Source organism: Caldimonas manganoxidans ATCC BAA-369 (assembly GCF_000381125.1).
Taxonomy (GTDB): domain Bacteria; phylum Pseudomonadota; class Gammaproteobacteria; order Burkholderiales; family Burkholderiaceae_C; genus Caldimonas; species Caldimonas manganoxidans.
Genome location: NZ_KB905935.1, coordinates 1 through 115,343, shown reverse-complemented (window position 1 = coordinate 115,343; position 115,343 = coordinate 1). Strand labels below are relative to the sequence as shown.

Below are 115,343 nucleotides of genomic sequence, written 5' to 3'. Positions count from 1 at the left end.
AGGCTAGTGCGCCATGATCGCGCGATTCACTGCGCCGGACGCTCCCCCGGCGGTGGCGCATTGCGCGGCGTATGGCGGCAGACGGCGTGTGTGACCCTCGGGTGACCGTTTTGTGACGGTATCTCGCCGGAAAACGGCACAATGGTTGTCATCAAGATGTCACAGAACCGGCCTACAGTGCGCCCGGTGCTGTGGACTGGCTTGTTCCAACCTTCATCGACACGTGCTCTCATGAAGTCTTCCTTGTTCCGACTGACCTTGGCTGCCGTCGCGCTTGCGGGCGGGGTGGCTTCGGTGCATGCCCAAGATGTGACCGGTGCTGGCGCTACATTTCCCGCGCCGATCTATGCCAAATGGTCTGATGCCTATCACAAAGCCACCGGGGTGCGCATCAACTATCAATCGGTGGGCTCTGGGGCCGGGATCCGTCAGATCACGGCCAAGACGGTGGACTTCGGGGCTTCGGACATGCCTCTGAAGGACGAGGAGCTGAACAAAATCGGCTTGATTCAGTTCCCGTCGGTGATTGGTGGCGTGGTGCCCGTGGTGAACATTCGCGGCATCCAGCCCGGCCAGATTCGCATGACCGGACAGGTGTTGGGCGATATTTACCTGGGCAAGATCACCAAGTGGAACGACCCGGCCCTGACCGCGCTGAACCCGGGCGTGCCGCTGCCCGATGCCCAGATCGCCGTGGTTCGACGTGCCGACGGTTCCGGGACGACCTTCATCTTCACGAACTACCTGTCCAAGGTGAACGCTCAGTGGAAAGCCCAAGTGGGCGAGGGCACTGCCGTGAATTGGCCCACGGGTGCCGGGGGCAAGGGCAACGAAGGGGTGTCGGCGTTCGTCCAACGTCTGCCCAACTCCATCGGTTATGTGGAATACGCCTATGCCAAGCAGAACCGCATGGCGCATGTCCTGATGCGCAACCGCGATGGCCAGTTCGTCGCGCCGGATGAATCCAATTTCAAAGCGGCGGCAGCCGGTGCGCAGTGGGACAAAACGTTTTATCAGATCCTGACCGATCAGCCGGGCAAGGACGCTTGGCCGATCACCGGCGCCAGTTTCATCCTGATGTACAAGGTGCAGGACAAACCACAGCAAGGCGCCCATGCGCTGAAGTTTTTCGACTGGGCGTTCAAGAGCGGCGATGCCATGGCTTCCAGCTTGGCCTATGTGCCGCTGCCGGAGTCGGTCAAGCAGTTGATTCGTGCTCACTGGGCGCGTGACATCAAAGACGCCTCGGGCAAGCCGGTTTTTGCCAACTGACTCCGGGGCTTGGGGGCATCGACTCCCTCTGCACCATGGGGGTCGGTGCGCCGGCGGTGTCGTCATCGATGGGGGCCTTGCGCCCCCTTTGCATGTGGATCCCTGCGTGATTCGGAGGACTTGTGGCCGCTACACTTCCAGCTGCTTCCTTGGACCAGACCCCAAAGATGGAACATTCTCATCCCGTGGGAGGACCGCCCGTCGTGCGGCGCTCCTCTCCTTGGGCCGACAAGCTTTTTTCCATGCTCACCCATGGAGCGGCTCTGGCGACGCTGGGGATGCTCGTGGGCATCATCGTGTCGCTGTTCATCGGTGCGGCTCCTGCCATCGAGAAGTACGGGCTGAGCTTTCTGTGGCGCAGCCAGTGGGATCCGGTGGAGGAGAACTTCGGCGGCCTGGTGATGATTTACGGAACGCTGATGACGTCGTTCATCGCGCTGGTGATCGCGGTGCCGGTGAGCTTCGGGATTGCGCTGTTTCTCACCGAGTTGTCCCCGCGCTGGCTCAAGCGGCCTTTGGGCACGGCCATCGAATTGCTGGCGGCGGTGCCTTCCATCGTGTATGGCATGTGGGGGTTGCTGGTGTTCGGCCCGCTGTTGGCCAACTATGTGCAGCAACCCTTGCAGCGGGCCTTCGGGGACGTGCCCTATCTGGGAACGTTGGTGTCCGGGCCGCCCGTGGGCATCGGTATTTTGTCGGCCGGCATCATCCTGGCCATCATGATCATCCCTTTCATCACGGCGGTGATGCGTGACGTGTTCGAGGTCACGCCGGCCATGCTCAAGGAGTCGGCCTATGGTTTGGGGTCGACCACATGGGAGGTGGTTTGGAAAGTGGTGCTGCCTTACACCAAAACCGGCGTGATCGGGGGCATCATGCTCGGGCTTGGGCGCGCGCTGGGCGAGACCATGGCCGTGACCTTCGTGATCGGCAACTTCAATCAACTCAGTTCGCTGTCGCTGTTCGAAGCGGCCAATAGCATCACCTCGGCGCTGGCCAACGAGTTCGCCGAAGCCTCTGCTGGCTTGCATCAGGCGTCGCTCATCTATTTGGGCCTGGTGCTCTTTTTGATCACCTTCGTGGTGTTGGCATTGTCCAAGATCTTGCTGATGCAACTGAAGAAGAACGAGGGAGCGCGCTCATGAGCCTGGCAAGTTTCGATCCCGGTCGTCTGGCCATGCACCGCCGTCGCAAGCGGGTCAATGCCGTGGCACTGACGCTGTCGCTTTGCGCCATGGCCTTCGGTTTGGTGTGGCTCGTGTGGATCTTGGTGGAAACCATTCGCCTGGGGATCGGCGGCCTGGCGCTGTCGGTGTTCACCGAAATGACCCCGCCGCCGCAAGCAGAAACCGGGGGCTTGGCCAATGCCATCTTTGGTTCGATCGTCATGGTGACGCTGGCCACTGCCATGGGCACGCCCATCGGGGTGCTGGCTGGCATTTATTTGGCCGAGTATGGTCAGCGCAGCTGGTTGGGGTCGATCACGCGCTTCATCAACGACATTTTGCTGTCTGCGCCTTCCATCGTGATCGGCTTGTTCATCTACGCCGTGGTGGTGGCGCGGGTGAAGTCGTTTTCCGCATGGGCCGGGATTTTGGCGCTGGCGCTGATCGTGATCCCGGTGGTGATCCGCACGACCGAAAACATGTTGGTGCTGGTTCCCAATTCATTGCGAGAGGCGGCCTATGCTTTGGGAGCGCCGAAGTGGAAAGTGATCTTGAGCGTGACGCTCAAGGCATCGGGCGCTGGTGTCATCACCGGCGTGTTGCTGGCGTTGGCTCGTATCGCGGGTGAGACGGCGCCCCTGTTGTTTACCGCTTTGTCCAACCAGTTCTGGACCTCCGATCTGTCACAGCCGATGGCAAGCCTGCCGGTGACCATTTTCAAGTTCGCCATGAGCCCCTACGAGAACTGGCAGAAGCTGGCTTGGACCGGTGTGTTCCTCATCACGCTGGGCGTGCTGGTGCTGAACATCACCGCGCGCGTGTTGTTCCGCAACAAACACTGATTTCCCCAAGAGGCATCCCTGATGGACGCGAAAGTCGATGTGCCCGTGGCCGAGAAGATCAAGCTCTCGGTGCGCAACCTCAACTTTTATTACGGCAACTTCCACGCTCTGAAGGACATCAATCTCGAGATTCCGGAAAAGCGGGTCACGGCCTTCATCGGCCCGTCGGGCTGCGGCAAATCCACGCTGTTGCGGACCTTCAATCGCATGTTCGAGCTCTATCCCGAACAGCGCGCGGAAGGCCAGATTCTGCTGGACGGTGAGGACATTTTGCGTTCCAAGCTGGATGTCTCGCTCATTCGGGCGAAGATCGGCATGGTGTTCCAAAAGCCCACCCCGTTTCCGATGTCGATCTACGACAACATCGCCTTCGGTGTGCGGCTGTTCGAGAACCTGCCGCGTGTGGAAATGGACGAACGCGTGGAGTGGGCGCTGCGCAAGGCAGCCCTGTGGAATGAAGTCAAGGACAAGCTCGACCAGAGTGGGGCCGGGTTGTCCGGGGGGCAGCAGCAGCGCCTGTGCATCGCCCGCGGTATTGCCATCAAACCGGAGGTGTTGCTGCTTGACGAGCCTTGTTCGGCACTGGACCCTATCTCCACCGGCAAGATCGAGGAGCTGATTCATGAGCTCAAGAACGATTACACGGTGATCATCGTGACGCACAACATGCAGCAGGCGGCAAGGGTGTCCGATTACACCGCCTACATGTACCTGGGCACGCTGGTCGAGTTCGGTGCAACGACCGAACTCTTCATGAAGCCCAAGCAGAAGGACACCGAGGACTACATCACTGGTCGTTTCGGGTGATGCGGTGGGCGCGGCAGCGCGCGCCCGCGCCAGTCCAGACTTCCCCCGACACGCGTTTGCCCCTGGGCCATAGGAGATCCGCATGACTGACAAACATCTGTCCACCCAATTCGATGCCGAGCTGTCCGGTATTTCCACCCGCGTGCTGGAGATGGGCGGGCTGGTCGAGTCGCAGGTGGCGCAAGCCATTTATGCGCTGTCCAACTTCAGTGGTGATGCGGCCACCGAGGTGATCGCACAGGAGGAGCGCGTCAACCAGATGGAGGTCGAGATCGACCGCGACTTGTCGACCATCATTGCCCGTCGGCAACCGACCGCGCGCGATCTGCGCTTGCTGATTGCGATTTCCAAGACCATCGGCAATCTCGAGCGTGTGGGTGACGAGGCAGCACGCATTGCTCGCACCGTCCAACGACTCATCAACACGGGGGTGTTCAGCCGCCTGCGCTTACCCGTCAATGACGTGTCTTTCGAAGCCTCGCTGGCGACCACCCAGTTGCGCAAAACGCTCGATGCGTTTGCGCGGCTGGACGTGAACCAGGCGCTGGAAGTCATCAAGCAGGACAATCAGATCGATCAGGAATTCGATGGCCTGATGCGCAAGCTCATCACCTACATGATGGAAGACCCGCGCACGATTTCGGCCAGCATCGACTTGGTGTTCGTGGCCAAGGCGATCGAGCGTGTGGGCGATCATGCCAAGAACCTGGCTGAGCAGATCATCTACATCGTCAAGGGCACCGACGTGCGGCACGCCTCGATGGAGAGCGTCGAGTCGGCGGTACGCTGAAGGAGGGGTGGCCGCATGAGCCGAGTGCTCGTCGTCGAAGATGAGAATGCGATCGCCGAGTTGGTCTCGCTGAACCTGCGTCACGCAGGTTATGAGGTCACGGTCGTGGCGGATGCCACTCAGGCTCAGGCCGAAGTGGATCGCATCCTGCCCGACCTGATCCTGCTGGACTGGATGCTTCCGGGGCAATCCGGCTTGGACTTGGCCAAGCGCTGGCGTGCCGAGCCTCGGACGAAGGACGTTCCCATCATCATGTTGACGGCGCGCGGCGACGAACCCGATCGGGTGGCCGGCCTCGATGCCGGCGCGGACGACTATTTGACCAAGCCGTTTTCCACCAACGAGTTGATGGCGCGCATTCGCGCGGTCTTGCGGCGCAAGGCGCCCGAGGCGCTGGATGCGGCGGTGGAAGTCGGCGGCCTGCGGCTGGACCCCAGCACGCGCCGCGTCACACACGGGGGACGGGAAGTGAAGTTGGGTCCGACGGAGTTTCGCCTGCTGCACTTTTTCATGACGCACCCGCAGCGCGTGCACAGCCGTGCGCAGTTGCTCGATCGTGTCTGGGGTGATCATGTGTTCATCGAAGAGCGCACCGTGGATGTCCATGTCAAGCGCTTGCGTGAGGCCTTGGCGCCGGTGCAGTGTTCACAGTTGATCGAGACGGTGCGCGGCGCGGGCTATCGCCTCGCGCAGCATCTGCCGCCCCCCACGACCTGAGTGCTGCCGAGCATGAACTGGTTGTTTCCTCGGGCTTTCGCTGGCATTGCCGTGGTTTTGGCGGGGGCCGTTGCGGGCTATGGGGTCGGGCGGATGCTGGAGTCCGCGCTGCTGATGGGGCTGTTGGGCGCCTGCGGGGCCGCGGCGATGTTGATCCTCCTCGATACGCTGAGAGGCCATCGGCTGCTGCGCTGGCTGCGTGAAGACCAGCAGGGTGCTGCCCCGCGAGATGCCGGGCTTTGGGGCGAGCTCGGCTATCGAATCGAGCGTGCTTTGCGCAAGCGCGAGCAGCAGGTGCAGCACGAGCAGACGCGTTTGACGCAGTTCCTCTCGGCCATCGAAGCTTCGCCCAATGGCGTGATGATGCTCGACGCGGAGGATCATATCCAGTGGTGCAACCGTGTGGCGGCCGAGCATTTCGGGCTCGACCCTCAGCGTGACTTGCAGCAGCGCGTGACCAACCTCGTGCGTGCACCGGCTTTCGTGGCTTATCTCCAGGAGGGGGAGTTCAAAGGCTCCATTCAGTTTCCTGGCGCGCGCGCGGGGGTGAGCTTGTCGGTGACGGTACGCCCGTACGGAGAGGGCATGAAGCTGGTGCTGTCGCAAGACATTACCGAGCGTGAGCGGGCCGAGAGAATGCGGCGTGATTTCGTGGCCAATGTCTCCCATGAGATCCGCACACCTCTGACGGTGTTGGCGGGCTTCATCGAGACCTTGACCAACCTGCCGTTGACGGACGCCGAGCGCACGCGCGTACTCGGGCTGATGGCGCAGCAGACCGAACGCATGCAGACGCTGGTCAGCGATTTGCTGACCCTGGCCCGCCTCGAAGGCGGGCCCCGGCCCCCGACCGATGTCTGGTGTGATGTGGGACGGCTGATGCTCCAGGCCGAGCAGGATGCGCACAACCTGTCGCGTGGGCGTCACCACCTCAGTTTCCGTGTGGAGCAGCCTGCTCGGGTGGCCGGTGTCGAAAGTGAATACTTCAGTGCGTTGAGCAATCTGGTGAGCAATGCCATCCGCTACACCCCCGAGGGCGGCAGCATCGATGTGGTCTGGCGTGTGCGTGCGGACGGCAGCGGTGAGTTCCTCGTGCAAGACACCGGTATCGGCATCGACAAAGAACATCTGCCGCGTTTGGCCGAACGGTTCTACCGCGTCGATGGCAGCCGTTCGCGGGAAACGGGGGGCACCGGTTTGGGGTTGTCCATCGTGAAGCACGTCATGCAGCGCCACGGCGGAGAGCTCGACATGCGCAGCGAACCGGGCAAGGGCTCTCAGTTCAGACTCATCGTGCCGCCATTGCGTGTGGCGCCTGTCGCGCCGGCGCAGGACGATGTCATGGCCTCGCCAGTGGCTGCGCCGTCTGCATGAAGCCGCGGCCAAGCCGTCGGTACATCAGCAGCAGGAGGGTGGCCACCAGGGCGAGGGCGGCGAGATTGGCGGCCCAAAAACCGCTGGCACCGTGCAAGGCGCGGGGGATGTGGCCCCCGAAGTTGAAGCCGAGCACCCATCCTCCGGCCAAGCCGATGCCCCACAGTGACACCACGTAAGCCACCGCAGGCGCCGCGGCAATACGAAAGGAACGCAGGGCAAACGCTGTCGTGACCTGCGCCGCATCGAAAATCTGGTAGATGGCGATGAAGACGAACAGCTGCAGTGCGATGGTTCGCACGGCGGGGTCCAGGCTGTAGGCCGAGACGATGGGGCCACGCAGGACGAACAGGCCCAAGCCCAGGCCCACCGACAGGCCCACGGCCATGCCGATGCCTTGAGAGCCGGCGTGCCAGGCGCCTTGGGCATTGCCGGCACCACGTAACTGGGCCACTTGGGCCCCCGTGGCCACCGCGATGGACAAAGGCAGCATATAGGCCACCGAGGCCAGGTTGGCCACGATCTGATGCCCGGCCAAGGCGGTCGTGCCGAAATGTGAGATGAAGACGGCCATCAAGGTGAAAGCCGTGACTTCGACGAAGTAGCTCGCTCCGGCGGGCAGACCCAGGCGCAGCAGCTCTTTCTGGTCTGACCAACGGGGCCCTTCCCAGTCGTGCCAAAGCCTGAAGGGGGCGTAGATCGGCAGTCGCCACAGCATCACCCAGGCCACGAGGAGTTGCAGCGCCAGGACCAACAACGTGGCTAGCGCGCAGCCCTTCACGCCCAGTGCCGGGACGGCGCCGCCGCCGAACACCAGCCAGGCGTTGAGCGGCAACTTGAGCGCCAGGCCGCCCAGTTGCAGCATGGTCACCAGCAGGGGGCGGGACATGCCCTGGTTCAGCGCGCTGTAGCAGCGCAGCAGCAGTGCCAGCGGCAGGCCCCAACCGAGCCAAAACAGGTACTCGCGCGTGCGCTGAGCCACTTCTGGCGTGATGTCGGTCAGCGCCAGCAGCGCATCGGGAAAGAACATCAGCAGCATGGCGGGCACGGCCAGCCCCAAGGCCAGCCACACGCCTTGTTGAAAAGCGCGTCCCACCAGGCGAGGATGGCCGCTGCCGTGATGCTGGCCCACCACGGGGATCAAGGCCTGCACGACGCCGGTCAGCCCGATGAAGATGCTGATGTAAAAAGCCGCGCCGACGGACAGCGCGGCCAGGTCCTCGCTCGACGCGCGCCCGGCCATCAGGGTATCGGCCACACCGAAGCCGATGGTGGCGAGTTGACCGATCAAAATGGAGCTCGCATCGCGGGCGATGGATCGCCAGGCGGCCATTTGCGATCAGTCCCTGCGGTAGAGATAGGTCTGCTCGTGGCGATCCGTCGGACGCCGTTCGGCGGCCACCAAGGTCCACCCCGCAGGTGCCACGGGCGGGCTGCGCCGTGAGCCGATCAACAAGAGGTAGCGGCAATCTCGAGGGCCTGCCTCCAGGCTGGCTTGCACGCGCAAGCCTCCCAGGGCTTGCAGGGCTGCGAGCTGATGGCGCGGCAAGCCGCTGGTCAGCACGCAGGCGCCAGCCGGTAGATGGCGTGTCAGGCGCTCGACCAGCGGGCGGTCGCTGCGGGCATAGTTCAGCAAGGGCAACCACAGGGTGAGCATCAGCAACCAGATCAAGGCCACGCCGCTGGCGGGCAGCACGAGACTGCGCCACAGCACTTCCCGATGCCGGCCCGTGCGCCAGCGCACCAACCAGCCCCAGGCCAGGGTCGCGGCGATGCCCAGGCACAGTGCTGGCAAGGAAAAACTGGCTTCGAAACCCGGGGCGAGCTTGGCGATGTTGGCGGCCGGCTTGGCGGGGATACCGGTGTGCATGGCGGCATACATCACCCACACGAACAGGGCGCCGGCGCTGAAGAAGCACACGGAGAACCAGTCGATGGCCGAAGCCATGGTCCGCCGCAGCGTCGGCAACGCGAAGGCCGATAGCACGGCCAGGGCGGGCAGGCCCAGCAGCAATGCCCGGTCGGAGCCGTTCATCGCGGCACAGGCGATCACCGCGATCGCAACGATCGATGCAGGCCAGGCGATGTGTCGATGCTGCAGGTGCTGGCGCCAGCGCCACAATGTCCACCCGGCCAGCAGCCACGCCGGCCAGGTGAACCAAACGAGCAGCCGCAGGATCTGGGTCACGGACGGCCATTGGTTGATCCGCCAGCCCCAAGTGCCGAAAGCGGTTGCCAGCAGGGCGGCGAACAAGGCCGAAACCAGCACCCAGGGAACAAAGGCGCGGGTGGCGTCGTAATGAGAGCGCCAACACACGATCGTGGCGGCCGCCGCCAGGGTCAATGCCAAGCTGGGGGCGCCGCTGCCGGCCATCAGCGGCAGGGCAAGCACGATGGCCAGACGGGGCTGCCAGCCTCGGTAGGTGCTGGCCGAGACGGCATAGAGGCATAAGCTCACGCCGGCAAGCTGGACCAGCTCGGGCGTGATCTCATGCCCAAGCTGCAACAAACCCAGGCTGGCCAAAAGGGCCAACACGGCACCGTCGGCCACGGCCCGTGCGTAGTCTATGGGATGGGCCTCGCCGCCAAAGGCAAAGGCCACCGGCTGGGCCGCTTCCGTACGGGCCAGGTGGTAGCAGCTGTACCAGGTGAGGGCCAGGGTGGTGGCCAGCAATAGCGCAAAGGGCACGCGAGCCGCCAGCTCCGGCCCGATCCAACTGCCGAAAGCCTGGATGAATAGCGCCCCCAGCCAATAAGGCAACAAGCCGCCGTCAGAGGGCAGTCCGGCGATCGTCGGGTGCCACCAGTCGCCCCCGTGGGCCAGCGCGTGCATGTAGCCATACGCGGTGACGTCTGCATTGCGCCAGGGGTCTCGCCCGAAATGGCCCGGCAGGACATAGGCCGCGCACAGCAGCAACAAGGCCCAACGGGGCAAGCGCCGCGCAGCGCGTTGGGTGACGATGGCTGGGGTGGGGCGGTTCAAGGCAGGAGGGCAGGCGTGCAGCACGGCCGCCATGATGCAGGATTTCGGCGCTGCTGGGGCAGTGTCTTACAGAGCGGGCCCGAAAACGAACAAGGCAGCCCGATGTCTGGGCTGCCTTGTGATCGGGGCTGGGGTGTGTGGCGAACAGACCCTGCCGCCGCAGGGATTACTTCTTGAGGCCGACGCGGGCGAACTTGTTGCGGAATTTCTCGACGCGGCCGCCCAAGTTGTCCACGCTTTTTTGCGTCCCCGTATAGAAGGGGTGCGACTCACTGGAGGTTTCCAGTTTGAACAGCGGCAGTTCACGGCCGTCGTCCATCTTGATGGTTTCTTTGGTGGGCGCGCACGAACGCGTCACGAATTGAAAACCGTTGGACAGATCCACGAAGCAGACTTCGCGGTAGTTGGGGTGGATGCCTTCTTTCATGCCGAGTCCTTTGATCGCAATCGCGCCGGGAGCCACGCCGAACCCCTCGGCGCACTTTCCGGAATACAGGAAACCTTTAATTATATAGCAGTGCTCGAAGGTTGCTGAGGATCACAGCCGCCGCAGTTCACAAAAACCGAGTCCACGGTCTCGCAGAGCTCGACCGGTTCGTCGGGCGCGGAACAGTCCGCCAAGGACTGTTCCTGGTCCCGACTCACCCACCTCGACGCATGAGGTCGAAGAAGTCGTGGTTGTTCTTGGTGGACTTCATTTTGTCGAGGATGAATTCCATCGCTTCGATTTCGTCCATCGGGTACAGCAGCTTGCGCAGGATCCAGGTCTTTTGCAGGATCTCGGGCTTGAGCAGCAGTTCCTCGCGGCGGGTGCCTGACTTGTTGAGCAGGATCGAGGGATACACCCGCTTTTCGGCCATGCGGCGGTCCAGGTGGATCTCGCAGTTGCCGGTGCCTTTGAATTCCTCGTAGATCACTTCGTCCATGCGGCTGCCAGTGTCGATCAGGGCCGTCCCGATGATGGTGAGCGAGCCGCCTTCTTCGATGTTGCGGGCCGCGCCAAAGAAGCGCTTGGGCCGCTGCAGGGCGTTGGCATCCACACCGCCGGTGAGCACCTTGCCCGAGGAGGGCAGCACGTTGTTGTAGGCACGCGCCAGGCGGGTGATGGAGTCCAGCAGGATGACCACGTCCTTCTTCAGCTCGACCAGGCGTTTGGCCCGCTCGATGACCATTTCAGCCACTTGCACGTGACGAGCGGCAGGCTCGTCGAAGGTGGAGCTGATCACTTCACCGCGCACGGTGCGCTGCATCTCGGTCACTTCCTCGGGGCGCTCGTCGACGAGCAGCACGATGAGGTAGACGTCGGGGTAGTTGGCCGTGATCGCGTGGGCCAGGTGCTGCATCATCACGGTCTTGCCGCTCTTGGGCGGGGCCACCAGCAGGGCGCGTTGGCCTTTACCGATGGGGGCGATGAGGTCGATGATGCGACTGGTGATGTTTTCGTCCGAACGGATGTCGCGTTCGAGCTTGAACTGCTCTTTGGGGAAGAGCGGGGTCAAGTTCTCGAACATGATTTTGTGCTTGTTCTCCTCGGGGGTGAGGCCGTTGACACGGTCGACCTTGACCAAGGCGAAATAGCGTTCACCGTCCTTGGGAGTGCGAACTTCGCCCTCGATCATGTCGCCGGTGTGCAGGTTGAAGCGGCGGATCTGGCTGGGCGAAAGGTAGATGTCGTCGGTGCTGGCCAGGAAGCTGGTCTCGGGCGAGCGCAGGAAGCCGAAACCGTCGGGCAGCACTTCCAGCACGCCATCGCCGAACACCTGCTCGCCTTGTTTGGCGCGCTTTTTCATGATCGCAAACATCAGCTCTTGCTTGCGCATACGGCTGGTGTTTTCGATCTCCAGCGACTCGGCCATTTTGATGAGCTCCGAGACGTGCAGGACTTTGAGTTCTGAAAGGTGCATGGGTGCGAACCCTGGTCGGTGTGAAGACGAAACTGGAGAAACCTGAGGCATCAGCGAGGCGGCTGCGCTGCCCATGAGGCAGGCAGCGCCGTCAACCTGCGCCGGTTTGCGTCCGCGATGTCCGCGGATGCTGCGTTTAGGAAGGGTGGTGAGCCGAAACTGAGCGCCGGCAATGAATGGGGCGCAGCGGCGAGTTCAGCGACCTATTGCCCGTCGAGCTGCGCCGGGCTTGTGGCTCCGGCGTCAGCCAACTTTCGCGCTGATTATAGATGCCCGTCGACGAAGGCCGTCAACTGGGCCTTGGTCAGTGCGCCAACTTTGGTGCCGGCGAGCTGGCCTCCCTTGAACAGCATCAAGGTGGGGATGCCGCGAATGCCGAATTTGGCGGGCACTTCCCGGTTTTCGTCGACGTTCATCTTGGCGACTTGCAGACGGCCGTTGTAGTCTCTGGCCACTTCGTCCAGGATGGGAGCGATCATCTTGCAAGGACCGCACCACTCCGCCCAGTAGTCCACCAACACAGGCTTGTCGGCCTGCAGCACGTCGGCGTCGAAAGACGCATCCGAGACGTGTTTGATCAGCTCGCTGCTCATTGTTCAATCCTCGTGTGCGTCAGGCCTCCAGCCCGACAAGGCACAATGATTTTGACACAAAGCCTGCTGGCCCTTGAGCCGTCAGGGAGTCCGCGCGGCAGTGGGCCGCGTGGATCGAATCCTCGTGATGCATGTCTTCTTCGATGCCGACTTCGCTCGAACGATGCCAGCTGCCCAGCGCACCGGAGTCCTGGGCGGACGTCATCTTGGCGCTGCGTCGCTTCCTCGAACGGCACGGCATGGCGGCGCGTGACCTGTGGGTGATCGTGCCTTTTGCGCAACATCTGCCCTTGGCCCGCGAAGCTTGGGCCAGTCAGGTCGGTGCCGGATGGATGCCCCGGTTCGAAACCACGCAGACGCTGGCGGCCGCGTTGGGGCCGCCGCAGGACATCCCAGAGGCGTTGCCAACCGGCAATGCGCTGGTCGACCGCTTGGCCGCGGCGCCTTTGCTGGCCAGCCAGTCCTGGGCCCGATGGACCGCGCAGAACGATGTAGTGATGTTCCGGCACTGGGTGCGTCTGCTCGTGGAGACGACCCATCAGCTGATGGAGGGGGCGGCTTGTCAGCCTCCCGATCTGCGGGAGGCTTGGTGGGCTCGTGTGCAGGAGCGGCTCGAAAGCCGGCTGGCGGCTCAGGTGGCCGCCGGTGAGGTGGAGGGGGCCTTGGCTCGGGTGGCCTGGGCCTGGGCACGCCAGCGCGACACGCTGCCCACCGATGCGTTGTTCCGGGTGCGGCCGGCGGCTTGGGCGGTCGTGCAGGCCGGCGAGGTCGATGCGCTCATGGCATCGGTCGTGGCGCAATTTCCTGGTCCGGCGCTGTGGCTGGAGGTGAATCCACCCGAAGGGACCGCGATCACCGACATGCGGCAGGTGCCGTCCTTGGTGGCGTGTCGGGACGCCGAGGAGGAGGCCCAGGTGGCGGCAGCCCGGGTTTTGCGTCATGTGGCCGACGGCGAGGTGCCAGTGGCCTTGGTGGCCCAGGACCGCGGGCTGGTGCGCCGCATTCGGGCCTTGTTGGAGCGGGAGAAGGTCCGCGTTCATGATGAGACGGGCTGGAAGCTGTCCACGACCCGGGCGGGCGCATGCGTGATGGGGCTGCTGCGGCTGTGCGAGGCCGGGGCGTCCACGGATGAACTGCTGGACTGGCTCAAGAGCGGGTTCGTGGACCTTCAAGGGCACGAGGCGGGGCTCGTGGCGTTGGAGGAGGCGCTGCGCCGACAGCAAGCGGCTTCGGTGGCGCAGGTGCGGCTGCAGGCTCTGCCGGAAGCGGCGCGGTCGCTATGGCAGTTTTGGAGCGAGGTGCGCGAACCGCTGGCGCGTCTGACGCAGACGCTTCTCGCTCGATGGCAGCAGGCTCTCGTGCAAGGGTTGCAGCGTTGCGGAGCCTGGCAGCGCCTGCAGCGCGATCCTGCAGGAGCCCAGTTGTTGCAGGCCTTGCATTTGCACGAGGGGGAGGCTGGGGCCGGTGCCTACGGCAGGCAGGCCGCGCAATTGGTGTGCGACCGCGTGGAGTATCGGGCCTGGGTGGACGAAGTGCTGGAGGCGGTGTCGTTTCGACCGGCGCCTCAGGAGCCCGCCGAGGTGGTGATTGCGCCGCTGTCGCGATGCATGCTGCGGCCCTTTGCGGCGGTGGTCTTGCCCGGCTGCGATCACACGCACCTGGGGGCTGCAGCCAGTGTCGGTGGCTGCTTGAGTGAGGCCGAGCGCCGTGATTTGGGGCTGCCCACGGGGCAAGCGCTCTGGCAGCGCGAGCGGCTGGCGCTGCGCCATGTGCTCACCCACCCGCGCTTGAGCCTGTCATGGCGGCGCACGCATCAGGGCGAGCCGCTGCAGGTGTCGCCGCTGCTGGAGCCCCTGCGCCTGGCGCTGCGCCGCGCCGGGCGCGACTGGGCGGCGGCCACCGATGGGTTGGTGCGCCAGGTCTTGCCCGTGCGTGTCGTGCGGCCGACGCGGCCTTCGGCGCCGGCTTTGTTGCCATCGAAGGTCAGCGCGTCGGCCTATGAGGCCTTGCGAGCCTGTCCCTATCGTTTTTTTGCGCTGCACATGCTGGGCCTGCAGGAGGTCGAGGTGCTCGATGATGCGCCGGACCGGCGCGACCTGGGCCAGTGGCTGCACGGGGTGCTGCATGCATTCCATGTGTCGCGCGCATCACCGAGCAACGATTGGCAGGCCGATGTCGATCGACTGCTGGCGATGGGGCGACAGCAACAGCAGGCACTGGGCCTGGACGATGCGGCCTTTTTGGCCGAGTGGTTGTATTTCGAGCGTTTGGCCCCGGCTTATGTGGACTGGCTGCATGCTCAAGAGGCTCAGGGGTGGCGCTTCGAGCGCGGCGAGTGGGCTGTTTCGATGTCTGGTGCAGGGCCGGCCGATTTGAAAGGTCGGCTGGATCGGGTGGACCGGCTGATGCAGCAGCACGGTGGGGCCCGGGCCCGGTTGATCGACTACAAGACGTCTTCGGCCGATAGCTTGCGAGCCCGTGTGCGTCGGCCGCTGGAGGATACGCAGCTGGCCTTCTATGCGGCCTTGTGGGAAGGCCTCGTCGGGGCGGTGGAGGAATTGGAGGGGTTGGAGGCTGGCTATTTGGCACTGGAGACGCCAGTGAAGTGGATCGAGCATCCACGAGTGACCGACAGTGCGGCGGCGCTGCGGGCAGGACTGGCCGAGGACTTCACCCGTTTGGCAGCGGGGGCGCCGCTGCCGCCCTTGGGGCAGGGGCCGGCATGCGAGCATTGCGCCGCGGCCGGCTTGTGCCGCAAGGCGCATTGGGATGGCTCGATGGGCGAGGAGGCGTTGGCATGAGGGGGGACGTGGGGCATGCCGATGCACCGTCTTATTACATCGACGGGCAACGGGTTAGCCGCGAGGCGTTCTATGCGCAGGCCTGCGACCCCAGGCGCAGCGTGGTCGTGGAGGCTTGCGCCGGCGCGGGCAAAACTTGGATGTTGGTGTCGCGCATTCTGCGGGCCTTGCTCGACGGGGTGCCCGCGCGCGAGATTTTGGCCATCACCTTCACGAAGAAGGCGGCTGCGGAAATGCGTGCCCGGCTGATGGAGTGGCTGGCTGAGCTTGCGCTGGCGGGCCAGGACGCTCGGGTCGAGGCGCTGGTGGAGCGAGGCCTGAGCGAGCCTGAGGCACACCGGCAAGCGGCGACCCTGGGAGGGTTGTACGAGCGCTTGTTGGAGTCCGGCGAGCAGGTGGAGGTCCGCACCTTCCATGCCTGGTTTGCCCAGCTGCTGCGGGCGGCGCCCCTGCACGTGATCGACGAGCTCGGCTTGGTGCCGCAGGCCCGCTTGCTCGAGGACACTGCCGAATTGCAGGGGCCGACCTGGCTGGAATGGTTGCGCCGAGTGCACGCGGATCCGGGCTTGCGTGACGACTTGGCGGCCTTGATGCGAGACCATTCTCAGACGCGGGTGCGCCAGTGGTTGCTGGGTTTGATCGACAGGCGTGTGGAGTTCGAGCTGGCCGACGGCGCCGGCACGTTGGCCGCCAGCGTGCCGGCGGCCGCGCAGTGGCGGGCCGAATTTGCAGGGCTGGAGCACCCGGCTCAACGCATGCGGCATGCGGCCGTGCGGGATGTGCTACAGGCCGTGGCCCGTGCTTTGGGCGCGCAGAAAAACGCCACGCCGCGCAAGGCCGCCCTGGCGCTGGAGCAGGCGCTGTCCTTGTCCGATGACCAGGCGGCATTTCATGCGGTGCGCGCGGCTTTGTTCACCCAGTCGGGCTCGCTGCGCAAGCACCTCCAGGCTCCAGGGCTGGACGATGCCGTGGCTTGGCTGAACGAGATCCAACAGGGGATGGCTCAGGAGATCGCCCACCGGGAGCACCAACGTCTGGTGCGCTTGGGCAGGGTGCTGCTGCAGGCTTACGGGGCGGTGAAGCGGCAACGGGGCCTGGCCGATATGGCCGACCTGGAGCGATGTGCCCTGAGGCTGCTGGGCGATGGCGCGATGGCGGCCTGGATGCAAGAGCGCTTGGATGCCCGAGTGAGTCAGGTTCTGATCGATGAGTTCCAGGACACCAACCCGCTGCAGTGGCAAGCATTGTCTCAGTGGCTGTCGTCTTATGCCGGTGCGGGCGGCGGCCAAAGCGGGCGGCGGCCGCCGGCGGTGTTCATCGTGGGTGATCCCAAGCAAAGCATCTACCGCTTCCGTCGGGCTGAACCCCGGGTCTTCGAGGCGGCCAAAACCCTGGTGGTGCAGGGTCTGGGCGGCTCGGTCTTGGCGTGCGACCACACCCGACGCAATGCGCAAGCGGTGATCGATGCCCTGAAAGTGGTGTTCGAAGAGGCGCAAGCCGAAGGGGCTTTCGAGGGTTTTCGGCCCCATACGACCGAGCACCGAGACAAGGGTTGGGCCGGGCGGGTGTGTGCGCTGCCGCGCATCGAGCGACCCGAACGGCAAGCGCGGATCGAGCCGAACGAGTCGGCATGGCGTGACAGCTTGACGCAGTCGCGCCACGAGGAGCAGGAACCCTGGCGGGCACAGGAAGCCCGCGCCGTGGCGCAAGCCATCGAGCACCTGGTGCGGGCCGAGGGGGTGCCCCCAGGAGAGATCCATGTGCTGGCGCGCCGGCGCGCACCGCTGGGCTGGGTCGCCCGAGCCTTGCGCGAGCGGCATATCGCCTGCGCCAGCCCCGAGGAACACGCCTTGATGGATGCGCTGGAGGTGCGCGATCTCGTGGCTTTGCTGGATGCCTTGGTCTCCCCCGGTCATGCGTTGTCGCTGGCCCAGGCGTTGCGGTCTCCGCTTTTTGACGCCGATGACGAGGAACTCGTCTGGCTGGCCGGCCGCGCGCGCCAGATGGGGGGCTGGTGGGAGGCGCTGATGGCCTCCAGCACGCTGGACGACCTGCCAGGGCCGGCGCTGCGACGAGCTCGCGCGCTTTTGCCGGGCTGGGCCGAGGCTGCCCGCCATTTGCCGCCGCACGATTTGCTGGACCGCATTTACGCCGAGGGTGACGTGTTGGCCCGGTATGCGCAACGGGTGCCACCGGAGTTGCGCCCATCGGTGATCGCACACTTGGAGGCGTTGTTGTCCTGTGCGCTGGAGCTCGACGGTGGTCGCTACGCCACGCCCCATCAGTTCGTGCAAGCCCTGCGCAAACATTCGCCCAAATTCTCCTTGGACGGCGCCCCCGAGGCGGTCCAGCTGCTCACCATTCACGGGGCCAAGGGCTTGGAGGCCCGTGTGGTCTTCCTGATCGATACCGACCCGGAGCGTCGTAGCAGTGCCGATCGCCACGACAGCGGCACCGTCTTGGTGGACTGGCCGGCCGAGGCGCCGCAGCCGCGTTGCTTTGCGTTCGTGGCCGACGAGCGGCAGCCTGCGCCCAGCCTGGTGGAGGCGATGGCCTTGGAGCGCACCGCGCGCGCGCGCGAGGAGATGAACAGCTTGTACGTGGCGATGACACGTGCACGCCAGCAGCTCGTGATCAGCGCCAGTGCCCCTCATCTGGGGCAAGACGGAAAGAGCTGGTGGTCGCGGTTGGCCGCCGTGTGTGTGCCGTGGGAGCCGGCTGCGGGGCGCGGCGAGTCGTCGCAGGAAAGCGTGGCCGCCGAGGTGGGCGTCTGGCGTTTGCCGAGTCTGCATCGCCAAGCCCAGCTGGCCATCGAGTCCACTTCTGCACTGCGATCGACCGAGGGCGCGCGACTGGGGGAAGTGGTGCACCGTTGTCTGGAGTGGTTGGCCGTACCGTCTGGCTTGGTGCCGAGCCGCGTGGACGCGCTGGTGCAGCGTGCGGCCGAAGAGCTCGGCGCTGACGAGGGGACCGCGAGGGCCGCAGCAGAGGTGGTGCGGCGCATGCTGGCCGATGCACGCATTGTTGCGTTGTTGGGGGGCGAGACGCTGCTGTGGGCCGGCAATGAGGTGCCGGTGGTGGTCGATGGCCGTCCGGGTCGTATCGATCGGCTGGTGTTGCGCCGGGAGCCCGATGGGCAGCGATGGTGGGTGCTGGACTACAAGACCGAGTTCCGCCCCGAGGACGACCCGGCCTTGCGGATGCAGCTGGAACGGTATCGGCGTGCCGTGCAGGCGGGCGACCCCTCTCGGCCGGTGCGTGCGGCATTCATCACCGGAGACGGACGGTTGGTGGAAGTCGAGCCTGCGGGGAAATAAGCCCGCTTTGCTCAGGTTAGTTTCCCGTTTGCGGCAGGCCAAGGCGGTGTCCAATGGGGTGTGATCCTCCACCTCGCGTGCCAGCATGCCAACCCCGACCACCGCCCATCCACCCGTTCGTCGCTTGGGGAGGTATGAACTGCGCCAACTGCTCGGGCAGGGGGGGCAGAGTGCGGTCTGGAAAGCGTTCGACCCGCGGTTGGATCGGGAAGTCGCCCTCAAGTTGCACCGCGCGCAGGCCAGCGACGGTCAGACCTTGACTCAGTGGCTGCATGAAGCGCGGGCGGTGGCTCGCCTGACGCATCCTCACATCGTGCCGCTGTTCGAGGCCGATGTGCACGATCGCCACCCCTATCTGGTGTTCGAGCTGGTCGAAGGCCCGACCTTGTCGCAGCGCCTGCGAGAGCATGGCGCCATGCCGGCAGCCGAGGCGGTGCGCCTGATGCTCGGGGTGTTGGAGGGACTGGAGCATGCCCATCGGGCCGGCGTGATCCATCGCGACCTGAAGCCTTCCAACATCTTGGTAGACCGTGATGGCCGGGCCCGTGTGATGGATTTCGGCATTGCGGTGAATCAAGGCCAGGGCACCGTGCAGGACGCCTTGGTCGGCACGCCGGGCTACATGGCCCCGGAGTTGGCGCAGGGCTTGCCGGCCACGGTGCAGACCGACGTGTTCGCCGCCGGCTTGGTGCTCTATGAGATGCTGGTGGGCGTGCCGGCCGTGCGTGAGTCCGATCCGTATCGGGCCTTGCACCGTCTCACGCACGAGGACGTGGCCCTGCCGGCGCAGCTGCCCCATCCGGTGGACGACGCTTTGCGGGCCATCGTCCACAGGGCCACGGCGCGTGAGACGAGCGTGCGTTACGCCAGTGCTGGCGAGCTGGCGGCTGCTTTGCAGGCTTGGCTCACGCCGAAAGACACCGGTGGCCAAGTCGCTGGGCATGCCACACTGGAATTCTTGATGCGTCGCATGCGCCACAAGAGCGACTTTCCGGCGCTGACCGACGCGGTGGCGCGCATCCAGCGCCTGGCGGCCTCGGAGCACGAAAGCTTGCATGGCTTGTCCAACGAGATCCTCAAGGATGTCGCTTTGACGAACAAGCTGTTGCGCCTGGTCAACTCGGCGCACTACCGCAGCGCCGGTGGCGGCAGCATCAGCACGGTCACACGGGCGGTGGCACTCGTGGGATTTGCAGGCATCCGCAACTTGGCGCTGTCGCTCGTGATGCTGGAGCACATGCAGGACAAGGCCCACGCAGCCTCACTGAAGGAGGAGTATCTGCGGTCGCTCATGGCCGGCAACGTGGCCCGTGAGCTGGCCCTCAGCGGCCGGGAGGCCGAAGAGGCCTTCATTGCGGCCATGTTCCACAACCTCGGGCGTACCTTGGTTCAGTTCTACTTTCCGGAAGAAGTCGAGCAGATCCACCGCCTGATGCACGCCGGCCGGGGCTCGGGACTCGACGAGTCGGCAGCGGCCGTGCAAGTGCTGGGGCTGAGCTTCGAAGAGCTGGGGCTCGGCGTGGCCCGTCACTGGGGCTTGCCGCAGGCGCTGCAAGCCAGCATGCGCAAATTGGCCGCCGATGCGCCGGTGAAAAAGCCCAGTGTGCCCACCGAAAGGCTGCGCTTGCTGGCCTGTGCGGCCAATGAGCTGGCCGATGCCGTGCTGTACTTGGAACGTGCGCACCACGTCGAAGCGCTCAAGGCTGTGGCCGCTCGGTACGGGGCGGCCTTGGAATTGGCCGAGCGCGATGTGCTGGAGGCCGTGCAACGCTCGCGCGAGCGCATGGCGGAGATGGTGCCGGCGCTGGATATCCAGGTCGCTGCGGGCAGCCGCAGCCAGCGCTTGCTCGACACTCGGGGGCCTGCGCAGGGCTTGCAGCGAAGCGACGGACTCGGCGAGCACGACCTCGACACCGTGGTGCAAACGCAAGCTGGAGAACTCCAGGATGTGGCCGAGCCGACACACGATCTTGCGGCGCAGGGCTTGGCCGCTGGCATCCAGGACGTCAGCAACGCCCTCGTCGAGAACTGCAAGCTCAACGAGGTGCTGCACATGATCCTGGAGACGATGTACCGCTCGCTGGGCTTTGGCCATGTGCTTCTGTGCCTGCGTGATGCCCGCAGCGGCATGATGATCGGCCGCTACGGCCTGGGGCGTGATGCCGAGCAGCTGGCCGCACGGTTTCGCATCGACCTCTCGCCCACGGCCACCGATTTGTTTGCGCTGGTGTGCAAAAAGGGGGTCGATACTCTGATTTCCGATGCTCGCGTGCCCAATCTGGCCGAGCGCCTGCCCGAGTGGTATCGCCGCCAGGTCGATGCGCCAACGTTCTTGCTCTTGCCACTGATGCTGCGCCAGGCGCCGCTGGGGCTGATATACGCAGACAAGGCCCGCAGCGGCTCGATCTCGATCGATGAGCGCGAGCTGTCTTTGCTGCGGACCTTGCGCAACCAGGCCGTGATGGCTTTCAAGCAAGTCGCTCACTGAGCACCTTGCTGCCGGAGATACCGGTCAAACCCCCGCCAGTTTTGCGGTCCGATGGGGGGACGATCATGGTCAAATCGGGGCATGTCGCGCGCCTTCATTGCCCAGACTTGATGTGAGCACCGTCGATACCGAGACCCCCAACGCATCGCTCGGGCGCTATCAGTTGGTTCGCCTGATGACCAGCGACGTCGATAGCGCCTGGTGGCAAGCGCGCGACGTGACGACCGAGCGGGACTGGTTGCTTCAGGTTTGGCAGCAGCTACCGCTGCCTGGCCTGACCCCGGCGACGTGGCGCGAGGTCACGCGGGCGCAATGCGCGCTGAGCCATCCCAACATCGTGCAGGCCGTCGAAGCTCGCATCGAAGCCGATCGGGCGGTGTTGGTGTGCGCGCCGTTTGCCGGCATGGTGCTGTCGCAATGGCTGGCCGATCACGAGACCATGCCGGTGCGTCAGGCCGTGCTGGTGGCCATCGGCGTACTCGATGCCCTGGTGCATGTGCACGAGGCCGGGATGGTGCATGGCCGCGTGCGGCCCGATGCCGTATGGCTGGACATCACGGGCCGCGCCTTGCTCGGCGCGTTCGAGCCGGCGGGGCGAAGCATTGATCCTTTGCGGCTGAACACCGCGCGCGGGTTGTATCTGGCACCGGAGGTGGCCGCAGGGATGCGCGCTGATGCGCGCAGCGACGTGCACGGGGTGGGCTTGCTGTTGTATGCGCTGCTGGTGGGGCGGCCGGCCGTGGCCGATGCACAGCCGCGTCGTGCGGTAGAGCGGCTGCAATCGGAAGATCTGAGCGTGCCGGCGGGTGTGTTGGACCAGCCTGGCGAAGCGGGTTTGCGCTCCATCGTGCACGCCGCGCTGGCACGCGATCCACGGCAACGACCGCAGAGTGCGCAAGCGCTGCGTCAAGCCTTGCAGGACTGGCTCACCCCCGCCTTGCTCGACGGCAGCGGCGATACGCTGGCCCAGCGCACTTTGCAGCGCCTGCTGGCCAGCCTGGCCCAGCGCGGTGATCTGCCGGTGCAGGCCGAGTCGGTGCGCCGTGTGCGGCGGCTGGCGGGTGCCGAAGCCGTCAATCTCGACGAAATCGCGCGTGCCGTGCTCGATGACGTGGCCCTGGTGCACAAGTTGTTGCGCATGACCAATGCTGCCTATTTCAGCTCGGTGGGCGGTGGCAGCATCACGACGGTGTCGCGTTGCATTGCGCTGCTGGGGGTGCAGGCCTTGCGTGACATGGCAGGCACCTTGCCGCAGCTGGAGGATCTGCGCGACAGCGCCCAGCGCGAGGCGCTGGCCGACGAATATGCGCGCTGCCGCGTGGCCGGGCGGGTCGCCGCGCGCTTGTGCCCCACGCAGACCGCGGAAGAAGAGAGCTACATCGCCGCGCTGATGCAAAACCTGGGTCGGGTGCTCGTGCAGCACCATCTGCCCGACGAGGCCGCGCAAGTGCGTCAGCTGGCGCGCAGCCAAGGGCAAAGCGAAGAACAGGCCGCTCAGGCCGTGCTGGGCTTGAGTTACGAGGACCTCGGCGTGGCCGTCGGGCGCACCTGGGGGTTGCCGGAGGAATTGCTCCGAGTGATGCGTGTGCCGCAGCCCGGCAGCCCCGTGCGCATGCCGCAACGACGCAGCGATTGGTTTCGCCTGCTCGGTGGCGTAGGCAATGTCGTGGCAGGCACGCGCAAGCGCGATGCCGCTCGCGAGGTGTCGGATCAGACGTTGCGCTGGCTCGACCAGTACGCCGCGGCACTGGGCGTTCAGGCCCAGGACATTTGGGATGCGGCGGGCACGGCGGCTCCTCCTGCTGCGGCGATGCGACGCGACCCCGCCAGTGGAACTGCCACGCTGCGCTCGGGTCTGGAGCCCCCCGTCAAAGCAAGTCTGACGACAGCGGACGTTTCACCGGTTCATCCCTTGTCGGCCGCCCTCGCCCAGCTGCGATCTGCGCTGCGGCGCGGGGAAGGGCGGGAGGCCTGTTTGGACATCGTGGGGCAGGCCGTGTGGCGACACTTTGGCTGCCGCTGCGTGGCACTGATCGAACTCGAGCCCACCAGCGGTTGGTTCCAAGCGCGCAAGGTGTGGGGGCAGTTCGATACCGCCTGGGGGGCTCAGTTCCGATTCCCGCGGGACGATGCGGCCGATGCCTTCAGTGCCCTGTGTGCCAAGGGGGCCGATTCGCTCATTCGCGATGCCACCGTGCCGGGTTTGGCCGCCAAGCTGCCGGCCTGGTTTCGCGCCCATGTGGCGGCTCCGGCCTTCATGCTGCTGCCCATCAGCGATGGCCAACAGACGGCCGCTGCCTTGTATGCCGACCATGCGCAGCCCAATGGCTTCCGGTTGTCGGACCGCGATTTGTCTTTGATGCGCAGCCTGCGCGACGAACTGCGCAAGCTCTATGTGGCTGTGCAGCGCACGAAGGCTTGAGCAAGGCTCAACGGCGGCTCCTCCCGTACACTTCACCCCCCAAGGCCCCGGTGGCGAAAGTGGTAGACGCAGCGGACTTAAAATCCGCCGCCGTCCGAGAGGAGGCGTGCCGGTTCGAGTCCGGCCCGGGGCACCACGGGAGCGGCCCACGCCGTGCATGCCCCAGGCATGCAAAGTCGACTCTGGCATCATGCCCGCCAGCGTGCACAAGGAGATCTCATGGCGGCCGTGTTTCCTCAGCAAGCCCTCAACGAAGGCGTGCGTAAGCGCGAGGTGTTCGGGTGGGCGATGTACGACTTCGCCAACTCGGGCTATACCACCGTCGTCTTGACGGCCGTGTTCAACGCGTACTTCGTTGGCGTGGTCGCTGAAGGTGCCCAATGGGCCACCTTGGCCTGGACGGCCTCGCTGTCGGCCTCGTGCCTGTTGGTGATGTTCACCGCGCCGACCCTTGGTGCCTATGCCGATTGGCGGGCGGCCAAAAAACGCTTGCTGGCCTTCACCACGGCCGGCTGCGTGCTGACGACCTTGGCGCTGGCCCTGGTGGGGCGTGGTGACGTGGCCCTGGCCGTGGTAGCCATCATTTTGTCCAACAGCTTTTATGCCTATGGTGAATCGCTGATCGCGTCCTTTCTGCCCGAGCTGGCCCGCCCACCTGCGCTGGGCCGCGTGTCGGGCTGGGGCTGGAGCTTTGGCTACTTTGGCGGCATGCTGTCTTTGGGCTTGAGCTTGGCCTATGTGTTGTGGGCCCAGGCCCAGGGACTGCCCGCCACCCATTTCGTGCCGGTCACGATGGTCATTACGGCGACGGTCTACGGCGTGGCTTCGCTGGTCACCTTTGCCTTGTTGAAGGAGCGGGCCGTGCCACAGCCGCAAGCCATGCGGGACAGGGGGCTGCGCGCCTCGATCGATCGACTGTGGCAGACCTGGCAGCGCGCACGGGGTCATCGTGACTTCCTCTGGCTGCTGGGCTGCACCGCCAGCTACCAAGCCGGTATTGCCGTGGTGATCGCATTGGCGGCCGTCTACGCCGAGCAGGTGCTGGGCTTCCAGCAACAACAAACCATGGCTCTGGTCTTTCTCGTCAACATCGCGTCGGCCCTGGGCGCCTTCGGTTTTGGGTACCTGCAGGATCGCTTGGGTCACAAGCGCTCGTTGGCCTTGACGCTGGTGGGCTGGGTCGCGATGGTGGTCTTGGCCTACCTGGCCACTTCGGCGCCCTTGTTCTGGGCCGCTGCCATCATCGCCGGGCTGTGTATGGGGTCGAGCCAATCGGCCGGACGCGCCCTGGCCGGTCTCTTTGCGCCGCAGAAGCACCTGGCCGAGTTCTTTGGGCTGTGGACATTCGCCGTGCGGCTGGCGGCCATCGTCGGGCCCATCACCTACGGCCTGGTGACCTGGTGGACTGCTGGCAACCATCGGCTGGCCATCGTCTCTACGGGGCTGTTCTTCTTGGCAGGGCTGCTGTTGCTCAAGCCGGTGGACATCGAGCGCGGTCGCGCAGCGGCCATTCAAGGGTGAGGCGGCGACCTGCCCCGTAGAATCCACTCCATGAGTTACCTCGTCCTGGCCCGGAAGTACCGCCCGCGCACCTTCGAGCAGATGGTGGGCCAGGGCCATGTGGTGCAGGCCCTGTCCAATGCGCTGACGCAGCAGCGCCTGCACCATGCCTATCTTTTTACCGGCACGCGGGGGGTGGGCAAGACCACGGTGTCGCGGATCTTGGCCAAGTCGCTCAATTGCGTCGGCCCCGACGGGCAAGGCGGTGTCACGGCCACGCCCTGCGGGGTGTGCCCGCCGTGCCGGGACATCGACGCCGGTCGCTTCGTCGACTATGTCGAGCTCGATGCGGCCTCCAACCGGGGCGTGGACGAGATTGCCCAACTGCTCGATCAAGCCGTCTACAAACCGGTGGTGGGGCGCTTCAAGGTCTACATGATCGACGAAGTGCACATGCTCAGCAACCATGCCTTCAACGCGATGTTGAAGACCTTGGAAGAGCCGCCGGAGTACCTGAAGTTCGTGCTGGCCACCACGGACCCTCAGAAAGTGCCGCCCACGGTGCTGTCGCGCTGCTTGCAGTTCAATCTGCGTCCGATGGCCCCGCAAACGGTGTTGGAGCACTTGCAACAGGTGCTCGCTGCCGAAGGCATCCAAGCCGAGCCGGGCGCGCTGCGGCTTTTGGCGCGCGCCGCGCGCGGCTCGATGCGCGACGCCTTGTCGCTGACCGACCAGGCCATTGCCTACGGTTCCGGGGCTTTGGCCGAAGCCAGTGTGCGACAGATGCTCGGCGCAGTCGGCCGCGGCCATGTGTTCCGCCTCATCGAGGCCTTGGCCGCTGGTGATGGGCCTTCGCTGCTGAGCCTCGTCGATGAGATGCGCATGCAGGGGTTGTCGCCGGCCGGGGCCTTGGAGGAGATGGCCGCCGTGTTGCAAGAGCTGGCCGTGCGCCAAGTGGTGCCCCAGGCGGGCGCCACCGACGATCCCGACCATGCCACCTTGCAGACCCTGGCGGCAGCCTTGCCGCCGGAGGACACGCAACTGTTCTACAGCATCGCGCTGCACGGGCGCCATGAGCTGGGCTTGGCCGCCGACGAATACGGCGCCCTGACGATGGCCTTGTTGCGCATGTTGGCATTCCGGCCGGCCATGCCGGGCTCTACCCGCCCGGCGGCGATGCCTTTGCAGCGCCAAGGGGCCGCTCGCGCCAGCGTGCCGCCGCGCACCAGCGCCGCTTCTGCCGTGCCCCAGCCGGCTGATGCGGCGCTGCCGCGCCCCGCAGCGGCGCGCGGGCCGCGCGGGGCGTCCCAGGGGCCCCAACAGGCATCTGCCGCCGCCATGGCGCCCGTCACGGCGGCACCCCAGGCCGACACCTTGCCATCGTGGGGGGCGGGTGCGCCGCGGGCGGCCGAAGTGGCGAGTCCAGGGCTGCCACCGCCGAGCGTCAGCCACGAAGTGCGGGCGACGGCGGCCACGCCGGCGCCGAGCCCCGTCGCTGATACCGCTGTGGCGGACCGTTGGTACGCCCTGGTGGCCCAGATGATCGAGCGGGGGCTGGTGACGGCACTGGTGCGTGAGCTGGCCTTGCAGGCCCAATGCGTGGCGGTGGATGATGCGGCCCAACCGGCGCGCTGGCAACTTCGGGTCGAGCGCGAGACGCTGGCCTCGTCGGCATCGCAAGCCCGGCTTCAAGCGGCACTGTCGGAGGTGCTGGGTCAGCCGGTGGTGCTGGAGCTGTCGGTCGGCCCCACCGACGACACCCCCGCACGTCGGGAGGCCCAGGCCAAAGCCCTGCGCCAACAGGCGGCCGAGGCCGAAATCCTCAATGACCCGTACGTGATGTCGTTGCTGCAGGAGTTTGCCACGGCTCGCGTCGTACCCGGTTCGATCAGACCGCTGTGACCCTGAGGCGGTGCCGGCCCCAGGCCGCCGCTGCCTCGTTTTTCTCCAGGAAAGGACCCTCCTCATGCTCAAAGGACAACTCGCAGGCCTGATGAAGCAGGCCCAGGCGATGCAAGAGAACCTGCGCAAGGCGCAAGAGGAACTCGCGCACACCGAGGTGGAAGGACAGTCGGGCGCGGGCTTGGTGAAGGTGCTGATGACCTGCCGGCACGACGTGCGCCGGGTCAGCATCGACCCCAGTTTGCTCAGCGACGACAAAGACATGCTGGAAGACCTGGTGGCGGCGGCTTTCAACGATGCGGTGCGCCGGGCCGAGGAACTGAGCCAGGAAAAGATGAGCAAACTCACCGCCGGCATGCCGCTGCCGCCGGGAATGAAGTTCCCCTTCTGATCGGTCGTTCCGCCGGCCATGGCCACACGCGCACTGGATGCATTGATCGAGGCCTTGCGCCGCCTGCCGGGCGTGGGGCCGAAGTCGGCTGCACGCATGGCCTACCACCTGCTGCAGCATGACCGCGATGGCGCTTACCAGCTGTCGCAAGCGCTGCAAGCGGCCATGACGGCGGTGCGCCACTGCCAGCGGTGCAACACCTTCACGGAAGACGAGCTCTGCGACATCTGCCGCGATCCGCTACGAGACGCCAGCCAGCTGTGTGTGGTGGAGACACCTGCGGATCAGGCGGCGATCGAGCGCACGGGCAGCTACCGCGGGCTGTATTTCGTGTTGCAGGGAAAGCTCAGCCCGCTCGATGGTGTGGGCCCGCGCGACATCGGTCTGTCCAAGTTGTATCAGCGCGTGGCCGACGGCCAGGTGCGTGAGGTCATTCTGGCCACCAACTTCACGGCCGAGGGTGAAGCCACGGCCCATGTGTTGTCCGAAGGGCTGAAGGCCCGGCGACTCAAGGTCACCCGTCTGGCTCGCGGCGTGCCCGCAGGCAGTGAGCTGGAATATGTCGATGTGGGCACCATTGCCCATGCGCTGGTCGATCGACGCTGATCTACGTCTCCCAAGGCGGCATTCCACGGGCTTACCCTGACAGGAGCCGCCCTGATGGGAGACGCCCCGCGCCTTGCCTAAGGTGCAGGCATGGCGCGTGTGCATGCTTGGTCTTCTCGGCCTGCGTGGCCCAGCCGCCGGCGCTGGCTCGTGCGGGCAAGCGCGGGGGCGGCTGGATTGGCCTGCCCGGCCCTGTGGGCCGAGCCGCCGGGGCCGCGGGCGCGTGTGCTCCTCGGGCTGACGCGGGAGGACTCGTTGTTTCATTTGCCGCTTGTGGTGGCCAGGCAGCTGGGGTACTTCACCGACGAGGGCCTGGACGTGCGCCTGGTCGGTTGGGGCTCGACGGCCGCCGTGGCCCGCGCATTGCGGCAAGGTCGGATCGACGTGGCTGCGGCTTCTTACCTGCAACTCATCGTCCAGCGCCTGCAAGACCAACCGTGGCAGTCTTTCGTGCTGATGGGACGCTCTCCCATGGTGGCCATGGGCGTGTCCACGGCCCAGTTGCCGCAGTTCGACCATGTCGTGCAACTGCGTGGCCAGTGCATTGGCGTTGCGGCCGAGAGTCTGGCGGCCCGCTTGTTGGCCCAGGCCTTGTTGGCCAAGGCCGGCCTCAGCCCGGCCGAGGTCCATTGGCTGGAGCTGCCTGCCGGCGCGGCCGATCTGGTGGCATGGGACCAAGGCCGCATCCAGGCGCTCAGCCATGCCGATCCCTTGATGACGCAGCTCGAACGGCGCGGTGAGTTGCGTCTGCTGGCCGATGCCCGCACCTTGCGCGGGACGGAGGATGTCTTCGACGGCCCGCTGCCCTCGACCTGCCTGTTTGCGCATCGCGGCTATGTCAAGGCCCGCGCGCACATCGTGCAGGGACTCACGCAGGCCGTGCTGCGATCGCTGCGTTGGCTGCAGACGGCCGCCCCGGCGGATCTGCTGGCAGCGGTGCCAGCCACGCACACTTGGGCAGACCGCGCGCTCTACCTGGCCGCCTATTTCCGTGTGCGCGAGGGCTATTCGCCCAACGGGATCTTGGACGACGAGGCCGCACACAACGCTTGGCGCGTGGTGCAAGGCCTCGAGGGCGTCGGTGTGCGGCCGGATGTGGCCCCACGGATGGCCTCGGCCCACACCAATGCCTTCGTGCTGCAGGCGCGGCGCGTCATTGGCGCGCCAACTTGACCGTTTGCTTGGCGCGCGGGGCCGCCTTGGCCTGCGTGCGCGTCGACGGTTTTTTCGATGCCGTGGTTTGAACGGCTCGGGTATAGACCACCACGCGCTGACCGCGGGTGAAGCGGCTGGTGGGACTCACGTTGTTCCAGGAGGCCAGTTCGGCAGCCGAGACCCGGTAGCGCCGCGCCAGGCTGGCCACGGTGTCTTTGCTGCCAGCGCGCACGACGATGCGCTTGCCAGGCGGGCGCTGCGGGGCCAAGGACAGTGTGGCATGGTCGGCGATGTGTTCGTCCACGTCACGGAGGTGTTTGCGGTCATTGCGCGGCACCAGCAAGGTCGAGCCGGCTTTGACCACCATGCGCGGGGGAATCTTGTTCACCGCGCGCAATTGCGCTTCACTCATGCCCAGCTTGCGCGCGATCTCGGCGGGCGATTGCGTTTGCGGCACGACCCAGGCGGTCCAACTGGCCAGCGGGCCCTTGTGTTGGGCCAGGTTGCGGACGAACTGCTTGGCATTGTCGTAGGGCAGCAGGATCTGCGGCATGCCGGCAGCCAGGATCACCGGCTTGTTCAGTTGAGGATTCAAGGCCATGAACTCGGCGCGGTCCAGGCGAGCCAGCGAGATGGCCAGGTCCACGTCGATGTCACGCTGGATCTCGACCGTGAGGAAGTAGGGGTGGTTTTCGATCGGGGTGAGCCTCAGGCCGAAAGCCTCGGGGCGCGCCACGATGTTCTTGATGGCTTGCAGCTTCGGGACGTAGTACCGCGTCTCCGTGGGCATGCGCAGACTTTCGTAGTCGATGGGGCGCCCCTGTTCCCGGTTGCGTGCGATGGCGCGTTGCACATTGCCCTCACCCCAGTTGTAGGCAGCCAGGGCGAGGTGCCAGTCGCCAAACATGTCATACAGCCGCGTCAGGTAGTCCAGCGCGGCCCGGGTGGAGGCCAACACGTCGCGCCGCTCGTCGCGGAAGATGTTTTGCTTGAGGTCGTAGTGGCGGCCGGTGGACGGGATGAACTGCCACATGCCCGAGGCGCGGGCACTGGACAGCGCTTGCGGGTTGAAGGCGCTTTCGATGAATGGCAGCAGCGCCAGCTCGGTGGGCAGGCCGCGGCGTTGCACTTCCTCGACGATGTGGAACAGGTAGCGGCTGGCCCGCTCGGTCATGCGCTGCATGTACTGCGGGCGGGCGGCATAGTAGCGCTCGCGGTCGCGTACCAGTTCGTTGTCCAGGTCGGGCATCGCGAAACCTTCGCGGATGCGCTGCCACAGGTCACGCGAAGCCACTTCGTCCGGCACATCGCCCACATCGGCCGCACTGCTGGGGCCGCCAGCATCGGGCACGATCACTGCTGCTGCAGCGTTGGGGCTGGGGGCCGGCTGCGACGGCACGGACGGCGCTGGGGATTCGAGCGGCGCGATCGGTGCCGGGGTGGCCACCGTTGCCGGCGCCGCCGCAGGCAGCGCTGGCGCGGCTGCAGGCGAGGGTTCGTTCAGGCTCGCGCATCCGGCCAGACCCAAGCAGGCCAATGCGAGCAGCGTGGCACATCGATGAGACAAACGTACAAGCATCATCGGTAGTCGTTCTTCCATTCGCGCAAGGCAGCCAGCACGGACACGGCATCGTCGGCCGTGGGTTGGCGGCGTCGAGCGGCGGCCACCACTTCGGGCTCGCGGCAGCGCAAAAAAGGATTGATCGCGCGTTCGCGCGCGATCGTGCTGGGCAGGGTAGGCTGGCCACGCGCACGCAAAGCCTCACAATGCCGCACATACTCTGCCAGTGCCGCATTGCCGGGCTCGACCGCCTGTGCAAAGCGCAGATTGCTCAAGGTGTATTCATGGGCGCAGCACACTTTCGTCGAACCGGGCAGCGCGGCCAGCCGCGCCAACGAGGCGCTCATCTGAGCCGGTGTGCCTTCGAACAAGCGACCACAGCCGGCCGAGAACAAAGTGTCACCACAAAAGAGCAGGGGGCCTTCGCCCGCACCTGGGCTCCAGAAAGCGATGTGCCCGGCCGTGTGTCCGGGCACGTCGATCACCTCAAAGTCCAGGCCCCTCCACTGTACGCGCTGTCCATCGCACAGCGGGGTGTAAGGGGGCGGGATGGCCTCACGCGCCGGACCGTAGACTGGGCCGTGCAGCACACTGCGCAGGGCATCGATGCCACCGACATGGTCGCCGTGGTGATGGGTCACTAGAATGCCGCTGAGCCTCAGGCCATGGGTCTGTAAGGCCTCGATCACCGGCGCTGCTTCGCCTGGATCGACCACCAAGGCTTCGCGGCCATCGTGGAGCATCCAGATGTAGTTGTCGGTGAAGGCGGGTAAGGCAAGCAGTTTCATGAGGCAAGACCGAAGGATTATAGGTTTGGAGGAGTGGCTGCTCACCCCAGCGGGTCAGTACCTGTTGGCGTGGGAACGCGAGCAAATCGATCGGACCGTCAACGATCTGTTCGGGTTCCATGCCGTGCAGTTGGGCTGGCCCTGTCTGGACGCATTGAGGCACAACCGCATGCCGCATCGCTGGGTGCTGCTCGATCGACCGCCGGCTGGTGACCCGCCACAACCGCCCCTGAGGCCGGCACCTTCGCCCAGCGGCCATACCTCCGAGGCTGCGCAGCCGACCCCGCATGCGGTGGTGGCCGACTTCCACGCCCTGCCGTTCGAGACGCAGAGCCTGGATCTGGTGGTGTTGCCGCACAGTCTGGAGTTGGCCGGCGATCCGCATCAGACCTTGCGCGAGGTCGAGCGGGTGCTGGTGCCCGAGGGCAGAGTGATCATCCTCGGCTTCAACCCGGCCAGCCTGTGGGGCTTGCAACAGCGCTGCGCCCGCATAGGCATGCGCTTGGGCCTGGGGGCCTTGCCGCTGCCCGAAACGGGGGAATTCATCGGCTACTGGCGCTTGCGCGACTGGTTGCGCCTGCTCAGTTTCGACATCGAGGGCGGGCGTTTCGGCTGTTACCGCCCCCTGCTGCGCACCCAATCGTGGTTGGATCGCTACCGTTGGATGGAGCCGGCCGGTGACCGCTGGTGGCCCGTGCTCGGGGCGGTGTACTTTTTGGTGGCGGTCAAGCGGGTGCGAGGCATGCGCCTGATCGGACCGGCCTGGAAACAGCGTCAGCGCACCCAGGCCGCACCGGCTGTCGTGGCCCGTCGCAAGGCGCATCGGCCTGCGAATGGTTCTGGTTCGGGGGCGCCCTGACGCTTGGGATCAACACAAGATCGATGTCCATGAATACCACGACTCCAAGACCCCAGGTGGTCATCTACACCGACGGGGCTTGCAAAGGCAATCCAGGCCCCGGGGGCTGGGGCGCTTGGCTGGTCTGCGGCGTCCATGAAAAGGAGTTGTTCGGCGGCGAACGCTCCACCACCAACAACCGCATGGAGCTCACCGCCGTGATCGAGGCCTTGGCCAGCCTCAAGCGCAGCTGCGATGTGACGATCTACACCGACAGCCAGTACGTGCGCAAAGGCATCACCGAGTGGTTGCCCGCCTGGAAGGCCCGTGGCTGGAAGACGGCCGATCGCAAACCCGTGAAGAACGTCGAGTTGTGGCAGCGGCTGGAGGCGTTGGCCGCCTTGCACCGCGTACATTGGCGTTGGGTCAAGGGCCATGCTGGCGACCCCGGCAATGAGCGCGCCGATGCGCTGGCCAACCGCGGAGCAGCCAGCGTGGGCTGAGAGCCGTCGTGTGCGATCTGCGATCACTGGGCCGCCAGGACTTGTGAAGAAGTGTGAACCGGCTTGGTGGCTTGCGCGTACATTGTCGGCATGCCCGCAGGATCGCGCCGTATGAAGAAGTTGCACACCCTCGTTGCGGTGGTCGGCATCGCGCTGGCCAGCGTTGTGGCCTACTGGTACCAACACATCGGGCCAGGATCCAAGTCCGGCCCCTCGGCGGTGGGGGCCCCAGACAAGGCCGCGACCGCCGCGCGCGCAGCGGGGCCCGCCGGTCCTGTGGCCGTGGAGGTGGGGCGAGCGCTGTCACTGCCGGTGGCCGAGCTGGCCCAGGCCGTGGGCACGTTGAAGTCCCGTCAAGGCGTGATGCTGCGGCCGGAGGTTTCAGGGCGGGTGGCCGCACTGGGCTTTCGTGACGGTCAGGTGGTGCGTCGTGGCCAGCTGCTGGTGCAGCTCGACGACAGCGTGCTTCGTGCCCAACTTCAACAAGCGCAAGCCCAGCTGGACATTGCCCGAGCCAACGATGCTCGCAACCGCGAGCTGCTGGCGCAAAACTTCATCAGCCAGGCGGCGGTCGATCAGGGGGCTGCCAATCTGCAGGTGGCTCGCGCGCAAGTGGCGCTGGTGCAGGCTCAGATCGAGCGTTTACGCATCGTGGCGCCCTTCGACGGGACGGTCGGTATCCGGCTCGTCAACGTGGGCGACTATGTGAGAGAGGGAACCGATTTGGTGAGCTTGGAAGACCTGCGCACGGTCTACGTGGATTTCCGCTTGCCCGAGCGCTATCTGCCGCAGCTGCGCGTCGGTCAGCCGGTCCAGGTCCGCGTCGATGCCTTGCCCGGGCAGCGCTTCGAAGCCCGTGTCCAGGCGCTCGAACCCCAAGTCGATGTCAATGGACGTTCGGTGCTCGTGCGGGCAAGCATCGATAACCCTCGGGGGCTACTGCGGTCGGGCATGTTCGCCCGTGTCGAGGCGGTGCTTGCAACTCGTGTCGATGCAGTGATGGTGCCGGAGGAGGCCATCGTGCCGCAGGGCGGACGGCAGTATGTGATCCTCGTGGTCGACGGTGGCGAAGGCATGCCTGCCGGTACTCGGGTGTCGCGTCGCGTCGAGGTGGTGCTGGGACAGCGCCGTGAGGGCCTGGTGGAAATCGTGCGGGGCGTGCCGGCGGGCGCGACGGTCGTCACTGCCGGGCATCAGCGTATTGGTGCCGACGGCACCCCCTTGCGGGTGGTCGCAATCGGTGGTGCTGCGCGTCCTGCGGAGGCGGCGTCGGCACCGGCGGCAGCCAGCGCGGCTGGCCAGGCGCGTCGCCAGGGGCAGCGTACCGTGGCGGCCAGCCCGTTGTCGCAGCCATAGCAGGGGATGATCATGAAAATCTCCGAAGTGTGTGTGCGCCGGCCGGTGTTCGCCACCGTGCTGTCCTTGCTGATTCTGTTGCTGGGCTTGGTGTCTTTTCAGCGGCTGCAGGTGCGCGAGTACCCGCGCATCGATGAGCCGGTGGTGACGGTCGCCACCCGCCTGGCTGGCGCATCCTCCGAGGTGATCGAATCGCAAGTGACCAAGCCGCTGGAAGATTCGATCGCCGGGATCGAGGGCGTGGACATCATCACCTCGATCTCGCGTCAAGAGCAAAGCCAGATCTCGGTGCGCTTCAAGCTCGACAAAAACCCCGATGACGCGGCCGCCGAAGTGCGCGACCGTGTGGCCCGGGTGCGCGGGCGGCTGCCCGACTCGGTCGACGAGCCGGTCATCTCCAAGGTCGAGGCCGATGCCTCGCCGACGATCTGGCTGGCTTTCACCACGACCACCCTGTCGCCCTTGGAGGTGACCGATCTCATCACCCGGGTGATCAAGCCGCGCCTGCAGACGGTCAACGGCGTGGCCGACGTGCTGGTGCGCGGCGAGCGCGAGTATGCGATGCGTGTGTGGCTCGACCCCGACCGGCTGGCCGCCTATGGCGTGACCGTGCAGGACGTCGAAGACGCGCTGCGGCGCCAGAACCTGGAAGTGCCCGCCGGACGCATCGAGGGGCAGCAGCGCGAGTTCAGCGTCACCGCGCAGACCGACCTCAGCACGCCCGAGCAGTTCGGGCAGGTGGCGCTGCGCCAAGTGGCCGGCTATACCGTGCGGCTGCGTGATGTGGCTCGCGTGGAGCTGGCCGCAGCCAGTGAACGTTCGAGCGTGCGCTTGAATGGACAGCGCTCGGTGTCGCTTGGAGTGATCCGACAGGCGACCGCCAATCCGCTGGAGGTGGCCGAAGGCGTGCGCGCGATCTTGCCGCGCCTGCAGCAGGAACTGCCCGAGGGGGTGACGGTGCAGGTGGCCAACGACAACTCGGTCTTCATCGACCGCTCGGTCAAGGCGGTCTACAAGACGATCGCCGAGGCCGTGGTGCTGGTGGCCCTGGTGGTGTTCGTCTTCTTGCGCACCTTGCGGGCCTCGATCATCCCCTTGGTCACGATCCCGGTGTGTCTGATCGGGGCCTTCGCGTTGATGGCCGCCGTGGGCTTCACGATCAACACGCTGACGCTGTTGGCGTTGGTGTTGGCCATCGGCTTGGTGGTGGATGACGCCATCGTCGTGCTGGAGAACATCTATCGCCACATCGAGGAAGGCCTGGAACCTTTCGCTGCGGCGATCAAGGGGGCTCAGGAGGTCGGGTTTGCCGTGGTGGCGATGACCCTCACCCTGGCGGCCGTGTACGCACCGCTGGCCTTCACGCCGGGGCGTACCGGACGGCTGTTCGTGGAATTCGCACTGACCCTGGCCGGCGCGGTGATCATCTCGGGCTTCGTGGCGCTGACGCTGTCGCCGATGATGTGTTCCAAGCTGCTGCGTCACAATCCGCGACCGACCCGCTTCGATCGGGGCATGGAGCGTGTGCTGGTGGCCCTCACCCAGGCCTATGAGCGGGCTTTGTCATGGACGCTCGCGCGCCGATGGATCGTGGTGCTGACCATGCTGGCCAGTGCCGCAGCCAGCTGGTGGTTGTTCATCGGCATGCGCAGTGAGCTGGCCCCGATGGAGGACCGGGGCGTGGTGCTCGTCACGGTCAATGCGCCGGACGGCTCGACCCTGGCCTACACCGAGAAGTACATGCTCGAGATCGAACGCATCGGTGCCAGCCTGCCCGAGTTCGACCGTGTGTTCGTGGTCGCGGGCAACCCAACCGTTTCCCAGGGCATCTCGTTCATGCGCACGATCGACTGGGACGCGCGCCAGCGCAGCACGCAGCAGCTCGCACGTGAGCTTCAACCCAAGCTGGCGGCCCTGCCTGGCGTCAGTGCCTTTCCGATCACACCGCCCTCACTGGGGCAGGGTTTTCGTGAGCGCTCGCTCAACTATGTCATCCTCACCTCTGACAGCTATGAGAAGCTGCATGCAGTGGCTCAGCAATTCGTCGAGGCGATGAACCGCCATGGCGGTTTCGTGCAACCCGACATCGATTTACGACTGAACAAGCCGGAGATCTACCTCGAGGTCGACCGTGAGCGCGCCGCCGATGCCGGCGTCTCGGTCGACCAAGTCGCGCGTACGGTCGAAACCATGCTCGGCGGTCGCAACGTCACCCGCTTCAAGCGTGATGCCGAGCAATACGATGTGATCGTCCAGACCGAAGCCGGTGGGCGGGCGCGGCCCCACGACATCGAGCGGATGTTCGTGCGCGGGCGTGACAACCGCATGATCCCGCTGTCGTCGCTGGTGACGGTGCGCGAGGCCGTCTCTGCGCGTGAGCTCAACCACTTCAATCAGCGCCGCTCGGTCAGCATCACGGCCAACCTGGCGCCAGGCTTTGCCCTGGGCGATGCGCTGAAGTTCATGGACGAAACCGCCGAACGGTTGCTGCCGGCAGGCTATGCCACCGAACTCAACGGGGTCTCGCGCGAGTTCCGCGCCTCCAGTGGCGCGCTCGGGCTGGTGTTCGTACTGGCGTTGTTCTTCATCTTCCTGGTGCTGGCCGCCCAGTTCGAGAGCTTCGTTGATCCCTTCGTGATCTTGCTGTCGGTACCGCTGTCGATGGTGGGCGCGCTGGCGGCCCTCAAGCTCAGCGGCGGCACGCTCAACGTGTATTCACAGATCGGTCTGATCACCTTGGTGGGCTTGATCACCAAGCATGGGATTCTGATCGTCGAATTTGCCAACCAGTTGCGCCAGCAGGGCCTGGGGCTGATGGAAGCGACACGCCGCGCGGCGGCTTTGCGTTTGCGGCCCATTCTGATGACCACTGGCGCCATGGTGTTGGGTGCGGTGCCCTTGGCCATCGCTGCGGGGGCGGGCGCCGAAAGCCGGCAACAAATCGGCTGGGTCATCGTGGGCGGCATGACGGTGGGCACCGTGCTGACCCTGTTCGTGGTGCCCACGATGTACACCTTGTTTGCGCGGCGCAGCACGCCTGGGCCGATCACGCGGCCGGTGGAAGAGGCGGTGCGAGCCTGAGGCGAGCGCCGCCGCCCCAGCGGATCAGATCAGGCCCTCGAAAGGCAGCACGTCCACCAGGTCCCCCTCGGCCACAGGGCCCTGGTCGTGGTGCAGAACCACCAGCCCATTGGCTTCGGACATCGAGCGCAAAATGCCCGATCCTTGTGAGCCGGTGATGCGAACCTGCCAGCGTCCATCCACCAGACGCACGATCCCACGCTGGTATTCGGTGCGCCCGGGTTTCTTGCGCAGGGCTTGTTCGGTGTGCGCGCGCAGCAGGGGCAGCGCTGGCGGCATGGCCCCGCCCATGACCAGCAGGGCCTCGCGCACGAAGGCATAAAAGGTGATCATGACCGCCACGGGGTTGCCGGGCAGTCCGAACAGGATGGCCTGACGGCCGCGGCTTTCGATGCGGCCAAAGGCCATGGGCCGGCCGGGTCGCATCGCGATGCGCCAGAAGGCCACCTCGCCCAACCGCGCCATCATTTGTTTGGTGAAGTCGGCCTCGCCCACGCTCACCCCGCCCGAGGTGATGATGGCATCGGCGCTTTCGGCCGCCTGCCGAAAGGCCGCTTCCAGGGCTTGCGGGTCATCGCGCACCACCCCGAGGTCCAGCAGCTCCACACCCAGGCGCTGCAACATGCCATGGATCGTGTAGCGATTGCTGTCGTAGACGCAGCCAGGCTCCAAGGGCTCGCCAATGGAGCGCAGCTCATCGCCGGTGGAAAAGAAAGCCACCCGCAACCGCCGGAAGACCGGCACCTCGGCCTGCCCCAGCGAAGCCAGCAAGCCCAGATCGGCCGGACGCAGGATCTTGCCCGCCGGCAGGGCGGGACGGCCACAGGCCAGATCCTCGCCTCGCAGCCGGCGGTTGTCGCCAGGGCGCACGGCGCCGGCGGGAATGCTGACGACGTCTGCGTCGAGGTGGCAGAACTCCTGCGGCACGACCGTATCCAGCCCTTCGGGCATGACCGCGCCGGTCATGATGCGCACACACTCCCCCGGTGCCAGCCGCCCCTCGAAGGCCTGTCCGGCCAAGGCCGTGCCTGCGATGCGCAGCCGTGTGGGGCCATCGGTGGCGAGGTCGGTACCGCGCAGCGCGTAGCCGTCCATGGCCGAGTTGTCGTGGGCGGGCACGTCGATGGGCGAGACCACATCGGTGGCCAGCACGCGCCCCAGCGCCGAGCGCAGGGGCAGCTTCTCGACAGTGTCCACCCGCGGAACGAAGCGGCGGATGAACTCCTGCGCCTTGTCCACCGGCAGGGCGTTGGGGTCATAGCCGCTCACGCAGGACGCGATGTGCTCGAGGGATGTCATGGGGGCGGCGGGCTTCAAAGCATCAATACCATGTGGGCCTTGTCGAAGTACTGCACTTTGCGGCCAGTCTCGACACGGATGGCTCGCGGCAGCAGGCCGTACATTTTGAAGCCTGCCCGCTCGTACAAACGCACCGCCCGCTCGTTGGAGGCCGTCACCGTCAGGGTCAACATTTCCAGGCCCTGGGCTTGTCGCGCCAGGTCGATGCAGGCAGCCAACAAACGACGGCCCACGCCCAGCCGGGTGTGGGACTCCCGCACGTACATGCCGACGATGTTGGCGCGATGACGCAGCTTGCGCTTGAGTTCGCGTTCACAGGCCACCGAGCCAGCCAGCTCGCCATCGACCCAGGCGCCCAACAGGAAGGTGCCGCCCAGCGGTTCCCCCAGGCCCAGACGTCCCAGATAACTCTCGGGGCTGCGCAGCCGCTCCGTCTCGGCATCCGAGGTGAACGATTCCGGATGACGCTGCAGGGCCTCGTCGCGCAGCAGCTTGTACGCCGGCAGATCCTCCGGCCCCAAACGGCGCACCTCGATCCGCGCGGTGGGTTCAAGCTCCATCGCGCTCGAGCGCCACCAGCTCGTCTTGGGTGTTGACGTTGGCAAAGGCCGACTCGTCATCGAATGGCACCTCCACGGTATGGTGCTGGGCCGTCCAGCGGTCGATTTTGCGTCCGCCCGCATGCAAGTAGCGCACGAGGCTTTCCTGCAGTGACGTGCGCATCAGCGTGAACACGGGCTGGCGCTGCGTCCCAGTGCGCGCCATCGCGATCTCGGCACCGTGGGCCTGCAGGGCCGACGCCAGCCGATCGACCAGGTCAGTGGGCAAGCGTGGCGAATCGCAGGGCACCGTGACGAGATAAGGCGTTTCACAATGTTCCAACCCTGCCAGAAAACCGGCCAGCGGCCCGGCATAGTCCGGCAGGGCATCGGGCCAGACCGGCACTCCGAAGGATTCGTAGGCGCCCAGGTTGCGGTTGGCGTTGATCATCACCCGCCCGACCTGAGGAGACAGTCGCAGCAGCACGTGCAAAGCCAGCGGCAGGCCGCGATAGCTCTGCAGTCCCTTGTCGACCCCGCCCATGCGACTGCCACGGCCGCCGGCCAGGATCAGGCCCGTGATGAGTTCAGGATCCATCGCTGCGCTCGTTCGGGAAGGGATCGCCCAGGTAGTGCGGGCCTCGCATCACGGACACCACGACGCAGCCCACGGCCACGGTGAGGATCATCGCGCACAGAAAGATCGTACTGCCGGCCACGATGTAGTCGACGAGCTGCGCTGCACGGTGCGCCTCATCATGCAGCCCTGGCTGCATGCCAGATTTGATCCAAGCCCCGATCAGCCAGGGCGTCGCCAGGCTGGCCAGCGTGGCGATCGTGAGGCGCCGTTTGACGGCCGGGGGCAGCAGCGCAGGGCGTGCCATCGGCTCAGCCTCCGATGTAGTGCATCTCGACCTTGCGCAGCGGCGGGCTGGCAGTCGCTTGCAAGGAGGCGCGCAGCTCCGAATAGCGGTCTTGGCGATCCTGCCAAATCAGCCCGATGGCCCCCGCGATCTGCTCATCGGTGTAGCCCGCGCGCAGCAAAGCCCGAAGATCATGCCCTTGCTGAGCAAACAGGCACAAAAAGAGCTTGCCCTCCGTGGACAAGCGAGCTCGGTTGCAGTCTCGGCAGAACGCCTGCGTGACGCTGGAGATGACGCCGATTTCTCCGCCACCGTCGCGGTAACGCCAGCGCTCGGCGGTCTCGCCAGGGTAGTTCGGATCGATGGGCTCCAGCGGGAAATGGGCATTCAAGCGCTCGATCACCTGGGCCGAGGGCAGCACCTCCTCCATCCGCCAGCCATTGGTGGCGCCGACATCCATGTATTCGATGAAGCGCAGCACGATGGACGTGCCGCGGAAAAAGCGCGCCATCGGGATGATCTCATGGTCATTGGTGCCGCGCTTGACCACCATGTTGACCTTCAGCGGTCCCAGTCCGACCCTTTGCGCGGCCTCCAGCCCTGCCAACACATCGGCCACCGGAAAATCGACATCGTTCATGCGCCGGAACAGCGCATCGTCCAAGGCGTCCAAACTGACCGTCACGCGCTGCAGGCCGGCGTCTTTCAACGACTGTGCCTTGCGCGCCAGTATCGAGCCGTTGGTCGTGAGCGTCAGGTCCAAGGGCTGGCCGTCGGGCGTGCGCAACGCGGCGAGCATCTCGACGAGCCGCTCCAGATCCTTGCGCAGCAGCGGTTCGCCACCGGTGAGTCGGATCTTGCGCACCCCGTGGGCGACGAACAGCCGGGCCAGCCGGGTGATTTCTTCGAAGCTCAGCAGCGCGCCGTGGGGCAGGAACTGATAATGCTTGTCGAAGACTTCCTTGGGCATGCAATAGCTGCACCGGAAGTTGCAGCGGTCCGTCACCGAAATCCGCAAGTCGCGCAAGGGCCGGCCCAAGCGATCGGCCAGCGGCCCGGCCGGCGGGCGCCACTGATCCGGCACCCGCGGCACGCCGGCCCGGACACGGTGATCGGCCAGCGGGATCACTTTCTCTGCCATGGCCCCGATTGTGCATCGGCGCAGGCCGGGTGGTCTATCGTCCCAGTTCGTGTCCCGGGTGTTGACGGGCCGCACCTGCAAGCCGGTGCCGCCATGCGGCACGGACCTGCGCCGCCCGAAGGTTCAGTGCGACAGCGTCCACGCTGTATCGGCAGCCGGCGTCGTCGGCAGGGTCGGGTTGCCGGCGTCCACGGGCGAGGCGGCCGCCAGCGCCACGGGTCGCCGCGCCCCGTTGTAACGCTGGCTCCAATAGGGCGTGCGCATGTCTTCGATGCGCACCTGCGCGCCGCTGCGGGGAGAATGGATGAACTTGCCGGCGCCGACATAGATGCCCACATGCGAATAAGCCCGCCGCAGGGTGTTGAAAAAGACCAGGTCCCCCGGTTGGAGGTCGTGGCGAGGCACAGGCACCAAACCGGGGGCCCGGGCCTGTTCCTCGGCGCGGCGCGGCAGCTCGATCCCCAGGGCCGTGTCGAACACATGGCGGGCAAAGCCGCTGCAGTCGAAGCCTTCCTCGCTGGACGTGCCGCCGCGGCGGTAATTCACCCCCAGAAAGCTCATTGCCGTGACCACGGCCTGCGCTGCGGCTTGCGGCGCTGCAGGGGGGGCGGCGCTTGGGGGCGGAGGACCAAGCTCCCCCCCGTCGCCCTTGGCCATCGGCCCGACCGGATCGGTCGCGGCCTGCGCTGCGGACGGCGACCATCCCCGCTCGGCCAGGAAAGCGGACATCCGGTCCACGGAAGGGGGGCTGCTCGGAGCCGGCGCCACCGAGGCGCAGCCCACCAGGGCGGCCATCGAGCCGACCACACCGACCAGAGGCAAGCAGGACTTTCGCATGGCCGCAACCATAGGCCAAGGCCGCCGGCTTCGTCAAGAAATATTCATTCCGACAAGCACTTAGCGCGATTTGCTCGAATCGTTCTCGGCGTGCCGGATCCTCCGGTCGGCTCTCGGGGGGGCGGGTCGAACCTCTGGTCGCGCGCCGCGCACGAGGGCACGATGTGCACGGGATGCAAGGGGGGGCGGTCATGGACCGTCAGGGCATCGTCAGCCTGACTGCCTCCAATCGGTGCCTCGAGAGGAGGGCTGCCCCCCCCACAGAGGCCCCCCAGAAGAGGAGACAAACCATGCATTACGAAGCCTTTTACCGGCGCTCGATCGAGGACCCGGACGGGTTTTGGGCCGAGCAGGCTCGCCTGATCGACTGGCAGCAGCCGCCGCAGACCATCTGCGACGACAGCCGCCCGCCCTTCGTGCGTTGGTTCGTGGGGGGCACGACCAATCTTTGCCACAACGCCGTGGACCGGCATCTGACGCAGCGGGCCGAGCAGGCCGCGCTCATCCACGTGTCCACCGAAACGGGTGCCGAACGTGTCTACAGCTTCCGTGAGCTGCATGCCGAGGTCCAGCGCATGGCGTCGATGCTGCAGTCTCTGGGCGTGGTGGCGGGCGACCGTGTGCTGATCTACATGCCGATGATTCCGGAGGCCGTGTTTGCGATGTTGGCCTGCGTGCGGCTGGGGGCCATACATTCGGTGGTTTTTGGCGGGTTTGCCAGTGTCAGTCTGGCCAGCCGCATCGATGATGCGCAGCCGCGCGTGATCGTCAGTGCCGATGCGGGTTCGCGTGGCGGCAAGGTGGTGCCCTACAAGCCCTTGCTGGACGAAGCCATTCGACTTGCCAAGCACGCGCCTGAGCGCGTGCTCCTGGTCGATCGCGGCTTGGCGCCGATGGAGCGCATGCCCGGGCGGGATGTCGATTACGCGGCCTTGCGCGAGCAACACCTGCAGGCCCAGGTGCCTTGCGTGTGGGTGGCGGCCGATCATCCGAGCTACACGCTCTACACCAGTGGGACGACGGGCAAGCCCAAGGGCGTGCAGCGCGACACGGGCGGGTATGCCGTGGCCCTGGCGGCGAGCATGAAATATATTTTTTGCGGTCAGGCCGGTGAGACCTACTTTTCCACCAGCGACATCGGCTGGGTGGTGGGCCACAGCTACATCGTGTACGGTCCGCTGATTGCGGGGATGGCCACGATTCTTTACGAAGGCCTGCCGATCCGGCCCGATGCCGGGATTTGGTGGCGGCTGGTCGAGAAGTACAAAGTCACCGTGATGTTCAGCGCGCCCACGGCGGTGCGGGTGCTCAAGAAGCACGACACGGCGTTCCTGAAGCAGCACGATTTGTCCAGCTTGCGCGCACTTTTCCTGGCCGGTGAGCCGCTGGACGAACCCACGGCCAGTTGGATCGCCCAAGCCCTGGGCAAGCCCATCATCGACAACTATTGGCAGACCGAGACAGGCTGGCCCATCCTGACCATTGCCAACGGCATCGAACCCAAGCCCAGCAAATTCGGATCGCCAGGCGTCCCGATGTACGGCTATCGGGTCAAGTTGCTGCACGAGGCCACCGGAGAGGAGCTGACGGGGGCGCACCAGAAGGGCGTGTTGGCCATCGAGGGCCCGCTGCCGCCAGGCTGCATGCAAACGGTCTGGCGTGACGACGAACGCTTCGTCAAGACCTACTGGAGCGCCGTGCCCAACCGGCAGATCTACAGCACCTTCGACTGGGCCATTCGCGACGAGGACGGCTACTACTTCATCCTTGGCCGCACCGACGACGTCATCAATGTGGCCGGCCACCGCCTGGGCACGCGCGAGATCGAAGAGTGCATCGCCAGCCATCCCGCCGTGGCCGAGGTGGCCGTGGTGGGCGTGGCCGACAGCCTCAAGGGCCAAGTGGCCATGGCGTTTGCCGTGCTCAAAGATGCCGCACTGGCAGCGACAGAGGCGCAGGCGCTGGCGCTCGAAGGCGAAATCATGAAGGTGGTGGACCAACAGCTCGGTGCCGTGGCACGACCGGCCCGTGTGCATTTCGTCACGGTCTTGCCCAAGACACGCTCGGGCAAACTGCTGCGTCGGGCTATCCAGGCGGTGTGTGAGCACCGCGATCCGGGGGATCTGACCACCATCGAAGATCCGTCGGCCCTGCAACAGATCCGTGCGCTGCTCGGCGCAACAGGCTGAGCCGCGCCCAGGCGGCCGATGCGTCGGGCGGTCTGGGCGCCGGCGGCCTGGCGTCCCCCCTGTGGGGGATGTGCGACAGTCGTGCTCAAGTAGGAGCTGAATCGGTCGAAATCTCGAAAGCCTGGATACATTTGCGCTCCAGTGCTTTCCAGATGAAAGATTCTCCGGTCCCGCTCTTCGTCGACGTTCACCAACTCAAGGTCGGCATGTATGTGCATCTCGACTTGGGTTGGATGGATCATCCCTTCGCCATGAGCAGCTTCCGCATCTCGTCGGCGGAGCAGATCGCCACCATCCGCGGCCTGGGGCTGCAGCGGGTGCGGTGGGACCCTTCGCGCAGCGACCCGGGGCTGCTGGCGCTGGTCGGCGCCCCCGAGCCTCCCACCCGCTCCGAGCCCGATGCCTCGGCCGAGCCGGCGCAGGGCGGGCAGCGGGACCGGCGGCGTGCCTTGCTCGCGGCGCAGCGGGCGCATTTGGCTGCCTGCGAGCGCGAGTTCACCCAGGCGGCACGGGAATTCCGTCAAATCACCGACATCGTGCCAAGCCAGCCGGAGTCCGCACGCGAACGTTCCGAGCGCTTGGTCGATGGCTTCCTCGACAAAATCGACGGGGCGCACGATACCTGCATTCGCTTGCTTCACGAGGCCGCCGGTGATCGCGCCTCCACCCATAGTCTGAACGTGACCGTTTTGTCCATGCTCTTGGGCCGCGCCATGGGGATGGGGCCGCAGGAGCTGCGCGATTTGGGCCTGGGAGCGTTGCTGCATGATGTGGGCAAGCTCGAATTGCCCGACCGCGTGCGTTGGAAGGACGAGCTGTCCAGCTCGGCTGAATTGCAGTTTTATCAAGAACATGTGGCCCATGGCGTGAGCCTGGTGCGCAAAATGAAGCTCAGCCCCCAGGCCACGCTGGTCGTGGCTCAGCACCACGAGCAGGCCGACGGCCGGGGCTTTCCGCAGCGCTTGCCCGCCGAACGCATCAGTGCGCTGGCGCGCATCGTGGCGCTGGTCAACCGGTACGACAACCTGTGCAATCCACTGCATCCGGCCAAGAGCTTGACTCCGCATGAGGCCTTGTCGCTGATCTTCGCGCAAATGAAGCAGCGCTTCGATGCACCCACCCTCAGTGCCTTCATCAAGATGATGGGGGTGTATCCGCCGGGCTCGGTGGTCGAGCTCACCGATGGCCGCTATGCTCTGGTCGTCTCGGTCAATTCGGCCCGTCCACTCAAGCCGCGCGTGATCGTGCACGATCCCAAGACGCCCGCCGAAGAAGCCTTGATCGTCAACCTCGAGGCCCATCCGGAGCTAGGTGTGCGCCGCAGCCTCAAGCCTTTGCAACTGCCGCGTGAGGCGCTGGACTATCTGTCTCCCCGCCAGCGCATTTGCTACTTCTTTGAACGGGCCGTGGAATCGTCGGAGCCCGAGGACGAGGGGCCCGCATGAGTGCATCCCATCTGATGCCGGTTTTGCAGCATCTGATCGACGGCATGCTCGAAGCGGTTTGGATGGTCGATCCGGTGGATCTGCGCGTGGTCGCGGCCAACCAAGCCGCCCATGAGCTACTGGGCGTCAGTCAGGGCAGCCTGGTCGGCAAGGCCGCCATCGAGCTGGCGGCCACGCCGGAAGACATGTTGTTCTGGGAGGATGTGGCCGCCGGCTTGAGCGACCGCATCCTGTCCGACAGCCTCGTGTGCCGGGCCGACGGCACGACCGTCCCGGTCGAGCGCCGGGTGAGTCTGCTGCGCTTGGCGCCAGGCCAATCGCTGTACCTCGTCGGCGTGCGGGACCGCAGCGAGCAGCGGCGTGTGGAAGACGAGCTCGAGCGCCTGGTGTCCGAGTTGCGCGCCACGCTCGAATCCACGGCCGATGGCATCCTCGCCGTGGACCTGCACGGCAACATCCGCGGTTACAACCAACGCTTGGCCGACCTGTGGGGCTTTCCTCGGGCGTTGACCTTGCGTCGTGACGACCAAGCCATCTTTGCGTGGCTGCGCGAGGCCGTGGCCGACGTGCAAACCTACGACGACAGGCTCGCGCTCATTGCACGCTCGCCCTTGCTGGAGACGACGGATTTGATCGTCTTGAAATCGGGCCGCGTGATCGAGCGCGTCACCCGCCCTCAATACAGCCGGGGGCGGCCCATTGGTCGGGTTTTTTCATACCGCGACATCACGCAGCAGCTGGCGCAGGAGTCCCAGCTCCAGCTGGCGGCCAAAGTGTTCGATGCCAGCCCCGATGCCATCTTCATCACCGATGGCCAGCTTTCGGTGCTGGCGGCCAACCCTGCCTGCACCCGGTTGTGCGGTGCTCCACGCCAAACGCTGCTGGGTCGGCGGTGGAGCGAGTTGGTTCACGACCCGGCCGATCCAGGGGCCATCGATCGGCTGCGCGCCACGGTCGATGAGTGTGGCAGCGTCGAAGCGGAGCTGCACTACCTGCGCGCCGATGGCAGCAGCGGCCCCTGCCATGTCTCAATGGTCCGTTTGCAGGGGGACGCAGGCGACACCTTGCACTACATCGCCTTCGTCAAAGACCTCACTGACAAGCTTGCAGCCAAGCGACGCATCGAAGAGTTGGCCTACACCGATGCGCTGACGGCCTTGCCCAACCGCTTGGTCTTCGCCGAAAGAGTGGACTTCGCCATTGCGATGGCCAGGCGCGAGCAGGGCCGCTTCGCGGTGATGTTCATCGACCTGGACCGCTTCAAGCAAATCAATGACTCGCTGGGCCACCTCTACGGAGACCGCGTGCTGGTGGACGTGGCCGAGCGGATCAAGCGCTGCGTGCGTGAGGTCGATACCGTGGCCCGCTATGGCGGCGATGAGTTCGTCGTGTTGCTGCACCAAGCCGATGCTCGCGGGGCGGAGGCCACTGCCCGGCGCATTCTCGAGGCCTTGAGCTTGCCAGTGCAGCTCGACGAGCTCAGCTTCACGGTCACCGGAAGCGTTGGCATCGCGATGTATCCGGATGACGGGGCCACGGCCAACGACCTCATCAAAAATGCCGATGCGGCCATGTACCGGGTCAAGGAGCGGGGGCGGGCCAGTTTCCGGTTCTACCAGCCGCAGATGAACGTGGACCTGCTGGCGCGCATGAAGATCGACCATGCCATGCGCCAGGCCTTGCCCGCAGGTCATTTCCGCCTGGTGTACCAGCCGCAGGTGGACATCAAAACTCGCCAGGTGCTGTCGGCCGAGGCCCTGCTGCGCTGGCGCGATCCGGACCTCGGCGATGTCTCGCCGGCGCAGTTCATCCCGGTGGCCGAGGAAAGCGGCTTCATCGTCGCCTTGGGCGACTGGGTGCTGACCCAGGCGGTGCAACAGGCTGCGCGCTGGCAGGCCCAGGGGCGTGCGCTGCAGGTTTCGGTCAACGTGTCGGCCTTGCAATTTCAGCAAGCCAACTTCGTCGACCGCGTCGCCGGCGCGCTGTCGGCCGCCGGATTGGCGCCCGATCGGCTCGAACTGGAGCTGACCGAATCCATCCTGATCCAGGATGCCGAGGAGGCGCTCAGCCGCCTGCAACAGCTGGCGCAAATCGGTGTGCGCCTGGCGATCGACGATTTCGGCACTGGATACTCCAGCCTGGGCTACCTCAAGCGGTTCCCGATCGACAAGCTCAAGATCGACCGCTCCTTCATCGCTGGGCTGCCGGCCGATGAGAGCGATGCGGGCATCGTGCGCGCCATCGTCAGCATGGCACGGGCTTTGCATATCACGGTCATCGCCGAGGGCGTCGAGACCGATCTGCAGCGCCAGTTCCTGTGCGCGGCTGGCTGCGACCAGTTCCAAGGCTATCTGTATGCTCCGCCATCCGATCCCGACGAGTTCGAGCGTCTGCTCGAGACGGTGGCCCCGGCGGCGGGATGCCCGGCCAGCCGCTGAGGGGGCGCACGCGTCGGAGGATGTGGAGATTGCGGATTGGTCCTTGACCGCCAGGAGTGTTAGAGTCTTGGCTTCAGACTTTCGGTCCTTCCCGTCCCCTTTGCTGGTTTCTGAGTGAATTCGCAGTGAAGGCGGGTCGCAATCCGCCAACCGGTCAAGCCGTGTCGCGGAAGGTTGATCAACCAGCCAACAGCCCTGGAAACCGGGGCATGAGGTGAGCGAGATGATGCAGCAATACAGGTCCAATTCGTACCTGTTCGGGGGCAATGCCCCCTATGTCGAGGAGTTGTACGAGACCTACCTCGACAACCCAGGGGCAGTGCCCGAGAACTGGCGCGCCTACTTCGACGCCCTTCAAAACGTGCCGGCCGTCGATGGCAGCGATTCGCGTGACGTGGCACACGCCCCGATCATCGAGTCCTTCGCTCAGCGCGCCAAGTCCAATGCCTTCGCGGTCAAGGCCAGCAGTGCCGATCTGGCCGTGGCGCGCAAGCAGGTGCACGTCCAATCCCTGATCGCTGCATATCGCTTCCTTGGCTCCCGCTGGGCCGACCTCGATCCGCTCAAGCGGCACGAGCGTCCGCGCATTCCCGAGCTCGAGCCGGCCTTCTATGACCTCACTGAAAGTGACATGGACATCACTTTCAGTGCGACCAACACCTACTTCACCAAGGCCGACCAAATGACCCTGCGGGAGATCCTGCAGGCGTTGCGCGAGACCTACTGCGGCACCATCGGTGCTGAGTTCATGCACATCACCGAGCCGGCCGAAAAGCGCTGGTGGCAAGAGCGTCTGGAAAGCACCCGCTCCAAGCCGGTGTTCACCGCCGAGAAGAAGAAAACCATCCTCGAGCGCCTGACCGCCGCCGAGGGCTTGGAGCGCTTCCTGCACACCAAATACGTCGGCCAGAAGCGATTTTCGCTCGAAGGCGGCGAGAGTTTCATTGCCGCGATGGACGAGCTGATCAAACGCGCTGGCGAAAAGGGCGTGCAGGAAATCGTGATCGGCATGGCCCATCGCGGGCGCCTCAATGTGCTGGTCAACACCCTGGGCAAAATGCCCAAGGACTTGTTCGCCGAGTTCGAACACACCGCCAAGGAAGACCTGCCCGCTGGCGATGTGAAGTATCACCAGGGCTTCTCCAGCGACGTGTCCACGCCCGGCGGTCCAGTGCACCTCAGTTTGGCGTTCAACCCCTCGCACCTGGAGATCGTCAACCCGGTGGTCGAAGGCTCGGTCAAAGCGCGCATGGATCGGCGCGGCGACAAAGAGGGCAACCAGGTGCTGCCGGTCCTGGTGCATGGTGATGCGGCCTTCGCCGGCCAGGGGGTGGTGATGGAGACCTTGGCGCTGGCGCAAACCCGCGGCTATTACACCGGCGGCACGGTGCACATCGTCATCAACAACCAGATCGGCTTTACCACCAGCGACCCGCGCGACGCCCGCTCGTCGCTGTATTGCACCGATGTCGTCAAGATGATCGAAGCGCCGGTGCTGCACGTCAACGGCGACGATCCCGAGGCCGTGGTGTTTTGCACCCAGCTGGCGCTGGATTACCGGCAGGAGTTCAACAAAGACGTCGTCGTCGACATCGTGTGCTTCCGCAAGCTGGGTCACAACGAGCAGGACACGCCCTCGCTGACCCAGCCGCTGATGTACAAGAAGATCGCCAAGCATCCCGGCACTCGCAAGCTCTATGCCGACAAGCTCGAAGCCCAAGGCGTGCTGGCTTCCGGTGAGGCCGAAGAGATGGTCAAGGCCTATCGCGCGGCGATGGATGCGGGTCGCCATACCGTTGATCCGGTATTGACCAACTTCAAAAGCAAGTACGCCGTCGATTGGACGCCGTTCCTCGGCAAGAAATGGACCGATGCGGCCGACACCGCGCTGCCGTTGGCCGAGATCAAACGCCTGGCTGAACGGATCACCACCGTTCCGAGCAACTTCAAGCTGCACCCTCTGGTGGAAAAGGTCATTGCCGACCGCGCAGCCATGGGCCGTGGCGAGATCAACGTGGACTGGGGCATGGGTGAGCACCTGGCGTTTGCTTCCTTGGTGGCCAGTGGCTATCCCGTGCGGCTGTCGGGTGAGGACTGCGGTCGTGGCACCTTCTCCCATCGCCATGCCGTGCTGCACGATCAAAACCGCGAGAAGTGGGACGAAGGCACCTACATCCCGCTGCAGAACGTGGCCGACAACCAGGCTCCGTTCGTCGTGATCGACTCGATCTTGTCCGAAGAAGCCGTGCTGGGTTTCGAGTACGGCTATGCCTCGGCCGACCCCAATACGCTGGTCATTTGGGAAGCTCAGTTCGGCGACTTCGCCAACGGAGCCCAAGTGGTCATCGACCAATTCATCGCCTCTGGTGAAGTCAAGTGGGGGCGTGCCAACGGCTTGGTATTGATGCTGCCCCATGGCTACGAGGGTCAGGGCCCTGAGCACAGCTCGGCACGCTTGGAGCGCTTCATGCAGCTGGCTGCCGACAACAACATGCAGATCTGCCAACCCACCACGGCCAGCCAGATCTTCCACGTGCTGCGTCGCCAGATGGTGCGCATGTTCCGCAAGCCGCTGGTGCTGATGACGCCCAAGTCGCTGCTGCGCAACAAGGAAGCCACCTCGCCGCTGTCGGAGTTCACCAAGGGCGAATTCCGCACCGTGATCGGCGAAGTCGGCAGTGAAATCGACGCCGCCAAGGTCAAGCGCGTGATCGTCTGCTCCGGCAAGGTCTACTACGACCTGGTCAGGAAGCGTGAAGAGAAGAAGGCCTTCGACGTGGCCATCATCCGCGTCGAGCAGCTCTATCCCTTCCCGCACAAGGCCTTTGCCGCCGAGCTCAAGAAATATCCGAACGCCACCGATGTCGTGTGGTGCCAGGACGAGCCACAAAACCAAGGGGCGTGGTTCTTCGTGCAGCACTACATCCACGAGAACATGCTCGAAGGCCAGAAGCTCGGCTATGCCGGCCGTCCGGCCTCGGCCTCGCCGGCGGTGGGCTACGTTCACCTTCACCACGAGCAGCAGAAGGCCTTGCTCGAGCAAGCCTTCGCCAAGCTCAAAGGGTTCGTGCTCACCAAGTAAGTCCTGTCCCCGGGTCGGCGACGGCGCCGCGCCTCGTCACCCGGACGCGTTGACACGGGCTGCCCGCGGTGGCCCCTGTGCGCGGCGACACGCATAGCGAAAGAACGATCATGGCAATCATCGAAGTCAAGGTTCCCCAACTGTCCGAATCGGTGGCCGAAGCCACCTTGCTGTCCTGGAAGAAGCGTCCGGGCGAAGCCGTCAGCGCCGACGAGATCCTCATCGAAATCGAAACCGACAAGGTCGTGCTCGAAGTGCCCGCGCCGGCCGCCGGTGTGCTCGTCCAACTCGTCAAGAACGATGGCGAGACGGTCGTCAGTGACGAAGTCATCGCCAAGATCGACACCGAGGGTCATGCCCAGGTCAGCCCGCTGGAAGTCAAGGCCGCACCGGTGGCCGCCCCGGCCGCAGCGCCGGCGCCCACAACCGCCGGTGGTGCCAAGTCCGGTGTGGCCATGCCTGCGGCAGCCAAGCTGATGGCCGACCATCACCTCAGCGCCGCCCAGGTCAGCGGCACCGGCAAGGATGGCCGCATCACCAAGGGCGATGTGCTGGGCGCCATCGAGGCTGGGGTGAAGCCGGCGGCTGCCCCAGCGCCGGCGGCCCCGGCCGTGGCCAAGCCGCTGCCGCAGGTCAACGTTCCCGGCCTGAACCTGGGCGATCGCCCCGAGCAGCGCGTGCCCATGAGCCGACTGCGCGCCCGCATCGCCGAGCGTCTGCTGCAATCGCAGGCCACCAATGCCATCCTGACCACCTTCAACGAGGTCAACATGGCGCCGGTGATGGAGTTGCGCAAGAAGTTCCAGGAGAGGTTCGAGAAGGAGCACGGCGTCAAGCTTGGCTTCATGAGCTTCTTCGTGAAAGCGGCCGTGCATGCGCTGAAGAAGTTCCCGATTTTGAATGCCTCGGTCGATGGCAACGACATCGTCTACCACGGCTACTTCGACATCGGCATCGCAGTGGGTTCGCCGCGCGGCCTGGTGGTGCCCATCTTGCGCAATGCCGATCAGATGACCTTTGCCGAGATCGAGAAGAAGATCGCCGAGTTCGGCCAGAAGGCCAAGGACGGCAAGCTGGGGCTGGAAGAGCTCACCGGCGGAACCTTCTCCATCTCCAATGGCGGCGTGTTCGGCTCGATGCTGTCCACGCCGATCATCAACCCGCCGCAGTCGGCCATCTTGGGGGTGCATGCCACCAAGGACCGTCCGGTGGTCGAAAACGGCCAGATCGTGATTCGTCCGATCAACTACCTGGCCATGAGCTACGACCACCGCATCATCGATGGTCGCGAGGCCGTGCTGGGCCTGGTGGCGATGAAGGAAGCGCTGGAAGACCCGGCCCGCCTGCTGTTCGACATCTGAGGGGGCGCAGGAATGAGCCAACAATTCGACGTCATCGTCATCGGCGGGGGGCCTGGGGGTTACATTGCCGCCATTCGCGCAGCCCAACTCGGCTTCAAGGTGGCCTGCATCGACGAGTGGAAAAACGACAAGGGTGGCCCGGCACCGGGGGGCACCTGCACCAACGTCGGCTGCATCCCCTCGAAGGCCTTGCTGCAGTCGTCCGAGCACTACGAACATGCGGCGCACCACTTCGCCGACCACGGCATCGGGCTGAGCAAGCTCAGCATCGACGTGGCGAAGATGCTGGCCCGCAAGGACAGCATCGTCAAGCAGAACAACGACGGCATCCTCTACCTGTTCAAGAAGAACAAGGTCAGCTTTTTTCACGGCCGCGGGTCTTTCTCCAAGGCCGTTGAAGGGGGATACGAGATCCAGGTCCGTGGTGAAAAGGTCGAGGAAACCCTGACCGGCAGGCACGTCATCGTGGCCACCGGCTCCAGCCCGCGAGCCTTGCCCGGTGTGGCTTTCGACGAAGAAGCCATCCTCTCCAACGACGGGGCCCTGCGCATGGCGGCGGTGCCCAAGACGCTGGGTGTCATCGGCGCTGGTGTGATCGGCCTGGAGATGGGCTCGGTGTGGCGTCGCTTGGGCGCCCAGGTGACCATCCTCGAAGCCTTGCCCACCTTCCTGGGGGCTGCCGATGAGCAGATCGCCAAAGAGGCCAAGAAAGCCTTCGACAAGCAAGGGCTGAAAATCGAGCTGGGCGTGAAGATCGGCGAGGTTCAAGCCGACAAGCATGGCGTGAGCGTGGCCTACACCGATGCCAAAGGCCAAGCCCAGGTGCTGAAGGTGGACAAGCTCATCGTCTCCATCGGTCGGGTGCCCAACACCACGGGCCTCAACCCCGAGGCGGTGGGCCTGAAGCTCGACGAACGCGGGGCCATCGTGGTGGATGACGACTGCCGCACCAACTTGCCCAACGTCTGGGCCGTGGGCGACGTGGTGCGCGGCCCCATGCTGGCCCACAAGGCCGAGGAAGAGGGCGTGGCCGTGGCCGAGCGTATCGCCGGTCAGCATGGGCATGTCAACTTCAACACCATTCCCTGGGTCATCTACACCAGTCCGGAGATTGCCTGGGTGGGCCAGACCGAGCAGCAGCTCAAGGCCGCGGGGCGTGCCTACAAAGCCGGCACCTTCCCGTTCATGGCCAATGGGCGAGCCCGGGCGCTGGGCGATACCACCGGGATGGTCAAGTTCCTGGCCGATGCCAAGACCGACGAAATCCTGGGCGTGCACATCGTCGGGCCGTTGGCTTCCGAGCTGATTGCCGAAGCCGTGGTGGCCATGGAGTTCAAGGCCAGCGCCGAGGACATCGCCCGCATTTGCCACGCGCATCCCTCGCTGTCGGAGGCCACGAAGGAGGCCGCCTTGGCGGTGGACAAGCGCAGCCTCAACTTCTGACGTCCAGGCACGCGGGCGTGAAGCAGGGCGACGGCCACGTCGCCCTTTTTCTTGAACACGCAGGATCGCCATGACCAGCGTCACCCAGCTGTACGAAGACACACTGAAGACACGCGGCTACCGCAGCGACCCGGCGCAACTTCGTGCCGTGGCTGCCTTGCAGCGCTGTCAGGATGAATGGGCGGCCTACAAGGCTCGGCGCTCGAACGCGCTGACCAAGCTGCTGCGTCATCCTCCCATTCCGCGGGGTGTGTACATGTACGGCGGGGTAGGGCGGGGCAAGAGCTTCCTGATGGACTGCTTCTTCCAGGCCGTCCCGCTCACGCGCAAGACCCGCTTGCATTTCCACGAGTTCATGCGGGAGGTGCACCGCGAACTGCAAGACCTCAAAGGGACGGTCAATCCGCTGGACGAACTCGGGCGACGCATCTCGCGACGCTACCGTCTGATTTGCTTCGACGAGTTCCACGTGGCCGACGTGACCGATGCGATGATCCTGCACCGACTGCTGGAGGCACTGTTCAAGCACCGAGTGAGTATCGTCACGACCTCGAACTTTCATCCCGACGAGCTCTATCCGAACGGGTTGCATCGGGACCGCATCTTGCCGGCCATCGAATTGCTCAAGCAGCATCTCGAGGTCATCAATGTGGACAACGGCACCGACTACCGGCAGCGCACGCTGGAGCATGTCCAGCTCTACCATTGCCCCCTCGGAGAACACGCCGATGCGCAAATGGCCCGGGCCTTCGAGGAGCTGGCCGAGGCGCGCGACGAGAGCCCCGTGCTGCACATCGAGCAGCGCGAGATCCGCGCGCGCCGGCGTGCTGGCGGTGTGGTGTGGTTCGATTTCCAGGAACTGTGCGGTGGCCCGCGTTCGCAGAACGACTACCTCGAACTGGCCTCGCAGTTTCACACCGTGCTGCTGTCCAACGTGCCGCACATGCCGGTGCGCATGGCCTCACAAGCCCGGCGGTTTACTTGGTTGGTGGACGTGCTCTACGACCGTCGAGTCAAGCTCATCATGTCGGCCGAGGTGCCACCCGAGCAGCTATACACCGAAGGCCCCTTGGCGCATGAGTTTCCGCGCACGGTGTCACGACTGAAGGAAATGCAGTCGCGGGAATTCTTGTCCTTGCAGCGGCGCGATGTCGATACGCGACTGACCTGAGCCGCGGTGGGCGCCCCAAGGCGCCGATCGGTCCTCAGGTCAACAAGTCCACGCGCACCAAGGCCAGCGACAGGTTGTCGCCACCGCCGCGGGCACGTTGACGGGCTTTGCTCACCAGCATCTCGCTGGCCTCTCGGGGGGGCAGGGTGTTGACGATGGCGCCCAGCTCACGGGGAGTGAAGTAATGCCACAACCCGTCGCTACAGGCCAACAGCGAATCGCCGATTTCGAGTCGTTCGATGTGGTGCAGCGTGATGGGCGGATCCTGGAAGGTGCCCAAGCAGCCCGTCAGCAGGTTCGACTGCGGATGGGTGTTGGCCTCTTCCTCGGAGATCTGTCCCTCGTCGACCAGGCGCTGGACGTAGGAGTGGTCCTTGGTGCGGCTGACCATCTCCGGCCCGCGGAAGTGATACACACGCGAATCGCCAGCATGGATGATGTCGCACTCGCGGTTCGGTCCTATCAGGAAAGCGGCCACCGTGCTGTGCGGTTCTTCCTCGGCGGTGATGGCCGTCAGCTTGATCATCAGGTGGGATTCCAACACCAGTTGCTTGAGCACATCGCGCGCGTCCTCGCTCGTGGGGGAGTAGCGGTCGAAGAGCTGCCGGGCGGTGAGGATCACCTGGTCGGAGGCCTTGCGGCCCCCGCTCTTGCCGCCCATGCCATCGGCCACCACGGCCAGCACACAACCAGGCACGCGGGAATGGACCAGAATGTCCACCTGGTCCTGTTGGTACATGCGATCCCCCCGGTGGATGCCCGTGGCTGCACTGAGGCGGTATCCCTTGGATGATGTGCTCATGGAATTTGGGCGTGGATAGGCCAAAACTATAATCCAGGCTTCTTGCGCTGCGCCGAGAATTTTGAACGGTGATGGGCCATGGACGAAAACTTGCACTCGCCTCAGCGTCGGCTGATCGAGTTGCGCATGGAGCACGCCGACCTCGATGGCTTGATCGACGGCGCCCAATGCCGTACCCCTCTTGACGAACTTTCGCTGCGACGCCTCAAAAAACGCCGTCTCCTGCTGCGCGATGAAATCGCCCGCCTCGAGGCCGAGCTCGATCCGCCGCAGTCGGCCTGAGGCGCGGCGGCCGTGCAGCCGTGGTGGGGGATGCGGCCGATGAGGGCGTGCGACCAGGCGGCTGCCGCAGCTTTGGTGGCGGCCACCCGTGAGGCCTTTGGGCCTGAGGGGCCGCTGGCCCGTGCCGATGCGCACTATCGCGAACGCGTGATCCAAACCCAACTGGCTGCTGCCATCGCCGAGGCCGTGTCGCTGCGCCGGGTCTTGGTGGCCGAGGCCGGCACCGGAGTTGGCAAGACCTATGCCTACCTGGTGCCCGCGTTGCTGTGCGGTGGGCGGGTGCTGGTGAGCACGGCCACCAAGAGCCTGCAGGATCAGCTCTTCCTGCGCGACCTGCCCCATGTGCGCGATGCCCTTGGTTTGCCGCTGCGCATGGCGCTGCTCAAAGGACGAGCCAGCTACCTGTGCGTGCACCGGCTGCAGCAGGCCCGGCAGATGGCCCAGTGGCCCGACCGCGGCGCGGTGCGCACCCTGGCCCGCATCGAGCAGTGGGCCCAAACCACATCGACCGGCGACTTGGCCGAGTTGCCCGGACTGGACGATCGCTCGCCGGTGCTGCCCTGGGTCACCTCCACCCGCGACAATTGTCTGGGCAGCGACTGCCCCAGCTTCCAGGGCTGCCATGTGATGCAAGCCCGCCGCGAGGCGATGGCTGCCGACGTGGTGGTCGTCAACCACCACCTGTTCTTTGCCGACTTGGCCTTGCGTGAGACAGGCATGGCCGAACTCCTGCCGACGGTCGATGTCGTGGTCTTCGATGAAGCCCATCAGTTGGGCGAAGCCGGCGTGCAGTTTCTCGGGGTCTCGCTGAGCACGGGCGCGCTCATCGACCTGGCTCGCGATCTGCTGGCCGCTGGCTTGCAGCACGCCCGCGGAATGCGTGACTGGCAGCTCCTGGCCGCTGAGATCGAGCGCGCCGCGCGTGAATTGCGGCTGGCCGCGGCCGGCCCACTGCACGACTTGCGGGGGGCGGTCAAGCTGCGTTGGCAGGAACGAGCACCTCGCCGTGAGTTCGCTGAAGCGTTGATGGTCCTGGACCAGGCGCTGCGCGCTGTCCATGAGGCGGTGCAGTCAGTGGCGGGTGCAGCCCCGGATTTCGTGCGACTGGCCGAGCGCTTGAATCTGTTGGCCGAGCGTGCACGTTCCTTTGCGCAGCCGGTGCCCACGGGGCGGGTGCGATGGATCGATGTCGGCCACCAGCAGGTGCGGCTGATGGAGTCGCCACTGGACATTCGTGAGACCATGCGCGAGCAGCTCGCAGCCTCCTCGAAGGCTTGGATCTTCACGTCGGCCACGCTGGGCGACGACGAGCGGCTGAGCTGGTTCACCGAGCCCTCAGGCCTGGACGAAGCCACCGTGCTGCGCGTGGGCAGCCCCTTCGACTACCCGTCTCATGCCTGTGTCTATGTGCCGCGCCGCTTCCCCAGGCCCAACGAGGCCGGGCACCCGGCGGCCGTGGCGGCGCTGGCCGCACGGTGCGCTGCGGTGTTGGGTGGGCGTAGCTTTGTGCTGACCACCACGCTCAAGGCCTTGCAGCCCATTGCGCAGGCCCTGCGCGAACGGTTCGAAGCCGAGGGGCTGGGCATTACCGTGTTGCGCCAGGGGGATGCGCCCAAACGTCAACTCATCCAGGACTTTCTGGCCCATCCGCGAGCCGTGCTGGTGGGATCGCAGAGTTTCTGGGAAGGCATCGACGTGCCTGGCGATGCCTTGCAGTGCGTGGTGATCGACAAGCTGCCATTTCCACCGCCCAACGATCCGCTGATCGAAGCTCGCGTGCGCCGTCTCGAAGCCGAAGGCCGCAGTGCATTCAACGACTTGTTCCTGGCCGAGGCGGCCGTGGCGCTCAAGCAAGGCGCGGGACGCTTGATCCGCACGGAAAGCGACCGGGGCTTGCTGGTCGTGTGCGACCCGCGCATGGCCACCATGGCCTATGGGCGCCGCCTGCGAGCCGCGCTGCCGCCCATGCGTTGGCTCGATCGCGAAGAAGAGGCGCTGGCTTGGTTGTCGGAACTGGCCGCAGCGGCCCCGACGGTTTGACCGGGCGGGTGGAAGCGTCTCCCGAGCCCTTCAGTTCATGCGGGGCATGCCGGCTTGCCCCAGATAGATGCTTTGCGGGAAGTTCCTCTGCAGCACGCGCAGGGCATCGTCGCGCAGCTGGGGCAGCCCCAAGCGGTCGTAACTTTGCGCCATCAGGTACAAGGCTTCCTCCACTGCAGGCGACAGCTGGTATTCGCGCACGGCGAGCTGAGCCCGATTGGCCGCTGCCAGGTAGGCGCCACGCCGGAAGTAGTATCGCGCCACGTGCACCTCGTACTGGGCGAGGGAATTCACAATGAAATTCATGCGCGCCTGAGCATCGGCGGCATAGACCGATTCGGGATACAGCTCGACGAGTTGGCGGAAGGCCTGGTAGGCTTCCTTCGAAGCTTGTTGGTCACGCTCGGACAGGCTTTGCCGCGAGAAGCGTCCGAACAGCCCGAGGTTGTCGTTGAAGTTGATCAGCCCCTTGAGATAGAGGGCGTAGTCCGAAGCCGGGCTGGCCGGATAGAGCTTCATGTAGCGCTCGATCGTGGCCAAGGCCTGGGCGCGTTCGCCGCTGCGATAGTAGGTGTGGGCCAGTTCGAGCAGGGCCTGCTGGGCCAGCAGGCTGCCCGCGGCGCGACCTTCGAGGCGTTCGTAGAGGCGAATGGCACGCTCGTAGTTGCCGGCCGCCGCATCGGCGCGGGCCTCTGAGTACACTCGCTCAACGCTCATGCCGGCCGTCTCGTCCTTCGGGGTCGAGCTGCAGGCCGTCAGCAAGGCTGCGCAGGCCAGCGCCAGTGCGCCATGTCGGCCCAACAAGGCAAAGGGAGTGTGCATTGCGGTTCCATCTGGCGCGAGCCCTGAGGCGCTGCGCCTGTACCAATCTAGACAAGTCACGGATTCTATATGGCGCATGTCAGTTCCCCGCCCGGGTCGCAGGTCCGCCTAGAGCGTTGGCACGAGGCGGACCAGCTCGACGGTGCGGACGATCTGCACGAGGAAGAAGCGATCGAAGTCCGCGAGACGCTGATCGATGCCGAGGCGCACGGCCAGCGGTTGGACCGCGTGCTCGTGAGCTTGGTGCCGGAGTTCTCGCGCACGTGGTTGCAGCAGTTGGTGGCCCAAGGGGCGGTGCAGCTGGATGGTCAGTCGGTGTGCCAGCCCAGCCGCAAGCTCAAAGCAGGCCAGCGCTTGCGGGTCGAGTTGCGTCCCACGCCGCAAAGCCAGGCCTTCCGTCCCGAAGCGATCGCCTTGTCCGTGGTGTACGAAGACGAGCACCTGCTGGTGATCGACAAGCCCGCTGGTCTGGTCGTGCATCCGGCGGCGGGACATTGGTCGGGCACGCTGCTCAATGCATTGCTGGCTCACCATGCGGGGGCCTCGGCCTTGCCGCGAGCGGGCATCGTGCACCGGCTGGACAAAGACACCAGTGGCCTGCTGGTGGTGGGCAAGACCCAAGAGGCCGTGACCGCGCTGACCCGGGCCATCGCGGCGCGCAATGTGCATCGCGAGTATCTGGCCCTGGTGCATGGCGAGATCCGGCAGCCTCAGGCCCTGTCCACGATCGATGCGCCCATCGGGCGCGACCCGCGTTCGCGGGTGCGCATGGCGGTGGTGCCCAGTGGGCGGAGCGCGCGCACGGACGTGGCCCTCGTGGCCGTGGCCGCCGGCTGTTCCGCAGTGCGCTGCACGCTGCACACCGGCCGCACGCATCAGATCCGCGTGCACCTGGCCTGCCGAGGATTTCCATTGGTGGGCGACAGCCTGTACGGGGGGCACGAGGCCCTCGGTCTGCGGCGTCAAGCCTTGCATGCCTGGAGGCTGCGACTGGAGCACCCCGTGGAGGCCCGTCCGCTGGCCTTCGAAGCGCCGCTGCCGGCCGATTTCGCGGCAGCCTGGCATGCCGTGGTAGACGGGCCACGGACTGGACCGCCCGCCGGGCTACAATAGGCCCCGACGCACATACTGCCGCCCGCTGCCCCGGAGTGGACTTCCAGGGGCCGTGCCGGGCGAAGAGGGTGGCCGCGCACCCGGCGCGGCGATCCCCGTGGCGATCACTGGCATGGCTGGATCCGCAGCGACGCGGCACGACGCCGCTGGCGGCGTCTGCGCCGCCAGACCGCCCGGTCCCAGACGAGGACGACAAACGGCCCATGAACACACAGGATGCAAAGCGCGTCCTCGAGACCGCGCTGATTTGCGCGCACCAGCCTCTGGCGCTGCGCGACATGCGTGCGCTCTTCAATGACGAGCTCGGCGCAGACACCTTGCGCATGCTGCTCGATGAGCTGGCGCGCGATTGGGAAGGCCGTGGGGTCGAGCTGGTGGCGGTGTCCACGGGGTGGCGCTTTCAGAGCCGGCCCGAGATGCGCGAGTACCTCGACCGACTCCACCCCGAGAAGCCTCCGAAGTATTCGCGCGCCACGATGGAAACCCTGGCGATCATCGCCTACCGCCAGCCCGTCACCCGTGGCGACATCGAAGACATCCGTGGCGTGACTGTCAGCAGCCAAATCATCAAGCAGCTCGAGGAGCGCGGCTGGATCGATACCATCGGCTACCGTGACGCCCCCGGCCGTCCTGCGCTGTACGCCACGACCAAGCAGTTCCTCGACGATCTTGGGCTGTCCTCGCTGGATCAGCTGCCCGCGCTGGAGGGCCTTTCGTCTGCCGCGGCGTCCGCCGAGGAGGCGCCTCGGCAGACTTCCTTGCTCGATGCGATCGAGGCGTCTGCCGCCCAAGAGCAGGAGGGGTCTGCCGACCCGGCCCAGGCCACCGCTTCATCCGCGTTGCTGTCCACCGAGGGCCTGGAGGAGCCCGATCCTGTGGCCGCAGCGTCCAGCGACACCGGTGCCTCCATGCCGGCCGAAATAGCCGCCACGGAGGCTCATTTCCACACACCTGCAACTCCCCCCCAGCATGTCGGGCCCGGTTCGGACACGGCCTGGGAGTCCACGGATGCCCCATCGACCTCGGCCCCTGTCGAACCCGAGTCCCCTTCCGACGCTGAACCTCTGACGCGCCATGAACCCTGAAGCCCACGAAACCTCGTCGCCCGAGTCCATCCCGACCGTGCAGGCCGAGGCCCCACCAACGACGGCCAAGCCCAAGCGGCGCAGCCCTCGCAAGCCCAAATCCGAAGTGTCCGCCGTGATGGGGGATGAGCAGGCTGCAGACGGCTCGCCTGCAGCGCCGCAGGAAGCATCGGCGCCGAAGCCGCGGCCTGCCCGTCGACGCAAGACCGGCCCGTCGGCGCCGGAGGCGCTGGACGGCGACCTCCAAGGCGCCCAGCCCGCAGCCGCCGGGCAGGACGTGTCGGCTCCCGAGCCGCAGCTCCCACAGGCCGAGTCGGTCGCGCCGGAGGCCGTGGAGCCGCCTGCGGCTCCTGCCGAGGAGGCGGCCGACGGCGGAGGTCGTCGCCGTCGCAATCGCCGTGGCCGACGCGGCGCCGAGCGCGCGGCCGAGGCGGCCACGGGCCCGGGCAAGGGCGGCAACGGTGGGCGCAAGCCGGCGGCTCCGAACCCGGGGGTGAGCCCGGATGCGAGCCGCGAAGTCGCCGAGCGGTTTGCCGATGTCGTGGAGGGGCGCTACGACGAGATGCAAGCCGAAGACGCTGCCCAGGAGTTGGAGGCGACCACCAAGCGCGTGCTGGCGCCGGAGCCCGATGCGCCCAAGCTGCACAAGGTGCTGGCGCAGGCTGGCATCGGCTCGCGCCGCGACATGGAGCAACTCATCCTCGAAGGCCGCATTTCGGTCAACGGTGAGCCTGCGCACATCGGCCAGCGTATTTCCTACGGGGACCAGGTGCGGGTCAACGGCAAGCCCATCAAAGTGCAAATCGCTCCGCCGCCGCCGCGGGTGCTGGCCTATCACAAACCGGCTGGCGAGGTCGTCACGCACGATGACCCGCAAAACCGTCCAACCGTTTTCCGGCGTCTGCCCAAGCTCAAGCAGGGCAAGTGGCAGTCGGTGGGGCGGCTGGACCTCAATACCGAAGGTTTGCTGCTTTTCACCAATTCAGGGGAGCTGGCCAACCAGCTCATGCATCCGCGATTCGGTGTCGAGCGCGAGTATGCCGTGCGTGTGTTGGGCACGCTGGAGCCCGAGGCGCGTCAAAAACTGCTCGAAGGCGTGAAGATCGACGGCCAATTGGCCAGCTTCAAGTCCATCGAAGACGGTGGTGGTGAAGGGGCCAATCGCTGGTACCGGGTGGTCATCACCGAAGGCCGCAACCGCGAGGTGCGCAAGCTGTTCGATGCCGTGGGCTTGACCGTCAGCCGACTCATCCGCATCCGTTACGGCAACATCGTGCTGCCCCGCGGTCTCAAGCGCGGGGTGTGGGTCGAACTGGGCGATCAAGATGTGCGCATGATCCGGCGCCTGACCGGGACCGATCAGCCACGCGGTGGCAACGCTGGCGGGGGCAAAAGCGGCAAGTCTGGCAAGCGGCGCGGCGCCGGGGGGCGTCCGAACGGGGGGCGTCCGGTCATTCCCGATCCGCTGGAGCAAACCTACGACAAGCGCTTTGCGCAATCGACCCGGGCGCGCCAAAACAGCCCGCGCCAGCCCGATCCGATGCAGACCAGCGTGGGCTACATTGGCGCCGACGCCTATCTCGGACGTGGCAAAGCCGGGCGGCACAAAGGCGGTAAGCGGGGCGGGCGCGGCCGCTGAAGGGGCGCGCCGGCGGGTCGGGTGATCGGAGGGCGTGCCAGTGAACGCTTGGCAAGAGTTACAATCCAAGGTTTTGCCAAGTCCTTGATTCAGGAGAAAATTCATGGCGATCGAACGCACCCTTTCGATCATCAAACCCGATGCCGTGGCCAAGAACGTGATCGGCCAAATCCTCAGCCGCTTCGAAAGCGCTGGCTTGAAGATCGTCGCGGCCAAGATGGTGCATCTGTCGCGCGCGCAGGCCGAGGCCTTTTATGCCGTGCACAAGGAGCGCCCCTTCTTCAAGGACCTGGTCGAATTCATGATCTCGGGCCCGGTGATGGTTCAGGTGCTGGAAGGCGAAAATGCCATCGCGAAGAACCGCGAGCTGATGGGCGCGACCGACCCGAAAAAGGCGGCCAAGGGCACCATCCGCGCCGACTTTGCCGAAAGCATCGACGCCAACGCGGTGCACGGCTCGGACGCGCCTGAAACCGCCGCTGCGGAAGTGGCTTTCTTCTTCCCTGGCATGAACGTCTACAGCCGCTGAGCGCGGTTGCAGACCTTCGCTTTCTTGCGCGGGGCGCTCCCATGGCGGTCAACCTTCTCGACTTCGATCTCGACGGGCTGGCTGCCTACTGCGAAGGGCTGGGCGAGAAGCGCTTCCGCGCGGTCCAGCTCTTTCGCTGGATCCATCAAAAGGGGGTGCGTGACTTTGGCCAGATGAGCGATTTGGCCAAGTCCTTGCGCGAAAAGCTCGTCGGTGTGGCGCAGGTGCGGCCGCTGCCGGTGCTCAGCGAACAGGCTTCCGCCGACGGCACCATCAAGTGGCTGTTCGACGTGGGTGGCGGCGATGCCGTCGAAGCCGTCTTCATTCCCGAGGATGATCGCGGCACCCTGTGCGTGTCTTCCCAGGCCGGTTGCGCCGTGGGCTGCCGTTTCTGTTCCACCGGCCACCAGGGCTTCAGCCGAAACCTCAGCACCGGCGAGATCCTTGCCCAGTTGTGGTTTGCCGAGCATCACCTGCGCCAGCGCTTGGGGCTGCCGGCTGGGGAACGCGCCATCACCAATGTGGTCATGATGGGCATGGGTGAGCCCCTGCAGAACTACCATGCCCTGGTGCCGGCGTTGCGCACCATGCTCGATGACCATGGCTATGGTCTGTCGCGGCGGCGTGTCACGGTGTCGACCTCGGGTGTGGTGCCGATGATGGACCGGCTGCGTCAAGACTGCCCGGTGGCCTTGGCGGTGTCCTTGCATGCGCCCAATGACGCGTTGCGCAACGAGCTCGTGCCTTTGAACCGCAAATATCCGCTGGCCGAGTTGCTCGATGCCTGCGGCCGTTATCTGCAGGCCGCGCCTCGAGACTTCATCACCTTCGAGTACTGCATGCTCGAGGGCGTCAACGACACCGAGGCCCATGCGCGCGAGCTGGTCGCGTTGGTGCGCGATCGGGTGCGCTGCAAGTTCAATCTCATTCCCTTCAACCCGTTCCCAGCCTCGGGGCTGAGGCGCTCCGGGCGGGATCGGGTGCAGGCGTTTGCCCGCGTGCTGGCCGACGCGGGCCTGGTCACCACCGTGCGCAAGACGCGAGGTGATGACATCGACGCTGCCTGCGGGCAACTGGCCGGCGAGGTGCGAGACCGCACCAATGTCCAGCGCCGCCTGACCCGCCAGCCCATCCGTATCCAAGCCCTGCCCGCATCGGGGGGAGCTCTCGCGAAGGAGACCCGTTCATGAGCGTGCGACAAGGCCCCATGTCCGTCTGGCTGGCTGCCGTGCTGTCCCTGGCACTGCTGCTGGGGGCTTGCGCTTCGGCGCCGCCGTCGTCGGGTCGCAGCAGCACGCAGTCCGCACGCGGCGACGATGGCGAGGTCCAACGCCGAGCACGCATTCGTTTCGATTTGGCCGTGGCGTATTTTGGGCAGGGCCAGCATGCCACGGCCCTCAATGAGGTGCGCCAGGCGCTGGCCTTGCAGCCCAACATGGCCGACGCTCACAACCTGGCCGGGTTGATCCATGCGGCGTTGGGACAAGCCGCTGCGGCCGAGGACAGTTTCAACCGTGCCATGCAGCTCGATCCGCGTGATGGGGGCGTGGTGCACAACTACGGGTGGTTCCTGTGTCAGCAGCGGCGCTATGCCGATGCCTTCGCCCAGTTCGACCGGGCCTTGGCGATGCCGGAATATCGAGACGTGACGCGCACCTTGGTGGCCAAGGGCGTGTGTCAGGCCAATGCCGGGCAGGTGGCCGAGGCCGAGAAAACCTTGTCGCGGGCCTATGAACTCGATCCCAGCAATCCGGTGACCGCGATGAATCTGGCCATGGTGCTGTATCGAGAGGGCGAGTACGAGCGGGCCCGTTTCTATGTGAGACGGGTCAATGCCGTTCCCGAGCTGGTCAATGCCGAAAGCCTGTGGCTGGCAGCGCGCATCGAGCACCGGTTGGGCAACCGGGGCGGTGCCAACGAACTTGGTCGAGAACTGCGCCAGCGTTTCCCGCAATCGCGCGAGGCCGCCAATTTCGAGCGGGGGCGTTTCGATGACTGACGAGCAGCCCCAACAAGCCACCATCGAATCCAGCGCCGGCGCGATGATCCGGGCCGCGCGTCAGGCTCAGGGCGTGCACATCGCCCAGCTTGCCGCGTCGATCAAGGTGTCTGTACGCAAGCTCGAGGCGCTCGAGGCGGACCGTCTGGACGAGCTGCCCGATGCGACCTTCGCCCGGGCGTTGGCCCAGACCGTCTGTCGCTCGCTCAAGATCGACCCGGCCCCCGTGCTGGCCTTGCTGCCTTCGCCGGGCACGCTGTCGCAGCTCGAGGAAGTGGCCCAAGGCCTGAATCAACCCTTTCGGGAACCCGGTGGGCCTGGCGCCGGCTCCCCCGTCCTGGGCGTGCTCAAGCGTCCGGTCGTCTGGGTGGTGGTGTTGCTGGTGGCCGGCGCGGCCGTGTTGTGGTCGATTCCTTCGAGCACTTGGCAGGAGTGGCTTGGCCGCCATGACCCCACGGCCGCAAGCGGCCTGCGCGTGGAGGTGGTGCCCGTAGAACCGTCGGCCAGCCTCGAGGTGCCGGCCTCTGCAGCGCCCGTGGTGTCCGCAGCGGCATCGACTCCAGCGCCGGCGGTGCAACAGGCAGCGCCGGCGTCGCCCGTGGCCCCCACGGCTGCCGTGCTGGTGCGAACCCGCGCCGAGAGCTGGATCGAAATCCAGGATGCCAATGGTCGGATTCTGCTGTCCCGGCTGTTGGCGCCTGGCGAGGAAGTGAGCTTGGACGGCGCGTTCCCGATGCGTGTGCGTGTGGGCAATGCCGAGGCGACCGAACTTCGCGTGCGCGGTCAGGTCTTCGACATGACCCCTTTCCGGCGCGAGAACGTCGCCCGTTTCGAAATCCGGTGAGCATGATGAGCTCCGCAAGCCTGCTGCAGCCTTACGACGACGACAGCCCCATTGCCGCGGCGCAAGCCGCGCCTCGGCGAAGCTTGCAGGCCCGTGTGGTCTGGGGGGGGCGCGTGGTCACCATCGGCGGCGATGCGCCGGTGCGTGTGCAGTCGATGACCAACACCGACACCGTCGATGTCATCGGCACGGCCATCCAGGTCAAGGAGCTGGCGCTGGCCGGCTCGGAGATGGTACGCATCACCGTCAATACCCCCGAGGCGGCGCAGGCGGTGCCTGCCATTCGGGAGCAGCTCGATCGTATGGGCATCGATGTGCCCCTCGTGGGCGACTTCCATTACAACGGCCACAAGCTGCTCACCGATTTCCCCGGTTGTGCCGAAGCCTTGTCGAAGTACCGCATCAATCCCGGCAACGTGGGCAAAGGCGACAAGCGCGACCGCCAATTCGCGCAGATGATCGAGGTGGCACTGCGGTACGACCGTCCGGTGCGCATCGGCGTGAACTGGGGTAGCTTGGACCAGGAGCTCTTGGCGCAGTTGATGGATGACAACGCCAAGCGGGCGCAGCCCTGGGATGCCAAGCAGGTCATGTACCAGGCTCTGGTCACCTCGGCCTTGGGCTCGGCCCGCCGCGCGCAGGAGCTGGGCATGCGGCCCGAGCAAATCATCCTGTCGTGCAAGGTCAGCGGTGTGCAAGACCTGATCAGCGTCTACCGGGCCTTGGCCGCTCGTTGCGATCATCCGCTGCATCTGGGGCTGACCGAGGCAGGCATGGGAACCAAGGGCACCGTCGCCTCGACGGCGGCTCTGTCGGTGTTGTTGCAAGAAGGCATCGGCGACACGATTCGTGTCTCATTGACTCCGCAGCCTGGCCAAGCGCGCACCCAGGAAGTGGTCGTGGCCATGGAAATTTTGCAGGCTTTGGGCTTGCGCGTTTTCGTCCCCAGCGTGACGGCTTGCCCGGGCTGTGGACGCACCACCAGCACCGTGTTCCAGGAGCTGGCCAAGCAGATCGACGATTACCTGCGCGCGCAGATGCCGGTGTGGAAGGCCCGCTACCCCGGGGTGGAGGCGATGAAGGTGGCGGTGATGGGGTGCATCGTCAACGGCCCAGGCGAAAGCAAGCATGCCGACATCGGCATCAGCCTGCCTGGCACGGGTGAGGCGCCGGCCGCCCCCGTCTACATCGATGGCCAGAAGGCCGTCACGCTGCGCGGTGAGAACATCGCGCAGGAATTTCAGCGCCTGGTCGAGGCGTATGTCGAGCGCCGTTTCGGTCCGTCTTCACGGCTCGAACCGGCGGCATGAACCTGAGACGCTGCGCATGCGGGGGATGGGCCCCGGCGGCATCACGAGAAGATCACACATGGCAGAGGCATTGAAGGCCATCAAAGGCATGAACGACATCCTGCCGCCGGAGTCGGCGCGTTGGGAGTGGCTCGAAGACAAGGTGCGCGCCCTGATGCGGCGCTACGGCTACAGCAACATCCGCACGCCCATCGTGGAGCCCACGTCGCTGTTCGTGCGAGGGTTGGGGGAAGTCACCGACATCGTGGAAAAGGAGATGTACTCCTTCGAGGATCGCATGAACGGTGACCAGCTCACCCTGCGTCCGGAAAACACCGCCGGCGTGGTGCGTGCCGTGGTCGAGCATTCGATGCTGTATGACGGGGGCAAACGTGTCTACTACATGGGGCCGATGTTCCGCCACGAGCGGCCTCAACGGGGCCGTTACCGTCAGTTCCACCAGATCGGAGCCGAGGCGCTGGGCTTTGCCGGCCCAGACGTGGACGCGGAGTTGATCCTCATGTGCCGCAGCCTGTGGCGCGACATCGGCTTGAACGATGTGCGCCTGGAGCTCAACAGCTTGGGGCAGCCGCAGGAGCGCCGCGCGCATCGCGAGGCGCTGATTGCCTATTTCGAGCGCCACCGTGACCAACTCGATGCCGATGCGCAGCGCCGGCTGCACAGCAATCCGCTGCGCATCCTCGACACCAAGAACCCGGCCATGCAAGCGCTGGTCGAGGAGGCGCCCAAGCTGATGGACTTCCTCGGCGAAGCCTCGCTCAAGCATCTGGATGCCGTCAGGGCGGTGCTCGATGCCAACGGCCTGGCCTACCGCATCAATCCGCGCTTGGTGCGCGGCATGGATTACTACAACCTCACCGTCTTCGAATGGGTGACCGACCGCCTAGGCTCGCAGGGCACGGTGTGCGGTGGTGGGCGTTATGACTACCTCATCGAGCAGATCGGTGGCAAGCCCGCGCCAGCGGTGGGGTGGGCCTTGGGAGTCGAGCGTGTGCTGGAGTTGCTTAAGGAGCTTGGGATGCAGTCCGCGGCTTGCGCTCCGCACGCCTATGCCGTGATTCCGCACGCCGGCGCCTTGCCGCGCGCCATGCAGTTGATCGAGGCGCTGCGTGGCGCCGGGGTCTCGGTGCTGATGCATGCGGCCGGCAAGGACGGTCTGGGCAGCATGAAGAGCCAGTTCAGGAAGGCCGATGCCAGTGGTGCACGCTTTGCACTGGTTTTCGGCGAAGACGAGCTGGCGCAGGGGCAGGTGGCCGTCAAGGCCTTGCGTGATGCTCAACAACCTCAGGTGCTGCGTCCCTTGGATGATCCGGCCGCATGGGCGGCCGAATTGCTCGACGCATAATTGTCAGTTTGCCGGCCGCCGCGCCGCACTTGGATGAACCTCCTCATGGCCACCCATCTCGATCTCGAAGAACAAGAGCAAGTCGAACGACTCAAGCACTTTTGGCGCCAGTACGGCAACCTGATCACCTGGACGGTGATCCTGGTCCTCGCGGCGTTTGCCGCTTGGAACGGATGGAACTACTGGCAGCGCGACCAGGGGGCCAAAGCCAGTGCGCTGTACGATGCGCTGGAGCAGGCGGCTCAAGCTGGCGATGTCGACAAAGTGCGTCAAGCCTTCGAGGACCTGCGGGCCCGCCACCCACGCACGGCCTATGCCAGCCAGGCGGGGCTGATGGCGGCCCGCAGTCTGGTCGATCGTGGCCAGCTTGCTGCGGCCCGCGACACCTTGCGCTGGGTGGCCGAGAAGTCCTCGGAGCCTGATTTGCGCGCCATTGCCCGTTTGCGTTTGGCTGGCTTGTTGCTGGACGAAAAGGCCTACGACGAGGCCTTGGCGTTGGTCAGCAAGGACATTCCGCCGGCCTTCGAAGGTCTGGCGGCCGACCGCCGTGGCGACATTCAACTGGCTCAAGGACATAAAGATGCCGCGCGCCAGGACTACGAAAAGGCCTACCGTGCGCTCGATCCCAGTCTGGACTATCGGCGCGTGGTCGAGGCCAAACTGACCGCGCTGGGCGCGGCCCCGTCGACCGAGGAGGTGCGCTGATGCGGCGTTTGGCAGCCCTGGGGGCGGTGGGATTCCTGCTGGCGGCGTGTTCGAGTGCGCCGCAACGCCCCGATCCAACGCCGCTGGTGCAGCCGGCGCCCCACATCGTGCGTGTGGCGGTGGCCTGGCAGCAATCGCTGGGGGCGGTTCGCATGCCGGTGCAGCTGTACGCTGCGGGCAATGGGCTCGCGGTGGCATCCGACGACGGGGCCGTGGGCATGATCGACGTGAGCACCGGGCAGTGGCGCTGGCGTGCTCGACTCGAGGCGCCACTGTCGGCGGGGGTGGGCAGCGATGGCCAGCATGTGGCGGTGCTCACGCAGGACAACGAGGTGGTCGTATTGCGCGATGGGGACGTCCTGTGGCGCCAGCGTCTGGCCACGCGCTCGCTGACGGCGCCCTTGGTGGCCGGCGAGCGGGTGTTCGTGTATGCCTTGGACCGATCCGTGCATGCCTTCGATGCGGCCAGCGGCGCACGTCTGTGGCAGCATCAGCGCCCCGGCGATCCGCTGACGCTGGCTCAGCAAGGCGTGTTGCAACCGATGGGTGACACCTTGTTGGTGGGGCAGGGGGCCAAGCTGGCCGGTCTCGATCCTCTGCGCGGCAGCGTGCGCTGGGAGGTGCCGATTGCCACACCGCGCGGCACCAACGAGATCGAACGCCTGGCCGACCTCGTCGGCCCCGTGGGGCGCGCGGCACAGATCGTGTGCGCACGCGCTTTCCAGGCGGCTGTGGGTTGTGTGGACACGCGCCGCGCGGTCTTGCTGTGGAGCAAGGCCTCCAATGGATCGGTGGGCTTGGCCATGGACGCCGATCAGGTGTATGGCGTCGACGGCACCGATCGCGTCACGGCCTACCGTGTCCGAGACGGTGAGGTGGCCTGGTCGCTGGATGCTCTGCGTTTCCGCGGCTTGACGCCGCCCGTGGCCGCCGGAGACAGCGTGATCGTCGGCGACGCGCAGGGCTATGTGCACTTCCTGTCCAGGCGCGACGGGCAGATCGTCGGCCGTGCCGCCACCGATGGCAGCGGCATTGCAGCGGCCCCTTTGCTCGTGGGAGACCGCTTGGTGGTGTTGACTCGCGCTGGCAGCCTCATCGCGTGGCGTCCTGAATGAACCGCTGCACGAGGAGCTCGCCATGAAACCCGTGATCGCGCTCGTCGGGCGTCCCAACGTGGGGAAATCCACGCTGTTCAATCGTCTGACGAAGTCTCGCGACGCCATCGTGGCCGACTTTGCCGGCCTCACGCGCGATCGCCACTACGGTGATGGCCGGCTTGGCGGGCGGGATTTCATCGTCATCGATACGGGCGGGTTCGAGCCCGATGCCGACAGTGGCATCGTGCGAGAGATGGCCAAGCAGACCCGCCAAGCCGTGGCCGAAGCCGATGCCATCGTGTTCGTCGTCGATGTGCGGTCGGGGCTGTCTGCCCAGGACCATGACATCGCGCGTTACTTGCGCACGACCGGCAAGCCCGTGGTGCTGGCCGCCAACAAGGCCGAAGGCATGCGAGAGGGGCCTCAGCTGGCCGAGTTCTACGAGCTCGGGCTGGGCGAGCCCCTGCCCGTGTCCGCGGCCCATGGTCAAGGCGTCCGCGGCTTGGTCGATGCGGTGTTCGAGCATTTGCCACCGTTGCCCGAAGACGACGAGGCCGAGGAGGACGCCCAAACGCAGGGCCACATCATTCGCCTGGCGGTGGCGGGGCGGCCCAACGTCGGCAAATCCACGCTCATCAACACCTGGCTCGGTGAGGAGCGCTTGGTGGCCTTCGACCTTCCCGGCACGACGCGCGATGCCATTCGTGTCCCGTTGGAGCGCGATGGCCAGCGCTTCGAAATCATCGACACCGCGGGCTTGCGTCGCAAGGGGCGGGTCTTCGAAGCCATCGAAAAGTTCTCCGTGGTCAAAACCCTGCAGGCGATCTCCGAGGCCCACGTGGTGGTGCTTCTGCTCGATGCCACGCAAGGGGTGAGCGACCAGGATGCACACATCGCGGGTTACATCCTCGACAGCGGACGGGCGGTGGTCATTGCGATCAACAAGTGGGATGCGGTGGACGACTATCAGCGCCAGATGCTCGAGCGCTCGATCGAGCAGCGCTTGGCATTCCTACGCTTTGCCCCGCGGCTGCACATTTCTGCCCTGCGGCGCCAAGGGCTCGGGCCCTTGTGGAAGGCCATCGCCCAGGCCCATGCATCGGCCTTCAAGAAGATGAGCACCCCGGTGCTGACCCGGCTGGTACACGAGGCCGTGCAGCACCAAGCGCCCAAGCGATCCGGCATGTTCCGTCCCAAGTTGCGTTACGCACACCAGGGGGGAATGAATCCGCCGATGGTGGTCGTGCATGGCAACTCGCTGGAGCATGTCACCGATGCTTACAAGCGCTATCTCGAAGGGCGCATCCGAGACCATTTCAAGCTGGTGGGCACGCCCTTGAGGATAGAAATGCGTTCGTCCCGCAACCCCTTCTCAGACAAGGATTCCTGACTAATCCGCGGAATGCACCCGGTGGTGTGTTAACGTGCGGCTTCCAAAATATCCAACACGGAGAATATCGTGAGCAACAAAGGGCAACTCCTCCAAGACCCGTTTTTGAACCTGCTTCGCAAAGAGCATGTGCCGGTGTCGATCTACCTGGTCAACGGCATCAAGTTGCAGGGGCATATTGAGTCTTTTGATCAATATGTGGTGCTCTTGCGCAATACCGTCACCCAGATGGTCTACAAGCATGCCATTTCTACGGTCGTGCCTGGGCGTGCGGTGAATTTTCATCCCAACGACCCGGCCGATTCCCACTGATGCCTGAAGGCCCGCCCGGCGCGACCGGGCGGCGTTGGCGACCCGCTTGAGGTGACACCGACCTTGAATGCCCCGGCAGCGCACGTGACCCAGCCCACCATCTTGGTGGGGGTGGACCTCGGCCCCGGTTTCTCCTTCGATCCGACACTGGACGAGTTGGCGCTGTTGGCGCAGTCGGCCGGAGACACTCCGGTGGCGCGTTTGACGACACGGCGCAAGGCCCCGGACGCAGCCTTGTTCGTGGGGCTGGGCAAGGCCGAGGAGATCAAGGCCCTGGTCGGTCAACATGGGGCGACCCGCGTGCTGTTCGATCAGGCCTTGTCGCCGGCGCAGCAGCGCAACCTCGAGCGCTTTCTCGGCGTGCCGGTGGTTGATCGCACGATGCTCATCCTGGAAATTTTCGCGCAGCGTGCGCGCAGCCATGAAGGCAAGCTGCAAGTCGAACTGGCGCGGTTGCAGTACCTGTCCACGCGCTTGGTGCGGCGTTGGAGTCACCTGGAGCGGCAGCGCGGCGGGGTGGGGCACCGAGGGGGGCCTGGAGAGACGCAGATCGAGCTCGACCGACGCATGATCGGCCAGCGCATCAAGTCGCTCAAGGCCCAACTCGATCGTGTCAAGCGCCAGCGGCAGACGCAGCGTCGCTCGCGGCAGCGCAACGGCACCTTCAAGGTCTCGCTGGTGGGCTATACCAATGCCGGCAAGTCCACGATGTTCAACGCCTTGGTGAAGGCCCGCGCCTATGCGGCGGACCAGCTCTTTGCAACCCTGGACACCACCACACGCCAACTCTATCTGGCCGATGCCGAGCGCACGGTCAGCCTGTCCGATACGGTGGGCTTCATCCGCGATTTGCCGCACGGCCTGGTGGAAGCCTTCCAGGCCACCTTGCAAGAAGCGGCCGATGCCGACCTCTTGTTGCACATCGTGGATGCGTCCAGCCCTACGTGGCGGGAACAAGTCGATGAAGTGATGCGGGTGTTGGCCGACATCGGCGCAGCCGAACTCCCTCAAATCTTGGTATTCAACAAGCTGGATCGTCTGCAGGCCAGTCAGCGTCCCCGGGAGCTGGTCGATACCTTCGAACTGGCACCGCACCGTTCGGCGCCGCGGGTATTCGTCAGCGCGGCCACGGGCCAAGGGCTGGACCGCCTGCGCCGGGTGCTTGCCGAAGCGGCGCTTGGGGCACCGATCTCCACCGACCCCTTGGCCCGGGATGCTTTGACCGAACCTGGAGCGCTCCTGCCTGACGCTCCCCCACACACCATCCTTGTCGCATGAGCATGAACATTCGCTCCTTTCCCGAATCCCCTACCGCTGCGGCCGGCTTCGTCCAGCGTCTGGCCCACGTGGGGCGCGCGCTGTTCAAGGCCCTTGTGGCAACCATGCTGCGCCCCGTGCGCGGACTGTTCAATCTGAACGATCCCCGGTGGGGACGCCGCCTCGATCCCCTGGGCAATGAGCCGACGCGCAATCAAGGCTCAGGCGGCGGTGGGCGCAATGAAGGCCCTCCGGACCTGGACGAACTTTGGCGCGATTTCAACCGCAAGCTCAGCGGCCTGTTCGGCGGCCGTCCGGGGGGACCGCAGCGGCCCGAGGGCCATGGTAATGGTGGAGGCTTCCAGCCGCCGGACATGAAAGGCGCCGGCATCGGCGCGGGGTTGATCGTCGGCGTGGTGGTATTGATCTGGCTGGGCAGTGGCTTCTTCATCGTTCAGGAAGGTCAACAAGCCGTGGTCATGACGTTCGGCCGCTACAGCCACACCACCGAAGCCGGCTTCAAGTGGCGTTTGCCGTATCCCTTCCAGTCTCATGAGACGGTGCCGGTCACGCAGCTGCGCTCGGTGGATGTGGGCAGCGCCTCGGTCGTGCAGGCCACCGGCTTGCGTGACTCATCCATGCTGACCCAAGACGAGAACATCGTCGACATTCGCTTCACGGTGCAATACCGCCTGAAGGATGTCAAAGACTATCTGTTCGAAAACCGTCGCCCCGATGATGCCGTGGTTCAGGCCGCCGAGTCGGCTGTGCGCGAGATCGTCGGTCGCAGCGCGATGGATGCAGTGCTGTACGAGCAGCGTGATGCGATCGCTGCCGAGTTGGTCAAATCCATTCAAACCCAACTCGATCGGCTGCGCGCCGGGATCGTGATCTCTAACGTCAACATCCAAAGCGTACAAGCCCCCGAGCAAGTGCAAGCGGCTTTCGACGATGCCCTCAAAGCCAGCGCCGACCGTGAACGTCTGAAGAACGAAGGTCAGGCCTATGCCAACGATGTGATCCCCCGTGCACAGGGCACCGCGGCGCGTCTGCGCGAGGAGGCCGAAGCCTATCGGGCGCGCGTCATCGCCCAGGCCGAGGGTGATGCCGACCGCTTCCGCAGCGTGCTGGCCGAGTATCAGAAGGCTCCGGCGGTCACGCGCGACCGTCTCTACATCGAGACCATGCAACAGATCTACAGCAACGTCAGCAAGATCATGGTCGACACGCGCAACAACAGCCTGTTGTACCTGCCACTGGACAAGCTGATGCAGCTCAGCGCGGTGCAGGGGGCGGCCCAGACGCCGCCGGCCGCAGAGGCCCAAGCCCAGACGCAACAGCCGCTGCCCCTGTCCAGTGACAACCGCCTGCGCGACCCGCAACGCAGCCGCGAGCGCGACGTGCGTTGATGACCGAGTGCAGACCAAGAGGAACTCATGAATCGCATCGGAATGATCGTCTCGACCCTGCTGCTGGCCGTCGTCCTGGCCGGGTCGATGCTGTTCGTCGTCGATCAGCGCCAATTCGCCGCGGTGTACGCGCTGGGCGAGATCAAGGAAGTCATCAGCGAGCCCGGCTTGAAGTTCAAGCTGCCGCCGCCTTTTCAGAACGTCGTTTTCCTGGACAAACGCATCCAGTCGCTGGACAGCCCGGAAACCCGCCCTATCTTCACCGCTGAAAAGCAAAGCTTGGTGATCGACTGGCTGGTCAAGTGGCGCATCACCGACCCTCGGCAGTTCATTCGCAACAACAACGGCGCCGATGTGCGCAACGCCGAGGTGCGTCTGGCGCCGATCGTGCAGGCTGCATTCAATGAGGAAGTGACTCGACGTACCGTCAAGGCGGTGCTGTCGACCGAACGTGATCGTGTGATGCAGGCCGTGCAAGCGCGCTTGACTGAAGATGCCAAAAGTTTTGGCATCGAAATCGTGGATGTGCGGATCAAGCGTGTGGATTTTTCCGCCAGCATCACCGATGCGGTGTACCGTCGCATGGAGTCCGAGCGTCGTCGCGTGGCCAATGAGCGCCGCTCCACTGGCGCGGCCGAGAGCGAGAGCATCCGGGCCGATGCCGATCGTCAGCGGGAAATCATCGTGGCCGAGGCCTACCGTGACGCTCAGAGAATCAAGGGTGAGGGTGATGCCCGGGCCGCGGCGATCTATGCCGCAGCCTTCGGGCGCGATCCGCAGTTCGCGCAGTTCTACCGCAGCCTCGAAGCCTACCGTCAGAGCTTCCGCAGCAAATCCGATGTGATGATCCTCGACCCCGACAGCGAGTTCTTCCGTGCCATGCAAGGCAGTGGCGCTGGCGCGAGCCGCCGTTGACCGCATGGGGGACCTCATCTTCGTGGCGCTGGGGCTGATGCTGGTCTTCGAGGGCCTGTTGCCTTTCGTGAGTCCGGGCGTCTGGCGCCGGGTGTTCGAACAGGCGCTTCGGCTCACCGACGGGCAATTGCGTTTCCTGGGCCTGCTCAGTCTTGCTGCGGGCCTGCTGCTGCTCATGCTGGCCACCTGAAGCCGCAGGCTCGGCGCTGCGGGGATGGGCGCCGAGTCACCGGTACAATCGCGTTTTCAATCCCCTGGCACGTTCCCATGTCTTCTGCTTGGCTGCTGCCCGAGCACATTGCCGATGTCTTGCCCTCCGAGGCGCGGCGCATCGAGGAATTGCGGCGGGTCTTGCTCGATAGCGCGCGTTGCTGCGGTTACGAGCTGGTCATGCCGCCCCTGCTCGAACACCTCGAATCTTTACTCACCGGTGCGGGCGGCGAGTTGGATCTGCGCACCTTCAAACTCGTGGACCAACTCAGTGGCCGCACGCTCGGTGTGCGGGCCGACGCCACGCCCCAGGTTGCGCGTATCGATGCCCATTTGCTCAACCGCGCGGGTGTGACGCGTTTGTGCTACTGCGCACCGGTGCTGCACACCCGGCCGGCCGGTCTGCGCGCCACCCGCGAGCCGCTGCAGTTCGGCGCCGAAATCTACGGTCATGCCGGCTTGGAGGCCGATCTGGAGGTGCAGGAGCTGGCGCTGACCGCCTTGCAGCGTGTGGGCGTGCAGGGGCTGACGCTCGATCTGGCCCATGCCCGTATCGTGCGAGCGCTGCTGGCGGGGGTGCCGGTGGATGCGGCCTCATTGGAGGCGGTTTATCGCAGCTTGGTAGCCAAGGATGCGGCGGCACTGCAAGAACTCACCGCCGGGTTTCCGGCCGAGTCCCGCGAGGGGCTCCTCAGCTTGACGCAGCTATACGGTGGGCGGGAGGTGCTGGATGAGGCCCGGCGCCGCTTGCCCCCGCGTGCGGGCATTGCCGCGGCGCTGGACGACCTGGCTTGGCTGACCGAGCATCTCGCCCGCACCTTCCCGGGCGTGAGCTTGGGGGTGGACTTGGCCGATCTGCGTGGCTACGGGTACTACAGCGGAGCCCGTTTTGCGATTTACGCGGCAGGCTACCCTGACGCATTGGTGCGCGGAGGGCGCTACGACGAGGTCGGCGCGGTCTTCGGCCGCAACCGTCCGGCCGTGGGATTCAGTACCGACTTGAAGGAACTGGTGGGCCTGGCCCAGGTGGCCGGCACGCGGGCGGCTGTGCGCGCACCCTGGGGAGAAGATCCCAGTCTGCGCGAGGCCGTGCGCCGGCTGCGCGAACAGGGGGAGGTCGTCGTGTGCGTGCTGCCGGGGCACGAGCACGAGGTGCAGGAATTCGAATGCGATCGCGAGCTCGTCGCGCACGGCGATCGCTGGGTCGTCCGTCCGCTGTAAACGCCGAGGGGCGACGCGACAGACATCTTTTCGTTTGGGATCGTGAGACATGACTGAGCACACCAGCGGCCGCAACGTCGTTGTGGTCGGAACGCAGTGGGGCGACGAAGGCAAGGGCAAGGTGGTGGACTGGCTCACCGACCATGCCAGTGCCGTGGTGCGCTTCCAGGGCGGACACAACGCCGGCCATACCCTGGTCATCCAGGGCAAGAAGACGGCCCTTCAGCTCATTCCCTCGGGCATCATGCGCGAGGGGGTGGCTTGCTACATCGGCAACGGCGTGGTCGTCGATCCCGCGCATCTGTTGTCGGAAATCGAACGCCTGGAAGCCGCTGGCCTGGAGGTGCGTTCACGCCTGTTCATCAGCGAGTCCTGCCCGCTGATCCTGCCTTTCCATGTGGAGCTGGACCGTGCGCGCGAAGCCCTGCGGGAGTCCAGTGGCGCTGGGAAGATCGGCACCACGGGCAAAGGCATCGGTCCGGCCTACGAGGACAAGGTGGCGCGCCGGGCGCTGCGCGTGCAAGACCTCAAGCATCCCGAGCGTTTTGCGGCCAAGCTGCGCGAATTGTTGGATCTGCACAATTTCGTGTTGCAGGGCTACCTCAAGTCCAGCGCCTTGGCCTTCGAGCCCATCTTCGAGCATGCAATGCAGGTGGCCGAGCAGCTCAAGCCCATGATGGCCGATGTGGGCGTGCGCATCCACCAGACCAATTTGCGGGGAGGCCATGTCCTCTTCGAAGGGGCCCAGGGCACCTTGCTCGACGTTGACCATGGCACCTATCCCTATGTGACCTCCAGCAACTGTGTGGCCGGCAATGCCGCGGCCGGTTCGGGGGTGGGGCCGGACAAACTGCACTACATCCTGGGGATCACCAAGGCTTACACCACCCGCGTGGGCTCCGGGCCGTTCCCCACGGAGCTGCCCATCGACGAGCCGGGCACGGTGGGCTACCACCTGTCTACCGTGGGCCAGGAGCGCGGCACCGTCACGGGGCGCGCGCGCCGTTGCGGCTGGCTCGATGCAGCCGCGCTCAGGCGCTCCGTGCTGATCAACGGCATTTCGGGTCTGTGCATCACCAAGCTCGATGTGCTCGATGGCCTGGAGGAGATCAAGATCTGCGTGGGCTATGAGCTCGGTGGCCAACGCATCGACATCTTGCCCTTGGACGCCGATGACATCGTCAATTGTCGGCCCGTGTACGAAACTCTGCCGGGCTGGAAGGACAGCACCGCCGGCATCACCCAGTGGGACCGATTGCCGTCCAATGCGCGCGCTTATCTGGAGCGCATGCAAGCGCATATCGGAGCCCCCATCGACATGGTGTCTACCGGACCAGACCGAGAGCACACCATTTTGCTGCGTCATCCGTACAAGGCCTGAGCCTGTGCCTAGGCCCAGCCCCTCAACCCATTCATCCGTATCTCTCAGACGATGAGCAAGCGCAAGGAGCCTGCATGCTGACCGACGATGGCAAACACCTTTATGTGTCCTGGGACGAGTACCACATGCTCATCGAGCGTCTGGCGCTGAAGGTGCACAACTCGGGGTGGGTCTTCGACCAGATTCTGTGCTTGGCACGGGGCGGCATGCGGCCTGGTGATGTGCTGTCGCGTGTGTTCGACAAACCGCTGGCCATCATGTCCACCAGCTCATACCGTGCCGAAGGCGGCACCATCCAAGGCCGCTTGGACATGGCCAAATACATCACGATGCCCAAGGGCGAACTGGCCGGCCGAGTGTTGTTGGTCGATGATCTGGCCGACTCCGGTGTGACACTCAAAGCGGTGGTCGAGCGCTTGCGCGGCATGCCTGCCATCACGGAGCTGCGCTCGGCAGTCATCTGGGTCAAGGGCGTGTCCAGCTACATGCCGGACTACCATGTCGAGTTGCTGCCCACCAGTCCATGGATCCACCAGCCCTTCGAAGAGTACGACACGTTGCGTCCCGAAGGGTTGGCCAAAAAGTACCAGGTTTGAGCGCCGCCCCGTCTTCTGGTCTGCCCTCGATTCGCAGGAACATGGCCTCGCGGGTGGGCTGTGGCTTTGCAGCCGCCCCATCCGCTTGGCTCGTGCCGGCCAGGGATGGTGCCAGTGATGGCAAGTGTGGCCGCGGATGCGGCTGCGCATGCGATACCGCATGCGATGTCGTGTGCGTCGTCAAATTGGTACCCGCAGACGCGCCGGAAATGAAAAAGCCCCGCATCAGAGATGCGAGGCTTTGGTATCTGGTGCCCAGGAGAGGACTCGAACCTCCACGGTGTTACCCGCTAGTACCTGAAACTAGTGCGTCTACCAATTCCGCCACCTGGGCTCAGGTGCTCGACTCACATCACGCATTCAATCAAGCGTCGTGTGCGTCAGAATAGAAGGAGATTCTATCATCAATCATTTGAAAACTGCAAGTACCACGATGGCCACCACCTTGTTCGACGAGGTCGAAGGGACGGTCATCGGTCACCGTGACGGCCATGGCTTCGTGCGCCGTGACGATGGACAGGCCGATGTCTATCTTTCGCCGCAGGAAATGCGCGCCGTACTGCACCGCGACCGCGTGCGCGTGCGTGTGGTGCGGCACGATCGCAAGGGCCGCCCGGAAGGGCGTGTGCTCGAGATCATCGAGCGCAAGAAGTCGCCCCTCATCGGCCGTTTGTTGCATGAGGGGGGGGTGTGGATCGTGGCGCCCGAAGACAAGCGCTACGGGCAAGACATCCTGATCCCGAAAAACGCGATCGCCAAAGCCCAGGCTGGGCAGGTGGTGGCCGTGGAGTTGACGGAGCCACCGTCGATGTACTCACAGCCGGTCGGTCGCGTCACCGAGGTGCTGGGCGAGATCGACGATCCTGGCATGGAGATCGAGATCGCGGTGCGCAAGTACGAAGTGCCGCATCAGTTCTCGCCGGCGACCTTGGCCCAGGCGGCCAAGCTGCCCGACAAGATCCGCCCGGCGGACCGCAAACACCGCATCGACCTGACCGACGTGCCTTTGGTGACCATCGACGGCGAGGACGCACGCGACTTCGATGATGCGGTCTACTGCGAACCGGCACGCGTTGGCCGTGGCAAAGGATGGCGCTTGGTGGTGGCCATCGCCGACGTCAGCCACTATGTCAAGCCCGGCGACCCGCTGGATGCCGATGCCTACGAGCGCGCCACTTCGGTGTACTTCCCTCGTCGGGTCATCCCGATGCTGCCGGAGAAACTGTCCAATGGGCTGTGTTCGCTCAACCCGGACGAGGACCGGTTGGCGATGGTCTGCGACATGCTCATCAATGCCAAAGGTGAGATCCACGCCTATCAGTTTTTCCCGGCGGTGATTCGCTCGCATGCGCGGCTCACCTACACCGAGGTGGCGGCCATTCTGCCCAATACCCGCGGCCCCGAGGCCCAGCGCCGCCAAGCCTTGGTGCCGCACTTGCTGCATCTGCACGAGGTGTACCGCGCATTGCTGCGCGAGCGCACCCAGCGTGGAGCGGTGGACTTCGAGACCGTCGAGACACAGATCGTGTGCGACGACAACGGTCGCATCGAAAAAATCGTGCCGCGGGTGCGCACCGAGGCGCATCGCCTCATCGAGGAGGCCATGCTGGCGGCCAATGTGTGTGCGGCCGACTTCATCGCTCGCGCCAATCACCCGGGGTTGTATCGGGTGCACGAGGGTCCCACGCCGGACAAGCGCGTGGTCTTGCAGAACTATCTGCGGGCCTTGGGCTTGGGGCTGACCATCAGCGACGAACCGCATCCCAGGGAGTTTCAGGCCATTGCCGAGGCGACCAAGGGTCGGCCCGATGCGGCGCAGATCCACTCGATGTTGCTGCGATCCATGCAGCAGGCCATTTACACCCCAGTCAACTCGGGGCATTTCGGCTTGGCTTACGAGGCTTACACGCACTTCACCAGCCCGATTCGCCGCTACCCCGATTTGCTCGTGCACCGGGTCATCAAGGCGTTGTTGCAGGGGCAGCGCTATCGTTTGAGCGGCTTGCTCGACGTGCCGATGCCGCAGCGGCGTGGGGCGCAAAAAAAGACCCCGGCTGCTGAAATGGCGCAGTGGGAGGCCGCGGGCATCCATTGCAGCGCTTGCGAGCGACGTGCCGACGAAGCCTCCCGCGATGTCGAAGCCTGGCTCAAATGCCGCTTCATGCGAGATCACCTCGGCGAGGAGTACAGCGGTACGGTCAGTGCGGTCACGAGCTTCGGTGTGTTCGTGCAGCTCGATGCGCTCTATGTCGAAGGCTTGGTGCATGTCACCGAGCTTGGTGGCGAGTATTTCCGCTTCGACGAGGTGCGCCAGGAGCTGCGCGGTGAGCGCAGCGGGGTGCGCTACGCGATCGGTGCGCGGGTGCGGGTGCAAGTCATCCGTGTGGACCTGGACGGACGCAAGATCGATTTCCGCATGGTGCACGAGGCGGCCGACGAGCGCGCTGGCTCCCGCGCGGGCAAAGGCCTGGGTGGGAGCCGACAGGCTCGGCTGGCGGAGGTGGAGGCGGCCGATCGGCAGGTGAAATCCCGCGCACGTGCGGTCAAAGCGGGGGCTGCGGCGGTCAGTCGCGGCGCTCGCGGTGGATCCAAGAAGACGGCCGTCAAGCCGCCCAAGCCACGCAGTGCTCGCCGGGTCAGATAGTCGGCGTCGAGGTGGACCATGAGGCCGCCAAGCGCTCGATGAGCACGCTGGCGCGCAGTGGGGCGCCGTGCCCCTCGGCGATCCAGCGGTCGGCTGCCGCCCCGTGTAGAAACACCGCGGCGGTGGCGGCAGTCCAGGCATCGAGCCCTTGAGCCCACAGACCGGCCAGCCAGCCGGCCAGCACATCGCCCGTGCCTGCCGTGGCCAAGGCTGCGTTGCCACTGCGGTTGATCCATGGGGGGCGGTCCGCTTGAGCGATCACGGTGCCCGACCCTTTGAGCACCACGGTGCAGTGCAGGCGTCCGGCCAAGGTCTGGGCCGCGGCCAGGCGGTCGGCCTGGACCTCCCGGGACGATGCGGCGCCTAGCAGCCGTGCGGCTTCCAACGGATGCGGGGTCAGCACGGTGGACTGCCCGCGGCGGGCGCGACGTTGCAGTTGGGCCTGCAGGCCGGCGTCGGCGGCCACGGCATTGAGCGCATCGGCATCGAGCACCAGGCGCGGGGCCCGTCCGAGCCACCACGGCAGGGCGGACCCGATGGCCGATCCTCCTCCGCAACCACACACCACGGTCAGCGAGTCGATGGGCAGCGAAGCGGCCGTCGCTGCATCGCGCCCCATCAACTCGGGCTGTTGAGGGTCCAACAAGGAGGCCTGCGGATCCAGAGGGTGGGCGTAGACCCGTCCCGCACCTGCGGCCAGCGCGGCCCGTGCCGCCAGCCACAGCGCGCCGCTCATGCCGGCGGCGCCGCCGACGACCAGCACCTCGCCGAAGCTGCCTTTGTGGTGTGCGTGGCGTCTGTGGGGCCAGGGCACGTGGCCTGCGCCGAGCCAGGCATCGGCTGGCCGTTCGGGGTTGACGCCGAGGTCGTCGAACCATACTCGTCCGGCCAGATCGCGTCCGTCGGCGGTGAACAGGCCGGGCTTGAGGGTCAGCAGGCTCAGGGTGTGGTCGGCGCGTACCGCGTCGTCGGGACCGCTGCCCAGGCAGCGTCCGGTGTCGGCATCCAGTCCGGTGGGCAGATCCACGGCCAGTACCGGGCCTGGATGGCGTCGCAGCGCTTGCACGGCCGCAGCGATGGGGCCTTGCGGCGCACGGCGCCCTCCCAGGCCGAACAAGGCATCGATGGCCAGGCTGCCGGGTGGCAGCCCGGCAGGGGCGTCGATGTCCGGACCTGCGATGATGGGTACGCCAGCTTGCCGCGCTCGCCGCAGCGCATGCGCGGCATCGGGGGGCAAACGATGCGGATCGGCCCACAGATGGACTTGCACGATCCGCCCGGCGTCTCGCAGGCGGGCAGCGGCTTCCAGGCCATCGCCCCCGTTGTGGCCGGGGCCTGCAGCGATCCATACCTGGGGCGCATGGGGGGCCACGGCTTGGGCCAAGCGGGCAACCGAGCGGCCCGCACGTTCCATCAGGGTGTACGGCGGCACATCGGCCTGCGCGCTGGCCTCGATGTCACGGCTGCTGGCCACGCCGTACAGCGGCCAATCCTTTGGGCTTGACAGCACCGGCGTGGGTGAGCGCAAGGCAGAGGGCACGGAACGAGGAGTAAACAGTGTTGGACGAACAGGCTCGCACGATAGCGCAGCGGCCACAGGCTGCAAAGCCGCTCACCGCCCGTGCAAGGCGGCTTCCACCGACAGCCCGAGGTTCAGCACGATGTCGTCCTGACCGGCGCCGGCCCACAGCATCAGCCCCACCGGCCAATCTTCGGCCGGCGGGCAAGGCATGGACAGCGCGCAGCCGTCCAGGAAGTTCACCACCGAAGGATTGCGCAGCAGCCTGGCGTTGAGGCGGAAGAACGCCTCATCATCGGCGGCGATCTGGGCGATGGGCGGCGCCACGCAGGGCACGGTCGGCGAAAGCAGGGCATCGAAGCCGGCGATGCGGGCCTGCACGCGCTCGATCCAGTCCGCCCGTGCGCGTTGCAGGGCCAGATAGTCGGCTGCCAGGATGTGCTGCCCGCTGCGGATGCGACGTGCCACACGTGGGTCGTAACTTGTTTCGTGGCGCTCGATCAGGCTGCGGTGCCAGGCCCAGCTTTCTGCGGCCGGAAAGTTGCAGTGGGCTTGCAGGGCGGGCAATTCGCTCAGCTCGGGCAGATCGAAGTCCTCGATCTGGTAGCCGGCGGCGCGCAGCTGCGACACCGCGGCCTCGAAGCGTCGCTCCACCAGCGGCTCCAACTCATCGAGCATCAGGGTGCGTGGCAGCCCCAGGCGCCATCCTCGCGGTGGACGGGGGCGCATGGAGACCGTCCGGTCGGCCAACACTTCATGCAACAGCACCGCATCGCGCACCGAGCGAGTGATCGCGCAGGCCGTGTCCAGCGTCGGCGACAGGGGGATGCAGCCTTCCAGTGGGACGAGTCGTGCCGTGCATTTGAACCCTACCAGTCCTTGCAAAGCGGCCGGAATGCGGATCGAGCCGCCCGTATCCGACCCAAGAGCCGCCCAGGCCGCCCCCACGGCCACCGAGATGGCAGCACCCGAACTGGAGCCGCCGGGGATGCGCGGATTCGCGGGATCGAGCGCGGCCGTCGCCGGATTGGCCGGTGTGGGGTGATGAGGGTTCCAGCCCACACCCGAGTAGGCGAATTCCGTCATATGGGTGTGGCCGATGAGGGCTGCCCCGGCGCGACGCAGGCGGGCAACGGCCGCGGCGTCACGGGCAGCCGGTGCGCGCTCGGCGAGCACTCGCGAGCCTGCCGTGGTCGGGTGGCCAGCCACATCGAAGAGGTCTTTGATACTCACCGGCACTCCGGCCAACGGCCCTGTGGGCGCGCCGGCAGCCCGAGCCTGGTCGGCCGCGCAAGCCGCTGCCCGGGCCTGCGCTTCGAAAAGACGAATGAAGGCCTCGCGAGCCGAGCCTTGGGCCAAGGCCAGCGCCGATTCGACCATGTCCACGGCATGCCGTTGTCCGGCCTGCCATTGCGCGCGCGCAGTGATGAGGTCTTCAGGCATGACGTGTCGTGCTACAATCTTCGGGTTTACCTGCAGGCTTTGCGCAGAGCGCAAGTCCGCGGGGGACGAAATCGCGGATCCGGCCATCGATTGGCCTCGGGGCGGGGCTCCGAGAGATGCGAAAAGGTGTCGTTCAGGTGCGCGGCCTGGAAGGTGCGCAGCCTGGCGATTGACGCCGGATTCTAGACCCAACCTTTTGGAGCGCTCACATGCCCGTCACCATGCGTGAAATGCTGGAAGCCGGTGTCCATTTCGGGCACCAGACTCGCTTCTGGAACCCCAAGATGGCCCCCTATATCTTCGGCCATCGCAACAAGATCCACATCATCAACCTCGAAAAGACGCTGCCGATGTTCGAGGAGGCGATGAAGTTCATTCGCCAACTCAGCAGCCGTCGCGGCACCATCCTGATGGTGGGCACCAAGCGTCAAGCCCGCGAAATCGTCGCCCAGGAGGCTCAACGGGCCGGCATGCCCTATGTGGACCAGCGTTGGCTGGGTGGCATGCTGACCAACTTCAAGACCGTCAAGGCTTCGCTGAAGAAGCTCAAGGACATGCAGGCCCAGGTCGAAGCCGGCCTGGATCAGCTCAGCAAAAAGGAAGCTCTGCTGTTCCAGCGTGAGCTGGCCAAGCTCGAGAAGGACATTGGCGGCATCCAGGACATGACGGCGCTGCCGGATGCGCTGTTCGTGATCGACGTCGGTTATCACAAGATCGCCGTGGCCGAAGCCAAGAAGCTGGGCATTCCGGTCATCGGTGTGGTCGACACCAACCACTCGCCGGCCGACATCGACTATGTGATCCCAGGCAATGACGACTCGGCCAAGGCGGTGGCGTTGTATGCCCGCGCGGTGGCCGATGCCGTGCTCGAGGGCCGCGCCAACGCGGTGAACGAGGTGGTGCAGGCGGCTGCCGCCGAAGACGAGTTCGTGGAAGTGAGCGAGACGGCCTGAACGTCGCCCACGTGCTCGTCCAGGGGGCTGGTTCAGCCCCTTTTTTTCAACGAAAACCGTACACCCGACCCCGGCCGCGCCGTCGATGCGCGCGGCCCGTGATACAGGAGAGCAACAATGCCCGCAATTACTGCAAGCATGGTGGCCGAGCTGCGTGCCAAGACCGATGCCCCGATGATGGAGTGCAAGAAAGCGCTGACCGAAGCCGAAGGCGATATGGCCCGTGCCGAGGAGATTCTGCGCGTCAAGCTGGGCAACAAAGCTGGCAAGGCCGCCTCGCGAGTGACCGCCGAGGGCGTGATCGCCGCGTCGATCGAGGGCACCACCGGTGCGTTGGTCGAGGTCAACTGCGAGACCGATTTCGTGTCCAAGAACGACGCCTTCCTCGCGTTTGCCAAGGCAGTGGCTGGTCTGGTGGCCGAGCATGATCCGGCCGATGTGGCGGCCCTGTCGGCGCTGCCTTTGTCGATGGAGGGCTTCGGGCCGACCGTCGAGGACGTGCGCAAGGGTCTCATCGGCAAGATCGGTGAGAACATGACGATTCGCCGCTTCAAGCGCTACGCTGGGGGCGGCAAGCTGGCCCATTACCTGCACGGCACCCGCATCGGAGTGATCGTCGAGTTCGACGGTGACGAGGTGGCTGCCAAGGACGTGGCCATGCACGTGGCAGCGATGAAGCCGGCAGCTCTGGCGGCGGCCGACGTGCCCGCGGAGTTGGTGGACAAGGAGCGCAAGATCGCCGCCGAGAAGGCAGCCGAAAGCGGCAAGCCCGCCGATATCGTCGCCAAGATGGTCGAGGGCTCGGTGCAGAAATTCCTCAAGGAGGTCTCGCTGCTCGAGCAAGTCTTCGTCAAGGCGGCCGATGGCAAGCAGACCGTGGGGCAATACCTCAAGGGGGCAGGCACCACCGTCAAGAGCTTCACGCTGTACGTCGTGGGCGAAGGCATCGAGAAGAAGCAGGACGACTTTGCTGCCGAGGTGGCCGCTCAGGTGGCCGCGGCCAAGGCTCAGTGAGTCTCACCGCTGGCCAAACCGATACACTTCTCACGCGCTGCGCTGCCCACGATCGGAGGATCTGCATGCCGACCTATCAACGCGTCCTGCTCAAACTCTCGGGTGAAGCCCTGATGGGCGATGATGCGTACGGTATCAACCGCGCCACGATCGTGCGCATCGTGCGTGAGATCCAGGAAGTCACCGCCCTGGGCTGTGAGGTGGCCGTGGTCATCGGAGGCGGCAACATCTTCCGCGGGGTGGCTGGTGGATCGGTCGGGATGGACCGTGCCACGGCGGATTACATGGGCATGCTGGCCACGGTGATGAACGCGTTGGCCCTGGCCGATACGATGCGGCAGGAAGGCATGACTGCCCGTGTGATGTCGGCCATCGGCATCGAACAGATCGTCGAGCCCTACGTTCGGCCCAAGGCGCTGCAATACCTGGAAGAGGGCAAGGTGGTGGTGTTTGCCGCAGGCACGGGCAATCCCTTTTTCACCACCGATACTGCTGCCGCGCTGCGCGGCGCGGAGATCGGTGCGCAAATCATGCTCAAGGCCACCAAGGTCGATGGGGTGTATACCGCGGATCCGAAGAAGGATCCCGAAGCCACTCGCTACACCAGCATCAGCTTCGACGAGGCCATCGTCAAGAACCTGCAGGTGCTGGACGCCACGGCGTTCGCGTTGTGCCGCGATCAGAAGTTGCCGATCAAGGTGTTCAGCATCTTCAAGCCCGGAGCGCTCAAGCGCGTGGTGCTGGGCGAGGACGAGGGCACCCTGGTCCATGTTTGAGGAGCACGTTTTCCATGAGCATCGCTGACATCAAGAGGACTGCCGAGCAGAAGATGGCCAAGTCGGTCGAGGCCTTCAAGCAAGAGCTTGCCAAGATCCGGACCGGCCGGGCCCACCCGGGTCTGCTGGATCAGGTGCATGTCGAGTACTACGGTTCGATGGTGCCCATCAGCCAAGTGGCCAATGTCACGCTGCTGGATGCCCGCACGATCAGCGTGCAGCCTTGGGAGAAGGGCATGGGGCCCAAGATCGAAAAGGCCATCCGGGAATCCGACCTTGGTTTGAACCCGGCGGCGCAAGGCGACTTGTTGCGCGTTCCCATGCCCCCGCTGACCGAGGAGCGCCGCAGGGAGCTGACCAAGGTGGTCCGCCACGCGGGCGAAGAAGCCAAGGTGGCAGTGCGCAACCTGCGCCGTGATGCCAATGAGCAGGCCAAGAAGCTGCTCAAGGAAAAGCAGATCACCGAGGACGAGGAACGTCGCTCGCAGGACGAAATCCAAAAGCTCACCGACCGCACCGTGGCCGAGATCGACAAGTTGATCGCTGCCAAGGAAGCGGAGATCATGGCCGTCTGAGGGCCCGCTTGATCGCGCGCTCGAGCTTCGTGGGCAGGGGGTTGCAGCCATGATGCCGCGCCACGTGGCGATCATCATGGACGGCAACGGACGATGGGCCAGCCGCAGGTTGATGCCTCGTGGCATGGGCCACCGAGCCGGGGTGGACGCCCTGGTGCGCACGGTGCAAGCTTGCGCTCGCCGCGGCATTGCCTATTTGACGGTCTTTGCATTTTCGTCCGAGAACTGGCAGCGTCCACAGGAGGAGGTCAGTGGCTTGATGTCGCTGGTGCTCAGCACCGTGGGGCGCCACCTGGAAGAACTGGCCAGCAAAGGGGTGCGGGTGCGCATCATCGGGGACCGTTCTGCGGTGTCCGACAAGGTCAATCAAGCGTGGCTTCAGGCCGAGGAAGCCACGCGACACAATCAGGGTCTGACGCTCACCGTGGCCTTCAGTTATGGGGGGCGGTGGGACGTGGTGCAGGCTTGTCGCCGCGCCCTCGAGTCAGGAATTCGTCCGCAAGATTTGGATGAGGCGGCCATCGCACGCCACCTGTCCCTGTCCTATGCCCCGGATCCCGACCTGTTGATTCGCACCGGCGGGGAAATGCGCATCAGCAATTTCCTGCTGTGGCAGTCGGCCTACACGGAACTGTACTTCACCGACTGCCTCTGGCCCGATTTCAACGAGGTGGAGCTCGACCGCGCGCTGCAGTCCTATGCGCGCCGCGACCGCCGTTTCGGTCGTGTGACGGACGCGGACGCTGGCGTACCCAAGGTCTGAAGATGCTCAAGCAACGGGTCATTACCGCCGTGGTGCTGCTGCTGCTGGCGCTGCCGGCGCTGCTGGTGTCGAATCCCGCGCCGTTTGCACTGTTGAGCGCACTGCTGTTGGCCGCGGCCGGTTGGGAGTGGTCTCGTCTGAATCTGCGTTCCGTGCCGATGGCCTATGCCACGGGCGGCCTGATGGTGGCCGGCTGTGCGGGCTTGTGGTGGACCGGATGGTCGGCTCAGAGTCTGACGCCACTGTGGTGGCTGGCCTTGATGGTGTGGGTGATGGGCGGTGCTTGGGCACTGCGCGTCGGAGCGTCGGGCTGGTCGAGCGCGCCGGCTTCGCTGCGCTGGCTCTTGGGTGTGTTGCTGCTGTGGCTGGCCTGGCTGGCCTTGAATCAGTCCAAGGCCACAGGGGTCAACCATCTGCTGTCGATTCTTTGTTTGGTATGGGCTGCCGACATCGCTGCCTACTTCGGAGGGCGCGCCTTCGGTCGGCGTAAACTGGCGCCGGCGATCAGCCCCGGGAAGAGTTGGGAAGGGGTGTGGTGCGGTGTGGCCGGTGTGCTCGTGCTGGCGGCTGCATGGATGGCCTTCGATCGCACGGGCCTGCCCGATGGCCCCAGTCTCTACTCTGCCTTGCATGCGCGCTGGGGGTGGGGCGGCCTGGTGGTGGTGTGCGTGTTCCTGACGGCCATGAGCGTGGTGGGAGATTTGTTCGAGTCCCTGGTCAAGCGTGCCGCAGGTGTGAAGGACAGCAGTCGCTTGTTGCCGGGCCATGGCGGGGTGCTCGACCGCATCGATGCCTTGTTGCCGGTCTTTCCGATTGCGATGACCCTGGGGAGCCTGTGAGGATGGTTCAGCGTCTTTGCATCCTGGGCTCGACGGGCTCGATCGGGACGAGCACGCTGGACGTGGTGGCGCTGCATCCGGATCGCTTCGAGGTGGTGGCGTTGACGGCACACGCGCGTGTACAGGCCCTGCTGGAGCAATGCCTGCGCTGGAAGCCTCGTTATGCCGTGATGACCGATGCTGCGGCCGCACGCAGCTTGCGCCAGGCGGTGCGCGAGGCCGGCTTGCGCACCGAGGTGCTCGAAGGCAGCCAAGCCTTGGAGGAGATGGCCGCGCATCCCGAGGTGGATGCGGTGATGGCGGCTATCGTCGGCGCGGCTGGCCTGCGCCCTTGCCTGGCCGCCGCTCGCGCAGGCAAGAAGCTGATGCTGGCGAACAAAGAAGCCTTGGTGGTCGGCGGGGCGATGTTCATGGAGGCGGTGCGCGCCGGTGGGGCCACCTTGCTGCCCATCGACAGCGAGCATTCGGCGATCTTTCAGTGTCTGCCCGAAGATGCGTCCACTTGGTCGCGACGCATCGAACGCATCGTCTTGACCGCCTCGGGCGGGCCGTTTCGCCAACGCGACCCGGCCACGTTGTCGGCCGTGACGCCGCAGGAGGCTTGCGCCCATCCGAACTGGGTGATGGGGCGCAAGATTTCGGTGGATTCGGCCACGATGATGAACAAGGCGTTAGAAGTCATCGAGGCGCGCTGGCTCTTCGATTTGCCGCCCGAACGCATCGAGGTGCTGATCCATCCCCAAAGCATCGTGCACTCCATGGTGGTGTGCAAGGATCGATCGGTGTTGGCCCAGTTGGGCACGCCGGACATGAAGGTGCCCATTGCCTACGGCTTGGCCTATCCCGAACGTATCGCCTCGGGCGCCGAACGGCTGGACCTCACGCGCATCGGTGCGCTGAGCTTCGAGACGCCTGATCCCCAGCGCTTTCCGGGCCTGAGCTTGGCTTGGCAGGCGCTTTCGGCACGGCACGGAACCACGGCCGTGCTCAACGCGGCCAACGAAGAGGCCGTGGCCGCCTTTTTGGAGGGAACCATCCGGTTCGACCAGATTCACACCGTGAATCTGCTCACCCTCGAGAGGGTGCTGCCCGAAGCGGAAGTGCGTGACTCCCTGGACGCACTGCTGGCCCTGGATGCTCGGGCCCGGCACCAGGCACGCAGCATCGTCACGGAGTTGTCGGCATGATCACCACCGTTTTGGCCTTCCTGGTCACGCTCGGTGTCCTCATCGTGGTGCACGAGTGGGGGCACTACCGCATGGCCAAGGCCTGCGGTGTGAAGGTGTTGCGTTTTTCGATCGGTTTCGGGCCGGTGTTGTGGCGTCGCCAGGCGCATCCCGAGGCCACCGAGTTCGTGGTTTGTGCGCTGCCTTTGGGCGGCTATGTGCGCATGCTCGATGAACGCGAGGGCGTGGTCCCTGCGGAGCTGGCGCCTCGGGCCTTCAACCGCCAGCCGCTGAGGGCGCGCGCGGCCATCGTGGCCGCCGGCCCGGCGGCCAACCTCTTGCTGGCGGTGCTGTTGTATGCGGCCGCGGGCTGGATCGGCATGGACGAGCCCAAAGCCGTGTTGGGAGCGCCGGCGGCAGGCAGCCTGGCCGAGCGCGCCGGCCTGCGGGCGGGCGATTGGGTGCAGGGCGTGCGCACTGGGGAGGGCGATGTCGAGCCGGTGCGTTCGTTTGGTGATCTGCGCTGGCGTATCACCGAAGCCGCGGTGGATCAGCGCGATCTCGATCTGGAGGTCACCGATGCCCAGGGCTACCACCCCCGCACGGTGAGGCTGGCACTGGCGTCGCTGGGCGCGCGCGAGGTGGATGCCCGACTCATGTCCAAGGTGGGGCTTGGGGCGCCATACAGCGAGCCGGTGCTCGGCGAAGTCCTGGCCGACGGGCCAGCCGCCCGTGCGGGTCTGCGGCAGGGCGATCGCGTGCTCAGCGTGAACGGTCAGCCCATTCAAGACGCTGCCCGTCTACGAGAGCTCATTCGGCACTCGGTGCGGGGCGGCGCGGCCGTGCCCATGCAGTGGCGCGTCGATCGCTCCGGGCAGGTGCTGGAGCTGGAAGTCACGCCTTCGGTACATCGCCAGGGTGATCAGGTGTGGGGGCGCATCGAAGCTTTCGTGGGGCGGCCTGTCGAGTTCGTCACTGTCCGTTACGGCTTTTTCGAGGGATGGGGATATGCCTTGGCCCGCACCTGGGAGGTGTCGGTTCTGAGCCTGCGCATGTTGGGCAAGATGCTCGTCGGCGATGCCTCGTTGAAGAATTTGAGTGGTCCGCTGACGATTGCCGACTTTGCGGGTCAGTCGGTGCAGTTGGGCGTGGCTTACTATCTGGGCTTTCTCGCGCTGTTGAGCGTGAGTCTGGGCGTGCTCAACCTGCTGCCGTTGCCCGTCCTCGATGGCGGGCACCTGATGTATTATCTTTTCGAAGCAGTGACGGGGCGGCCGGTCTCCGAGGTGTGGCTCGAACGGCTGCAACGCGGCGGCGTCGCCATCATGCTCATGCTGATGTCACTGGCGCTCTATAACGACGTCGCCCGCCTTTTGGGTCTGCACTGACCGCATGCTGCGTAAAAACTCCACAACATCCTCCAAGTCCCGTTTCTCCCCCCGGTTTCGCACGCTGACGGTGGCTGTCTTGGCCACCTTGCATGGAGCGTTTGCCTGGGCTGTCGATCCTTTCGTGCTGCGCGACATTCGCGTCGAAGGGCTGCAGCGCACGGAGCCGGGCACGGTTTTCGGCTCGCTGCCATTTCGCATCGGCGACACTTACAACGATGACAAGGGGGCGGCCGCGCTGCGTGCGTTGTTTGCCACCGGTCTTTTCAAGGACGTGCGCATCGAGGTCGAAGGCGATGTGGTCGTGGTCGTGGTCGAGGAGCGGCCTATCATCGCCGGTGTCGAGTTCGTGGGTATCAAAGAATTCGATCGCGAGACGCTGACCAAGGCCCTGCGCGAAGTGGGTATCACCGACGGGCGACCGTACGATCAAGCGCTGATCGATCGGGCCGAGCAGGAGCTCAAGCGACAATACCTTTCGCGCAGCCTCTATGGCGTCGAGGTGATCACCACGGTGACGCCGTTGGAGCGCAATCGCGTCAATGTGACCTTCTCCGTGACCGAGGGGGGGCAGGCCCGTATCCGCGAGATTCGCATCACCGGCAACCGGGCGTTCTCGCAGCGAGAGCTGCTCGGCTTGTTCGACCTGAGCACCGGTGGGTGGATGAGCTGGTATACCAAATCCAACCGGTACTCACGTGCCAAGCTCAATGCCGACCTGGAGAAGCTGCGCTCGCACTATTTGAATCGTGGCTATTTGGAGTTTGCGATCGAGTCGACCCAGGTGGCGATTTCACCGGACAAGCAAGACATCACGATCACGATCAATGTCCGCGAGGGGCAGCCCTATGTGGTGACCGGTGTGCGCCTGGAAGGGGACTACCTGGGCAAGGAGGATGATTTCAAAGCCCTGGTGCGCATCCAGCCCGGCGAACCCTACCGTGCCGAGGCGGTGGCCGAGACCGTGCGCGCCTTTGCGGAGCGCTTTGGCGCCTTTGGGTATGCGTTTGCACGCATCGAGCCGCGTACGGACATCGACCGCGCCAGCGGGCGGGTGTCCATTGCGTTGGTGGCCAACCCCCAGCGCCGTGTGTATGTGCGGCGCATCAACATCAGCGGTAACGCCCGCACGCGGGACGAAGTCATCCGACGGGAGTTCCGCCAGTTCGAGTCGGCTTGGTATGACGGCGAGCGCATCCGCTTGTCGCGCGATCGGGTCGACCGCTTGGGGTTCTTCAGTGAGGTCAGCATCGACTCGGAGGAGGTGCCCGGCTCGCTCGATCAGGTAGATTTGAACTTGCGCGTGGTCGAGAAGCCCACCGGCAATCTGCTGCTTGGTGCGGGTTTTTCCAGTGCCGAGAAGCTCACGTTGACGGCCGCGATCAAGCAGGAAAACATCTTCGGTTCGGGCAACTATCTGGGGGTGGAGTTCAATACGAGTCGGTATAACCGCACGCTGGTGGTCAGCACGGTCGACCCGTATTTCACGATGGACGGAGTCTCGCGGTCCATCGACGTGTACTACCGCACGACCCAGCCGCTGTCCAGCCAAGGCAGCGATTACAAGTTGGTGACTCCCGGGGCTTCGATCCGCTTTGGCGTTCCGGTGACGGAGTACGACCGCGTGTTTCTCGGCATTGGCGTGGAACGCACGGAAATCCGCGGCGAGCCAGGCGCGCTGCCCAACAGCTATTTCCGTTATCGTGAGCGCTTCGGTCCGACGAGTTTGAGTGTGCCCTTGACGCTGGGCTGGACGCGTGACGACCGTGACAGTGCGTTGGTGCCCACACGAGGGCGTTATCAGCGCGTCAATGCCGAATGGAGTGTGGCTGGCGATACGCGCTATTTGCGCACGAATTATCAGTTCCAGCAGTACCTCTCACTGACCCGCGATTTCACTTTGGCGTTCAATACCGAGCTGGGGTGGGGCAAGGGCTTGCAAGGTCGTCCGTTCCCAGTGTTCAAGAATTTCTACAGCGGGGGGCTGGGAACCGTCCGTGGTTTTGCGCAAGGCTCGCTGGGCCCGGTGGATGCCACTGGCGCCTATGTGGGCGGGGCCAAACGGCTGAATCTCAATGGCGAGCTCTACGTGCCTTTCCCAGGCTCGGGCAACGATCGTACGCTGCGGCTGTTTGGTTTCGTCGATGCCGGCAATGTCTTTGGCGAAGAAGATCGCATCCGCTTTGACGAGTTGCGCCTGTCCAGCGGTGTTGGGCTGAGCTGGATCTCTCCGGTGGGGCCGTTGAAACTGGCGTATGGCGTGCCGCTGCGCAAGCAGCCGGGCGATAGAATCGAGCGCATTCAATTCCAGATTGGAACCGCATTCTGATGAAGAAACTCTTGGGGGCCGCCCTGACGGCCATTGTCCTGTCTTTCGGCGCGGCTGAGCTCGCGCAGGCTCAGGAACTGAAGATCGGCTATGTGAACAGCGACCGCGTCATGCGAGAGTCTGCGCCGGCCAAAGCGGCCACCAGCCGCCTGGAGGCGGAGTTTTCTCGCCGCGACCGAGAGCTCAATGAATTGGGGGCCCGCTTGAAGGCCAACTCCGAGCGTTTGGAGAAGGATGCGCCGACGTTGTCGGAGTCCGAGCGAGCACGCCGTCAACGCGAGCTGGTCGAGCAGGACCGCGAGTTTCAGCGTCGCCGCCGTGAGTTGCAGGAAGACTTCAACCAGCGCCGCAATGAGGAGTTGGCGGCCATCATCGAACGGGCCAACCGGGTCATCAAACAGATCGCCGAGAGTGAGAAATACGATCTCATCGTCCAGGATGCGGTGCACTACAGCCCGCGGGTGGACATCACAGACAAGGTGATCAAGGCCCTCAACGCCAACGGTGGCAAGTGAGCGATGTCCGACTGAGCGAGATCGTTGCCGAGCTGGGAGGGGAACTCGTCGGCTCGGGTGAGCTGCGCATCCACCGGATCGGGCCGTTGGAAGGGGCGGATGCCTCAACGCTCAGCTTTTTGGCGCACGCGCGCTATCAGTCTCAGTTGCAGTCGACCGGGGCGGGCTGTGTGATCGTGGCGCCGGCCTTTCGGGAGGCAGCCGCTGCCCGGGGGGCGGCCATCGTCACGGCCGATCCTTATCTTTACTTTGCCCGCTTGACCCAATGGTGGGCGGCGCGGACGCGAGCGGCCCGTCCTGCCGGCATCCATCCGACGGCCGTGGTCAGTGAGCAGGCCCGCATCGGCCATGATGTGCGGATCGAGGCTTACGCCGTGGTCGAGGAGGGGGCGGTGATCGGTGATGGCGTGGTGATCGGCGCGCATGCCTTCGTTGGCGCTGGCGTCGTGATCGGCCGCGGCACGCGGCTGGCGCCTCGTGTGACGCTGATGCCGGGCACGCGCCTGGGCGAGCGCTGTGTGCTGCACAGCGGTGTGGTGATCGGTGCCGATGGTTTTGGCTTCGCACCGAACGAGGGTCGCTGGGAGAAGATCGAGCAGCTTGGCGGGGTGCGCATCGGCAACGATGTGGAGATCGGCGCCAACAGTTGCGTGGACCGTGGCGCCCTGGAGGACACGGTGATCGAGGACGGGGTCAAGTTGGACAACCTGGTGCAGATCGCCCACAACGTGCACATCGGGGCGCACACGGCCATGGCGGGCTGCGTTGGGGTGGCCGGCAGTGCGCGCATTGGTCGGCATTGCACGGTCGGCGGTGGTGCAGGCATTTTGGGCCATCTGACGATTGCCGACCATGTGCATATCTCGTCGATGTCGCTGGTGACGCGCTCGTTGCTGCAGCCTGGGCTCTACAGCGGCGTGTTCCCCATCGACGAGAATGCGTCCTGGGAAAAGAATGCCGCGACACTGCGCCAGTTGCACAAGTTGCGCGAGCGTGTGCGCGCCCTCGAAAAGAAACTGACACCATGATGGACATCCACTCGATCCTCAAGCAGCTGCCTCATCGCTACCCCATCCTCCTGGTGGACCGGGTGCTGGAAGCCGAGCCGGGCAAGCGCATCTTGGCCCTGAAGAACGTCAGCGCCAACGAGCCGTTCTTTCAAGGTCATTTCCCGAACCGTCCCGTCATGCCAGGGGTGTTGATGCTCGAAGCGTTGGCCCAGGCCTCTGCGCTGCTGGCCTTCACCTCGGCCTCGGTGGAGCGCGATCCTCGGGCGGTTTACTACTTCGTTGGCATTGATGGGGCTCGTTTCAAGCGACCGGTGGAGCCCGGCGATCAGTTGCTGCTGGACGTGACGCTGGACCGAGCGCGGGCCGGTATCTACAAGTTCAAGTGCCAAGCGCGGGTGGGCGAGGAGGTGGCGGTGGAGGCCGAGATCATGTGCACCCAGCGATTGGTGGAGGCCTGAGCAGGGGCGTCGTCATGGCTCAGATCCATCCCACTGCCTTGGTCGACCCGAAGGCCGAGTTGGCGTCCGATGTCCGCGTGGGACCCTATGCGGTGATCGGCCCGGATGTGCGCATCGATGAGGGGACCAGCATCGGTGCTCATTGCGTCATCGAGGGGCGCACGACCATCGGCCGCCGCAATCGCATATTCCAATTTTGTTCCCTGGGCGCTGCGCCGCAAGACAAAAAATATGCAGGCGAGCCCACCGAGTTGGTGATCGGCGACGACAACACCATTCGAGAGTTTTGCACCTTCAACACCGGGACGGTGCAGGATGCCGGGGTGACGCGCATCGGTAACGACAACTGGATCATGGCCTATGTCCACGTGGCGCATGACTGCCAGTTGGGCAGTCACATCATTTTGGCCAATGCGGTCCAGTTGGCCGGGCACGTGCATTTGGGCGACTGGGTCTTTCTTGGGGGGTTGTCGGGTGTGCATCAGTTCGTGCGGGTGGGCGCGCATGCGATGACCGGTTTTCAGACCCGCTTGTCGCAAGATCTGCCGCCCTTCGTGACGGCCGCGGGCAACCCTGCGCAAGCGCAGGGCATCAATCAGGAAGGGCTGCGCCGTCGGGGCTACTCCCCCGAGCGCATCGCCGTCGTCAAGCAGATGCACCGCACGCTGTACCGCAAAGGGCTGACGCTGGCGCAGGCCAAGGAGGAACTCGCCGCGCTGGCGGACTCGGCCGCCGAGGCGCAAGCCGATGTGCGCCTGATGCTGGACTTCCTGGCTCAGGCCGAGCGCGGTATCGTGCGCTGACTGTGGTGGCACAGGCGAAGACTGCCCCCCGTCTGGCGCTGGTGGCCGGCGAGGCGTCGGGGGATTTGCTGGCCGGGCTGCTGATGGACGGGCTGCGTCAGCGTTGGCCCGATCTGAGTGCTGTGGGCATTGGCGGGCCGCGCATGGCCGAGCAAGGCTTCCAGGCCTGGTGGCCGCACCACAAGCTGGCCGTGCGGGGTTATGCCGAGGTGCTGCGGCATTATGCCGAGATTGCCGGCATCCGCCGGCAGCTGGCGCGTCGGTTGCTTCTAGAGCGTCCGGATGTCTTTATCGGTGTGGACGCGCCGGATTTCAATCTGGGGTTGGAGTCCTGGTTGCGCGAAGCCGGCATCAAGACGGTGCACTTCGTCTGTCCGTCGATTTGGGCCTGGCGCGGCGGGCGCGTGACCCGCATCGCCAAGGCCGCCGACCACGTGCTTTGTCTGTTTCCCTTCGAGCCTGAACTGTTGGCTCGCCACGGCATTGCCGCCAGCTATGTGGGCCATCCGCTGGCCGATGCGATTCCGCTGGAAGTACCTCGGGCCGCGGCGCGGCAGGCCTTGGGGTTGTCGGCGTCGGAGACGGTGGTGGCGTTGCTGCCGGGCAGCCGACGCAGCGAGATCCAGTACATCGCCACACCGCTTTTGGCCGCTGCGGCGTTGTTGCATCGTCGGCGACCGGAGCTGCGCTTCGTGCTGCCGGCGGCACCCGGTCTGCGTGAGATGATCGATCCGTTGGTGGCCACGCATGCCCCCGAGGTGCCGCTGCGGGTGCTCGACGGTCGGTCGCACGAGGCTCTGGCCGCCTGCGACGTGACGCTCATCGCCAGTGGCACGGCCACACTGGAGGCCGCGCTGTTCAAGCGGCCCATGGTCATCACTTATCACATGCACTGGTTGACCTGGCAGCTCATGAAGCGCATGGGCTACCAGCCCTGGGTGGGGCTGCCCAACATCTTGTGTGGCGATTTCGTCGTGCCCGAATTGCTGCAGGATCGAGCCACCCCACAAGCCCTGGCCGATGCGGCCCTGGCCTGGCTGGATGATCCGGCGCGCTGCGAGCGTGTGCAGCAGCGTTTCATCGAATTGCACCATCTCCTGCGTCGCAACACGGCGCAGGCCGCTACCGATGCGATCGCGCAAGTCCTTGGGCGCTGAACAGTTGGCTCTGTGCTGGGAGTCACCCGGATTGGTGGCTGGGGTCGATGAAGCCGGCCGCGGGCCGTTGGCCGGACCCGTCGTGGCTGCCGCCGTGATCCTGGACGACCAGCAACCGGTGAAGGGGCTGGCGGATTCCAAGCGGCTCAGCGCATTGCGCCGTGAGCGCTTGTATGACGAGATTCGCGCCAAGGCTTTGTGCTGCAGCATCGCTGTGGCCTCGCCGGAGGAGATCGACCGGCTGAACATTCTTCAGGCGACACTGCTGGCCATGCGCCGGGCGGTGGAGGGGTTGCGTCTGAAGCCGGCGCGGGTCTTGGTCGATGGCAACCGGCTGCCGGTGCTCAAGGTCCCGGCCGAGGCCATCGTCCAAGGAGATGCCAAGGTGCCCGCCATCTCGGCCGCTTCGATTCTGGCCAAGGTGCATCGCGATCGCCTGTGCATGGCGTTGCACGAGGCCCATCCAGAGTATGGGTTTGCCACGCACAAGGGATATCCCACGCGCGAACATTTGGCGGCCTTGCGCGAACACGGACCCTGTCCAGCGCACCGACGCAGTTTTGCCCCGGTTCGTGACGCTTTGCGGGGGCAGGCATGAAGGTCGAGATGCTGCATTCGCGTGACAACCCGCTGTGCGTGAAAGTGCGCAAACTCCTGCGCGACCCCAGCGCCTACCGCAAGCTGGGCTCGGTCTGGCTCGAGGGGGATCATCTGGGCTCGGCCTGGCGGGCCCGGGGCGGCCATGGTGACGAGGCGGTGTTTACCGAGGCGGCCTGGGCGCGGCCCGAGCGGCGTGTGCTGGCCCAGGGCGCGGTACGGGTGGCGGTGGTGAGCGAGACCTTGATGCGCGAACTCAGTGCGCTCGAATCGGCCCCGGATTGTGGGTTTCTGGTGCCCTGGCCGGGGGCCGGCCAAGTGCGCACAGGGCTGGATACCGTGGTGCTCGATCGCTTGCAGGACGCCGGCAACGTGGGGGCGATTTTGCGCAGCGCTGCGGCGCTGGGGGTCAAGCAGGTCGTGGCCATGAAGGGGACGGCCGCGCTGTGGTCACCGAAGGTGTTGCGCGCGGGCATGGGCGCGCATTTCGCGCTGCATCTGGTGGAATTGGCCCATCCCGAGGGGCTGGACGGCCTGGGCGTGCCGCTGGTGGGCACGAGTTCGCACACGGCGCTGGAACTGCACCGATGCCGGCTTGCTTCGCCGCTGGCCTGGGTCTTTGGCCATGAGGGTCAGGGCATGGACCCGGCCCTGGCCTCGCGCTGCGAACAGGTCGTGCGTATCCCCCAGCCTGGCGGCGAGGAATCGCTCAATGTCGCGGCGGCTGCGGCGATCTGCCTGTACGAGTCACTGCGGCAGCGTCTTGTTTGAGCGGCTTGGGGCACCCAAGGAGCTCAGTACACCAGCCGATCCGGACGGATGTCACGCAGGATGGTCGTGGCGATCTCCTCGATGGACTTGTGCGTCGAGGACAGCCAGGCGATGCCCTCGCGGCGCATCATGGCTTCGGCTTCGGCCACTTCGTAGCGGCAGTTCTCCAGGCTGGCGTACTTGCTGTTGGGGCGGCGTTCGTTTCGGATCTCGCTCAGCCGCTCTGGGGCGATGGTCAGGCCGAAGCATTTGCTTTTGTGGGGCACCAGACAGGAGGGCAGGGTACGCCGTTCGAAGTCTTCTGGGATCAAGGGATAGTTGGCCGCCTTGATGCCGTGCTGCATGGCCAGGTACAACGAGGTGGGTGTCTTGCCGCTGCGGCTCACTCCGATCAAGATCACGTCGGCCTCGGCCAGGTTGCGGGCCGACTGGCCGTCATCGTGGGCCAGTGAAAAGTTGATGGCTTCGATGCGGTCGTGATACTGCTGGCTGGCGGCCACGTCCGAGAACCGCCCGATGCGGTGGTTGGACTTCATGCCCAATTCGGCCTCCAGTGGCTCGACAAAGGTCGAGAACATGTCCAACACCAGCGCTTGGCTGCCTTGCTTGACGATGGCCAGCACTTCCTCGTTGACCAGGGTGGTGAAGACGATTGGCCGCTTGCCTTCGATTTCAGCCGTGTGATTGATCTCGCGCACCACTTGATGGGCCTTGTCTTCGGTGTCGATGAAGGGACGGCGCACGTGCCGCGGCTGCAGCGAGAACTGCTTCAAGATGGAATTGCCGAAGGTCTCGGCCGTGATGCCGGTGCCATCGGAGATGAAGAAGACGGTACGGTTGGACATGACAAAGGCAGGAGGTACAAACCGGGGCGGGGCCGAAGGGCCGTAAAATATCTGCCAATATCGCTTGCCCGCGCCTCCATGTCTACCCCACCGCACGAACCAGAATCCACAAAGTGGCGGGGCGGGGCCTGTCCTGATTTGTCCAGGCGTGCCGGCAGGGGAGCACCGGTTTCTCAACATCACGGAGCTTTCCCATGTCTTCATCCCATCTGGCGACCGCCTTGGTCGTGCCCTTCGAACAACTGAGGATGACCGATGTCGAGGTGGTCGGCGGCAAGAACGCCTCCCTCGGCGAGATGATCAGCCAGTTGTCGGCCTCAGGGGTGCGCGTGCCCGGCGGCTTTGCGACCACGGCGCATGCGTTCCGCGAGTTTTTGAAGCACGGTGGGTTGGTCGAGCGCATCCATGAGCGTTTGGCCAGTCTGAACACGGATGATGTGCGTGCCCTGGCTCAGGCCGGCACCGAGATTCGTTCGTGGGTGCTGAACACTCCGTTTCCTCCGGCGCTGGAGGCTGCCATCCGCGCCGAATTCGACAAGCTCACGGCCGATGATCCGGGGGCATCGTTCGCCGTGCGATCCTCGGCCACGGCCGAAGACTTGCCCGATGCTTCATTCGCCGGTCAGCAGGAGACCTTCCTCAATGTGGTGGGCATCGACGAGGTGCTGCACAAGATGAAGGAGGTGTTTGCCTCGCTCTATAACGACCGCGCGATCAGCTACCGGGTGCACAAGGGGTTCGCTCACAGTGACGTGGCCTTGTCCGCTGGCGTGCAGCGCATGGTGCGCTCCGACCTCGGTGCGGCTGGCGTGATGTTCACGATCGACACCGAATCGGGGTTCCCGGATGTGGTGTTCATCACGTCGAGCTACGGCCTGGGCGAGACGGTCGTGCAAGGCGCGGTCAACCCCGACGAGTTCTATGTGCACAAGCCCGCGCTGAAGAACGGCAAGTTCCCGATCATCCGCCGCAACTTGGGCTCCAAACTCATCAAGATGGAGTTCGCCTCCGTGGCGGAGAAGCAGGCCAGCGGTAAGCTGGTCAAGACGGTGGACACCGCTGCCGAGCTGCGCAATCGTTATTCTTTGACCGATGAGGATGTCATCGAACTGGCCCGCTATGCCTTGATCATCGAGGAGCATTACGGCCGCCCGATGGACATCGAGTGGGGCAAGGACGGCCAGGACGGGCGCCTCTACATCCTGCAGGCCCGCCCAGAGACGGTGAAGAGCCAAGGCGAAGGCAAGGTCGAGCACCGCTACAAGCTCAAGGGCCAAGGCACGGTGTTGGCCGAAGGCCGTGCGATCGGCCAAAAGATCGGCACCGGCCCGGTGCGCATCGTTCACTCGATCGCCGAGATGGACAAGGTGCAGCCCGGCGACGTGCTCGTCACCGACATGACCGATCCGAACTGGGAGCCGGTGATGAAGCGCGCCAGCGCCATCGTCACCAACCGCGGTGGGCGCACCTGTCATGCGGCCATCATCGCGCGCGAGCTGGGCATCCCGGCCGTGGTGGGCTGCGGCAATGCCACCGAGGTGCTCAAGGATGGCGCCTTGGTCACGGTGGCCTGCTCCGAAGGCGACACCGGCTACATCTACGACGGACTGCTGGAGACCGAAGTCACCGAGGTCGAGCGTGGCGAGATGCCGTATTGTCCGGTCAAGATCATGATGAACGTGGGCAATCCACAGCTTGCCTTCGACTTCGCCCAAATGCCCAATGCCGGCGTGGGGTTGGCGCGGCTGGAGTTCATCATCAACAACAACATCGGCGTGCATCCCAAGGCCATTCTCGACTATCCCAATGTCGATTCCGATCTGAAAAAGGCGGTCGAATCGGTGGCGCGCGGTCATGCCAGTCCGCGGGCCTTTTACGTGGACAAGCTTGCCGAAGGTGTGGCGACGATTGCCGCGGCCTTCTGGCCCAAGCCGGTGATCGTGCGCTTGTCGGACTTCAAGTCCAACGAGTACCGCAAGCTCATTGGGGGCTCGCGCTATGAGCCTGAAGAAGAAAATCCGATGCTCGGTTTCCGTGGGGCCTCGCGCTATGTCAGTGAGGAATTCGCCGAAGCCTTTGCCATGGAGTGCGAGGCCCTCAAGCGTGTGCGCAATGACATGGGGCTGACCAACGTGGAGATCATGGTGCCCTTCGTGCGCACGCTGGCCCAGGCCGAGAAAGTCACCGCCATGCTGGCCGATCAAGGCCTCAAGCGAGGTCACAATGGGCTGCGTTTGATCATGATGTGTGAGGTGCCGAGCAATGCCATCTTGGCCGAGCAATTCCTCGAGTACTTCGATGGCATGTCCATTGGCTCCAATGATTTGACGCAACTCACCTTGGGCCTGGACCGCGACTCGGGCCTGGAGCTGCTTGCGCATGACTTCGACGAACGCGATCCGGCCGTCAAGGCCTTGATTTCGCGGGCGATTGCGGCCTGCCGTGCCCACGGCAAATACATCGGCATTTGCGGCCAGGGGCCCAGCGATCACCCGGATTTCGCGCAGTGGCTGGCGCAAGAGGGCATCGTCTCGATCTCGCTGAACCCGGACACTGTGGTCGACACCTGGAAGCTGCTGGCAGCGCGCACTTGAAGTTTTTTTTCGACCCAGGTGTGTTGCACCGCCGCAAGGCGGTCATGCTCGACGGCCCCCAGGGGCCGTTTTTCATGCGGGTTCGGCAGGTCAGGGTAAGCCCTGATCGGACTTACGCGCAAGACGCGGACCTTGTCAGAAATACGTAAGCCGCCAGCCAAGAATGAAGGCATCGGGTCATGCACTGCGGTGCTTGCAAGCCATGTTGCTGTTCGTCACCATCGTTCAGACCGTTGCGGCCATCGCATTGTTGTCACTGCTGGGCCAGTGGGTGCTGGGCTTGCTGGCCGGAGCGGGGCGTGAGAGCAATTTGTTCTATCAGCTGCTGGGCGTGTTGACCCGACCGTTCACCCGGCTGACTCGGTTGCTGACGCCGCGCATCGTGCTGGATCGGCACATCCCGCTGGCCACGTTTGCCCTGCTGTTGATGGCTTATGTGGCTTCGACCGTGGCACGCATTGCCATTTGCATCGAGATTGGGGTGCATCTGTGTCGATGAGTTCGAGCGCAATGAAGTCGCTGACCTACCGCTGGTTGCGTTGGCGGGCGCAGGCCATGATCCTGGTGGGGCGCCACGCCGCTGCCTTGGATGTGTTCGACGAGATGTTGCTGCGCTTCCCTGGCGATGCGTACGTGTTGGCCAGCCGGGCGCATCTGCGTGCGCAGTTGGGGCAGCGCGAGGCAGCCCAAGCCGATTACCGCGACTTGCTTGCGGCGCACCCTGAGCATTCGGCAGCCTCCTGGTTCAATTACGGCTATTTGCTGGAAGAAGCGGGCGATCTGGCGCAAGCCGAACAGGCATTTCGGCGCGCCGTGTCCATGGATCCGCGGCTCGACCGTGCCTGGTACGGGTTGGGCTTGGTGCTGATCAGGACGCGCCGCTTCGATGAGGCTGTCGAGGTCCTCAAGCGCAACACCGAATTGCAGCCCATGAGTCCGTACGGCTGGTACCAGCTCGCACGGGTGCATGTGGATCGTCACGAGCCCGAAGAGGCACGGCGGATCATTCGCCATCTCAAAGGCTTCGAGCCCAAGGTCGCGGCTCAACTGGAGCGCGAAACCGGCTTGTCCGCGTGACACAGGAGGCGCGGTGCCGGATCTTCCGTCGCCGCGTCAAGGGGACAGCCTAGGCTGCAAGCCCGCTTGGGGAGACGGGCGGGGGGCTGTCGTTTCGCGCGGGTGGGGAGGGTCCCCACGGCGCAACAAAGAGGAGACCATCGTCATGCAGTTGACGCGCAAGCACGAGGAGTACTGGCGCAAGAATCTGAGGATCACCAGCATCTTGCTGGCGATCTGGTTCTTCGTCACATTCGTCATTGGGTATTTTGCCCGCGATCTGAGTTTCAACTTCTTTGGTTGGCCATTCAGCTTTTGGGTGGGGGCGCAAGGCGCCCTCATCGTCTATGTGGCCATCATCTGGTACTACGCGCGGTACATGAACCGGCTGGACCAGGAGCATGACGTCGCGGAGGAGGAGTAACACCATGGCGGGATTGACCCCTGCGTCCGGCTCGACCGGCGCGGCTGCCAATGCAGCCTTCAAGAAGCAGCTCAACAAGGTGTACGGCTGGTACACCGGCGGCTTTCTGATCTTCATCATCGTGCTGGGCTTGCTCGAACAAATGGGCCTGCCTGCCAACTGGATCGGTCTGATCTTTCTGCTGGCCACTGTGGCTCTGTATGCCGGCATCGGCATCATGAGTCGCACCACCGATGCGGCCGAGTACTATGTGGCCGGCCGGCGTGTGCCTGCGATCTACAACGGCATGGCCACCGGCGCCGACTGGATGTCGGCCGCCTCGTTCATCGGGATGGCCGGCACACTGTATCTCACGGGCTACGGTGGACTGGCCTTCATCATGGGCTGGACAGGCGGCTACTGCCTGGTGGCGCTGTTCCTGGCACCCTACCTGCGCAAGTTCGGCCAGTTCACGATCCCCGACTTCCTGGGGGCTCGTTATGGTGGCAACCTGGCTCGTTTGATCGGTATCCTCGCGGCGATTCTGTGCTCTTTCACATACGTGGTGGCGCAGATCTATGGCGTGGGTCTGATCACCTCGCGGCTGACCGGCTTGGCCTTCGAGATCGGGATCTTCGTTGGTCTGGGTGGCATCCTGGTGTGCTCCTTCCTGGGGGGGATGCGTGCAGTGACCTGGACCCAAGTGGCCCAGTACATCATCCTGATCATTGCGTACCTCATCCCGGTGATCTGGCTGTCGGTCAAGCAGACGGGCGTGCCCATCCCGCAGATCATCTATGGAGCCCAGCTCGAAAAGGTCACGGCCAAGGAGAACGAGCTGCGTAAGGATCCGAAAGAGCTGGAGGTCATCGAGATCTTCAAGAAGCGCGCGGCCGAGGCCGAGGCCAAGCTCAAGGACGTGCCTGCGGCGATGGCCGCCGACCGGGCCGCTGCCGAGCAGAAGATCGCCGATCTGAAGGCCCGCAATGCTCCGCTGGCCGAGATCCAAGCGGCCGAGAAGGCTCTGGCGGCCTTGCCGGCCACCGAAGCCGACGCTCGCAAAGCCTATGCAGCGGCCAAGGCCGCCAACGAGGCGCGTGCCAAGCCCTTGGCAGGCATGCCGCCCCATGCCCAGATCTTTGCAGGCGACCCCAACGGGGATGAAGCGGCCAAAAAGGCCTTCGATACTTCACGCCGCAACTTCCTGGCGCTGATCTTTTGCCTGATGGTGGGCACGGCGGCGCTGCCGCACATTCTGATGCGGTACTACACCACACCGTCGGTGAAAGAGGCGCGTGAGTCGGTGTTCTGGTCGCTGTTCTTCATTTTCCTCTTGTACTTCACGGCACCGGCCCTGGCCGTGCTGGTCAAGTACGAAGTGATGACGGTGCTGGTGGGCACGCCATTTGACAAGCTGCCAAGCTGGATTGCCGCATGGAACCGGGTCGATCCGTCGCTGCTGTCGGTGCAGGACATCAACGGCGACGGCATCTTCCAGCTCGGTGAGATGCGTATCGGTGGGGACATCATCGTGTTGGCCACGCCGGCCATTGCAGGCCTGCCATACGTCATTTCGGGCATGGTGGCCGCAGGCGGTCTGGCGGCGGCTTTGTCCACGGCTGACGGTTTGCTGCTGACGATCGCCAACGCGTTGTCGCATGACCTGTACTACAAGATGATCGACCCGAATGCGCCGACCTCGCGTCGGGTGATGATCTCGAAGACCTTGCTGTTGGTGGTGGCGCTGTTGGCGGCGTATGTGGCTTCGCAGAAGCCGGCCGACATCCTCTTCCTGGTGTCGGCGGCATTCTCGTTCGCAGCGGCGGCCTTCTTCCCGGCACTGGTGCTTGGGATTTTCTGGAAGCGAGCCTCCAGTATCGGGGCGGTGTGCGGCATGATCGCCGGTCTGGGGCTGACCTTCTATTACATGGCCACCACCCAGCCCTGGCTGCGCAGCGTCTTTGGCGTCACCTCACCGGTGGAGCTGTGGTGGGGCATCCAGCCGATTTCGGCTGGGCTGTTCGGTGTGCCGCTGGGCTTTGCCGTCATCATCTTGGTCAGCCTGTTCACGCCGGCGCCCAAGAAGGAAGTGCAAGAGCTCGTCGAACACGTTCGCTATCCAAACTTGAAGTCGGCCTGATCGAGGATCAGTGGCTTGGGAGCCGTTGCGTGGCTCCCATGTAAAAGGCCCCGCAGCTCCGCGGGGCCTTTTCTTTGATGCGTGCCGTGGGCGCACAATCGTCGAGATGCCTCGTGCGTGGCCGGGCCGCCGGGGACGGCTTTGCGCGGATGGCTTTGCACGGGCCCAGTGCCCCTGCGGTGATGGATGTGCCAGTGCTGGGCTTTTGACGGAAAGGAGCTGCGGGATGTTCGCGGCGTTGGCGGCCCATCCTTGGGCTTACCCCATGCTGGAGGTGGTGCACATCGTGGGTATCGCCTTGTTGCTGGGCAATTTGTTGGCCTTGGAAGTGAGAGTATGGGGCGGGGCGTCTGTGTTGTCGGTGCAGGCTTTGGCGCGACTGTGCATCGGTTTGGCGCTGTTGGGCTTTGCACTGGCGGCTGTCTCGGGCTCGTTGATGTGGGCCACGCAGGCTTCGGAACTCCTGAACAACCGGTTTTTCTTGTCGAAGATGGGCTTGTTGGCTTTGGCAGGTATCAATGCGGCTTGGTTTCACTGTCGAGGCTCGCTGCAGAAATTGGACGCGATGGCCAAGGCGTCGATGCTGCTGTCTAGTGTGCTGTGGATGTGGGTGCTGGTGTGTGGGCGGTGGATTGCCTACGGATGAGGAAAGGAGCGGTCTGATGGAGCGACGGGATGTCCTGTTGGGAATGGCGCTGGTGGCCGGCGGCTGGAGCCGGCCTGGCTGGGCGCATCATGGCTGGAGCGGTTTCGATCAAGATCGGCCGCTGTATGTGGCCGGCCGTGTGGTCGATGCGCGCTGGCGCAATCCGCATGCCGAACTGGTGCTGGAGGTGCCCGAGGGCTTGACGCTTCCTGCGGATTTGGCGCAACGCCCTGTGCCACCCCAGACGGCGCCGGTCGATGTGGCGGGGGTGTTGGCTCGCGCGGTCGTGCCTGCCCGACGTGATGCACGTTGGGAGATTGAGTTGGCCCCGCTGTTTCGTTTGAATCAATGGGGTTTGACGGCAGCGCCTGAACTGGGCGCGCATGTCGAGGTGGTGGGGTACGGGCTCAAGGGGGAACGAGCCGAGGCTTTGTTGCGGGCTGAGTTTCTGTTTCTGAGCGGCAAGGCGTATGGCTTGCGCTCGGCCCCGGCGTGAGGGGGAACATGCCGCTGGCTGCAGGATGGCCAGCGTTGTGGCACCGTAGGTCTTAGCGGTTGGTTTCGCGGTAGATCAACCACTGCGCGTCGTCTTCGAGGCGCCAGGTAAGGACTTTGCGCATTTTGTCGCTGTAATCCAGCGAAGTGTAGGTCTGATGGAAGGCCGTTTCGATGGTGTCGGCGGCCACGGTGCGGGTTTGCACCGGACCGAGCTTCAGACCGATCGGGCCGGGTTTGGTCACGCGCTGGCGTCGTTGCGCGACCCACTCGTCATAGCTCGTCAAGCGGGGTTGAAAGCGGGGCGAGTAGAAGCTCATGTAGCGTGGCAGATCTTTGGCGCGCCAGGCCGCCGCCCAGCCGTCGAGCTGATGCAAGACGGCGGAGACCTTGTCTCGATCCGCCTGCGATGACGCTTTGGCGGGGGCAGGGGCGGGGGCGGGGGCCGCAGCCGCCGGCGGCTGCGGCGCCGGGGTGCCGTGGCTGCTCATCAGTCGGCGGGCCCGTTCGTCGAGCTCCGATCGAGGGGTGACTTCGACTGCCGGAGTGACGATGGGGCAGCGTTGGGCTGCGTCTTCAGCGGCGTTCCAGCCTGCGTCGGGGGCTGCCTCGGCCAGCGGGCGGCTCAGGCCCAAGGCCGGCAGGAGTTCGCCCATGGCGGCATGGGTGCGCAGCCGCGCGATGTCCAGATCGTGGCGGGCGTTGGCATAGGCCCGGCGCGCGGTGTAGAGCTCATTTTCTGCGTTGAGCAGGTCCAGCAAGCTGCGTTGACCGATGTCGAATTGTCGCCGGTAGGCGTCACGCGCTTTTTCGATGGCGGTTTGGTTGGCGTCGAGATACTGGAGTTGGTCGACGAGTTTGCGCGTGTCGTTGTAGGCGATGGCCGCGGTTTGCCAAACGTCGCGGCATACGGCGTCCCGCTGGTCGGCCGCTTGGTCGAGTTGACGCGCGGCTCGTTGCACGCGGGCATGGTCTGCGCCGCCGTTGTAGAGGTTCCAGTTCAGCACGATTTCGCCGACGGTGTCACGCGTTTGTCCGGCCAGGCCTTCGTAGTTGTGTCCGGCGCCGGTGCGCACTCGGGCTTCGACACGGGGCTGGTAGGCGGCTTGTTGGACTGAGGCTTGCGCTCGGGCGGCCCGCAGGCTTTCTACGGCCGCCGAGATGGCAGCGTTGCGACTGAGTGCCGCTTTCAAGACGTCCTGTGCGTTGGCCGGCTGCACGATGCGATCGAGCGTGACGGCCGGTCCGGTGAGGCGTGGCGGGGCGCCCACGATGCGCAGGTAGCGCGCGGTGACGTCATGGAGATTGGACACCTCGGTGTTGAGGTTGGATTCGGCCAGCGCCAGACGGGCCGCTGCTTGTTCGAGATCGACGCCTCGGCTGACGCCAGCTTTGAAGCGCGACTGGATCTGATCGAAAAAGGCTTTGTGTTGGACGTAGTTGTCTTCGGCCAGCCGTACCAGTTCACGGTAACGGGCCACGTCGTAGTAAGCACGCAGGGCGTCCAGTGCAATTCGTTCGGTGGTGTCGACCAGCTCGAAGTAACGTACGAGCCGTCCATGCTCGGCGCGGCGTTGGTCGTGATAGCCCGCCAGGCCATCCCAAAGGATTTGGGTGAGGGACAGGCCAACGCCGGTGCGGTCCAAGGTGTCGGTGGCCGGGCTGCGGTTGTCGAAGCGGTCGCGCTCGCGTGCGGCATTGGCAAAGAGGTCCAGGCGCGGGCGGTATGCCGCGCGAGCGGCATCGCTTTCATGTCCAGCGGCATGGTAAGCGTTGACGCGGGCGGCCACCTCAGGGTTGCTTTCCAGGGCTTGGCGCGCGACGTTTTGCAGCTCGTTGGGAAGGGAGGAAGTTGGCAACGGTTGTGCCGATGCGTGGACTCCGACCAATGAGCACGCCATCAGCACATGAAGCGAGAAATGTCGCATTAATCTTCAGTCCGAAAAAAGAGACGGTGGGTTGGCGGGGGCAGTCTATCGATGCAGCGATGGATTGGCGCCCCCCTCGCTTGAGGGGATGGTGAGGAATTTTTAACGAATCCCCGAGCTGGTTCGGCGGCGGGCTGTGGATTGTCATGCCCGGCAGGCAGAAGTTTGGGAAATTGCGCACCCTTGGAAGGGATGCTCTGCGGTTTGCCCGCGCGGCCAAAGGTTAGGCTTGCGGGGTCATGTCAGCACCCGCTCTTCAGTCCGGCGTCCTTGGACGGTGTGCCCTTGCTGGGCAGGCCGTATGGCGCGTCCTGGCCGTGGGGGTGGTGGCGGGCTTGATGGCCTGGGCAACGAGTGCGCCGAACGCCCAGCGCATGCTGCAGTCGGCCAAAGCCCTGGGACCCGGGGCGCAGCAGGAGGTGGCAGCCCTGCTGGCGATGTTGGAGCGTTTGAATCTGAGCGAGCTGGAGCGAGCGCTGGACGATGTGAACCGGTTTTTCAATCGGCGTGTGGCGTTCAAGGAAGACCGCGAGGTGTGGGCGCAGGCGGATTATTGGGCCAGCCCACTGGAAACCTTGTCCAAAGGTGCCGGTGATTGCGAGGATTTTGCGATTTCCAAGTATTTGACGCTGTTGGCTGCAGGAGTGCCTGCCGAACGTATGCGCTTGGTGTACGTGCGTGCTCGCATCGGTGGGCCTTCGGGGCCGAGTCAGGCGCACATGGTGCTGGCTTACTATGCCCAGCCCCAGGCCGAGCCTTTGATTCTGGACAATTTGATCGATGAGATTCGGCCGGCGTCGCGCCGGTCGGATTTGACCCCGGTGTTCAGTTTCAACACCGAGGGGCTATGGCAAGGGGTGGGGACGGTGCCGGCCGGCGATCCGGTGGCCCGTCTGTCGCGCTGGCGAGAGGTGCTGCTGAAGGCGTCTCAGGAGGGGTTCTTGCCATGAACGCGGGTGCTCGGGGGGAAGATCGATGTCCTTGATTCGGCAGGTGTGGCTGGTGGTGTTGGCCACCGTGGTGCTAGCGTTTGCCGGCAGTTTTGCCGTGACCATCGTGTCGGCACGTCACTATGTGCAGACGCAATTGAGGGTGAAAAACAGTGACAACGCGGCGGCGCTGGCCCTGTCGTTGTCGCAGCAAGGTGGCGATTGGGGCTTGATGGAGCTGCTGGTGGCCGCGCAGTTCGACACCGGGCACTATCAGGAGGTGAGTCTGTACGGGGTGGATGGACGCTCGGTGCAGCGGCAGATGCCCTCGGTGCCGATGTACGCGCCGGCCTGGTTCGTGCGAATGGTGCCTTTGGTCTCCGAACCGGGGGTGGCACAGGTGTCCGACGGCTGGCGCGCCATTGGGACGGTGCGTGTGGTCAGTCATGCTGCCTACGCTTACCGTGACTTGTGGCGCGCTACCTTGCAGGCCGGGGTGTGGTTGGCTGCGGTTGGGGTGTTGGCAGGACTGGCCGGCCATGTGATGGTGGCTGGCATTCGGCGTCCGTTGCGTTCGACGGTGCGGCAGGCGCAGGCCTTGGTCGATGGCCGGTATCTGACCGTGGAAGAACCCAAGGTGCCGGAGCTGCGACGCTTGACGCAGGCGATGAATGCCATGGTGCAGCGGGTACGGCAGGCCTTCGAAGAGCAAGCCCGGCAAGTGGAGGTTTTGCGGCGCCAGGCCAGCTGTGACGCACTGACGGGGCTGTGGCAGCGGCAGCACTTCCTCAGGGCATTGGAGCTGATGTTGGAACGCGACGACGCTGCACCGTACGGGGCGCTGGTGTTGGTGCGCATGCTCGATTTGGCCGGGCTCAATGCGCGCCTGGGGAGGCGACGGACGGATGAGTTGATCGTGGCCGTGGCCCAAGCCGTGCAGGCTTGGGGCCAGGACGTGGCGGATGCGGGCGCAGGCCGTCTGAATGGCTCGGACTTGGCTGTGATGTTGCCCAACCGGCAGGTGCGCAGCGAGGAGATGCAGTCTTGGAGTCAGGCGTTGCGGAGGTTGTGCGAGGCCGCTGGGCAGGGGGCTGCAGTCGCGCTGGCCTGCACGGGCTGGCAACGAGGTCAGACCCTTTCGGAGGTGTTGGTCCGGGCCGATGAGGGGCTGGCGCATGCGGAAGCCAGCGGTCCTTTCGGTTGGCATCTCCAGGTGCACGATGGGCCGTTGGTGATGGTGGGCGGACAAGGTGCTTGGAAACACGCCTTGGACGAGGCCTTGGCCCATCGGCGGGTGCGTTTGGAACGGTTCCCGTTGCGTGATGCCAAGGGCGGCTTGGTGCATTGGGAGTGTCCGTTGCGCTTGCAGTTGGTGGCCTCTGGTCCGTTCGAGCCGGCGGCGTCTTGGTTGCCGCTGGCCTTGCGCACGCTCAGTACGTCGGCCGTGGATTTGTGCGCGGTGGATGAAGCATTGCGTGAGATCAGGTCCGACGGGCGACCCCGAGGGGTCAATGTGGCGGCGGCTTCGTTGCAAGCCCCGGGGTTTGTCGTTGGGTTGCGCGACCGATTGGACGCCGCGGCTGCGGCTGCGCAGTCGTTGTGGCTCGATTTTCCCGAGACGGCGGCATGGCTGCACCCAGAACTGGTGCGGGATTTGGCGCAGCGGCTCAAGGGGACTGGGGTGCGCCTTGGTCTGGAGCACGCGGGCGAGTATCTCGCCCGGATCGAGCGGCTTTATGAGATGGGCTTGGACTTCATCAAGATCGATGCCCGGTTCACCCGGGGAGTGGCGAGCCAACCAGAGCAAGCGCAGTTCGTGCGCAGCACGGTGGTGCTGGCCCATGGTCTGGGCCTGTCGGTCTTTGCTGAAGGGGTGGCGCGGGCCGAGGACCTGGCGGTGTTGTGGGACTGCGGGGTCGATGGGGCGACGGGGCCGGCCGTGGAATCATGACGATTCCGCGGCCGGCTTGGGTCGCCGTCGGCCGCCTGGCTGCGGATCAATCGGTCAACAGCTTGCCTCGGCTGAGCAAGTCCTGAACGATTTGTTGATCGCTGCTGAATCCACTGGTCAGATCGACGCCGGTGAGCTGAATGACTTGATCGACCGCCGAGGCGCTAAAGCCGCCGGCAAATCCTCCGGTGGAGCTGATCGAGACGATGGTGTTGCCGCCCGATGTGCTGAAATGGAGGTAGTGGGCCAAGTTGCCCGCGTGTTCTCCTTGCAGCAAATCACGCAGATCGAGCACGTCGCCGCCGGGGGCATTGTCGAAGTCGGTGATGGTGTCCACCGGCGCCGCGCCGGGTGAGCCGCGATCGGCCAATGTCCAGGCAAAGACATCGGCACCTGCCCCGCCGGTCAGGGTGTCGCTGTTGGCGCCACCCCACAGCCGATCGTTGCCCTCGCCCCCGTCAAGGGTATCGTCGCCGGCACCACCGTCGAGCACGTCATGGCCCTGGCCACCGATCAGGATGTCCGAGCCGATGCCACCGATCAGGATGTCATGACCGGCTCCGCCATCGAGGGTGTCGTTGCCGTCTTCGCCCATCAGGACATCGTCGCCGTCTTGGCCTTCGAGAGTGTCGTTGCCAGCACCTCCCAAGAGCATGTCGTGCCCGGCGCCTCCGCGAAGGATGTCGTTGCCCGTGCCACCTTCGATGCGATCATGTCCGTCCCCGCCATTGAGGGTGTCGTTGCCGCCCTCGCCGCGGATCAGATCGTTGCCTCGATCCCCGGAGTAGGTGTTGGCTGAGCCGCTTCCGAGGTAAAGGTCGTCGGCATCTCCCCCGGAGGTCGATGCGCTCGACTGGTAGTTGTTGACCGAGTCACCGGTCGTGCTGGGTGTGTTGTTCTGAGTGGTAGAGTGCAACAGATCGATGGGGTGAATCGACGTGATCCCTGCCGTGTTGGTGACTTGCAGCTCGATCACGCCGTAGTTGTTGGTATTGGTTGCTGTGATGCGCGGGAATTCGGCCACCAGCGCCAGCAGGTTCCAGCTCCCCGGATCGAGGCTGGCAACGCCAGAGGCGCCGACCGTCAAGCTCGAGCTTCCGGAACGCAAGACGGTGCCTTGCGGCAAACCGCTCAGCGTGACGGATTGGATGGCATCTGCACTGCGCAGGTAGATCGGGATCGGAACCGTGCGATTGGCCGCGTTGTTGTTCGATCCAGGGGGATCTACCACGATGAGGGTTTGTGGGGCGTACACCTGCACGGGGGCATGCACCTGCACGTTGAAGCTGCTGGAGCTGGTGACGGTGTGGTTGTTTTCAGCCTCTTGCGAGCTGGCCTGCACTTGAACGGTGATCGCTCCTTCGTAACCCACAGGGGGGCGAAGCTTCAGGGCGCTCCAGTTCCAGCCCATGATGTTGATGAGTTGGCCTGCCGTGCCCACCGTGGCGGTGTGGCTGCCGTCGGTCAAGATCGAACCGACCGGCATGCCGCTGAGCTGCACTGCGGTCAGAGATTCGGATCCGTCGGTGTCGGCCAGCTGGACTTGGATGCCACTGAGCGCGATGTATCCATCCGTTGCTCCGACATTCGGCGTGAGCGGATAGTAGCCCCCACTGCCATGACTGATGAAGTTACCATGGGGCAAAGACAGGGCATCGACCGCATCGATCGAGACGAAGGTGGGCAAGCTGCTGATCGGCGAGACCGACCCGTCATGGTTGCGCACCCCCACCTCCAACGCTCCCGCACCGGTGCTATTGGCCAAATACACCTCGAAGGTGTAGTAGCCGCTGACTGAAGGCGTGAAGGTCCAAGTGCGGGGGCCCCATGAATCATGGTTCTCCGCGGCGTCGGTCGTTCCATTGACCTTCACCAACGTTCCACCGATTTTGAAAACGTAGGTGTCATCGACATAGCCCGAGAAGGTATACGAGCGGCCTCCTTCGAGAAAGATCAGCCCTGTGACACTGACGCCATTGTTGGTGGGCACGCCGGTTTGGGAGTTCGAGTCCCTGGTCTCATCGTAAAGATCAATGGCTGTCACCACGTTGGTCAACGAAGGCGTCATGCCTTGCATGATGCTTGCCAAGTTCGTCGCGGTACGTTCCGTCAGATTGGCGCCGGCTGCAATGACATTGGTGTAGTGCTGCAGAAGCAGCCCTTGCCCGGCCGTGGTGTCAGTGCCAGGCGTTGGCGACGCTGGAGTGGGTGCAAAGAAGCTAATGACCGGTGCGTCTGCCACCGCTTCGATCGGTAACGAGGCACTGGCGGCTACCGAGGCGGTGCCATCGGAGATGGTGTAGCTGAAACTGACGCTGGTGTCGTCATTGGGCGCCGGCGTGTACGTCCAGGTGCCGTTGCCGTTGTC

At 65.1% G+C, this 115,343-nt stretch carries 95 protein-coding genes and 2 tRNA genes; 76 read left to right on the top strand and 21 right to left on the bottom strand.

Features of this window, described 5'->3' with window-relative positions; translation table 11 throughout:
- Window positions 1–231: 231 nt before the first annotated feature.
- The 7 genes from pstS (at window position 232) to phoR (ending at window position 6,968) form a co-directional block, all read left to right on the top strand.
- On the top strand, window positions 232–1,272 hold the full coding sequence (gene pstS / locus F615_RS0106135) for a phosphate ABC transporter substrate-binding protein PstS (protein WP_019560298.1): 1,041 nt from the start codon (window positions 232–234) through the stop codon (window positions 1,270–1,272).
- A 167-nt stretch (window positions 1,273–1,439) separates the two neighbouring features.
- Window positions 1,440–2,417 (top strand): phosphate ABC transporter permease PstC, encoded by a 978-nt coding sequence (gene pstC / locus F615_RS0106130; protein ID WP_051090196.1) that lies wholly within the window; start codon window positions 1,440–1,442, stop codon window positions 2,415–2,417.
- Window positions 2,414–3,280, top strand: a complete 867-nt coding sequence (pstA, locus tag F615_RS0106125; RefSeq protein WP_019560296.1) for a phosphate ABC transporter permease PstA — start codon at window positions 2,414–2,416, stop codon at window positions 3,278–3,280. The genes pstC and pstA overlap by 4 nt, the downstream gene beginning before the upstream one ends.
- A 21-nt stretch (window positions 3,281–3,301) precedes the next feature.
- Entirely contained in the window at window positions 3,302–4,087 is a 786-nt protein-coding gene (gene pstB, locus F615_RS0106120; RefSeq protein ID WP_019560295.1) for a phosphate ABC transporter ATP-binding protein PstB, read from the top strand.
- Between the two features lie 82 nt (window positions 4,088–4,169).
- A complete protein-coding gene (gene phoU / locus F615_RS0106115) occupies window positions 4,170–4,877 on the top strand; it encodes a phosphate signaling complex protein PhoU (RefSeq protein ID WP_019560294.1) in 708 nt (235 codons plus the stop codon).
- A 15-nt stretch (window positions 4,878–4,892) separates the two neighbouring features.
- Window positions 4,893–5,594 (top strand): phosphate regulon transcriptional regulator PhoB, encoded by a 702-nt coding sequence (gene phoB / locus F615_RS0106110; RefSeq protein WP_019560293.1) that lies wholly within the window; start codon window positions 4,893–4,895, stop codon window positions 5,592–5,594.
- 12 nt (window positions 5,595–5,606) lie between these two features.
- On the top strand, window positions 5,607–6,968 hold the full coding sequence (phoR, locus tag F615_RS0106105) for a phosphate regulon sensor histidine kinase PhoR (RefSeq protein WP_019560292.1): 1,362 nt from the start codon (window positions 5,607–5,609) through the stop codon (window positions 6,966–6,968).
- Here phoR and F615_RS0106100 read toward each other — a convergent pair.
- The 5 genes from F615_RS0106100 to trxA form a co-directional block, all read right to left on the bottom strand.
- Window positions 6,934–8,301, bottom strand: coding sequence for an MATE family efflux transporter (locus tag F615_RS0106100; protein ID WP_019560291.1), 1,368 nt, complete (start codon window positions 8,299–8,301; stop codon window positions 6,934–6,936). The genes phoR and F615_RS0106100 overlap by 35 nt on opposite strands.
- A gap of 6 nt (window positions 8,302–8,307) precedes the next feature.
- On the bottom strand, window positions 8,308–9,984 hold the full coding sequence (locus F615_RS17870; protein ID WP_019560290.1) for a glycosyltransferase family protein: 1,677 nt from the start codon (window positions 9,982–9,984) through the stop codon (window positions 8,308–8,310).
- 133 nt (window positions 9,985–10,117) lie between these two features.
- Complete coding sequence (locus tag F615_RS0106090; protein ID WP_019560289.1) at window positions 10,118–10,378, bottom strand: type B 50S ribosomal protein L31; 261 nt, start codon at window positions 10,376–10,378, stop codon at window positions 10,118–10,120.
- Between the two features lie 214 nt (window positions 10,379–10,592).
- Complete coding sequence (gene rho, locus F615_RS0106085) at window positions 10,593–11,855, bottom strand: transcription termination factor Rho (protein WP_019560288.1); 1,263 nt, start codon at window positions 11,853–11,855, stop codon at window positions 10,593–10,595.
- Between the two features lie 263 nt (window positions 11,856–12,118).
- Window positions 12,119–12,448: a thioredoxin TrxA gene (trxA, locus tag F615_RS0106075; protein ID WP_019560287.1), complete on the bottom strand. Its 330-nt coding sequence runs from the start codon at window positions 12,446–12,448 to the stop codon at window positions 12,119–12,121.
- A 131-nt stretch (window positions 12,449–12,579) separates the two neighbouring features.
- On the opposite strand from trxA, the gene F615_RS0106070 reads away from it, so the two are divergent.
- The 10 genes from F615_RS0106070 (at window position 12,580) to F615_RS0106025 (ending at window position 29,048) form a co-directional block, all read left to right on the top strand.
- Window positions 12,580–15,249 (top strand): PD-(D/E)XK nuclease family protein, encoded by a 2,670-nt coding sequence (locus tag F615_RS0106070; protein WP_083932409.1) that lies wholly within the window; start codon window positions 12,580–12,582, stop codon window positions 15,247–15,249.
- The gene (locus F615_RS0106065; protein ID WP_026330076.1) at window positions 15,246–18,566 is read left to right on the top strand and encodes a UvrD-helicase domain-containing protein; all 3,321 of its coding nucleotides are present in this window, start codon (window positions 15,246–15,248) and stop codon (window positions 18,564–18,566) included. Before F615_RS0106070 ends, F615_RS0106065 begins: the two co-directional genes overlap by 4 nt.
- 85 nt (window positions 18,567–18,651) lie before the next feature.
- Window positions 18,652–21,054 (top strand): serine/threonine protein kinase, encoded by a 2,403-nt coding sequence (locus F615_RS0106060; protein ID WP_051090195.1) that lies wholly within the window; start codon window positions 18,652–18,654, stop codon window positions 21,052–21,054.
- 112 nt (window positions 21,055–21,166) lie between these two features.
- On the top strand, window positions 21,167–23,476 hold the full coding sequence (locus F615_RS0106055) for an HDOD domain-containing protein (RefSeq protein WP_019560283.1): 2,310 nt from the start codon (window positions 21,167–21,169) through the stop codon (window positions 23,474–23,476).
- A gap of 44 nt (window positions 23,477–23,520) precedes the next feature.
- Window positions 23,521–23,612 (top strand) — tRNA-Leu (locus F615_RS0106050).
- An 83-nt stretch (window positions 23,613–23,695) separates the two neighbouring features.
- Window positions 23,696–24,997: an MFS transporter gene (locus tag F615_RS0106045; RefSeq protein ID WP_019560282.1), complete on the top strand. Its 1,302-nt coding sequence runs from the start codon at window positions 23,696–23,698 to the stop codon at window positions 24,995–24,997.
- 30 nt (window positions 24,998–25,027) lie between these two features.
- Window positions 25,028–26,878 carry a DNA polymerase III subunit gamma/tau gene (gene dnaX / locus F615_RS0106040; RefSeq protein ID WP_019560281.1) on the top strand — a complete coding sequence of 617 codons (1,851 nt, stop codon included), beginning with the start codon at window positions 25,028–25,030 and terminating at the stop codon, window positions 26,876–26,878.
- A gap of 64 nt (window positions 26,879–26,942) precedes the next feature.
- Window positions 26,943–27,269, top strand: coding sequence for a YbaB/EbfC family nucleoid-associated protein (locus F615_RS0106035; protein WP_019560280.1), 327 nt, complete (start codon window positions 26,943–26,945; stop codon window positions 27,267–27,269).
- 18 nt (window positions 27,270–27,287) lie between these two features.
- Complete coding sequence (recR, locus tag F615_RS0106030) at window positions 27,288–27,875, top strand: recombination mediator RecR (RefSeq protein WP_019560279.1); 588 nt, start codon at window positions 27,288–27,290, stop codon at window positions 27,873–27,875.
- A gap of 90 nt (window positions 27,876–27,965) precedes the next feature.
- Window positions 27,966–29,048: an ABC transporter substrate-binding protein gene (locus tag F615_RS0106025; protein WP_083932407.1), complete on the top strand. Its 1,083-nt coding sequence runs from the start codon at window positions 27,966–27,968 to the stop codon at window positions 29,046–29,048.
- On the opposite strand, the gene F615_RS17865 is transcribed toward F615_RS0106025, so the two are convergent.
- Both F615_RS17865 and gloB read right to left on the bottom strand, forming a co-directional pair.
- Window positions 29,029–30,612: a transglycosylase SLT domain-containing protein gene (locus tag F615_RS17865; RefSeq protein ID WP_245558334.1), complete on the bottom strand. Its 1,584-nt coding sequence runs from the start codon at window positions 30,610–30,612 to the stop codon at window positions 29,029–29,031. The genes F615_RS0106025 and F615_RS17865 overlap by 20 nt on opposite strands.
- Window positions 30,609–31,379 (bottom strand): hydroxyacylglutathione hydrolase, encoded by a 771-nt coding sequence (gene gloB / locus F615_RS0106015; protein WP_019560276.1) that lies wholly within the window; start codon window positions 31,377–31,379, stop codon window positions 30,609–30,611. Before gloB ends, F615_RS17865 begins: the two co-directional genes overlap by 4 nt.
- On the opposite strand from gloB, the gene F615_RS0106010 reads away from it, so the two are divergent.
- The 4 genes from F615_RS0106010 to F615_RS0105995 all read left to right on the top strand — a co-directional run bounded on the left by F615_RS0106010 (window position 31,378) and on the right by F615_RS0105995 (window position 37,157).
- Window positions 31,378–32,238 (top strand): class I SAM-dependent methyltransferase, encoded by an 861-nt coding sequence (locus F615_RS0106010; RefSeq protein ID WP_033371014.1) that lies wholly within the window; start codon window positions 31,378–31,380, stop codon window positions 32,236–32,238. The genes gloB and F615_RS0106010 overlap by 2 nt on opposite strands.
- Window positions 32,239–32,267: 29 nt before the next feature.
- Window positions 32,268–32,720: a ribonuclease HI gene (rnhA, locus tag F615_RS0106005; protein ID WP_026330074.1), complete on the top strand. Its 453-nt coding sequence runs from the start codon at window positions 32,268–32,270 to the stop codon at window positions 32,718–32,720.
- A gap of 111 nt (window positions 32,721–32,831) precedes the next feature.
- Window positions 32,832–34,076 carry an efflux RND transporter periplasmic adaptor subunit gene (locus F615_RS0106000; protein ID WP_019560273.1) on the top strand — a complete coding sequence of 415 codons (1,245 nt, stop codon included), beginning with the start codon at window positions 32,832–32,834 and terminating at the stop codon, window positions 34,074–34,076.
- 12 nt (window positions 34,077–34,088) lie between these two features.
- Window positions 34,089–37,157, top strand: a complete 3,069-nt coding sequence (locus F615_RS0105995) for an efflux RND transporter permease subunit (protein ID WP_026330073.1) — start codon at window positions 34,089–34,091, stop codon at window positions 37,155–37,157.
- Between the two features lie 24 nt (window positions 37,158–37,181).
- Here the strand turns inward: F615_RS0105995 and moeA are convergent, their stop codons facing one another.
- The 6 genes from moeA to F615_RS19365 form a co-directional block, all read right to left on the bottom strand.
- The gene (gene moeA / locus F615_RS0105990; protein ID WP_019560271.1) at window positions 37,182–38,456 is read right to left on the bottom strand and encodes a molybdopterin molybdotransferase MoeA; all 1,275 of its coding nucleotides are present in this window, start codon (window positions 38,454–38,456) and stop codon (window positions 37,182–37,184) included.
- A gap of 14 nt (window positions 38,457–38,470) precedes the next feature.
- Window positions 38,471–39,016 (bottom strand): GNAT family N-acetyltransferase, encoded by a 546-nt coding sequence (locus F615_RS0105985; protein ID WP_019560270.1) that lies wholly within the window; start codon window positions 39,014–39,016, stop codon window positions 38,471–38,473.
- Window positions 39,006–39,593 (bottom strand): molybdenum cofactor guanylyltransferase MobA, encoded by a 588-nt coding sequence (gene mobA / locus F615_RS0105980; protein WP_019560269.1) that lies wholly within the window; start codon window positions 39,591–39,593, stop codon window positions 39,006–39,008. The genes F615_RS0105985 and mobA overlap by 11 nt, the downstream gene beginning before the upstream one ends.
- Window positions 39,583–39,879 (bottom strand): hypothetical protein, encoded by a 297-nt coding sequence (locus F615_RS17860; RefSeq protein WP_019560268.1) that lies wholly within the window; start codon window positions 39,877–39,879, stop codon window positions 39,583–39,585. Before F615_RS17860 ends, mobA begins: the two co-directional genes overlap by 11 nt.
- Window positions 39,880–39,883: 4 nt before the next feature.
- A complete protein-coding gene (moaA, locus tag F615_RS0105970; RefSeq protein ID WP_019560267.1) occupies window positions 39,884–40,999 on the bottom strand; it encodes a GTP 3',8-cyclase MoaA in 1,116 nt (371 codons plus the stop codon).
- A gap of 123 nt (window positions 41,000–41,122) precedes the next feature.
- On the bottom strand, window positions 41,123–41,836 hold the full coding sequence (locus tag F615_RS19365) for a C40 family peptidase (RefSeq protein ID WP_245558333.1): 714 nt from the start codon (window positions 41,834–41,836) through the stop codon (window positions 41,123–41,125).
- Between the two features lie 173 nt (window positions 41,837–42,009).
- Here F615_RS19365 and F615_RS0105960 point away from each other — a divergent pair, with 173 nt between their 5' ends.
- From F615_RS0105960 to zapE, 7 genes are all read left to right on the top strand, one after another.
- Complete coding sequence (locus F615_RS0105960; RefSeq protein WP_310731998.1) at window positions 42,010–44,025, top strand: propionate--CoA ligase; 2,016 nt, start codon at window positions 42,010–42,012, stop codon at window positions 44,023–44,025.
- Between the two features lie 152 nt (window positions 44,026–44,177).
- Window positions 44,178–45,470: a cyclic di-GMP phosphodiesterase gene (locus F615_RS0105955; protein ID WP_019560264.1), complete on the top strand. Its 1,293-nt coding sequence runs from the start codon at window positions 44,178–44,180 to the stop codon at window positions 45,468–45,470.
- On the top strand, window positions 45,467–47,908 hold the full coding sequence (locus F615_RS0105950) for a sensor domain-containing protein (RefSeq protein WP_245558332.1): 2,442 nt from the start codon (window positions 45,467–45,469) through the stop codon (window positions 47,906–47,908). The genes F615_RS0105955 and F615_RS0105950 overlap by 4 nt, the downstream gene beginning before the upstream one ends.
- 223 nt (window positions 47,909–48,131) lie before the next feature.
- Window positions 48,132–50,990: a 2-oxoglutarate dehydrogenase E1 component gene (locus F615_RS0105945; RefSeq protein ID WP_019560262.1), complete on the top strand. Its 2,859-nt coding sequence runs from the start codon at window positions 48,132–48,134 to the stop codon at window positions 50,988–50,990.
- 110 nt (window positions 50,991–51,100) lie between these two features.
- The gene (odhB, locus tag F615_RS0105940) at window positions 51,101–52,351 is read left to right on the top strand and encodes a 2-oxoglutarate dehydrogenase complex dihydrolipoyllysine-residue succinyltransferase (RefSeq protein ID WP_019560261.1); all 1,251 of its coding nucleotides are present in this window, start codon (window positions 51,101–51,103) and stop codon (window positions 52,349–52,351) included.
- A gap of 12 nt (window positions 52,352–52,363) precedes the next feature.
- Window positions 52,364–53,794: a dihydrolipoyl dehydrogenase gene (lpdA, locus tag F615_RS0105935; RefSeq protein ID WP_019560260.1), complete on the top strand. Its 1,431-nt coding sequence runs from the start codon at window positions 52,364–52,366 to the stop codon at window positions 53,792–53,794.
- 70 nt (window positions 53,795–53,864) lie between these two features.
- A complete protein-coding gene (gene zapE, locus F615_RS0105930; protein WP_019560259.1) occupies window positions 53,865–54,965 on the top strand; it encodes a cell division protein ZapE in 1,101 nt (366 codons plus the stop codon).
- Between the two features lie 34 nt (window positions 54,966–54,999).
- Here zapE and F615_RS0105925 read toward each other — a convergent pair whose 3' ends face one another.
- Complete coding sequence (locus F615_RS0105925) at window positions 55,000–55,767, bottom strand: PP2C family protein-serine/threonine phosphatase (protein ID WP_026330072.1); 768 nt, start codon at window positions 55,765–55,767, stop codon at window positions 55,000–55,002.
- A gap of 78 nt (window positions 55,768–55,845) precedes the next feature.
- On the opposite strand from F615_RS0105925, the gene F615_RS0105920 reads away from it, so the two are divergent.
- On the top strand, window positions 55,846–56,049 hold the full coding sequence (locus tag F615_RS0105920) for a DUF465 domain-containing protein (protein ID WP_019560257.1): 204 nt from the start codon (window positions 55,846–55,848) through the stop codon (window positions 56,047–56,049).
- A 39-nt stretch (window positions 56,050–56,088) separates the two neighbouring features.
- Window positions 56,089–58,089: a DNA repair helicase YoaA gene (yoaA, locus tag F615_RS0105915; protein ID WP_051090194.1), complete on the top strand. Its 2,001-nt coding sequence runs from the start codon at window positions 56,089–56,091 to the stop codon at window positions 58,087–58,089.
- A gap of 30 nt (window positions 58,090–58,119) precedes the next feature.
- Here the strand turns inward: yoaA and F615_RS0105910 are convergent, their stop codons facing one another.
- A complete protein-coding gene (locus F615_RS0105910) occupies window positions 58,120–58,911 on the bottom strand; it encodes an outer membrane protein assembly factor BamD (protein ID WP_019560255.1) in 792 nt (263 codons plus the stop codon).
- Between the two features lie 69 nt (window positions 58,912–58,980).
- Here F615_RS0105910 and F615_RS0105905 point away from each other — a divergent pair, with 69 nt between their 5' ends.
- The 20 genes from F615_RS0105905 (at window position 58,981) to F615_RS0105810 (ending at window position 79,268) form a co-directional block, all read left to right on the top strand.
- Complete coding sequence (locus F615_RS0105905) at window positions 58,981–60,024, top strand: RluA family pseudouridine synthase (RefSeq protein WP_019560254.1); 1,044 nt, start codon at window positions 58,981–58,983, stop codon at window positions 60,022–60,024.
- A 203-nt stretch (window positions 60,025–60,227) separates the two neighbouring features.
- On the top strand, window positions 60,228–61,109 hold the full coding sequence (scpB, locus tag F615_RS19635; protein WP_019560253.1) for an SMC-Scp complex subunit ScpB: 882 nt from the start codon (window positions 60,228–60,230) through the stop codon (window positions 61,107–61,109).
- Window positions 61,099–62,748, top strand: a complete 1,650-nt coding sequence (locus F615_RS17845; protein WP_019560252.1) for a pseudouridine synthase — start codon at window positions 61,099–61,101, stop codon at window positions 62,746–62,748. Before scpB ends, F615_RS17845 begins: the two co-directional genes overlap by 11 nt.
- Window positions 62,749–62,851: 103 nt before the next feature.
- Window positions 62,852–63,277: a nucleoside-diphosphate kinase gene (ndk, locus tag F615_RS0105890; RefSeq protein ID WP_019560251.1), complete on the top strand. Its 426-nt coding sequence runs from the start codon at window positions 62,852–62,854 to the stop codon at window positions 63,275–63,277.
- Window positions 63,278–63,318: 41 nt separating this feature from the next.
- Window positions 63,319–64,467 (top strand): dual-specificity RNA methyltransferase RlmN, encoded by a 1,149-nt coding sequence (gene rlmN, locus F615_RS0105885; protein ID WP_019560250.1) that lies wholly within the window; start codon window positions 63,319–63,321, stop codon window positions 64,465–64,467.
- Entirely contained in the window at window positions 64,464–65,276 is an 813-nt protein-coding gene (gene pilW / locus F615_RS0105880; RefSeq protein WP_019560249.1) for a type IV pilus biogenesis/stability protein PilW, read from the top strand. The genes rlmN and pilW overlap by 4 nt, the downstream gene beginning before the upstream one ends.
- On the top strand, window positions 65,269–66,120 hold the full coding sequence (locus F615_RS0105875; protein WP_019560248.1) for a helix-turn-helix domain-containing protein: 852 nt from the start codon (window positions 65,269–65,271) through the stop codon (window positions 66,118–66,120). Before pilW ends, F615_RS0105875 begins: the two co-directional genes overlap by 8 nt.
- Window positions 66,121–66,125: 5 nt before the next feature.
- Window positions 66,126–67,430 carry a flavodoxin-dependent (E)-4-hydroxy-3-methylbut-2-enyl-diphosphate synthase gene (gene ispG / locus F615_RS0105870; protein WP_033371025.1) on the top strand — a complete coding sequence of 435 codons (1,305 nt, stop codon included), beginning with the start codon at window positions 66,126–66,128 and terminating at the stop codon, window positions 67,428–67,430.
- 58 nt (window positions 67,431–67,488) lie between these two features.
- Window positions 67,489–68,775 carry a histidine--tRNA ligase gene (hisS, locus tag F615_RS0105865; RefSeq protein ID WP_019560246.1) on the top strand — a complete coding sequence of 429 codons (1,287 nt, stop codon included), beginning with the start codon at window positions 67,489–67,491 and terminating at the stop codon, window positions 68,773–68,775.
- 45 nt (window positions 68,776–68,820) lie between these two features.
- Window positions 68,821–69,480: a YfgM family protein gene (locus tag F615_RS0105860; RefSeq protein WP_019560245.1), complete on the top strand. Its 660-nt coding sequence runs from the start codon at window positions 68,821–68,823 to the stop codon at window positions 69,478–69,480.
- The gene (gene bamB / locus F615_RS0105855; RefSeq protein ID WP_019560244.1) at window positions 69,480–70,595 is read left to right on the top strand and encodes an outer membrane protein assembly factor BamB; all 1,116 of its coding nucleotides are present in this window, start codon (window positions 69,480–69,482) and stop codon (window positions 70,593–70,595) included. The genes F615_RS0105860 and bamB overlap by 1 nt, the downstream gene beginning before the upstream one ends.
- Window positions 70,596–70,617: 22 nt before the next feature.
- Window positions 70,618–71,967: a ribosome biogenesis GTPase Der gene (gene der, locus F615_RS0105850; protein WP_019560243.1), complete on the top strand. Its 1,350-nt coding sequence runs from the start codon at window positions 70,618–70,620 to the stop codon at window positions 71,965–71,967.
- A gap of 69 nt (window positions 71,968–72,036) precedes the next feature.
- The gene (hfq, locus tag F615_RS0105845) at window positions 72,037–72,279 is read left to right on the top strand and encodes an RNA chaperone Hfq (RefSeq protein WP_019560242.1); all 243 of its coding nucleotides are present in this window, start codon (window positions 72,037–72,039) and stop codon (window positions 72,277–72,279) included.
- Between the two features lie 63 nt (window positions 72,280–72,342).
- Window positions 72,343–73,557, top strand: coding sequence for a GTPase HflX (gene hflX / locus F615_RS0105840; RefSeq protein ID WP_019560241.1), 1,215 nt, complete (start codon window positions 72,343–72,345; stop codon window positions 73,555–73,557).
- Window positions 73,558–73,559: 2 nt separating this feature from the next.
- Complete coding sequence (gene hflK, locus F615_RS0105835; protein ID WP_019560240.1) at window positions 73,560–74,945, top strand: FtsH protease activity modulator HflK; 1,386 nt, start codon at window positions 73,560–73,562, stop codon at window positions 74,943–74,945.
- A 27-nt stretch (window positions 74,946–74,972) separates the two neighbouring features.
- Window positions 74,973–75,860, top strand: coding sequence for a protease modulator HflC (hflC, locus tag F615_RS0105830; RefSeq protein WP_019560239.1), 888 nt, complete (start codon window positions 74,973–74,975; stop codon window positions 75,858–75,860).
- A gap of 4 nt (window positions 75,861–75,864) precedes the next feature.
- Window positions 75,865–76,050, top strand: a complete 186-nt coding sequence (locus F615_RS0105825) for a DUF2065 domain-containing protein (RefSeq protein ID WP_026330069.1) — start codon at window positions 75,865–75,867, stop codon at window positions 76,048–76,050.
- Window positions 76,051–76,127: 77 nt separating this feature from the next.
- Window positions 76,128–77,291, top strand: a complete 1,164-nt coding sequence (locus tag F615_RS0105820; RefSeq protein ID WP_019560237.1) for an ATP phosphoribosyltransferase regulatory subunit — start codon at window positions 76,128–76,130, stop codon at window positions 77,289–77,291.
- Between the two features lie 49 nt (window positions 77,292–77,340).
- Window positions 77,341–78,672 (top strand): adenylosuccinate synthase, encoded by a 1,332-nt coding sequence (locus tag F615_RS0105815; RefSeq protein ID WP_019560236.1) that lies wholly within the window; start codon window positions 77,341–77,343, stop codon window positions 78,670–78,672.
- 74 nt (window positions 78,673–78,746) lie between these two features.
- Complete coding sequence (locus tag F615_RS0105810; protein ID WP_019560235.1) at window positions 78,747–79,268, top strand: phosphoribosyltransferase; 522 nt, start codon at window positions 78,747–78,749, stop codon at window positions 79,266–79,268.
- Between the two features lie 249 nt (window positions 79,269–79,517).
- On the opposite strand, the gene F615_RS0105805 is transcribed toward F615_RS0105810, so the two are convergent.
- A tRNA-Leu gene (locus F615_RS0105805) sits at window positions 79,518–79,602 on the bottom strand.
- Between the two features lie 99 nt (window positions 79,603–79,701).
- Here F615_RS0105805 and rnr point away from each other — a divergent pair.
- Window positions 79,702–81,912 carry a ribonuclease R gene (rnr, locus tag F615_RS0105800; RefSeq protein ID WP_019560234.1) on the top strand — a complete coding sequence of 737 codons (2,211 nt, stop codon included), beginning with the start codon at window positions 79,702–79,704 and terminating at the stop codon, window positions 81,910–81,912.
- Here rnr and F615_RS17840 read toward each other — a convergent pair.
- Together F615_RS17840 and F615_RS0105790 are read right to left on the bottom strand one after the other, a co-directional pair.
- Window positions 81,905–83,386 carry a bifunctional ADP-dependent NAD(P)H-hydrate dehydratase/NAD(P)H-hydrate epimerase gene (locus F615_RS17840; protein WP_019560233.1) on the bottom strand — a complete coding sequence of 494 codons (1,482 nt, stop codon included), beginning with the start codon at window positions 83,384–83,386 and terminating at the stop codon, window positions 81,905–81,907. The genes rnr and F615_RS17840 overlap by 8 nt on opposite strands.
- A gap of 138 nt (window positions 83,387–83,524) precedes the next feature.
- Window positions 83,525–84,874, bottom strand: coding sequence for an amidase (locus F615_RS0105790; protein WP_019560232.1), 1,350 nt, complete (start codon window positions 84,872–84,874; stop codon window positions 83,525–83,527).
- A 209-nt stretch (window positions 84,875–85,083) separates the two neighbouring features.
- On the opposite strand from F615_RS0105790, the gene rpsB reads away from it, so the two are divergent.
- The 16 genes from rpsB to F615_RS0105710 all read left to right on the top strand — a co-directional run bounded on the left by rpsB (window position 85,084) and on the right by F615_RS0105710 (window position 99,988).
- Window positions 85,084–85,827, top strand: coding sequence for a 30S ribosomal protein S2 (rpsB, locus tag F615_RS0105785; protein ID WP_019560231.1), 744 nt, complete (start codon window positions 85,084–85,086; stop codon window positions 85,825–85,827).
- A 117-nt stretch (window positions 85,828–85,944) separates the two neighbouring features.
- On the top strand, window positions 85,945–86,841 hold the full coding sequence (gene tsf / locus F615_RS0105780) for a translation elongation factor Ts (protein ID WP_026330068.1): 897 nt from the start codon (window positions 85,945–85,947) through the stop codon (window positions 86,839–86,841).
- A 65-nt stretch (window positions 86,842–86,906) separates the two neighbouring features.
- Entirely contained in the window at window positions 86,907–87,617 is a 711-nt protein-coding gene (gene pyrH, locus F615_RS0105775) for a UMP kinase (RefSeq protein WP_019560229.1), read from the top strand.
- A 14-nt stretch (window positions 87,618–87,631) separates the two neighbouring features.
- A complete protein-coding gene (gene frr / locus F615_RS0105770) occupies window positions 87,632–88,192 on the top strand; it encodes a ribosome recycling factor (RefSeq protein ID WP_019560228.1) in 561 nt (186 codons plus the stop codon).
- Window positions 88,193–88,244: 52 nt separating this feature from the next.
- A complete protein-coding gene (uppS, locus tag F615_RS0105765) occupies window positions 88,245–88,955 on the top strand; it encodes a polyprenyl diphosphate synthase (RefSeq protein WP_019560227.1) in 711 nt (236 codons plus the stop codon).
- 2 nt (window positions 88,956–88,957) lie between these two features.
- Window positions 88,958–89,794 carry a phosphatidate cytidylyltransferase gene (locus tag F615_RS0105760; RefSeq protein WP_019560226.1) on the top strand — a complete coding sequence of 279 codons (837 nt, stop codon included), beginning with the start codon at window positions 88,958–88,960 and terminating at the stop codon, window positions 89,792–89,794.
- Window positions 89,795–89,796: 2 nt separating this feature from the next.
- Window positions 89,797–90,981 carry a 1-deoxy-D-xylulose-5-phosphate reductoisomerase gene (gene ispC / locus F615_RS0105755; RefSeq protein ID WP_019560225.1) on the top strand — a complete coding sequence of 395 codons (1,185 nt, stop codon included), beginning with the start codon at window positions 89,797–89,799 and terminating at the stop codon, window positions 90,979–90,981.
- The gene (gene rseP, locus F615_RS0105750; RefSeq protein ID WP_019560224.1) at window positions 90,978–92,348 is read left to right on the top strand and encodes an RIP metalloprotease RseP; all 1,371 of its coding nucleotides are present in this window, start codon (window positions 90,978–90,980) and stop codon (window positions 92,346–92,348) included. Before ispC ends, rseP begins: the two co-directional genes overlap by 4 nt.
- Before the next feature lie 4 nt (window positions 92,349–92,352).
- Window positions 92,353–94,677, top strand: coding sequence for an outer membrane protein assembly factor BamA (gene bamA / locus F615_RS0105745; RefSeq protein ID WP_083932404.1), 2,325 nt, complete (start codon window positions 92,353–92,355; stop codon window positions 94,675–94,677).
- Entirely contained in the window at window positions 94,677–95,192 is a 516-nt protein-coding gene (locus tag F615_RS0105740; RefSeq protein WP_019560222.1) for an OmpH/Skp family outer membrane protein, read from the top strand. The genes bamA and F615_RS0105740 overlap by 1 nt, the downstream gene beginning before the upstream one ends.
- Window positions 95,189–96,220 carry a UDP-3-O-(3-hydroxymyristoyl)glucosamine N-acyltransferase gene (gene lpxD, locus F615_RS0105735; RefSeq protein ID WP_019560221.1) on the top strand — a complete coding sequence of 344 codons (1,032 nt, stop codon included), beginning with the start codon at window positions 95,189–95,191 and terminating at the stop codon, window positions 96,218–96,220. The genes F615_RS0105740 and lpxD overlap by 4 nt, the downstream gene beginning before the upstream one ends.
- Window positions 96,217–96,660 (top strand): 3-hydroxyacyl-ACP dehydratase FabZ, encoded by a 444-nt coding sequence (fabZ, locus tag F615_RS0105730; RefSeq protein WP_026330066.1) that lies wholly within the window; start codon window positions 96,217–96,219, stop codon window positions 96,658–96,660. The genes lpxD and fabZ overlap by 4 nt, the downstream gene beginning before the upstream one ends.
- Before the next feature lie 14 nt (window positions 96,661–96,674).
- On the top strand, window positions 96,675–97,463 hold the full coding sequence (gene lpxA / locus F615_RS0105725) for an acyl-ACP--UDP-N-acetylglucosamine O-acyltransferase (protein ID WP_019560219.1): 789 nt from the start codon (window positions 96,675–96,677) through the stop codon (window positions 97,461–97,463).
- Between the two features lie 2 nt (window positions 97,464–97,465).
- A complete protein-coding gene (lpxB, locus tag F615_RS0105720) occupies window positions 97,466–98,620 on the top strand; it encodes a lipid-A-disaccharide synthase (protein ID WP_019560218.1) in 1,155 nt (384 codons plus the stop codon).
- The gene (rnhB, locus tag F615_RS0105715; protein ID WP_019560217.1) at window positions 98,592–99,218 is read left to right on the top strand and encodes a ribonuclease HII; all 627 of its coding nucleotides are present in this window, start codon (window positions 98,592–98,594) and stop codon (window positions 99,216–99,218) included. The genes lpxB and rnhB overlap by 29 nt, the downstream gene beginning before the upstream one ends.
- Before the next feature lie 8 nt (window positions 99,219–99,226).
- Window positions 99,227–99,988, top strand: a complete 762-nt coding sequence (locus tag F615_RS0105710; protein WP_245558328.1) for a TrmH family RNA methyltransferase — start codon at window positions 99,227–99,229, stop codon at window positions 99,986–99,988.
- A 23-nt stretch (window positions 99,989–100,011) separates the two neighbouring features.
- On the opposite strand, the gene ppsR is transcribed toward F615_RS0105710, so the two are convergent.
- Complete coding sequence (gene ppsR, locus F615_RS0105705; protein ID WP_019560215.1) at window positions 100,012–100,833, bottom strand: posphoenolpyruvate synthetase regulatory kinase/phosphorylase PpsR; 822 nt, start codon at window positions 100,831–100,833, stop codon at window positions 100,012–100,014.
- 194 nt (window positions 100,834–101,027) lie between these two features.
- Between ppsR and ppsA the strand changes: the two genes are divergently transcribed.
- From ppsA to F615_RS0105665, 7 genes are all read left to right on the top strand, one after another.
- The gene (ppsA, locus tag F615_RS0105700; RefSeq protein ID WP_019560214.1) at window positions 101,028–103,427 is read left to right on the top strand and encodes a phosphoenolpyruvate synthase; all 2,400 of its coding nucleotides are present in this window, start codon (window positions 101,028–101,030) and stop codon (window positions 103,425–103,427) included.
- A 202-nt stretch (window positions 103,428–103,629) separates the two neighbouring features.
- Window positions 103,630–103,926: a hypothetical protein gene (locus tag F615_RS0105690; RefSeq protein ID WP_026330065.1), complete on the top strand. Its 297-nt coding sequence runs from the start codon at window positions 103,630–103,632 to the stop codon at window positions 103,924–103,926.
- A gap of 11 nt (window positions 103,927–103,937) precedes the next feature.
- The gene (locus F615_RS0105685) at window positions 103,938–104,504 is read left to right on the top strand and encodes a tetratricopeptide repeat protein (protein ID WP_019560211.1); all 567 of its coding nucleotides are present in this window, start codon (window positions 103,938–103,940) and stop codon (window positions 104,502–104,504) included.
- A gap of 145 nt (window positions 104,505–104,649) precedes the next feature.
- Complete coding sequence (locus F615_RS0105680; RefSeq protein WP_019560210.1) at window positions 104,650–104,907, top strand: DUF4212 domain-containing protein; 258 nt, start codon at window positions 104,650–104,652, stop codon at window positions 104,905–104,907.
- A 4-nt stretch (window positions 104,908–104,911) separates the two neighbouring features.
- Window positions 104,912–107,026 (top strand): sodium:solute symporter family protein, encoded by a 2,115-nt coding sequence (locus F615_RS0105675; RefSeq protein WP_019560209.1) that lies wholly within the window; start codon window positions 104,912–104,914, stop codon window positions 107,024–107,026.
- A gap of 226 nt (window positions 107,027–107,252) precedes the next feature.
- Window positions 107,253–107,672 carry a hypothetical protein gene (locus tag F615_RS0105670; RefSeq protein ID WP_019560208.1) on the top strand — a complete coding sequence of 140 codons (420 nt, stop codon included), beginning with the start codon at window positions 107,253–107,255 and terminating at the stop codon, window positions 107,670–107,672.
- A 16-nt stretch (window positions 107,673–107,688) separates the two neighbouring features.
- Complete coding sequence (locus tag F615_RS0105665; protein WP_019560207.1) at window positions 107,689–108,168, top strand: DUF6152 family protein; 480 nt, start codon at window positions 107,689–107,691, stop codon at window positions 108,166–108,168.
- A gap of 52 nt (window positions 108,169–108,220) precedes the next feature.
- On the opposite strand, the gene F615_RS0105660 is transcribed toward F615_RS0105665, so the two are convergent.
- Window positions 108,221–110,026, bottom strand: a complete 1,806-nt coding sequence (locus F615_RS0105660) for a TolC family outer membrane protein (RefSeq protein ID WP_232301096.1) — start codon at window positions 110,024–110,026, stop codon at window positions 108,221–108,223.
- Window positions 110,027–110,433: 407 nt separating this feature from the next.
- Here F615_RS0105660 and F615_RS0105655 point away from each other — a divergent pair, with 407 nt between their 5' ends.
- Both F615_RS0105655 and F615_RS0105650 read left to right on the top strand, forming a co-directional pair.
- A complete protein-coding gene (locus F615_RS0105655; RefSeq protein WP_211211784.1) occupies window positions 110,434–111,045 on the top strand; it encodes a transglutaminase-like cysteine peptidase in 612 nt (203 codons plus the stop codon).
- 25 nt (window positions 111,046–111,070) lie between these two features.
- Complete coding sequence (locus tag F615_RS0105650; protein WP_019560204.1) at window positions 111,071–112,975, top strand: bifunctional diguanylate cyclase/phosphodiesterase; 1,905 nt, start codon at window positions 111,071–111,073, stop codon at window positions 112,973–112,975.
- 46 nt (window positions 112,976–113,021) lie between these two features.
- Here the strand turns inward: F615_RS0105650 and F615_RS19360 are convergent.
- Window positions 113,022–115,343: type I secretion C-terminal target domain-containing protein (locus F615_RS19360; protein ID WP_019560203.1), on the bottom strand; the 2,322-nt coding region annotated here is incomplete at its 5' end.

Excerpts from the sequence above, each read along its gene's own strand:
- phoR (WP_019560292.1), top strand. The coding sequence starts at position 5,607 with ATGAACTGGTTGTTTCCTCGGGCTTTCGCTGGCATTGCCGTGGTTTTG.
- moaA (WP_019560267.1), bottom strand. The coding sequence starts at position 40,999 with ATGGCAGAGAAAGTGATCCCGCTGGCCGATCACCGTGTCCGGGCCGGC.
- F615_RS0105825 (WP_026330069.1), top strand. The coding sequence starts at position 75,865 with ATGGGGGACCTCATCTTCGTGGCGCTGGGGCTGATGCTGGTCTTCGAG.
- F615_RS0106090 (WP_019560289.1), bottom strand. The coding sequence starts at position 10,378 with ATGAAAGAAGGCATCCACCCCAACTACCGCGAAGTCTGCTTCGTGGAT.
- rlmN (WP_019560250.1), top strand. The coding sequence starts at position 63,319 with ATGGCGGTCAACCTTCTCGACTTCGATCTCGACGGGCTGGCTGCCTAC.
- F615_RS0105790 (WP_019560232.1), bottom strand. The coding sequence starts at position 84,874 with ATGCCTGAAGACCTCATCACTGCGCGCGCGCAATGGCAGGCCGGACAA.
- moeA (WP_019560271.1), bottom strand. The coding sequence starts at position 38,456 with ATGACATCCCTCGAGCACATCGCGTCCTGCGTGAGCGGCTATGACCCC.
- hflC (WP_019560239.1), top strand. The coding sequence starts at position 74,973 with ATGAATCGCATCGGAATGATCGTCTCGACCCTGCTGCTGGCCGTCGTC.
- F615_RS0105655 (WP_211211784.1), top strand. The coding sequence starts at position 110,434 with ATGGCCTGGGCAACGAGTGCGCCGAACGCCCAGCGCATGCTGCAGTCG.
- F615_RS0105710 (WP_245558328.1), top strand. The coding sequence starts at position 99,227 with ATGCTGCATTCGCGTGACAACCCGCTGTGCGTGAAAGTGCGCAAACTC.
- F615_RS0105920 (WP_019560257.1), top strand. The coding sequence starts at position 55,846 with ATGGACGAAAACTTGCACTCGCCTCAGCGTCGGCTGATCGAGTTGCGC.
- F615_RS0105685 (WP_019560211.1), top strand. The coding sequence starts at position 103,938 with ATGAAGTCGCTGACCTACCGCTGGTTGCGTTGGCGGGCGCAGGCCATG.
- F615_RS0105810 (WP_019560235.1), top strand. The coding sequence starts at position 78,747 with ATGCTGACCGACGATGGCAAACACCTTTATGTGTCCTGGGACGAGTAC.
- tsf (WP_026330068.1), top strand. The coding sequence starts at position 85,945 with ATGCCCGCAATTACTGCAAGCATGGTGGCCGAGCTGCGTGCCAAGACC.
- F615_RS0106060 (WP_051090195.1), top strand. The coding sequence starts at position 18,652 with ATGCCAACCCCGACCACCGCCCATCCACCCGTTCGTCGCTTGGGGAGG.
- rseP (WP_019560224.1), top strand. The coding sequence starts at position 90,978 with ATGATCACCACCGTTTTGGCCTTCCTGGTCACGCTCGGTGTCCTCATC.
- der (WP_019560243.1), top strand. The coding sequence starts at position 70,618 with ATGAAACCCGTGATCGCGCTCGTCGGGCGTCCCAACGTGGGGAAATCC.
- pstB (WP_019560295.1), top strand. The coding sequence starts at position 3,302 with ATGGACGCGAAAGTCGATGTGCCCGTGGCCGAGAAGATCAAGCTCTCG.
- bamA (WP_083932404.1), top strand. The coding sequence starts at position 92,353 with ATGCTGCGTAAAAACTCCACAACATCCTCCAAGTCCCGTTTCTCCCCC.
- F615_RS17870 (WP_019560290.1), bottom strand. The coding sequence starts at position 9,984 with ATGGCGGCCGTGCTGCACGCCTGCCCTCCTGCCTTGAACCGCCCCACC.
- rnr (WP_019560234.1), top strand. The coding sequence starts at position 79,702 with ATGGCCACCACCTTGTTCGACGAGGTCGAAGGGACGGTCATCGGTCAC.
- odhB (WP_019560261.1), top strand. The coding sequence starts at position 51,101 with ATGGCAATCATCGAAGTCAAGGTTCCCCAACTGTCCGAATCGGTGGCC.
- pstA (WP_019560296.1), top strand. The coding sequence starts at position 2,414 with ATGAGCCTGGCAAGTTTCGATCCCGGTCGTCTGGCCATGCACCGCCGT.
- gloB (WP_019560276.1), bottom strand. The coding sequence starts at position 31,379 with ATGAAACTGCTTGCCTTACCCGCCTTCACCGACAACTACATCTGGATG.
- F615_RS0105670 (WP_019560208.1), top strand. The coding sequence starts at position 107,253 with ATGTTCGCGGCGTTGGCGGCCCATCCTTGGGCTTACCCCATGCTGGAG.
- F615_RS0105995 (WP_026330073.1), top strand. The coding sequence starts at position 34,089 with ATGAAAATCTCCGAAGTGTGTGTGCGCCGGCCGGTGTTCGCCACCGTG.
- F615_RS0105815 (WP_019560236.1), top strand. The coding sequence starts at position 77,341 with ATGACTGAGCACACCAGCGGCCGCAACGTCGTTGTGGTCGGAACGCAG.
- F615_RS0105860 (WP_019560245.1), top strand. The coding sequence starts at position 68,821 with ATGGCCACCCATCTCGATCTCGAAGAACAAGAGCAAGTCGAACGACTC.
- recR (WP_019560279.1), top strand. The coding sequence starts at position 27,288 with ATGGCCACACGCGCACTGGATGCATTGATCGAGGCCTTGCGCCGCCTG.
- F615_RS0105875 (WP_019560248.1), top strand. The coding sequence starts at position 65,269 with ATGACTGACGAGCAGCCCCAACAAGCCACCATCGAATCCAGCGCCGGC.
- pyrH (WP_019560229.1), top strand. The coding sequence starts at position 86,907 with ATGCCGACCTATCAACGCGTCCTGCTCAAACTCTCGGGTGAAGCCCTG.
- F615_RS0105905 (WP_019560254.1), top strand. The coding sequence starts at position 58,981 with ATGGCGCATGTCAGTTCCCCGCCCGGGTCGCAGGTCCGCCTAGAGCGT.
- F615_RS0105960 (WP_310731998.1), top strand. The coding sequence starts at position 42,010 with ATGCAAGGGGGGGCGGTCATGGACCGTCAGGGCATCGTCAGCCTGACT.
- ispC (WP_019560225.1), top strand. The coding sequence starts at position 89,797 with ATGGTTCAGCGTCTTTGCATCCTGGGCTCGACGGGCTCGATCGGGACG.
- F615_RS0106035 (WP_019560280.1), top strand. The coding sequence starts at position 26,943 with ATGCTCAAAGGACAACTCGCAGGCCTGATGAAGCAGGCCCAGGCGATG.
- ispG (WP_033371025.1), top strand. The coding sequence starts at position 66,126 with ATGAGCTCCGCAAGCCTGCTGCAGCCTTACGACGACGACAGCCCCATT.
- yoaA (WP_051090194.1), top strand. The coding sequence starts at position 56,089 with ATGAGGGCGTGCGACCAGGCGGCTGCCGCAGCTTTGGTGGCGGCCACC.
- rnhA (WP_026330074.1), top strand. The coding sequence starts at position 32,268 with ATGAATACCACGACTCCAAGACCCCAGGTGGTCATCTACACCGACGGG.
- uppS (WP_019560227.1), top strand. The coding sequence starts at position 88,245 with ATGCCGCGCCACGTGGCGATCATCATGGACGGCAACGGACGATGGGCC.
- frr (WP_019560228.1), top strand. The coding sequence starts at position 87,632 with ATGAGCATCGCTGACATCAAGAGGACTGCCGAGCAGAAGATGGCCAAG.
- F615_RS0105690 (WP_026330065.1), top strand. The coding sequence starts at position 103,630 with ATGTTGCTGTTCGTCACCATCGTTCAGACCGTTGCGGCCATCGCATTG.
- F615_RS0105665 (WP_019560207.1), top strand. The coding sequence starts at position 107,689 with ATGGAGCGACGGGATGTCCTGTTGGGAATGGCGCTGGTGGCCGGCGGC.
- F615_RS17845 (WP_019560252.1), top strand. The coding sequence starts at position 61,099 with ATGAACCCTGAAGCCCACGAAACCTCGTCGCCCGAGTCCATCCCGACC.
- bamB (WP_019560244.1), top strand. The coding sequence starts at position 69,480 with ATGCGGCGTTTGGCAGCCCTGGGGGCGGTGGGATTCCTGCTGGCGGCG.
- phoB (WP_019560293.1), top strand. The coding sequence starts at position 4,893 with ATGAGCCGAGTGCTCGTCGTCGAAGATGAGAATGCGATCGCCGAGTTG.
- hflK (WP_019560240.1), top strand. The coding sequence starts at position 73,560 with ATGAACATTCGCTCCTTTCCCGAATCCCCTACCGCTGCGGCCGGCTTC.
- F615_RS0105955 (WP_019560264.1), top strand. The coding sequence starts at position 44,178 with ATGAAAGATTCTCCGGTCCCGCTCTTCGTCGACGTTCACCAACTCAAG.
- ndk (WP_019560251.1), top strand. The coding sequence starts at position 62,852 with ATGGCGATCGAACGCACCCTTTCGATCATCAAACCCGATGCCGTGGCC.
- hisS (WP_019560246.1), top strand. The coding sequence starts at position 67,489 with ATGGCAGAGGCATTGAAGGCCATCAAAGGCATGAACGACATCCTGCCG.
- F615_RS0105675 (WP_019560209.1), top strand. The coding sequence starts at position 104,912 with ATGGCGGGATTGACCCCTGCGTCCGGCTCGACCGGCGCGGCTGCCAAT.
- F615_RS0106070 (WP_083932409.1), top strand. The coding sequence starts at position 12,580 with ATGTCTTCTTCGATGCCGACTTCGCTCGAACGATGCCAGCTGCCCAGC.
- lpdA (WP_019560260.1), top strand. The coding sequence starts at position 52,364 with ATGAGCCAACAATTCGACGTCATCGTCATCGGCGGGGGGCCTGGGGGT.
- F615_RS0106045 (WP_019560282.1), top strand. The coding sequence starts at position 23,696 with ATGGCGGCCGTGTTTCCTCAGCAAGCCCTCAACGAAGGCGTGCGTAAG.
- F615_RS0105650 (WP_019560204.1), top strand. The coding sequence starts at position 111,071 with ATGTCCTTGATTCGGCAGGTGTGGCTGGTGGTGTTGGCCACCGTGGTG.
- F615_RS17865 (WP_245558334.1), bottom strand. The coding sequence starts at position 30,612 with ATGATGCTTGTACGTTTGTCTCATCGATGTGCCACGCTGCTCGCATTG.
- rpsB (WP_019560231.1), top strand. The coding sequence starts at position 85,084 with ATGCCCGTCACCATGCGTGAAATGCTGGAAGCCGGTGTCCATTTCGGG.
- scpB (WP_019560253.1), top strand. The coding sequence starts at position 60,228 with ATGAACACACAGGATGCAAAGCGCGTCCTCGAGACCGCGCTGATTTGC.
- F615_RS17860 (WP_019560268.1), bottom strand. The coding sequence starts at position 39,879 with ATGGCACGCCCTGCGCTGCTGCCCCCGGCCGTCAAACGGCGCCTCACG.
- pstS (WP_019560298.1), top strand. The coding sequence starts at position 232 with ATGAAGTCTTCCTTGTTCCGACTGACCTTGGCTGCCGTCGCGCTTGCG.
- F615_RS0105680 (WP_019560210.1), top strand. The coding sequence starts at position 104,650 with ATGCAGTTGACGCGCAAGCACGAGGAGTACTGGCGCAAGAATCTGAGG.
- F615_RS19365 (WP_245558333.1), bottom strand. The coding sequence starts at position 41,836 with ATGCGAAAGTCCTGCTTGCCTCTGGTCGGTGTGGTCGGCTCGATGGCC.
- F615_RS0106065 (WP_026330076.1), top strand. The coding sequence starts at position 15,246 with ATGAGGGGGGACGTGGGGCATGCCGATGCACCGTCTTATTACATCGAC.
- fabZ (WP_026330066.1), top strand. The coding sequence starts at position 96,217 with ATGATGGACATCCACTCGATCCTCAAGCAGCTGCCTCATCGCTACCCC.
- F615_RS0106000 (WP_019560273.1), top strand. The coding sequence starts at position 32,832 with ATGAAGAAGTTGCACACCCTCGTTGCGGTGGTCGGCATCGCGCTGGCC.
- F615_RS0106010 (WP_033371014.1), top strand. The coding sequence starts at position 31,378 with ATGAGGCAAGACCGAAGGATTATAGGTTTGGAGGAGTGGCTGCTCACC.
- F615_RS0105985 (WP_019560270.1), bottom strand. The coding sequence starts at position 39,016 with ATGGAGCTTGAACCCACCGCGCGGATCGAGGTGCGCCGTTTGGGGCCG.
- F615_RS0106025 (WP_083932407.1), top strand. The coding sequence starts at position 27,966 with ATGGCGCGTGTGCATGCTTGGTCTTCTCGGCCTGCGTGGCCCAGCCGC.
- F615_RS0105925 (WP_026330072.1), bottom strand. The coding sequence starts at position 55,767 with ATGAGCACATCATCCAAGGGATACCGCCTCAGTGCAGCCACGGGCATC.
- ppsR (WP_019560215.1), bottom strand. The coding sequence starts at position 100,833 with ATGTCCAACCGTACCGTCTTCTTCATCTCCGATGGCACCGGCATCACG.
- trxA (WP_019560287.1), bottom strand. The coding sequence starts at position 12,448 with ATGAGCAGCGAGCTGATCAAACACGTCTCGGATGCGTCTTTCGACGCC.
- F615_RS0105740 (WP_019560222.1), top strand. The coding sequence starts at position 94,677 with ATGAAGAAACTCTTGGGGGCCGCCCTGACGGCCATTGTCCTGTCTTTC.
- rho (WP_019560288.1), bottom strand. The coding sequence starts at position 11,855 with ATGCACCTTTCAGAACTCAAAGTCCTGCACGTCTCGGAGCTCATCAAA.
- pstC (WP_051090196.1), top strand. The coding sequence starts at position 1,440 with ATGGAACATTCTCATCCCGTGGGAGGACCGCCCGTCGTGCGGCGCTCC.
- F615_RS0105820 (WP_019560237.1), top strand. The coding sequence starts at position 76,128 with ATGTCTTCTGCTTGGCTGCTGCCCGAGCACATTGCCGATGTCTTGCCC.
- pilW (WP_019560249.1), top strand. The coding sequence starts at position 64,464 with ATGAGCGTGCGACAAGGCCCCATGTCCGTCTGGCTGGCTGCCGTGCTG.
- rnhB (WP_019560217.1), top strand. The coding sequence starts at position 98,592 with ATGCGATCGCGCAAGTCCTTGGGCGCTGAACAGTTGGCTCTGTGCTGG.
- phoU (WP_019560294.1), top strand. The coding sequence starts at position 4,170 with ATGACTGACAAACATCTGTCCACCCAATTCGATGCCGAGCTGTCCGGT.
- dnaX (WP_019560281.1), top strand. The coding sequence starts at position 25,028 with ATGAGTTACCTCGTCCTGGCCCGGAAGTACCGCCCGCGCACCTTCGAG.
- F615_RS0106100 (WP_019560291.1), bottom strand. The coding sequence starts at position 8,301 with ATGGCCGCCTGGCGATCCATCGCCCGCGATGCGAGCTCCATTTTGATC.
- F615_RS0105950 (WP_245558332.1), top strand. The coding sequence starts at position 45,467 with ATGAGTGCATCCCATCTGATGCCGGTTTTGCAGCATCTGATCGACGGC.
- F615_RS0105945 (WP_019560262.1), top strand. The coding sequence starts at position 48,132 with ATGATGCAGCAATACAGGTCCAATTCGTACCTGTTCGGGGGCAATGCC.
- F615_RS0105760 (WP_019560226.1), top strand. The coding sequence starts at position 88,958 with ATGCTCAAGCAACGGGTCATTACCGCCGTGGTGCTGCTGCTGCTGGCG.
- ppsA (WP_019560214.1), top strand. The coding sequence starts at position 101,028 with ATGTCTTCATCCCATCTGGCGACCGCCTTGGTCGTGCCCTTCGAACAA.
- lpxA (WP_019560219.1), top strand. The coding sequence starts at position 96,675 with ATGGCTCAGATCCATCCCACTGCCTTGGTCGACCCGAAGGCCGAGTTG.
- F615_RS0105910 (WP_019560255.1), bottom strand. The coding sequence starts at position 58,911 with ATGCACACTCCCTTTGCCTTGTTGGGCCGACATGGCGCACTGGCGCTG.
- zapE (WP_019560259.1), top strand. The coding sequence starts at position 53,865 with ATGACCAGCGTCACCCAGCTGTACGAAGACACACTGAAGACACGCGGC.
- mobA (WP_019560269.1), bottom strand. The coding sequence starts at position 39,593 with ATGGATCCTGAACTCATCACGGGCCTGATCCTGGCCGGCGGCCGTGGC.